This window comes from Parahoeflea alexandrii, assembly GCF_027214025.1.
In the GTDB taxonomy this organism is placed as follows: domain Bacteria; phylum Pseudomonadota; class Alphaproteobacteria; order Rhizobiales; family Rhizobiaceae; genus Hoeflea; species Hoeflea alexandrii_A.
In genome coordinates, this window is sequence record NZ_JAPWHB010000003.1 from 56,659 (window position 1) to 172,001 (window position 115,343).

106 protein-coding genes, 1 other RNA gene and 1 pseudogene (2 of these 108 only partly in view) are annotated in these 115,343 nt (G+C 63.1%); 33 read left to right on the plus strand and 75 right to left on the minus strand.

The annotated features are described in order from the left end of the window. Positions 1–1,027, minus strand: partial view of a styrene monooxygenase/indole monooxygenase family protein gene (locus tag O4H62_RS10705; protein WP_269387682.1) — the 5' portion only. Its footprint begins 206 nt before the window's first position; 1,027 of the gene's 1,233 nt are visible here — the first part of the coding sequence; its start codon is at positions 1,025–1,027; the stop codon falls past the left edge of the window. 20 nt (positions 1,028–1,047) lie between these two features. Next, on the minus strand, positions 1,048–1,824 hold the full coding sequence (locus O4H62_RS10710; RefSeq protein WP_269387683.1) for an SDR family oxidoreductase: 777 nt from the start codon (positions 1,822–1,824) through the stop codon (positions 1,048–1,050). A 164-nt stretch (positions 1,825–1,988) separates the two neighbouring features. Here O4H62_RS10710 and O4H62_RS10715 point away from each other — a divergent pair, with 164 nt between their 5' ends. Then, on the plus strand, positions 1,989–2,999 hold the full coding sequence (locus tag O4H62_RS10715) for an AraC family transcriptional regulator (RefSeq protein ID WP_269387684.1): 1,011 nt from the start codon (positions 1,989–1,991) through the stop codon (positions 2,997–2,999). A 64-nt stretch (positions 3,000–3,063) separates the two neighbouring features. Here O4H62_RS10715 and O4H62_RS10720 read toward each other — a convergent pair whose 3' ends face one another. The 7 genes from O4H62_RS10720 to ffs all read right to left on the minus strand — a co-directional run bounded on the left by O4H62_RS10720 (position 3,064) and on the right by ffs (position 9,553). Further along, positions 3,064–4,509, minus strand: a complete 1,446-nt coding sequence (locus O4H62_RS10720) for an aldehyde dehydrogenase family protein (protein ID WP_269387685.1) — start codon at positions 4,507–4,509, stop codon at positions 3,064–3,066. A gap of 170 nt (positions 4,510–4,679) precedes the next feature. Next, entirely contained in the window at positions 4,680–5,918 is a 1,239-nt protein-coding gene (locus O4H62_RS10725) for a lytic murein transglycosylase (RefSeq protein ID WP_430538429.1), read from the minus strand. Between the two features lie 69 nt (positions 5,919–5,987). Next, on the minus strand, positions 5,988–6,377 hold the full coding sequence (locus tag O4H62_RS10730) for a RidA family protein (RefSeq protein ID WP_269387689.1): 390 nt from the start codon (positions 6,375–6,377) through the stop codon (positions 5,988–5,990). An 11-nt stretch (positions 6,378–6,388) separates the two neighbouring features. Further along, on the minus strand, positions 6,389–6,994 hold the full coding sequence (gene recR, locus O4H62_RS10735; protein WP_269387690.1) for a recombination mediator RecR: 606 nt from the start codon (positions 6,992–6,994) through the stop codon (positions 6,389–6,391). A gap of 40 nt (positions 6,995–7,034) precedes the next feature. Further along, positions 7,035–7,358, minus strand: coding sequence for a YbaB/EbfC family nucleoid-associated protein (locus O4H62_RS10740; RefSeq protein ID WP_269387693.1), 324 nt, complete (start codon positions 7,356–7,358; stop codon positions 7,035–7,037). A 62-nt stretch (positions 7,359–7,420) separates the two neighbouring features. Continuing rightward, positions 7,421–9,265 (minus strand): DNA polymerase III subunit gamma/tau, encoded by a 1,845-nt coding sequence (locus O4H62_RS10745; protein ID WP_269387694.1) that lies wholly within the window; start codon positions 9,263–9,265, stop codon positions 7,421–7,423. Between the two features lie 191 nt (positions 9,266–9,456). Further along, an RNA gene (gene ffs / locus O4H62_RS10750) (signal recognition particle sRNA small type) lies at positions 9,457–9,553 on the minus strand. Positions 9,554–9,647: 94 nt separating this feature from the next. Here ffs and O4H62_RS10755 point away from each other — a divergent pair. Further along, positions 9,648–10,052 (plus strand): HIT domain-containing protein, encoded by a 405-nt coding sequence (locus O4H62_RS10755; protein WP_269387695.1) that lies wholly within the window; start codon positions 9,648–9,650, stop codon positions 10,050–10,052. A 3-nt stretch (positions 10,053–10,055) separates the two neighbouring features. After that, positions 10,056–11,018, plus strand: a complete 963-nt coding sequence (gene nudC, locus O4H62_RS10760) for an NAD(+) diphosphatase (RefSeq protein ID WP_269387696.1) — start codon at positions 10,056–10,058, stop codon at positions 11,016–11,018. Positions 11,019–11,027: 9 nt separating this feature from the next. Here nudC and O4H62_RS10765 read toward each other — a convergent pair whose 3' ends face one another. Then, a complete protein-coding gene (locus tag O4H62_RS10765) occupies positions 11,028–11,912 on the minus strand; it encodes a prephenate dehydratase (RefSeq protein WP_269387698.1) in 885 nt (294 codons plus the stop codon). Between the two features lie 29 nt (positions 11,913–11,941). Next, positions 11,942–12,688 (minus strand): 3-deoxy-manno-octulosonate cytidylyltransferase, encoded by a 747-nt coding sequence (locus O4H62_RS10770; protein WP_269387700.1) that lies wholly within the window; start codon positions 12,686–12,688, stop codon positions 11,942–11,944. A gap of 172 nt (positions 12,689–12,860) precedes the next feature. Here O4H62_RS10770 and O4H62_RS10775 point away from each other — a divergent pair. The 6 genes and pseudogenes from O4H62_RS10775 to O4H62_RS10800 all read left to right on the plus strand — a co-directional run. Then, positions 12,861–13,406: pseudogene (locus O4H62_RS10775) on the plus strand (c-type cytochrome); the annotation flags it as partial. A 154-nt stretch (positions 13,407–13,560) separates the two neighbouring features. Beyond that, the gene (locus O4H62_RS10780; protein WP_269387702.1) at positions 13,561–15,417 is read left to right on the plus strand and encodes an extracellular solute-binding protein; all 1,857 of its coding nucleotides are present in this window, start codon (positions 13,561–13,563) and stop codon (positions 15,415–15,417) included. Between the two features lie 159 nt (positions 15,418–15,576). Further along, positions 15,577–16,680, plus strand: a complete 1,104-nt coding sequence (locus tag O4H62_RS10785; RefSeq protein WP_269387704.1) for a microcin C ABC transporter permease YejB — start codon at positions 15,577–15,579, stop codon at positions 16,678–16,680. Then, positions 16,677–17,828, plus strand: coding sequence for an ABC transporter permease (locus O4H62_RS10790; protein WP_269387705.1), 1,152 nt, complete (start codon positions 16,677–16,679; stop codon positions 17,826–17,828). Before O4H62_RS10785 ends, O4H62_RS10790 begins: the two co-directional genes overlap by 4 nt. Further along, a complete protein-coding gene (locus O4H62_RS10795; RefSeq protein WP_430538414.1) occupies positions 17,825–19,507 on the plus strand; it encodes an ABC transporter ATP-binding protein in 1,683 nt (560 codons plus the stop codon). Before O4H62_RS10790 ends, O4H62_RS10795 begins: the two co-directional genes overlap by 4 nt. A 12-nt stretch (positions 19,508–19,519) precedes the next feature. Beyond that, positions 19,520–20,485, plus strand: coding sequence for a 2-hydroxyacid dehydrogenase (locus O4H62_RS10800; protein ID WP_269387706.1), 966 nt, complete (start codon positions 19,520–19,522; stop codon positions 20,483–20,485). A 6-nt stretch (positions 20,486–20,491) separates the two neighbouring features. Here O4H62_RS10800 and O4H62_RS10805 read toward each other — a convergent pair whose 3' ends face one another. The 3 genes from O4H62_RS10805 to O4H62_RS10815 all read right to left on the minus strand — a co-directional run bounded on the left by O4H62_RS10805 (position 20,492) and on the right by O4H62_RS10815 (position 23,205). Beyond that, complete coding sequence (locus O4H62_RS10805) at positions 20,492–21,352, minus strand: NlpC/P60 family protein (protein ID WP_269387707.1); 861 nt, start codon at positions 21,350–21,352, stop codon at positions 20,492–20,494. Continuing rightward, positions 21,349–21,717 carry a MarR family winged helix-turn-helix transcriptional regulator gene (locus O4H62_RS10810; protein ID WP_269387709.1) on the minus strand — a complete coding sequence of 123 codons (369 nt, stop codon included), beginning with the start codon at positions 21,715–21,717 and terminating at the stop codon, positions 21,349–21,351. Before O4H62_RS10810 ends, O4H62_RS10805 begins: the two co-directional genes overlap by 4 nt. Positions 21,718–21,810: 93 nt before the next feature. Further along, positions 21,811–23,205 (minus strand): leucyl aminopeptidase family protein, encoded by a 1,395-nt coding sequence (locus O4H62_RS10815; RefSeq protein WP_269387710.1) that lies wholly within the window; start codon positions 23,203–23,205, stop codon positions 21,811–21,813. Positions 23,206–23,350: 145 nt separating this feature from the next. On the opposite strand from O4H62_RS10815, the gene O4H62_RS10820 reads away from it, so the two are divergent. After that, positions 23,351–24,166 (plus strand): tetratricopeptide repeat protein, encoded by an 816-nt coding sequence (locus O4H62_RS10820; RefSeq protein ID WP_269387711.1) that lies wholly within the window; start codon positions 23,351–23,353, stop codon positions 24,164–24,166. 363 nt (positions 24,167–24,529) lie between these two features. Here O4H62_RS10820 and O4H62_RS10825 read toward each other — a convergent pair whose 3' ends face one another. The 9 genes from O4H62_RS10825 to O4H62_RS10865 all read right to left on the minus strand — a co-directional run bounded on the left by O4H62_RS10825 (position 24,530) and on the right by O4H62_RS10865 (position 33,621). After that, a complete protein-coding gene (locus O4H62_RS10825) occupies positions 24,530–25,543 on the minus strand; it encodes a type II secretion system F family protein (protein WP_269387713.1) in 1,014 nt (337 codons plus the stop codon). Between the two features lie 12 nt (positions 25,544–25,555). After that, a complete protein-coding gene (locus O4H62_RS10830; RefSeq protein WP_269387715.1) occupies positions 25,556–26,566 on the minus strand; it encodes a type II secretion system F family protein in 1,011 nt (336 codons plus the stop codon). A 12-nt stretch (positions 26,567–26,578) separates the two neighbouring features. After that, positions 26,579–28,078, minus strand: a complete 1,500-nt coding sequence (locus O4H62_RS10835; RefSeq protein WP_269387716.1) for a CpaF family protein — start codon at positions 28,076–28,078, stop codon at positions 26,579–26,581. 27 nt (positions 28,079–28,105) lie between these two features. Then, complete coding sequence (locus O4H62_RS10840; RefSeq protein ID WP_269387717.1) at positions 28,106–29,392, minus strand: AAA family ATPase; 1,287 nt, start codon at positions 29,390–29,392, stop codon at positions 28,106–28,108. Between the two features lie 40 nt (positions 29,393–29,432). Beyond that, positions 29,433–30,131 (minus strand): CpaD family pilus assembly protein, encoded by a 699-nt coding sequence (locus O4H62_RS10845; RefSeq protein ID WP_269387719.1) that lies wholly within the window; start codon positions 30,129–30,131, stop codon positions 29,433–29,435. 14 nt (positions 30,132–30,145) lie between these two features. After that, positions 30,146–31,699, minus strand: a complete 1,554-nt coding sequence (locus tag O4H62_RS10850) for a type II and III secretion system protein family protein (RefSeq protein ID WP_430538415.1) — start codon at positions 31,697–31,699, stop codon at positions 30,146–30,148. A gap of 8 nt (positions 31,700–31,707) precedes the next feature. Beyond that, the gene (gene cpaB, locus O4H62_RS10855) at positions 31,708–32,517 is read right to left on the minus strand and encodes a Flp pilus assembly protein CpaB (RefSeq protein WP_269387721.1); all 810 of its coding nucleotides are present in this window, start codon (positions 32,515–32,517) and stop codon (positions 31,708–31,710) included. A gap of 283 nt (positions 32,518–32,800) precedes the next feature. Beyond that, positions 32,801–33,316 carry an A24 family peptidase gene (locus O4H62_RS10860; RefSeq protein WP_269387722.1) on the minus strand — a complete coding sequence of 172 codons (516 nt, stop codon included), beginning with the start codon at positions 33,314–33,316 and terminating at the stop codon, positions 32,801–32,803. Between the two features lie 119 nt (positions 33,317–33,435). After that, the gene (locus O4H62_RS10865; RefSeq protein ID WP_269387724.1) at positions 33,436–33,621 is read right to left on the minus strand and encodes a Flp family type IVb pilin; all 186 of its coding nucleotides are present in this window, start codon (positions 33,619–33,621) and stop codon (positions 33,436–33,438) included. Between the two features lie 437 nt (positions 33,622–34,058). Between O4H62_RS10865 and O4H62_RS10870 the strand changes: the two genes are divergently transcribed. From O4H62_RS10870 to O4H62_RS10880, 3 genes are all read left to right on the plus strand, one after another. After that, positions 34,059–34,472 carry a pilus assembly protein N-terminal domain-containing protein gene (locus O4H62_RS10870; RefSeq protein ID WP_269387725.1) on the plus strand — a complete coding sequence of 138 codons (414 nt, stop codon included), beginning with the start codon at positions 34,059–34,061 and terminating at the stop codon, positions 34,470–34,472. A gap of 142 nt (positions 34,473–34,614) precedes the next feature. Beyond that, the gene (locus O4H62_RS10875) at positions 34,615–35,223 is read left to right on the plus strand and encodes a TadE/TadG family type IV pilus assembly protein (protein ID WP_269387728.1); all 609 of its coding nucleotides are present in this window, start codon (positions 34,615–34,617) and stop codon (positions 35,221–35,223) included. Between the two features lie 49 nt (positions 35,224–35,272). Then, entirely contained in the window at positions 35,273–35,845 is a 573-nt protein-coding gene (locus O4H62_RS10880) for a TadE/TadG family type IV pilus assembly protein (protein ID WP_269387730.1), read from the plus strand. Positions 35,846–36,035: 190 nt separating this feature from the next. Here the strand turns inward: O4H62_RS10880 and O4H62_RS10885 are convergent, their stop codons facing one another. Then, positions 36,036–36,977: a phosphate/phosphite/phosphonate ABC transporter substrate-binding protein gene (locus O4H62_RS10885; protein ID WP_269387732.1), complete on the minus strand. Its 942-nt coding sequence runs from the start codon at positions 36,975–36,977 to the stop codon at positions 36,036–36,038. A 234-nt stretch (positions 36,978–37,211) separates the two neighbouring features. Between O4H62_RS10885 and O4H62_RS10890 the strand changes: the two genes are divergently transcribed. From O4H62_RS10890 to O4H62_RS10905, 4 genes are all read left to right on the plus strand, one after another. Beyond that, entirely contained in the window at positions 37,212–38,432 is a 1,221-nt protein-coding gene (locus O4H62_RS10890) for a phosphopentomutase (RefSeq protein WP_269387733.1), read from the plus strand. After that, positions 38,429–39,400, plus strand: coding sequence for an adenosine deaminase (locus tag O4H62_RS10895; RefSeq protein WP_269387734.1), 972 nt, complete (start codon positions 38,429–38,431; stop codon positions 39,398–39,400). The genes O4H62_RS10890 and O4H62_RS10895 overlap by 4 nt, the downstream gene beginning before the upstream one ends. 186 nt (positions 39,401–39,586) lie before the next feature. After that, positions 39,587–40,216 carry a uracil phosphoribosyltransferase gene (upp, locus tag O4H62_RS10900; protein WP_269387736.1) on the plus strand — a complete coding sequence of 210 codons (630 nt, stop codon included), beginning with the start codon at positions 39,587–39,589 and terminating at the stop codon, positions 40,214–40,216. A 125-nt stretch (positions 40,217–40,341) separates the two neighbouring features. Beyond that, positions 40,342–40,896, plus strand: a complete 555-nt coding sequence (locus tag O4H62_RS10905; protein WP_269387737.1) for a retropepsin-like aspartic protease family protein — start codon at positions 40,342–40,344, stop codon at positions 40,894–40,896. A gap of 22 nt (positions 40,897–40,918) precedes the next feature. Here O4H62_RS10905 and deoA read toward each other — a convergent pair whose 3' ends face one another. From deoA to O4H62_RS10940, 7 genes are read right to left on the minus strand one after another with little or no spacing between them, the layout of a single operon-like run. Continuing rightward, complete coding sequence (deoA, locus tag O4H62_RS10910; protein WP_269387739.1) at positions 40,919–42,235, minus strand: thymidine phosphorylase; 1,317 nt, start codon at positions 42,233–42,235, stop codon at positions 40,919–40,921. Continuing rightward, complete coding sequence (gene deoC / locus O4H62_RS10915) at positions 42,232–43,008, minus strand: deoxyribose-phosphate aldolase (RefSeq protein WP_430538430.1); 777 nt, start codon at positions 43,006–43,008, stop codon at positions 42,232–42,234. Before deoC ends, deoA begins: the two co-directional genes overlap by 4 nt. A 4-nt stretch (positions 43,009–43,012) precedes the next feature. Then, entirely contained in the window at positions 43,013–43,822 is an 810-nt protein-coding gene (locus O4H62_RS10920; protein WP_269387743.1) for a purine-nucleoside phosphorylase, read from the minus strand. After that, positions 43,819–44,211 carry a cytidine deaminase gene (locus O4H62_RS10925; protein ID WP_269387744.1) on the minus strand — a complete coding sequence of 131 codons (393 nt, stop codon included), beginning with the start codon at positions 44,209–44,211 and terminating at the stop codon, positions 43,819–43,821. The genes O4H62_RS10920 and O4H62_RS10925 overlap by 4 nt, the downstream gene beginning before the upstream one ends. Before the next feature lies 1 nt (position 44,212). Continuing rightward, a complete protein-coding gene (locus O4H62_RS10930) occupies positions 44,213–45,184 on the minus strand; it encodes an ABC transporter permease (protein ID WP_269387745.1) in 972 nt (323 codons plus the stop codon). A gap of 5 nt (positions 45,185–45,189) precedes the next feature. Continuing rightward, on the minus strand, positions 45,190–46,323 hold the full coding sequence (locus O4H62_RS10935; protein ID WP_269387746.1) for an ABC transporter permease: 1,134 nt from the start codon (positions 46,321–46,323) through the stop codon (positions 45,190–45,192). After that, entirely contained in the window at positions 46,320–47,855 is a 1,536-nt protein-coding gene (locus tag O4H62_RS10940; RefSeq protein ID WP_269387747.1) for an ABC transporter ATP-binding protein, read from the minus strand. Before O4H62_RS10940 ends, O4H62_RS10935 begins: the two co-directional genes overlap by 4 nt. 302 nt (positions 47,856–48,157) lie before the next feature. Here O4H62_RS10940 and O4H62_RS10945 point away from each other — a divergent pair, with 302 nt between their 5' ends. Together O4H62_RS10945 and O4H62_RS10950 are read left to right on the plus strand one after the other, a co-directional pair. Continuing rightward, positions 48,158–48,592 (plus strand): acyl-CoA thioesterase, encoded by a 435-nt coding sequence (locus O4H62_RS10945; RefSeq protein ID WP_269387749.1) that lies wholly within the window; start codon positions 48,158–48,160, stop codon positions 48,590–48,592. Further along, positions 48,589–48,819, plus strand: a complete 231-nt coding sequence (locus O4H62_RS10950) for a SlyX family protein (RefSeq protein WP_269387750.1) — start codon at positions 48,589–48,591, stop codon at positions 48,817–48,819. The genes O4H62_RS10945 and O4H62_RS10950 overlap by 4 nt, the downstream gene beginning before the upstream one ends. Before the next feature lie 38 nt (positions 48,820–48,857). On the opposite strand, the gene O4H62_RS10955 is transcribed toward O4H62_RS10950, so the two are convergent. The 10 genes from O4H62_RS10955 to O4H62_RS11000 all read right to left on the minus strand — a co-directional run bounded on the left by O4H62_RS10955 (position 48,858) and on the right by O4H62_RS11000 (position 59,030). Continuing rightward, the gene (locus O4H62_RS10955; protein WP_269387752.1) at positions 48,858–49,688 is read right to left on the minus strand and encodes a TolB family protein; all 831 of its coding nucleotides are present in this window, start codon (positions 49,686–49,688) and stop codon (positions 48,858–48,860) included. Then, positions 49,688–51,304: a glycoside hydrolase family 43 protein gene (locus tag O4H62_RS10960; RefSeq protein WP_269387754.1), complete on the minus strand. Its 1,617-nt coding sequence runs from the start codon at positions 51,302–51,304 to the stop codon at positions 49,688–49,690. The genes O4H62_RS10955 and O4H62_RS10960 overlap by 1 nt, the downstream gene beginning before the upstream one ends. Further along, on the minus strand, positions 51,301–51,720 hold the full coding sequence (locus O4H62_RS10965) for a GFA family protein (RefSeq protein ID WP_269387757.1): 420 nt from the start codon (positions 51,718–51,720) through the stop codon (positions 51,301–51,303). The genes O4H62_RS10960 and O4H62_RS10965 overlap by 4 nt, the downstream gene beginning before the upstream one ends. After that, a complete protein-coding gene (mgrA, locus tag O4H62_RS10970; protein WP_269387759.1) occupies positions 51,717–52,760 on the minus strand; it encodes an L-glyceraldehyde 3-phosphate reductase in 1,044 nt (347 codons plus the stop codon). The genes O4H62_RS10965 and mgrA overlap by 4 nt, the downstream gene beginning before the upstream one ends. Positions 52,761–52,762: 2 nt before the next feature. Next, positions 52,763–53,908, minus strand: a complete 1,146-nt coding sequence (locus tag O4H62_RS10975) for a Gfo/Idh/MocA family protein (protein WP_269387761.1) — start codon at positions 53,906–53,908, stop codon at positions 52,763–52,765. Between the two features lie 5 nt (positions 53,909–53,913). Next, positions 53,914–54,666 (minus strand): sugar phosphate isomerase/epimerase family protein, encoded by a 753-nt coding sequence (locus tag O4H62_RS10980; protein WP_269387762.1) that lies wholly within the window; start codon positions 54,664–54,666, stop codon positions 53,914–53,916. Positions 54,667–54,802: 136 nt separating this feature from the next. Continuing rightward, the gene (locus O4H62_RS10985; RefSeq protein ID WP_269387763.1) at positions 54,803–55,885 is read right to left on the minus strand and encodes an ABC transporter ATP-binding protein; all 1,083 of its coding nucleotides are present in this window, start codon (positions 55,883–55,885) and stop codon (positions 54,803–54,805) included. Positions 55,886–55,890: 5 nt separating this feature from the next. Next, positions 55,891–56,775 carry a carbohydrate ABC transporter permease gene (locus tag O4H62_RS10990; RefSeq protein ID WP_269388553.1) on the minus strand — a complete coding sequence of 295 codons (885 nt, stop codon included), beginning with the start codon at positions 56,773–56,775 and terminating at the stop codon, positions 55,891–55,893. 40 nt (positions 56,776–56,815) lie between these two features. After that, a complete protein-coding gene (locus O4H62_RS10995) occupies positions 56,816–57,727 on the minus strand; it encodes a carbohydrate ABC transporter permease (RefSeq protein ID WP_269387765.1) in 912 nt (303 codons plus the stop codon). 70 nt (positions 57,728–57,797) lie between these two features. Continuing rightward, the gene (locus tag O4H62_RS11000; protein WP_269387766.1) at positions 57,798–59,030 is read right to left on the minus strand and encodes an ABC transporter substrate-binding protein; all 1,233 of its coding nucleotides are present in this window, start codon (positions 59,028–59,030) and stop codon (positions 57,798–57,800) included. A 223-nt stretch (positions 59,031–59,253) separates the two neighbouring features. On the opposite strand from O4H62_RS11000, the gene O4H62_RS11005 reads away from it, so the two are divergent. The 5 genes from O4H62_RS11005 to O4H62_RS11025 all read left to right on the plus strand — a co-directional run bounded on the left by O4H62_RS11005 (position 59,254) and on the right by O4H62_RS11025 (position 65,476). Beyond that, positions 59,254–60,279 carry a LacI family DNA-binding transcriptional regulator gene (locus O4H62_RS11005; RefSeq protein ID WP_269387768.1) on the plus strand — a complete coding sequence of 342 codons (1,026 nt, stop codon included), beginning with the start codon at positions 59,254–59,256 and terminating at the stop codon, positions 60,277–60,279. A gap of 61 nt (positions 60,280–60,340) precedes the next feature. Further along, positions 60,341–60,667 (plus strand): ArsR/SmtB family transcription factor, encoded by a 327-nt coding sequence (locus O4H62_RS11010; protein WP_269387770.1) that lies wholly within the window; start codon positions 60,341–60,343, stop codon positions 60,665–60,667. Between the two features lie 306 nt (positions 60,668–60,973). Further along, positions 60,974–63,814, plus strand: a complete 2,841-nt coding sequence (locus tag O4H62_RS11015; RefSeq protein ID WP_269387771.1) for a molybdopterin oxidoreductase family protein — start codon at positions 60,974–60,976, stop codon at positions 63,812–63,814. Continuing rightward, entirely contained in the window at positions 63,811–64,560 is a 750-nt protein-coding gene (locus O4H62_RS11020) for a 4Fe-4S dicluster domain-containing protein (RefSeq protein ID WP_269387773.1), read from the plus strand. The genes O4H62_RS11015 and O4H62_RS11020 overlap by 4 nt, the downstream gene beginning before the upstream one ends. Before the next feature lie 4 nt (positions 64,561–64,564). After that, positions 64,565–65,476 carry a dimethyl sulfoxide reductase anchor subunit family protein gene (locus O4H62_RS11025; protein ID WP_269387775.1) on the plus strand — a complete coding sequence of 304 codons (912 nt, stop codon included), beginning with the start codon at positions 64,565–64,567 and terminating at the stop codon, positions 65,474–65,476. Between the two features lie 21 nt (positions 65,477–65,497). On the opposite strand, the gene O4H62_RS11030 is transcribed toward O4H62_RS11025, so the two are convergent. From O4H62_RS11030 to O4H62_RS11045, 4 genes are all read right to left on the minus strand, one after another. Next, on the minus strand, positions 65,498–66,520 hold the full coding sequence (locus tag O4H62_RS11030; protein WP_269387777.1) for a TAXI family TRAP transporter solute-binding subunit: 1,023 nt from the start codon (positions 66,518–66,520) through the stop codon (positions 65,498–65,500). 139 nt (positions 66,521–66,659) lie between these two features. Next, on the minus strand, positions 66,660–67,718 hold the full coding sequence (locus O4H62_RS11035; protein WP_269387779.1) for a succinylglutamate desuccinylase/aspartoacylase domain-containing protein: 1,059 nt from the start codon (positions 67,716–67,718) through the stop codon (positions 66,660–66,662). 41 nt (positions 67,719–67,759) lie between these two features. Continuing rightward, the gene (locus O4H62_RS11040) at positions 67,760–69,367 is read right to left on the minus strand and encodes a phytoene desaturase family protein (RefSeq protein ID WP_430538416.1); all 1,608 of its coding nucleotides are present in this window, start codon (positions 69,365–69,367) and stop codon (positions 67,760–67,762) included. Positions 69,368–69,468: 101 nt separating this feature from the next. Then, positions 69,469–69,819, minus strand: a complete 351-nt coding sequence (locus O4H62_RS11045) for a PilZ domain-containing protein (protein ID WP_269387781.1) — start codon at positions 69,817–69,819, stop codon at positions 69,469–69,471. 222 nt (positions 69,820–70,041) lie between these two features. Between O4H62_RS11045 and xseA the strand changes: the two genes are divergently transcribed. Beyond that, a complete protein-coding gene (gene xseA / locus O4H62_RS11050) occupies positions 70,042–71,628 on the plus strand; it encodes an exodeoxyribonuclease VII large subunit (protein WP_269387782.1) in 1,587 nt (528 codons plus the stop codon). Positions 71,629–71,684: 56 nt separating this feature from the next. Here xseA and ybaK read toward each other — a convergent pair whose 3' ends face one another. The 18 genes from ybaK to O4H62_RS11140 all read right to left on the minus strand — a co-directional run bounded on the left by ybaK (position 71,685) and on the right by O4H62_RS11140 (position 89,275). Beyond that, complete coding sequence (gene ybaK / locus O4H62_RS11055; protein ID WP_269387783.1) at positions 71,685–72,158, minus strand: Cys-tRNA(Pro) deacylase; 474 nt, start codon at positions 72,156–72,158, stop codon at positions 71,685–71,687. An 11-nt stretch (positions 72,159–72,169) separates the two neighbouring features. Next, on the minus strand, positions 72,170–72,517 hold the full coding sequence (locus O4H62_RS11060) for an ArsC family reductase (RefSeq protein ID WP_269387785.1): 348 nt from the start codon (positions 72,515–72,517) through the stop codon (positions 72,170–72,172). Positions 72,518–72,562: 45 nt separating this feature from the next. After that, a complete protein-coding gene (guaA, locus tag O4H62_RS11065; protein ID WP_269388557.1) occupies positions 72,563–74,125 on the minus strand; it encodes a glutamine-hydrolyzing GMP synthase in 1,563 nt (520 codons plus the stop codon). 18 nt (positions 74,126–74,143) lie between these two features. Beyond that, the gene (locus O4H62_RS11070; RefSeq protein WP_269387788.1) at positions 74,144–74,776 is read right to left on the minus strand and encodes a 5'-methylthioadenosine/S-adenosylhomocysteine nucleosidase; all 633 of its coding nucleotides are present in this window, start codon (positions 74,774–74,776) and stop codon (positions 74,144–74,146) included. Then, positions 74,773–75,222 carry a PaaI family thioesterase gene (locus O4H62_RS11075; protein ID WP_269387790.1) on the minus strand — a complete coding sequence of 150 codons (450 nt, stop codon included), beginning with the start codon at positions 75,220–75,222 and terminating at the stop codon, positions 74,773–74,775. The genes O4H62_RS11070 and O4H62_RS11075 overlap by 4 nt, the downstream gene beginning before the upstream one ends. Before the next feature lie 80 nt (positions 75,223–75,302). Next, a complete protein-coding gene (locus tag O4H62_RS11080) occupies positions 75,303–75,761 on the minus strand; it encodes a TspO/MBR family protein (RefSeq protein WP_269387792.1) in 459 nt (152 codons plus the stop codon). A 48-nt stretch (positions 75,762–75,809) separates the two neighbouring features. Then, positions 75,810–77,105, minus strand: coding sequence for an RsmB/NOP family class I SAM-dependent RNA methyltransferase (locus tag O4H62_RS11085; RefSeq protein ID WP_269387794.1), 1,296 nt, complete (start codon positions 77,103–77,105; stop codon positions 75,810–75,812). A 179-nt stretch (positions 77,106–77,284) separates the two neighbouring features. Next, on the minus strand, positions 77,285–78,031 hold the full coding sequence (locus tag O4H62_RS11090) for a glucose 1-dehydrogenase (protein ID WP_269387795.1): 747 nt from the start codon (positions 78,029–78,031) through the stop codon (positions 77,285–77,287). Positions 78,032–78,053: 22 nt separating this feature from the next. Next, on the minus strand, positions 78,054–79,520 hold the full coding sequence (locus O4H62_RS11095; RefSeq protein WP_430538417.1) for an aldehyde dehydrogenase family protein: 1,467 nt from the start codon (positions 79,518–79,520) through the stop codon (positions 78,054–78,056). 20 nt (positions 79,521–79,540) lie between these two features. Then, on the minus strand, positions 79,541–81,151 hold the full coding sequence (locus O4H62_RS11100; protein WP_269387796.1) for an ABC transporter ATP-binding protein: 1,611 nt from the start codon (positions 81,149–81,151) through the stop codon (positions 79,541–79,543). Continuing rightward, positions 81,151–82,008, minus strand: coding sequence for an ABC transporter permease (locus O4H62_RS11105; RefSeq protein ID WP_269387797.1), 858 nt, complete (start codon positions 82,006–82,008; stop codon positions 81,151–81,153). The genes O4H62_RS11100 and O4H62_RS11105 overlap by 1 nt, the downstream gene beginning before the upstream one ends. Then, positions 82,005–82,955 (minus strand): ABC transporter permease, encoded by a 951-nt coding sequence (locus O4H62_RS11110; RefSeq protein ID WP_269387798.1) that lies wholly within the window; start codon positions 82,953–82,955, stop codon positions 82,005–82,007. Before O4H62_RS11110 ends, O4H62_RS11105 begins: the two co-directional genes overlap by 4 nt. 84 nt (positions 82,956–83,039) lie before the next feature. Then, a complete protein-coding gene (locus O4H62_RS11115; protein WP_269387800.1) occupies positions 83,040–84,530 on the minus strand; it encodes an ABC transporter substrate-binding protein in 1,491 nt (496 codons plus the stop codon). A gap of 37 nt (positions 84,531–84,567) precedes the next feature. Further along, complete coding sequence (locus tag O4H62_RS11120) at positions 84,568–85,872, minus strand: acetylornithine deacetylase/succinyl-diaminopimelate desuccinylase family protein (protein WP_269387801.1); 1,305 nt, start codon at positions 85,870–85,872, stop codon at positions 84,568–84,570. Between the two features lie 120 nt (positions 85,873–85,992). Continuing rightward, on the minus strand, positions 85,993–86,322 hold the full coding sequence (locus tag O4H62_RS11125) for a septal ring lytic transglycosylase RlpA family protein (RefSeq protein WP_269388561.1): 330 nt from the start codon (positions 86,320–86,322) through the stop codon (positions 85,993–85,995). Positions 86,323–86,480: 158 nt separating this feature from the next. Then, entirely contained in the window at positions 86,481–87,353 is an 873-nt protein-coding gene (locus O4H62_RS11130) for an SDR family oxidoreductase (protein ID WP_269387803.1), read from the minus strand. A 4-nt stretch (positions 87,354–87,357) separates the two neighbouring features. Beyond that, positions 87,358–88,578, minus strand: a complete 1,221-nt coding sequence (gene queG, locus O4H62_RS11135; protein ID WP_430538418.1) for a tRNA epoxyqueuosine(34) reductase QueG — start codon at positions 88,576–88,578, stop codon at positions 87,358–87,360. A 4-nt stretch (positions 88,579–88,582) separates the two neighbouring features. Further along, positions 88,583–89,275: a glutathione S-transferase family protein gene (locus O4H62_RS11140; protein WP_269387805.1), complete on the minus strand. Its 693-nt coding sequence runs from the start codon at positions 89,273–89,275 to the stop codon at positions 88,583–88,585. Between the two features lie 187 nt (positions 89,276–89,462). Between O4H62_RS11140 and O4H62_RS11145 the strand changes: the two genes are divergently transcribed. Then, positions 89,463–90,266: an undecaprenyl-diphosphate phosphatase gene (locus tag O4H62_RS11145; RefSeq protein WP_269387806.1), complete on the plus strand. Its 804-nt coding sequence runs from the start codon at positions 89,463–89,465 to the stop codon at positions 90,264–90,266. A 10-nt stretch (positions 90,267–90,276) separates the two neighbouring features. Here O4H62_RS11145 and O4H62_RS11150 read toward each other — a convergent pair whose 3' ends face one another. The 12 genes from O4H62_RS11150 to O4H62_RS11205 all read right to left on the minus strand — a co-directional run bounded on the left by O4H62_RS11150 (position 90,277) and on the right by O4H62_RS11205 (position 104,065). Continuing rightward, positions 90,277–90,429 (minus strand): hypothetical protein, encoded by a 153-nt coding sequence (locus O4H62_RS11150; protein ID WP_269387807.1) that lies wholly within the window; start codon positions 90,427–90,429, stop codon positions 90,277–90,279. A gap of 254 nt (positions 90,430–90,683) precedes the next feature. Further along, positions 90,684–91,448 carry a sulfite exporter TauE/SafE family protein gene (locus tag O4H62_RS11155; protein WP_269387808.1) on the minus strand — a complete coding sequence of 255 codons (765 nt, stop codon included), beginning with the start codon at positions 91,446–91,448 and terminating at the stop codon, positions 90,684–90,686. An 8-nt stretch (positions 91,449–91,456) separates the two neighbouring features. Further along, complete coding sequence (locus O4H62_RS11160; protein WP_269387810.1) at positions 91,457–92,437, minus strand: complex I NDUFA9 subunit family protein; 981 nt, start codon at positions 92,435–92,437, stop codon at positions 91,457–91,459. Positions 92,438–92,589: 152 nt separating this feature from the next. Then, positions 92,590–92,883, minus strand: coding sequence for a DUF1330 domain-containing protein (locus tag O4H62_RS11165; protein WP_269387812.1), 294 nt, complete (start codon positions 92,881–92,883; stop codon positions 92,590–92,592). A gap of 19 nt (positions 92,884–92,902) precedes the next feature. Next, positions 92,903–93,631: an orotidine-5'-phosphate decarboxylase gene (gene pyrF, locus O4H62_RS11170; RefSeq protein ID WP_269387814.1), complete on the minus strand. Its 729-nt coding sequence runs from the start codon at positions 93,629–93,631 to the stop codon at positions 92,903–92,905. Positions 93,632–93,721: 90 nt separating this feature from the next. Continuing rightward, positions 93,722–94,303 (minus strand): NADPH-dependent FMN reductase, encoded by a 582-nt coding sequence (locus O4H62_RS11175; RefSeq protein ID WP_269387816.1) that lies wholly within the window; start codon positions 94,301–94,303, stop codon positions 93,722–93,724. A gap of 98 nt (positions 94,304–94,401) precedes the next feature. Further along, on the minus strand, positions 94,402–95,001 hold the full coding sequence (gene pmtA / locus O4H62_RS11180) for a phospholipid N-methyltransferase PmtA (RefSeq protein ID WP_269388564.1): 600 nt from the start codon (positions 94,999–95,001) through the stop codon (positions 94,402–94,404). Between the two features lie 418 nt (positions 95,002–95,419). Continuing rightward, positions 95,420–96,553 (minus strand): molecular chaperone DnaJ, encoded by a 1,134-nt coding sequence (gene dnaJ, locus O4H62_RS11185; protein ID WP_269388565.1) that lies wholly within the window; start codon positions 96,551–96,553, stop codon positions 95,420–95,422. A gap of 193 nt (positions 96,554–96,746) precedes the next feature. Then, the gene (locus O4H62_RS11190; RefSeq protein WP_269387817.1) at positions 96,747–97,844 is read right to left on the minus strand and encodes an acyltransferase family protein; all 1,098 of its coding nucleotides are present in this window, start codon (positions 97,842–97,844) and stop codon (positions 96,747–96,749) included. A 239-nt stretch (positions 97,845–98,083) separates the two neighbouring features. Further along, positions 98,084–99,994: a molecular chaperone DnaK gene (gene dnaK / locus O4H62_RS11195; protein WP_269387818.1), complete on the minus strand. Its 1,911-nt coding sequence runs from the start codon at positions 99,992–99,994 to the stop codon at positions 98,084–98,086. A 253-nt stretch (positions 99,995–100,247) separates the two neighbouring features. After that, on the minus strand, positions 100,248–102,443 hold the full coding sequence (locus O4H62_RS11200; protein WP_269387819.1) for a transglycosylase domain-containing protein: 2,196 nt from the start codon (positions 102,441–102,443) through the stop codon (positions 100,248–100,250). Between the two features lie 230 nt (positions 102,444–102,673). Next, the gene (locus O4H62_RS11205; RefSeq protein ID WP_269387821.1) at positions 102,674–104,065 is read right to left on the minus strand and encodes a M20/M25/M40 family metallo-hydrolase; all 1,392 of its coding nucleotides are present in this window, start codon (positions 104,063–104,065) and stop codon (positions 102,674–102,676) included. 485 nt (positions 104,066–104,550) lie between these two features. Between O4H62_RS11205 and polA the strand changes: the two genes are divergently transcribed. The 7 genes from polA to O4H62_RS11240 all read left to right on the plus strand — a co-directional run. Continuing rightward, the gene (gene polA, locus O4H62_RS11210) at positions 104,551–107,499 is read left to right on the plus strand and encodes a DNA polymerase I (protein WP_269387822.1); all 2,949 of its coding nucleotides are present in this window, start codon (positions 104,551–104,553) and stop codon (positions 107,497–107,499) included. A gap of 138 nt (positions 107,500–107,637) precedes the next feature. Next, positions 107,638–108,870 (plus strand): ABC transporter substrate-binding protein, encoded by a 1,233-nt coding sequence (locus O4H62_RS11215; protein WP_430538419.1) that lies wholly within the window; start codon positions 107,638–107,640, stop codon positions 108,868–108,870. A 33-nt stretch (positions 108,871–108,903) separates the two neighbouring features. Beyond that, positions 108,904–110,598, plus strand: a complete 1,695-nt coding sequence (locus O4H62_RS11220; RefSeq protein WP_269387823.1) for an ABC transporter permease — start codon at positions 108,904–108,906, stop codon at positions 110,596–110,598. A gap of 2 nt (positions 110,599–110,600) precedes the next feature. Further along, positions 110,601–111,257, plus strand: coding sequence for an ATP-binding cassette domain-containing protein (locus tag O4H62_RS11225; protein WP_430538431.1), 657 nt, complete (start codon positions 110,601–110,603; stop codon positions 111,255–111,257). Further along, a complete protein-coding gene (gene hrpB, locus O4H62_RS11230; protein ID WP_269387825.1) occupies positions 111,254–113,713 on the plus strand; it encodes an ATP-dependent helicase HrpB in 2,460 nt (819 codons plus the stop codon). The genes O4H62_RS11225 and hrpB overlap by 4 nt, the downstream gene beginning before the upstream one ends. Positions 113,714–113,768: 55 nt before the next feature. Further along, positions 113,769–115,088, plus strand: coding sequence for an ActS/PrrB/RegB family redox-sensitive histidine kinase (locus O4H62_RS11235; protein WP_269387827.1), 1,320 nt, complete (start codon positions 113,769–113,771; stop codon positions 115,086–115,088). Between the two features lie 83 nt (positions 115,089–115,171). Continuing rightward, positions 115,172–115,343, plus strand: partial view of an ActR/PrrA/RegA family redox response regulator transcription factor gene (locus O4H62_RS11240; protein WP_269387829.1) — the start only. 398 nt of this gene lie beyond the right edge of the window; the window shows 172 of its 570 coding nt (coding positions 1–172); the start codon lies at positions 115,172–115,174; its stop codon lies off the right edge, out of view.

Sequence of the window (115,343 nt, forward strand, 5' to 3'; positions counted from 1 at the left end):
CCCAGAACTCGTCGAACGTGCCCTGCATGAAGGCCGCGTCGAACGGCTTGTCGCCATGCGCGATGATCCGCTTGAGATAGACAGCGGCAGCCTTGGCGGCGTTGTTGGAGCCCTGGCCGGTGATCGGATCATTGAGGCAGACCGCGTCGCCGAGGCCGAGCACCTGGCGTCCGGAGGGAAGCGTGCCGATCGGCTTGCGGATGGTGGGGGCAAAACGGCCGGCGAGAATGCCGTTGTCATCGGTCAGCTCGATATTCTGGCAGCGCGCCGCCTCCCAGGGCAGGAAGGTCTCGAGGATCTTCTTCGACGTCGCCAGGTGCTGCTCGGGTGTCTTCACATCCGCCCAGCAATCCATCGGACCGCCCGGAACGCCCTCGAACACCATGATCTCGCAGGGGCCGGAGGTGGTCAGCGCCGGAAAGACGAAGTATTCGCCAACACCGGGGATCAGGTTGAAGCAGACGGCCGAATGCTCGGGACGCGGCGTCATGCCGGTGACGTAAGTCAGCGCCAGGGCCCGCTGCGGCGTCTCGTAGGGCGATTTTTCCGCGTCGCGCTCGAACAGGCGGCCGATATCGCCCTTGCCCGAGGCGACGATGACCAGGTCGTCCTGGCGGGCATAGTGCTCCAGGTCGGCAATCGTCGCGTCCTTGATGGTCAGCGTGCCGCCGAGGCGCTCGAATTCGGCCATCCAGGCCGGGATCTTGACCCGCTGGTCGACCGAGTAGGCGCTGTGGTCGAGCTTGCCGGTCCAGTCGATGGCCTTCTGGCCAGACCCGTCCGGCGCTGGAACCTGGAAATTGATGCCGTCGACCGGCGGGCAGGTGTCGGCCCAGAAATCGATGCCCAGTTCGCGCTCATGCTCGACCGAATTGTGAAACATGCACTGGCTCGACATCACCTTGCCCTGGGCAATGTCGTCGGCGGTGCGGTTCTGGACGACGCGCACCGAATTTCCGGCCTTGAGGAGGCCGATGGCGAGTTGCAGGCCGGACTGGCCGCCGCCGATAATCGTGATCTTTCTCATGTTGTTCCCCTTTTTTGGTTTTATTCCATCAGAAGTGGTATGGCCGGCGCCGCGCGCTCCGGGCCCATGGCGGTGTATCCGCCGTCGACCTGGATGTCGGTTCCGGTGATGAAGCTGGCCTCGTCCGAGCAGAGGAAGAGGACGGACGCCGCGACCTCTTCCGGGTTGCCGGTGCGTCCGAGCAGGTGGAAGGGCGCCGCGACCCGGTCGGTCTTGGCGCGGTCGCCGCCGGTCAACTCGTCCATGATGTTGGACCAGGTCCAGCCGGGCGAGACCGCATTGACGCGAATGCCCTCGGGGGCCAGATCCATCGCCTGATTGCGGGTCAGCTGCAGGATCGCGGCCTTGGAGACCGGATAGAGCCAGCGGCCTGTCTGGGCGACGCGGGCAGAGATCGAGCCGAAATTGACAATCGCGCCCTTGTTCCTGGCCAGTTCGGATCGCGCCGCCTGCATCAGCATGACCGAGCCGACGATGTTGACGTCGAGGCTTTCGAGCCATTCTGAACGGGTCGATTCAGCGCCGTTGTCGAGATAGGAGCAGGCGACATTGACGAGGAAATCGATGCGGCCGAACTTGTCCTTCGTGGCCTTCACCAGTGCCGCAATCTGGGCGTCGTCACGCAGATCGGTCTTCTGAAAGGCGATGCCGTCGCCGGTCAGCGCCTCGCCGGCCTCGGCATTGATATCGGCGATCATCACCCGCACACCGGCATCCCTGAAAGCCCTGACGATGGCCGCGCCTATCTTGGTCGCACCACCCGGTACAATCGCCACTTTTCCGTTAAGTCCTCGCATCGGCAGTCTCCCCTTTTCGTTGGGAAGAAGTTTGGGCCATTCAAACCGGGCCGCCATCCGCTTTGAGCGCTGACTATCCGCAAAACGAAAATTTCTACCGCTGCATTGAAAAACGTGCTTTCATGCATATGCATCTTTTGACAACGACGATGTCGGGAGCGCTGATGTTGCCGGATCCCATGACCCCGCGCCCGCTGGCGCGGTTCAGCCTGTTCGAAAGCAGCGATCTCGACGAGGCGCGCGAAAGGGTTGCGCGGGTATTCTGCCCGCACCGGCTGGACATGATCGGCCGCGGCAGCTTCGATGCCTGCCACAACCATGTCAGCAGCGAGCGGCTGTCTCTCAACTACATCCAGTATGGCGCCAAGACGCTGATCGCGCCGGGCGAGCTCAAGGATTTCTATTTGCTGCAGATCCCGCTTTCGGGCGGGGCGGCGATCAGCAACGGCCCGGATCACTATTATTCCTGCCCTCAGAAGGCGGCGGTGCTCAATCCGCATCTGCCAACGACGATGATCTGGGACGAGGGCTGCCGGCAGATCCTGGTCAAGGTGGAACGCGAGGCCTTGCAGGATCATCTCTCGCAGCTGCTCGGCTCGGGCGCCGGCAAGCCGCTGACATTCTCGGGGCCGCTGGACCTGACCAGCGATGTCGGCTCAGCACTTTACGGCCTGATCATGCACCTGGTGACGCAGGCCGACACCGGACACGTGATGCTCTCTTCAGGCGGCCTGCTGGCCCGCCAGCTCGAATCGGTGATCCTGTCGGGGATCCTGGAAGCCGGGCAGCACAATTATTCGCGATATCTCAGGCCGACGCGCTCGGCCGTGGCGCCGCGGCACGTGCGCAAGGCCGAGGAATATGTGCGCAACAATCTCGACAATCCAATCTCGCTGGATGACATCGCCAATGCAGCGGGGGTCACGGCGCGCTCGCTGCAACTCGGGTTCCGCAATTTCCGCAACACCAGCCCGATGGCGCTGTTGCGCTCGGAACGGCTGCGCCGGGTCCATGAAGAACTGATGGCCGGCGCGCCCGGCGCTTCGGTGACCGAAGTGGCGACCCGATGGGGATTTTCCCATCTCGGCCGGTTTTCGCAGATCTACAAGGAAAAATACGGCCAGTCGCCGAGCACGACGCTGCAGAACGGCTCGCGCATCGGCTTTTCAGACTGAAACCGAAAACGGCCCGCCCCGATCAGGAGCGAGCCGTTGCGAGAGGGCTTGTTTAAAGCCCGGATCAGTTGACGTCGCTGTCCCAGCCGGAGATCGCCTTGGCTTCGAGGAATTCCTCGATGCCCCAGACGCCGCCTTCGCGGGCGCGGCCCGAGGCCTTGACGCCGCCAAAGGGTGCGCCGGCGCCACGTGACTTGCCGTTCATTTCGACCATGCCCGAGCGCAGGCGACGCGCCATGCGGTTGCGCCTGGCGCCATCCTGGCTCTGGACGTAGTTGGTCAGGCCGTAGATCGTGTCGTTGGCGATCTCGACCGCATGTTCCTCATTGTCGAACGGAATGATCGACAGGACCGGGCCGAAAATCTCCTCGCGCGCAATGGTCATGTCGTTGGTGACATCGGCGAAGATGGTCGGACGGACAAAGTAGCCGCGGTTGAAGCCTTCGGGGCGGCCCGTGCCGCCGGCGACAAGACGCGCGCCCTCGTCGATGCCCTTCTGGATCAGGCCCTGGATCTTGTCGAACTGGGCGGCGGAGACAACGGGACCGATGTGGTTGCCGTCCTCGTGCGACGAGCCGACCTTGACGGTGGCCGCGACCTCGATGGCCTTTTCGACTGCCTGGTCATAGACCGGACGTTCGACCAGCATGCGGGTCGGTGCGTTGCAGCTCTGGCCGGTATTGTTGAAGCAATGGCGCACGCCGCGTTCGACCGCCTTGGCATCCGCATCGGCGAAGATCACGTTGGCTCCCTTGCCGCCGAGCTCGAGGCAGACGCGCTTGAACGTGTCAGCGGCAGCCTTGGAAATGGCCGCACCTGCGCGGGCCGAGCCGGTGAAGCTGATCATCTCGACATCCTTGTGGGTCGAAAGATCGGTGCCGACGCCGACGCCGTCGCCATTGACGAGGTTGAACACACCGGCCGGCACGCCCGCGGCATGGACGATCTCGGCAAAGACGATCGAAGACAGGGGGGCGACTTCGGAGGGCTTGAGCACCATGGTGCAGCCTGCCAGCAGCGCCGGGATCACCTTCAGCGTCACCTGGTTCATCGGCCAGTTCCAGGGCGTGATCAGCCCGACAACGCCGATCGGCTCCATGGCGATGCGGTCGTTGGGGGCATGCGGGCCGAGCGGCCGGATGAATTCGATGTCCTTGAAGGCGGTGATGAAATTGTCGATGTGCCAGGTGCCGGACGTGACCTGGCTCGCGCGTGACATGGCGATCGGCGCGCCCATTTCCAGGCTGATCGCCTGGGCCATGTCCTCGGCGCGCTCGGCGTAGATCTCGCGGATCTTCTTGACATAGCCGAGGCGGACTTCCGGGTCGGTCGTCGACCAGCTGTCGAACGCTGCCTTGGCGGCCGCAACCGCCTTGTCGGTGTCCTGCGACGAGCCGAGCGAAATCACCGCGCAGGCTTCCTCGTTCGAAGGATCAATCACCTCGCAGTCACGCGCCACGCTCGGCGAAACCCAGGCACCATTGATGTAAAACTCGCGCTTCTCGATCATTTCTTTCTCCAAATATGTCCAGACGGCACAGATAGGCGCCGTTTCAACCCAATGCAAATCTGTAGGGGCGGACGACCGGGAAAGGCAACCGCGATTTCCCCTGGCAGGATGAATGTTATTGATGCCGAGATGAATTACGCTTCTACCAGCCTTTTTTCGAAGAAGGACGGCTAGCGCACGCTCTTGAGCAGGGCCGGTGTCGGGAAGCAGGTGGGCTTCTGCCCGTTCTTCGCCTGCCACTCGCCGATCGACCGGCGCGTCTTGTAGCCCGGCAGGCCATCGGCGCCGCCGACATCGTAGCCCTGTTTTTCCAGCGAGGACTGCAATCGGGCGATGTCAGACCGGAGCATCGCGCCGGTGTCCTGCCAGCGGGTGACAAAGGCGCCGCCGCCATGGGCCATGCGGTCGGCGAGATTGCCGATGAACAGGGCGTAGAGATCGGAATTGTTGTATTCCTTGATCACGTAGAAATTCGGCGTGACGACGAATTCCGGGCCGTAGATGCCAGCAGGGACCAGAACCATGCCCGGCGCGCGCCGCTCAGGCTCGGGAAACGGCCTGCCGGAAATGCGGATGATGCCCATGTCCGTAAGCGCTGCTATCGGCCGGGCCCGGTCGGGTCCTTCCAGCGCGCAGGTGACGCCTTCGGGTATGACGGCTTCAAAGCCCCAGTCGCGGCCGCGCACCCAGCCGGATTTCGCCAGGTAATTGGCGATCGAGGCGAGCGAATCCGCCGTCGACTTCCAGATGTCGGCCTTGCCGTCGCCATCGAAATCGACCGCGTGGTCGAGATAGCTCGACGGCAGGAACTGGGGCTGGCCCATTGCACCGGCCCAGGACCCTTTCAGAGCCGATGCCGGAACGTCGCCGCGCTGAAGGATTTTCAATGCCGCCAGGATTTCCTTCCTGAACAGGTCGGGCCGCGTCGACATGAAGGCCTTGGTGGCGATCACCCGGACCGCCGAATGCGGGATCTTGGCCCGTCCGAAGCCCGATTCACGGCCCCAGACCGCGACAATAATGGAAGCGGGGACGCCGTAACGCTCCTCGATCCGGCGCAACAGGCCGGCATGCTGTTTCATCAGCGAGCGGCCCGAGGCGGCAAGGCCCTGGAGCCTTTTTTCGCTGAAATAAGCGCCGGGGCTGCGGAACTCGGCCTGGCTCTGGGCGCGGGCCTTGGGCCTGGGGAAGCCGGGCGGCGCGAGGTCCGGCAGGTCCCAGTCGAGATTGACGCCCGAAAAGGCGCTGTCGAACACCGCTTTCGAAACCCCGTTCCGCCTGGCTTCCGGCCAAAGGTCGGCCTCGAGCCACTGGCGGAACTGCGCTTCCACCCCGGCCTTGGTCGCCGCATGGGACGTTGGCACCGCAAGAGCGGTCACGGTGAAAGCGAGGATGACGGTCAGAAGCAGGGTGCGAATCATGGCTTCAACCTAACCCGGCAGGCGTGTCGGGAAAATGGCGCAGGAAGAACCGGTCGCTCAGCGCTCTGAAAACGCCTCGACCTCGATTTCGGTCAGCAAGTCGGGATGGGCGAGGCCCGCGACGACGACATAGGTCGAAGCCGGTGCGTGACCCTGAAGGAACTGGTCCCGGAGTTCACGGTAGGTGCCCACATCGCCGGGGGCCACATCGTAGACCCGTATGGCGACGATATCGCTGATCTGCATGTTACAGGCCGCAAGTCCTGCAAGGGCGTTGCGCCAGGCCTGTTCGGCCTGGGCGCGATAGCCGGCGAGCATCTGCCCGTCCGGGGTGACGCCGATCTGGCCCGAAATGATCAGACGGCGGCCCGGCACCGACATTTCAACCGCCTGGACATAGTTGGACGCCGGTTTCGGCATGGTGTCGGGATTGAAGAAGCGCGGCATCGTTACCTCTCCTAGAAGGCGGTGCGGGCGCGGATGGCAGCGGCAAGCGTGCCTTCGTCGAGATAATCCAGCTCGCCGCCGACCGGCACGCCATGGGCCAGGCGGGTGACCTTGATGTCGAAGCCGGACAGTTGCTCGGTGATGTAATGCGCCGTCGTCTGGCCCTCGACGGTGGCGTTGACCGCAATCAGGATCTCGCGGACGCCGCCGGCGGCGACGCGATCAACCAGCCTGGCAATCGACAGGTCATCCGGGCCGACGCCGTCGAGCGGCGACAGGGTCCCGCCGAGCACATGATAGCCGGCATTCATCGCGGCCGCGCGCTCGAGCGCCCACAGGTCGGCCACGTCCTCGACGACGATGATCACGCTCTGGTCTCGCGTCGGGTCGGTGCACACGGTGCAGGGATCGGAGGTATCGGCGTTGCCGCAGGTCGAGCAGATGCGGACCTTGTCGAAGGCCTCGTTCATGGCCAGCGCCAGGGGCCCCATGAGCTGATCCTTCTTCTTGATCAGGTGCAGCGCGGCGCGGCGGGCCGAGCGCGGCCCGAGCCCCGGAACGCGCGCCAGCAGCTGGATCAGGCGCTCGATCTCCGGCCCGGTTACACGCTTCTGCATCTCAGTCTTTCCTCAAGAATAGCCGTTACTTGCGCAAGGCCTAGAACGGCAGCTTCATGCCCGGAGGAATCGGCAGTCCGGCGGTGAGTTCCTTTGTCCGCTCGGCCATCATCGTCTCGACCTTGGCCTTGGCGTCGTTGTGAGCGGCGACGATCAGGTCCTCGAGGATCTCGACATCGTCTTCCTTGAACATGGAAGGGTCGATCTTGACACCCTTCATCTGGCCTTTGCCCGACAGGCGCACGGCAACCATGCCGCCACCTGCCACGCCTTCGCATTCCAGCTCGGCGAGTTCTTCCTGCATGCGTTCCATCTTGGCCTGCATGTCCTTGATCTTGCCCATCATACCCATGATGTCTTTCATCCAGGTCTCCTTCTCAAGTGTTGTTTGCCGGCTAATTTCCGGCGCAATGGTAATGACGCGGTTTAGTCCGAGTTGTCGTCCGGATCGGTTTCATCGGGCAGGATGTCCCCGTCCTCGGATGGCGAGAGCGCATCGCCGGCCAAGCTCTCCTCGGTTGCCGCAATACGCACGTCGGTGACGCGGGCGCCGGGAAAGCGCGCCAGAATGGCGGCGACATCGGGATCCTGGCGGGCGTCGCTGACGAGCGCTTCGCGCTTGGCGGTCTCGCGCTCGGCGATGGTTGGCGCGCCCTCCTCGCGGCTGAGCGCCACCGACCACTTGGCGCCGGTCCAGTCGCCGAGCTTCTTGATCAGTTCGCCCGGCAGGCTGGGGCTCGCATCCGGCGCCAGGTTGATTTCGAGGCGGCCGGGCTCGATCCGGACCAGGCGAACGCCGGTGCGGATCTGCACCTTCATGGCGATGTCGCGATGTTTCTCGGCCAGCGCCACCATGTCTTCAAGCGAGCCTATTGCGACTTCCTGGACCGGTTCGGGGGCCGGAGTGGCTGCGACCGAAGGCTCGGCGGAATGGGCGAGCCGCATCGAAGGCTGGCCGCCGCCGGTTCCGCCCTGGGGCATGCGGCGCTCGCCCACCGCGCGGGCCGTGGCGCCGCCGCCGGACGGGCCGGTGCCAGATGACTGGGCGCCCGCGCCCCCGGAGGCGCCGCCTGTCGCCTGGAAGGCCTTCAGCGCATCTTCGGGCGACGGCAGGTTCGCAGCATGGGCGATGCGGATCAGCGCCATCTCGGCGGCAGCCGCGGGCCGGCTCGACGTGTCGGTTTCGGAAATGCCCTTGAGCAGCATCTGCCAGACCCGCGAGAGGATGACGGTCGAGAGCTTGGCGGCAAAGTCGGCGCCGCTCTCGCGTTCGGTTTCGGTCAACGACGGATCTTCGCCGGCTTCGGGCACGAATTTGAGGCGGGTGACCAGATGGGTGAAATCCGCCAGATCGGTGAGGATCACCGACGGGCCGGCGCCCGAATCATACTGGTCGCGGAAGCTTGCGAGCGCTGCAGCCACGTCGCCTTCCATCAGCGAGCCGAAGAGGCCGACAATGCGGGAGCGGTCGGCGAGCCCGAGCATGGATCGCACAGCCTCGGCGTCGACGGCGCCGCCGCCATGGGCGATCGCCTGGTCGAGCAGCGACAGGCCGTCACGCACCGAGCCTTCGGCGGCGCGGGCGATCATGGCCAGCGATTCGTCGTCGATCGCAATGCCTTCCTGAGCGGCAACGTTTTTGAAATGCGCCACCAGCAGGCCCGAATCGATGCGGCGCAGGTCGAAGCGCTGGCAGCGCGACAGCACAGTGATCGGAACCTTGCGGATTTCGGTGGTGGCGAAGATGAACTTCACATGCGCCGGCGGCTCTTCCAGCGTCTTGAGCAGGCCGTTGAAGGCCTGCGTCGAGAGCATGTGGACCTCGTCGATGATGTAGACCTTGTAGCGGGCCGACACCGGACGGTAGCGCACCTGCTCGATGATCTCGCGGATATCGTCGATGCCGGTGTGCGAGGCCGCGTCCATCTCGATGACGTCGACATGACGGCCTTCCATGATCGCCTGGCAATGCTCGCCCGGCACTGTGAGATCAATGGTCGGCCGGTCGATTTCGGCGGTCTGGTAGTTGAGCGCGCGCGCCAGGATGCGGGCCGTGGTGGTCTTACCGACACCGCGCACGCCGGTCAGCATCCAGGCCTGGGCAATGCGGCCGGAGGAAAAGGCATTGGTGAGCGTGCGGACCATCGGCTCCTGGCCGATCAGGTCGGTGAAATCCTTCGGCCGGTATTTGCGCGCCAGAACCCGGTACGGCGCCTTGCTCTCGGGGTCTGCACCCGCGGAAACTGTGGTCGTGCCGGTTGTTTCGTTCATGATCCTCGTGCCGCCCTCGCGCTGGCCCGGTGGCCATTCAAATGGAATGTTTGCACCCCGGTCGAATCCCGTCAATGACAATCAAGCCGGCTAGAGGCCAGCCAATGACGCGGCCTGCTGCCGGCAGCCAAAGCTTGCAGCGCCTCTTCGCGCCTGATCAGCGCGCAACGCAGGAGAGCGCGGGCGAAAGGGTGGGAGGCTGGCACGGTGACCCGTGCCGGGCTCGTTAGGGCTGCTTCCTTCCGGACCTGACCCGGTTGGCGAGTGGCTCGTCCACCACCAACCTCCCGGGGCCACATATCGTCAATCAGTGAGGCAAAAGCAAGCCAGAGCCGAAAAAAACTGCTAGAGTTGGGCTTCAATCATCTCCGGCGGTGTTTCCATGTCCGATTTTGTTCTCGATCCGCGTCTCGACCGTGACAGCACATTGCTGATGAAGCTGGGATTGTGCCAGCTCAGGCTGATGGAGGATGCGCGCTGGCCCTGGGTGCTGCTGGTGCCGCAGCGCAGCGGCATCTCCGAGATGTTCGACATGACGCCGCTCGACCAGACCATGCTGACCTTCGAGACCGCGATCGCCGCCAAGGCGGTCAAGGAAGCGTCGCAATGCCTCAAGATCAACATCGGCGCCCTTGGCAACAACGTGCGCCAGTTCCATCTTCACATCATTGCCCGCAACGAGGGCGATCCGGCGTGGCCCGGACCGGTCTGGGGCCATGGCCAGGCCACACCCTGGACTCCTGGCGCCCGCTCCACGTTCATTGAAAGACTTCTCGAGGCCCTTTGATACATGAATTTCTCCCTTTTTGACCATGACGCACCGCATGGCGAAGCCAGCCGGCTTGTGGCGTTTTCCTCCAACCGGCTTGACCGCCGCTCCGAATACCGGACCGAGAACGAGCTGGGCGACGCGCTCAACGATCCGGCGACCCGCTATTTCGCCATCGCAAAAGGCCGGCTGGCGATGCGGGTGGATGGCGATGCGCCCGATGGCCTGCTGACGGCTGCCGATCTCGTATCCATGCAGCCGCGCAACGCCGATGCGGTGCTGATCGGCTGGGACGAGGCGAACGTGGCGCGGATAGCGATGCCGCTCGACATCGAGCCCGACGACCTGCCCGAGCCGTTCAAGGCGATCGACACGCGCTCGGTCTACCGGCAGGCGCTGATGGACGAGGAAGCTCTCGGCGCCTATGCCCAGGGGACCAGCCTGGTCTCGTGGGCGCTGGCCAACCGCCATTGCGGCGTCTGCGGTTCCAAGATGACGCCGGAAGCCGGCGGGTACCGGCGCAAATGCACGTCGTGCGGGCACACCGTCTTTCCACGTACCGACCCGGTCGCCATCATGCTCACCGTCGACGAGGCAGGCGACCGCTGCCTGCTCGGCCGCAGCCCGCACTTCCCGCCCGGCATGTATTCCTGCCTGGCGGGCTTCATCGAGCCCGGCGAGACGATGGAGGACGCGGTGCGCCGCGAGACCCTCGAAGAATCGGGCATCAAGGTCGGTCGCGTGCGCTACCACGCGAGCCAGCCCTGGCCGATGCCGCATTCGCTGATGATCGGCGTCTATGCGGAGGCGCAAAGCCTGGAGATTACCCGCGACACGGCGGAACTCGAGGATTGCCGCTGGTTCACGCGTGCCGAGACCGAAGCGATGCTGGCAGCGACGCTTGGGGAAGCCGACGCCTCGGCGCCACCGCCCGGCGCCATCGCCCACCGGCTGATGCGCGACTGGCTGGACTGGCGCCGGTAAGAGGCCTTTTCAGCCCTCGGCCTCTTCGGCGTGCGAACCGTTCTGCGCCAGACGGAACGGATGGGCGGGATAGACGCCGAGGATTCTCAGCTCCTTGGAGAAGAAGGCAAGCTCTTCCATGGCGCGCGCCACCGGCGCTTCGTCGGGATGGCCCTGGATATCGGCGTAGAACTGGGTGGCAAAGAACTTGCCGCCGATCTGGTAGCTTTCCAGCTTGGTCATGTTGACGCCGTTGGTGGCGAAACCGCCCATCGCCTTGTAGAGAGCGGCGGGGATATTGCGCACCCGGAAGACGAAGGTGGTGACAACCACCTCGTCGGCCACCGGGCGCGGCGGGATTTTCGCCTCCCGCGACAGCACCACGAAGCGGGTGACATTGGTTTCGGTATCCTCGACATTCTCCTCAAGGATGTTGAGGCCGTAAAGTTCGGCCGCGAGCCGCGGCGCCAGCGCCGCCATGGTCCGGTCACCGCTTTGCGAGACCAGCCGGGCGGCGCCCGCGGTATCGCCGGCGACAACAGCCTTCCAACCATTGGCGCGCACCACCTTGCGGCACTGGCCGACCGCGTGAACGTGGCTATGCACGGTGCGGATTTCCGAGCGATCGACGCCAGGCAGCGCCATCAGCTGGAAATGGATCGGCATGAAGTACTCGCCGACGATGTGCAAATGCGATTCCGGCAGCAGATAATGAATATCGGCAACCCGGCCGGCGATGGTGTTTTCGATCGGGATCATGGCAAGATCCGCCTCGCCCTGAGTGAGCGCGTTGAAGGCGTCTTCGAACGTGGCGCAGGGCAAGGGCTGCATGTCGGGAAACATGTCGCGGCACGCCATATCGGAGTTTGCGCCAAACTCGCCCTGAAAGGCGATGCGGTTGGTGGAAGCGGTCATCAGGTCTGTCCGTTTTGAAAAATAGGCGCCTATTTCGGCGCCAGGATTTGGCGGGCGCGCTCAAGATCGGCCGGAGTATCGACACCGAGCGGCACGGAGTCAACGATCGCGACGTCGATGCGCATGCCATTTTCGAGCGCCCGCAGCTGCTCGAGCGATTCGCGCTTCTCCAGGGTCGACGGCTTGAGCGTGACGAAGCGCTGCAGTGCCGACCGGCGCCAGGCGTAAAGCCCGATGTGGTGGTAAAGCGGGCCTTCACCATAAGGCGCCGTGGCCCGGGTAAAATAGAGCGCGCGCAACAGTCCTTGGCCAATCGGCGTGCCGATCACCTTCACGATGTTTGGATTGGTTTTCTCCGCTTCCTCGGTGATGACCACGGCCAGCGTGGCAAGATCGGCCGGCGAGGCGGCAAGCGGTACGGCGGCTCGGCGGATGGACTCGGGCTCGATTGCCGGAATGTCACCCTGAACGTTGAGGATGATCTCAGCCCGGCCCTCCGGATCCATGATCGTGGCCGCCTCGTAGACCCGGTCGGAGCCGGACTGGTGATCGTCCCGGGTCATCACCGCCTCGAAGCCCGCAGCCTCGACCGCTTCGGCAATTTCGCGCGAATCAGTGGCAACTGCGACACGACCGATTTCGGCAAGTGCTGCCTGACGCGCCACACGCACCACCATCGGCTCGCCGCCGATGTCCGCAAGCGGCTTGTTGGGCAGCCGGGCTGACGCCATTCTGGCGGGAATAATGACGAGCGTATGCTCCGAACCTGCTGCCATGACGCGTCCATTCCCTCATTTTGCGGCGCAAGTGTCAAAAAGTCTCACTGCCGTCGTCACAAACGGTGTTGCAACGAACTTGCAAAAGACATAGGTTCCGCGCGATTTCAAGACTGGTTCGGATATTGCGGGAAACTGGGCGGGAAGCCGAACCGAAACGGAGCGACGGAACATGAACTCCTCATATTTCAACTCGGCGGCAGGCGCCTTTCTCGGTATCCTGTTCGTCCTGATGACGCTTTCGATTGTTTCGGAAGGTATCTATCATGCGCCGGAGCCGGCAACCGAAGGCTTTGCGATCGAAGTTGCCGAAGGTGGCGGCGATGCGGCAGCACCTGCCGAAGAGGCCGCACCCGAACTGATTGCGCCGCTTCTTGCCAATGCCGACCCGGCAAAGGGCGAGACGGTGTTCAAGAAATGCGCTGCCTGCCACAGCAATGATGCCGCCAGCGCCAACAAGGTCGGACCCGGCCTTTGGAACATCGTAAACCGACCGGTCGCCAGCCACGCGGACTTCAAATACTCCGCTGCCATGACGGAATTCGCACAGGGCGGATCCGTCGTCTGGGATTACCAGCATCTTAGCGAATTCCTGGCTGCGCCGAAGAAGTACATCAAGGGCACCGCGATGGGCTTCGCCGGGCTGAAGAAGGTCGAGGAGCGGGCCGACCTGATCGCCTATCTCCGCACCATTGCGGATACTGAGGCGCCTTTGCCAGCCGAGTAAAGCGTGCATTCGGAATGCTGAAAAGCCGGGCCTCGTGCCCGGCTTTTTTGTCTGCTGATGCAGTTTATCGGATTTCCCCCTGCAAGCGCCGCAGAAGTGACCTATTGTTCTACCAAACAAACAGGTTACCGGAGATCCAGCACCCATGACCGTCCGCATTGCCTCATCCATCCTGATCCCGTGCATCCTTGCCCCCGTGCTCGCGTTCCAGGGATTGATCGCGCCGCCGAGCCCCGCCGGAGCCGAGGAGCCGGATTGGCGGCATGCCACGGTGATGATCGGCGAGGCGAAGTACCCGGAAGGCTTTCCCCGTTTTGACTATGTGAACCCGGATGCGCCCAAGGGCGGCACGCTCAGGCTTTCCGAAGAGGGCACGTTCGACAGTTTCAATCCGATCCTGGCCAAAGGTGAACTGGCGACCGGGCTCGGCCTGGTGTTCGATACGCTGATGAAATCCTCCGAAGACGAGGTTTCCTCGTCCTATGGACTGCTGGCGGAGAGCATTTCCTTTCCCGACGACATATCGAAGGTGACGTTCCGGCTGCGCGCCGAAGCCAGATGGGCGGATGGCGAGCCGGTCACCGCGGAGGATGTGGTCTTCAGCTTCGACAAGGCGAAGGAACTCAACCCGCTCCAGGCAAACTACTACGCCCATGTGGTCTCCGCCGAGAAGACCGGAGATCGGGAGGTCACCTTCCTTTTCGACGAGAACAACAACCGCGAATTGCCGCAGATTCTCGGCCAGATCCTGGTTCTGCCAAAGCACTGGTGGGAAGGCAACGACAAGGATGGCAACGCCCGCGACATCAGCCGCACCACGCTGGAGCCGGTGATGGGATCTGGGCCTTACCGGATCGCTTCCTTCAAGGCCGGCTCGACGATCCGCTACGAGCTGCGCGAGGACTACTGGGCCAGGGATCTCAACGTCAATGTCGGGCAGCACAATTTCGGCGCGATCGAATATGTCTACTACACCGACGCCAATGTCGAATTCGAGGCCTTCCGCGCAGGCAGGATCGATTACCGCCAGGAGAATTCGTCGAGCAAGTGGGCGACTGCCTATGATTTCCCTGCCATCGAAAGCGGTGACATCAAGCGCGAGGAAATCGAGAACCCGCTTCGCGCCGTCGGTATCATGCAGGCCATGGTACCGAACATGCGCCGCGAGAAGTTCCGGGACCCGCGGGTGCGCAGGGCATTGAACTTCGCTCTCGATTTCGAGGACCTGAACCAGAACCTGGCCTACAACGGTCTGGCACGGGTCGACAGCTTCTTCTGGGGAACCGAGCTTGCCTCATCGGGCCTGCCCGAGGGCCGCGAGAAGGAAATCCTCGAGGACTTGAAGGGCAAGGTTCCGGAAGAGGTCTTTACCACCCCGTTTACAAATCCGGTGGGCGGCGATCCGCAGAAGGCGCGCGCAAACTTGCGCCAAGCATTGACCCTGTTCCAGGAGGCCGGTTACGAACTCAGATCCGGACAGCTCGTCAACGCCAGCACCGGCGAGCCTTTCGGCATAGAGATCCTGCTGTCGAGCCCCTCGCTGGAACGCTCGGTGCTGCCCTATGTCGCCAGCCTGAAGAAGATCGGCGTCGACGCCCGGATCCGCACCGTCGATGCATCGCAATACACCAACCGGGTGAGGAGTTTCGATTACGACATGATCTGGAACGTCTGGGCCCAGTCGCTCAATCCGGGCAACGAACAGATGGGTTACTGGGGATCGGCATCCAAGGATCGCGAGGGGTCGCGCAATTACGCCGGCATCGCAGATCCCACGGTCGACGAGCTGATCCGGATGGTGATCTTCGCGCAAACCCGCGAGGAGAAAACCGCGACCGTCAAGGCGCTCGACCGGGTGCTGCTTGCCAATCATTATGTGGTGCCGCTGTTTTACAGCAAGGCAGCCAAGATCGCCTACAGCAAGGCGCTCGCCCACCCCGACGAACTTCCCTATTACGGGCTCGGTTTCCCGGAAGTCTGGTGGATGAGAGGCTCGAACTGAGGCGGTTTCGGCCTTGCACCCGTTCCAACATTCGATTCTGTATGGGGAAGAGACGAATCAGCCTGACATCGAGCTGTCCGGCGACAAGGACGTGCGATTGACCAGACCTGCAGCAACCAGACGCATCGACTGCGCTGAGCCGAACGGGAAGACCGCCTGATGGGCGCCTATATTCTCAGGCGCCTGTTGCTGATGATTCCGACCATCGTCGGCATCATGGCGATCTCTTTCGCGGTGATCCAGTTCGCGCCGGGCGGGCCGGTGGAGCAGGTGATTGCGCAGCTGACCGGCGAGGGCGATTCCGCCATCGACCGGATTGCCGGCGGCGGCGACACGATCGGCAGCGCCCAGCAGGATTTCGGCGATTCCGTCTCGTCGCAATACCGCGGCGCACAGGGCCTCGATCCGGAATTCATCGCCAAGCTGGAAGCCCAGTTCGGGTTCGACAAGCCGCCGCTCGAGCGGTTCGGACTGATGATGTGGAACTATATCCGCTTCGATTTCGGCGAAAGCTATTTCCGCAGCATCGATGTGATCGACCTGATCATCGAGAAAATGCCGGTCTCGATCTCGCTTGGCGTCTGGATCCTGCTGCTGTCCTACATCATCTCGATCCCGCTGGGGATCAAGAAAGCGGTCTCCGACGGCTCGCGCTTCGATGTCTGGACCTCCGGCCTGATCATCATCGCCTACGCGGTGCCTGGCTTCCTGGTCGGCATCCTGCTGATCGTGATGTTTGCCGGCGGATCGTTTTTTGACTGGTTTCCGTTGCGCGGGCTGACATCGGACAATTTCGCCGAACTGAGCCTGTTCGGCAAGATCGTCGACTATTTCTGGCATCTTGCACTGCCGCTGATCGCGCTGTCGCTGGCGGCGTTCGCCACCACGACGCTGCTGACCAAGAACTCGTTCATCGACGAGATCCGCAAGCAATATGTCACCACCGCACGCGCCAAGGGACTGAGCGAAAGCCAGGTTCTCTACCGGCACGTCTTCCGCAATGCGATGCTGATCATCATTGCCGGCTTTCCCGGTGCGTTCATCTCGGCCTTCTTTTCGGGTTCGCTGCTGATCGAGACGATCTTCTCGCTTGATGGTCTGGGACGTCTCGGTTTCGAATCGGTGATCAAGCGGGATTACCCGGTGGTGTTCGCGACGCTGTTCATCTTCTCGCTGATGGGGCTTGTGGTGGGGCTGATTTCCGACCTGGTCTACACCTGGGTCGACCCGCGCATCGATTTCGAGAAAAGGGATGTCGGATGAACGCGCCGGCTTCCAGCAATCCCCAGGCCTATGACGCCCAGGGCCGGCCGAAGGGCTGGCTGTCGCCGACCAACAAGCGGCGCTGGGCCAATTTCAAGGCCAACCGCCGCGGCTACTGGTCGCTGTGGATCTTCCTGATCCTGTTCATCGCCAGTCTGCTGGCGGAGTTCATCGCCAATGACCGGCCGATCCTGGCTTCCTACAAGGGCGAGATCCTCTACCCGGTGCTGATCGACTATCCGGAGGAGAAGTTCGGCGGCTTCCTGGCGCGCACCGACTATCGCGATCCGTTCATCCAGGACGAGATCGAGGCGAATGGCTGGATGATCTGGCCGCCGATCCGCTATTCCTACACCACCGCCAATTCCTACATTCCGCATTCGGCGCCGACCGCGCCCTTCTGGCTACTGGAGGAAGGGGAAGCTTGCTCGGCCTACCCGCTCAAGGACGAGGACCCGGGCTGCACGCTTGGCAACATGAACTGGCTCGGCACCGACGACCAGGCGCGCGACGTCACCGCGCGGATGATCTACGGCTTCAGGATTTCGGTGCTGTTCGGCCTGACGCTGACCATCTTCTCCGCATTGATCGGCATCGCGGCAGGCGCGGTGCAGGGCTATTTCGGCGGCTGGACGGACCTGCTGATGCAGCGCTTCATCGAGATCTGGTCGTCGATGCCGGTGCTCTACATCCTCCTGATCATCGCCGCGGTGCTGCCGCCGGGGTTCTGGATCCTGCTCGGGATCATGCTGCTTTTTTCCTGGGTGTCGTTCGTCGGCATCGTCCGGGCCGAGTTCCTGCGGGCCCGCAATTTCGAATATGTCAACGCCGCCCGGGCGCTGGGCGTCGGCAACGGCACCATCATGTTCCGGCACCTGCTGCCCAACGCCATGGTGGCGACGCTGACATTCCTGCCGTTCATCCTGTCGGGCTCGATCACGACGCTGACCTCGCTTGACTTTCTCGGGTTCGGGCTGCCGCCGGGCTCGGCCTCGCTGGGAGAGCTGATCGCCCAGGGCAAGCGCAACCTGCAGGCGCCGTGGCTGGGGCTGACGGCGTTCTTCACCATCTCGATCATGCTGTCGCTGCTGATCTTCATCGGCGAGGCGACGCGTGACGCCTTCGATCCGCGAAAGACTTTTCGATGAGTAGTGCAAGGCCGATGAGCGGGCGCATAAACGATCCGAAGGCGGACAACGGGGCAGAGCCGCTACTGTCGGTGCAGGACCTCTCGGTGGCCTTCCACCAGGGCGGCAACAGCCAGACGGCGGTCGACCACATCTCGTTTGACATCAGGCGGGGCGAGACGGTGGCGCTGGTGGGCGAATCCGGCTCCGGCAAATCGGTTTCGGCGCTGTCAGTGCTCAGGCTGCTGCCCTACCCGGCAGCGAGCCACCCCTCGGGCAAGGTCCTGTTCAAGGGCCGGGATCTGCTCTCGGCACCCGAACCCGAGATCCGGGAGGTGCGCGGCAACGACATCACCATGATCTTCCAGGAGCCGATGACCTCGCTCAACCCGCTGCAGACGGTGGAAAAGCAGATCTCGGAGATCCTGCATCTGCACCAGCAGATCCGGCCGGACGAGGCGCAACGGCAGGTGCTGGAGCTGCTTGAGCAGGTGGGCATTCGCGAGCCCCGCAAGCGGCTGGCGTCCTATCCGCATCAGCTCTCGGGCGGGCAGCGGCAGCGGGTGATGATCGCCATGGCGCTGGCCAACCGTCCGGAACTGCTGATTGCCGACGAGCCGACGACGGCGCTCGACGTGACCGTGCAGGCGCAGATCCTCGAATTGCTCCGTGACCTGAAGACCGAGCACGGCATGGCAATGCTGTTCATCACCCATGACCTCGGCATCGTGCGCAAATTCGCCGACCGCGTCTGCGTGATGACCGAAGGCAAGATCGTCGAGACCGGTCCGACCGCGGAAATCTTCGCCAATCCGCGGCATGCCTACACCAAACACCTTCTCGCCGCCGAACCCAAGGGCGAGCCGCCCAGGCGCAACCATGCCGCTGCCGAAGTGATCCGCGCCCGGGACATAAAGGTCTGGTTTCCGGTCAAGCAGGGATTTCTCCGGCGGACGGTGGACCATATCAAGGCCGTCGACGGGCTGTCTCTGTCGCTCAAGTCTGGCCAGACGCTGGGCGTCGTGGGCGAATCGGGGTCGGGCAAAACGACGCTCGGGCTGGCGCTGATGCGGTTGATCCGCAGCGAGGGCGAGATCTATTTCAACAAGCTGCCGCTGCATGAGCGGTCGTTCAAGCAGATGCGGTCGCTCCGGAGCTCCATGCAGGTGGTGTTTCAGGATCCGTTCGGCTCTCTCAGTCCGCGCATGTCGATCGCCGATATCGTCGGCGAGGGCCTCGCCATCCACGCCCGGGATCTTTCCGCCCAGGAGCGCGACCGGCGTGTTGCGGCAGCGCTTGAGGAAGTGGGGCTCGATGCCTCGACCCGCTGGCGGTACCCGCATGAATTCTCCGGCGGCCAGCGCCAGCGCATCGCGATCGCCCGCGCCATGGTGCTCAAGCCACGTTTCGTCATGCTGGACGAGCCGACCTCGGCGCTCGACATGAGCGTCCAGGCCCAGGTGGTCGACCTGCTCAGGGATCTGCAGCGCCGGCATGATCTCGCCTACCTGTTCATCAGCCACGACCTCAAGGTGGTGCGGGCGCTCGCCAATGACGTGATCGTCATGCGCGCGGGCAAGGTGGTCGAACAGGGCACTGCCGACCAGATCTTCGATCACCCGACCACCGATTATACGAAGGCGCTGATGGCCGCGGCTTTCAATCTCGAAGCCGCTGCGGGCGGCGCGGTCAGCGAATAGACAGGCGGAACCATGACTGACACTATCGAAAACGGGCGGATCCTGCTCGCGCTCACCGGCTGGGCGCCGGAAGTGTGGATAGATGAGCTCGCCAAGGCCGCGCCCGGGCGGACGGTGACGCTTGAACCGGACGGTGAGGCCGATCCCAGCATTGACTATGCGATCGTCTGGAAGCAGCGCCCGGGGCTTTTGGCGAAACTGCCGAACCTCAAGGTGATCTTTTCGCTCGGTGCCGGCGTGGACCATGTCTTCAAGGATCCCGATCTGCCGGACGTGCCGATCGTGCGCGTGGTGTCGCCGAACCTGACCACGCGGATGAGCGAATACGTAGTCTGGCAGGTGCTCGATCATCACCGGCTCGGCCCGCGCTACCGGGCGCAGCAGGCAAGCCGGATCTGGTACGAGGACCGTGACCAGAAGGCCGCAAGCGACATCACCGTCGGCATCATGGGCCTGGGAGAGCTTGGCCGCGATGCGGCAGCCAAGCTTCAGGTCATGGGCTTTGCCGTTACCGGATGGTCAAGGACCATGAAACAGGTTGAAGGGATCACCTGCCATGCAGGCGAGGACGGGCTTGGCGCGTTCCTCGCTTCCGCCGACATCTTCGTGGTGCTGCTGCCGCTGACGCCTGATACCCAGGAGATCCTCAACCGCGGCCTGTTTGCGCGGATGACCAAACGCGGGCCGCTGGGCGCGCCGGTGCTGATCAATGCCGGGCGCGGCGGGTTGCAGAACGAGGCCGACATCCTCGCGGCCCTTGATGAGGGATTGCTTTCGGCGGTGACGCTCGATGTGTTCCAGCAGGAGCCGCTCGATCCCGAAAGCCTGTTCTGGAGCCACCCGAAGGTGACGATCACGCCGCATGCGGCGGCGGCATCGATGCCGTCCTCGCTGATCGCACCTATGGTCGCGCAGATGGATGCCTTCGAGCGCGGCGAAGCGCTGATCAATCTCGTCGACCGCAGGGCAGGGTACTAAGCCGGCTTACGGCCTTCGGTAACAGGTCGGCAAGCCGTACAGCCTGGCGATCCGGTCGATTGCATCGCGCAGCGGTTCGCGCGTGACATCCATGGTTCCGCCCGAGGCGTGGAGAAGCGTCTCAGAATCCTCGATGAAGCCGACATGACCTTTCCAGAACACCAGGTCGCCTCTCTGCAAGCCGTCGGTTTCGGGGTCGATGATCCGGCCCAGACCGGCCGCCTGCTGATCGGAATCGCGCGGAGCGGATTTTCCGGTCATGGCCAGCGCCATCTGCACCAGGCCCGAGCAGTCAATGCCGAAACCGGACCGGCCGCCCCAGAGATAGGGCGTGGCCAGGAACCGGGCGGCGACGGAGACGGCGTCTTCCGCCGCAATGTCTGCGGCCGGCCTCAGATGCGCGGCGATGATGGCGGATCCATCCTCCAGCAGCGCATAGGCCGTCCCCCTCGTTTCCGCCGCTCCGGTGATCCTGAGCCGGCTGCCCATTGACAGGGCTTTGAGATGGGGAAAACGGAGATCTGCACCGGGATAGACGAAACTGCGCGGCACCGAGACGACATGAGTGATCTCACCCGAGTCCTGGCCGATGTCTTGCTCGCGCACATAGCCGACATAACCATCCGCCGCCAGTTGCACCCAGGCCCAGCCGCCGGAGCTGTCGAACACGATCAGCGCCTCGCCGAAGAGCGCCTGGGTGTCGATGCTGCATGCGGCGTCCGGCCTGGGACGAATATCGGCAACGGGCACGATCACTTCAGCGGGCATGCCGTCGGTGTAACGCTCGGCAGACACCCTGTCCCTGAGACGGATGTCGGCAAGATCCGGCCTGTAGGCATATAACCGGCGGTCCAGTTGATCATTCATGCGCCAGATCCTTCCGACAGGGACAGCTTGCGGCCTTCAGCGATGATGATGTCGCCGAGTTTCTCGACAAACAGCGCGCCCTCCACCGTCCGCTTGATGATGACGTTGCGCCGGTCGCGTTCATCGCGCACCCGGCGCACCAGCCCCATATGCCCCATGGTGTCGAGCGCCCGGGTGATCACCGGTTTGGTGACGCCGAGCATCGCGGCAAGCCCCCGCACCGTGTGCGGCGGCGGCGCCAGGTAGATGTGCAGCAGGATCGCCAGCTGCCTGATGGTCAGATCCGGCCCGATGACACGGACATGTTCAAGCGTGGCGGCGTGCCACAGCCCGAGGGCATCGGATGGCCGGAGATCAAGTGGCATGGTGCGCGCCTGCATCATTTCGGAACCGAATTATACTGACCGAAACTTGAGAAACGCGCAAGCCAACCGCCCCTACATCAGGCGGGATCGGCGTCAGGCGGGATGCCGTTTGCTGATCACGTCGAACAGGGCCCGGATTCCTTGCGCCTCGCCGCCCATCGGTGCGTGCGGCTTGTCCTTTGGCGACCAGGCGAAGATATCGAAATGCGCCCACCTGGTTTCGGGCGTGACGAAGCGCTTGAGAAACAAGGCTGCGGTGATCGAGCCGGCAAAGCCGCCCGACGGCGCATTGGTCAGATCGGCAATCCTGGCTTTGACATCGGCCTCGTACGGCTTGTAGAGCGGCATCCGCCAGAGCGGATCGACGACATTTGCCGATGCGGTTGCGATGTCGGCGGCAAGCGTCTCGTCGTCGGTGTAGAAAGGCGGCAGGTCCGGGCCAAGCGCCACGCGAGCCGCGCCGGTCAGCGTGGCCATGTTGATGAGCAGGTCGGGCTTTTCCTCGCAGGCATAGGCCAGTGCATCGGCGAGCACCAGACGGCCCTCGGCATCGGTGTTGTCGATCTGCACCGTCAGGCCCTTGCGGCTGGCAAGCACATCGCCGGGCCGGAAGGCGGAAGCGGAGATCGCGTTCTCGACCGCCGGCACCAGCACGCGCAGATCGACCGGCAGTCCGGCATCCATGATCATCATCGCCAGCGCCATCACATTGGCGGCCCCACCCATGTCCTTCTTCATGTTGAGCATCGAGGACGCCGGCTTGATGTCGAGACCGCCGGTGTCAAAGCAGACGCCCTTGCCCACCAGCGTCAGCTTCAGCGCACCGGGCTTGCCCCAGCGCATCTCCAAGAGGCGCGGTGCCTGATCGGCGGCACGGCCGACCGCATGGATCATCGGAAACCCCTTGGCAAGCAGATCATCGCCGGCAACAACGCTGACTTCGGCCCTGTAGTGGGCGGCAAGGCCGCGGAAGGCCGCTTCCAGCGCATCGGGTCCCATGTCGTTGGCGGGCGTGTTGACCAGATCGCGCGCCAGGCCAACGGCGGCCACGGTCCGCTGGATGGCATCGGCGTCCGCATCTGCCGGGATGACCAGTCTGGGGCTTTCAGTGACAGGTTTGCGGTAGGTTTCGAACCGGTAGGCTCCCATGCCGAATGCCATTGCCATGACCGCGCCGGAGATCGGCGACGTCTCGATGTGCCAGTCGCCCCTGGGCAGGACACGGGCCAGCTTGCCGCCGATGAAGGGGTGGCACTCGCCATGCTCACCGAGGCCGAAAAGCGCACCGGCCAGCTTGCCGTGACGGTTCGGCGCGAGAAGCACCGCCCCTTCGGCTGCCTGGAAACCGGCGGCCCTGGCCCAGGCAAGCGCCGTCTTGTCGAAATGGCCGCGCTCGATATCGGCGCGGGAAATCGCCCAGACCGGCAATGTCTCTCCGGACATCGGCGCAAACGGGGACGGTCGGTCAATGTGGCTGTAGGGGGCCATGATTTCTCCTCTTGTTCTCCGCATCCGGCGGGCGGAGAATCAGTCGTTAACTCTTGATTAGGGTTAACAGATTATTGCTGGTGCGGAGACTGTGGCGCTCACCTTTCAGGACCGCCCCGACGATCAATTTTCCGGGATCAGACCAATGTCAGCGACCCATGCACGCTCCATCCTCCCCCGCCGGCTCCTCGGCGCAGTCTGCATCGCCGCGCTTAGCATCGCGCTCGCGGGATGTGCATCCGACCGCAAATTGACCACCGGTTCCATTCCATCGATGAACAAGCCGCTCGAGAGCATGAATGCAACGGAACTGCATTCCGCAGCCGAGAGCATCGGCCGGGCCTATGACAAGAATCCCAAGGATCCGGCTGTCGGCATGAGGTATGCCTCGGTGCTGACCATGGGCGGCCGCTCCGAACAGGCGCTTGCGGTGATGCAGCAGGTCGCCATCCACAATCCGACGGACCGCAACGTGCTGGCCGCCTACGGCAAGGCGCTTGCCGGTGCGGGCCAGTTCGACAAGGCGCTCGACGCCATCCAGCGCGCCCAGACGCCCGACCGGCCGGACTGGCAGCTCTTGTCGGCGGAAGGCGCCATCCACGACCAGTTGGGCGACCCTGCAACGGCACGGGCTCGGTATCGCAAGGCACTCGACATCCAGCCGAATGAGCCGTCGATCCTGTCGAACCTGGGCATGTCCTACGTTCTGCAGGGCGATCTGAGAACCGCGGAGAGTTACATGGCCTCCGCCGCCCGCCAGCCGGGCGCCGACAGCCGGGTTCGCCAGAATCTTGCACTGGTGGTCGGTCTCCAGGGCCGCTTCCAGGAGGCGGAAAAAATCGCCAGCGCCGAGCTCTCCGCCGAACAGGCGAGCGCCAACGTGAGCTACCTGCGCGCTATGCTGTCCCAGCAGAATGCCTGGAACAAGCTCAAGGATTCGGATAGCAAGAATACCAACTGATCCCGTCCGGGGAGCGGTCCGTCCCGCGTCAGCAGCAAGAACGATATCCCGGCCTCCGTCCGCGCTTCCAGCAGAACCATTCATCCGGCGAAATGCCAAAAGCCGAAGGCCATGGCTCAGGCTTCAGACCTGGGGACAAGGCAGGTTTCCCGGCGGCCTGAAGTCCAGGCATCGCGACGGGGGATGTATGCCCTTGGGCAGGCCCGACCCGCAGACCGCGTCGCGACCCCGGGAAAGCATCAACAACTACAATCAAGATCGACCCGGTCGCCGTCTGCCCCGCACAAGTGCGGGCGTTACCACGTGCCGCGGCCGTCTGGCTCCGTTGCGAGGCATCAGGGATGCGTTTTGCAAAGCCTCTTTTTACTGCGGCACGCCGCCGGAGAAGTTGTCCATGACCTGGATGGCGGCAGGCCCGAGAATCACGCCGATCAGCACCGGCAGGAAGAACAGGATCATCGGCACGGTCAGCTTCGGGGGCAATGCCGCGGCCTTCTTTTCGGCTTCGGTCATGCGCTGGTCGCGGCTTTCCTGGGCGAGAACGCGCAAGGCCTGGGCGATGGGGGTACCGTAGCGTTCGGACTGGATCAGGGCCTGGGTGACGGCTTTCACCTGGTCCAGCCCGGTGCGGTTGCCCAGGTTCTCGAACGCCATTCGCCGGTCCTGAAGATAGGACAGTTCCGCCGTCGTCAGTACGAACTCCTCGGCCAGGGCGGTCGACTGGACAGCAATTTCCTCGGCCACGCGCTTCATCGCGGCCTCGATGGAGACGCCCGATTCCACGCAGATCAGCATCAGGTCAAGCGCATCCGGCCAGGCAAGCTTGATGGAGGCCTGGCGCTTGCCCGCCTGGTTGGAGACAAACATGTTCGGCGTGTAAAAGCCGACATAGGCGCCGACGATGCAGGCCAGAACCCGGACCGTAAACGGCTTGTCGGCCAGGTTTTCGAGCACGAAGACATAGACGATCGAGGCGACGAGAAAGATGAAAGGCAGCACGAAACGCGCCAGCAGGAACATGTTGAGCGCATTCTGGGTGCGGTAACCGGCTGCGCGCAACTTGGCCAGGGTGGCACCGTCGGCGAGCGCGTCCTTGAGATTGAGCTGTTCGACGATACCGCGCACGGACGCATTGTCCCGGGAGCGAAGGCCGGTGCCCTTCGATCCGCCGCGCGACTGCTCGGCATTAAGGCGGGCGCGTTCCCTGGCCCGGATCTCATCGCGTTCAAGTGCCGCCGATTTCATCCGGGCATCGAGATCGCCGCGCTCGAAATAGGGGGCCAGGACAGTAAAAAGCGTCGCGAAAACCGCAATCGATATCAGGATCGGAAACAGATAGGCCGGGTCGGTGAGGGACGAAACGAGATCGGATAGCATGGTTTTCGGCCCCTAGATGTCGAAATTGATCATGTTGCGCATCACCAGAATGCCGATAGACATCCAGACTGCGGAGACTCCGAGAATGAAATGGCCGCGGCTGTCGGTGAACAGGATCATGATGTATTCGGGCGACGTGAGGTAGACGAGCAGGGTGACGATGAACGGCAGGGCGCCGATGATCGCAGCCGAGGCCTTTGCCTCCATCGACATCGCGTTGATCTTGCCCTTCATTTTCTTGCGGTCGCGCAACACGCGGGAAAGATTGCCCAGTGCCTCGGACAGGTTGCCACCGGCCTGGGCCTGGATGGCGATGACGATGGCGAAAAAGTTCGCCTCCGACAACGGGATCCGGGCATAAAGCCGGGCACAGGCCTCCGGAATGTTCATTCCCATCTGCTGGGCCTCGACGATGCGCTTGAACTCGGTGCGCACGGGCTCCTGGCCTTCCGCAGAAATCATCCTGATGGCGTCGTTGAGCGGCAGGCCGGACTTGATCGAGCGCACCATGACGTCAAGCGAATTCGGGAACTCGGCAAGAAACGCCTTCATCCGCCGGCTGCGCAGAAAGCCGATGGCCCAGCGCGGCACGCCGGCGCCGAAAATGACCATCGCGCCAAGACCGGCATAAAGGCTTCCCTGAAAAACGAAGACCAGAAAGCCCATGGCAAATCCGAAAATGGCCGACAGGACGTAGAATTTCTGCACAGAAATGGTCAGGCCGGCCTGAGCGATCCGGTCCTTCAGCGCCGGTGACTTGCGGCGGTCGTTTTCCTTGTTCTTCTCTTCCAGCGTCTTCAGCGAATCCTGAACGGACTTGCGCCGCTTGTTGGCTTCGTTCAGCCGGTCACGCGCAGCGGTTGCCTTGGAGCGATCGGTCTCGGCGGCCTTGACCCGCTTGACCCGTGTTTCCGCCTTGCGTTCCACCTCGATACGCGAATAAAGCACGCCATAGCCCAGCGCCCCCGCCGAAAGCGCGGCCAGGCCGATGATGGCGACTACCACTGTATCCAGACCAAACACGCGAGCGTCTCCTTACGAGGTCATTTTTTCCATGGCGTCAAGCGAAGCGGCGAGACGCTTGTCCTCGCCGTAATAGCGGGCGCGATCCCAGAAGTTCGGCCGGCCGATGCCGGTGGAGCGATGCTCGCCGATGATCTTGCCGTTGGCGTCCTCACCCAGCATCTCGTACTTCAGCAGGTCCTGGGTGATGATCACATCGCCCTCCATGCCGATGACTTCGGTGATGTGGGTAATGCGGCGCGAACCATCACGCAGGCGGGTGGCCTGGATCACCACATCAACCGATCCGGCGATGATCTCGCGCACGGTCTTGGCCGGGAGGGTGAACCCCCCCATGGCAATCATCGATTCCATACGGCTCAGGCACTCGCGCGGGCTGTTGGCGTGGATCGTTCCCATCGAACCATCGTGACCGGTGTTCATGGCCTGGAGGAGGTCGAACACCTCCGGGCCACGGACTTCGCCGACGATGATGCGTTCAGGGCGCATGCGCAGGCAGTTCTTGACCAGATCACGCATGGTGATCTCGCCCTCGCCCTCGATGTTGGGCGGGCGGGTTTCAAGCCGCACGACATGCGGCTGCTGCAGCTGAAGTTCGGCCGAGTCTTCGCAGGTGATGATCCGCTCGTCGGTATCAATGTAGGCCGTCAGGCAGTTGAGAAGGGTGGTCTTGCCGGAACCGGTACCGCCCGAAATCACCACGTTGCAGCGCACCCGGCCGATGATCTGCAGCACCGCCGCGCCCTCGGGGGTGATGGCGCCAAACTTGACCAGCTGATCGAGGGTCAGCTTGTCCTTCTTGAACTTACGAATGGTGAGCGCCGTGCCGTCGATCGCCAAGGGCGGAGCGATAACGTTGACACGCGAACCGTCAGGAAGGCGGGCATCGCAGATCGGGCTCGATTCATCGACGCGGCGGCCGACCTGGCTGACGATGCGCTGGCAAATCGACAAGAGCTGACTGTTGTCGCGGAAACGCACGTCGGTTTCAATCACCTTGCCGGCGACTTCGATGTAGGTCATGCCCGCGCCATTGACCATGATGTCGGCGATGTCGTCGCGCGCCAGCAGCGGCTCCAGCGGACCATAGCCGAGAACATCGTTGCAGATGTCGTCGAGAAGTTCTTCCTGCTCGGCGATGGACAGGGCGAAATTCTTGATGGTGATGATATCGTTGACGATATCGCGAATTTCCTCGCGCGCGCTTTCGGCATCGAGCTTGGCGAGCTGCGACAGGTCGATGGTATCGATCAGCGCAGAAAAGACCTGGCTCTTGGTGTCGTAATAGGCTTCATTGCGCGCGGATTTGCGCTTGGCCGGCGGTTCTTCGCGGCGCGGTGCGGGCTGTTGCACGGGTTGAGGCGCCGGGATTGGCGCCGCAGGCGCCTCCGGCACCGAATACTGCGCAGGGGCAGCTGCTTCAGGCGCGGGCGCTTCGGCATGGACCACCGGCCGCGGAGCCGGAGCTTGCGGCAGCTTGCCTGATCCATCATTGCTGCGTTTGCCGAACATGTTCGCGTTCCACTCCAGACTTACAAGTTACTTACGGCCCAGAAGGCCCATCAGGGACGACAAGCCGGCCTTCTTGCGCTTCTTGACTTCCGCCCTACCGGTCACGACATGGGCGATCTGCGACAGCGATTCCGCGATTGGCGACTTGGCCGAGGATTCAGCAATCATCAAACCGGAATTGGCCGCTTCGCCGAACAGGGGCGCGTCGAAAGGAATGATTGCCAACGGATCGATTTCCAACGGGTCGCAGAATGCTTCAGGCGCAATTTCCGGCCGCTTGGCCATTCCGACCTGATTGAGCACCAAGAGCGGAGCATGATCATTCGGCCGCAGCTTGCGCAGCGTGTCGAAGAGGTTTTTGGTGTTGCGCAGATTGGCGAGATCGGGCGTCGCGGTGATGACGATCTCGTCGGCGGCGCAGAGGACCTTTTTCGTCCAGTCATTCCAGACATGCGGGACATCGAGCACCGAGACCGGCGCGTTGCGCTGAATGATGTCGAGGATCGGCAGAAAGGCATCACCCGAAAAATCATAGGTCCGGTCGAGCATAGACGGCGCCGCAAGCATGGACAGATGCTCCGAGCATTTCGACAGCAACCGGTCGAGAAACACCTCGTCAAGGCGATCAGGCGAATACACGGCTTCGGCGATGCCCTGTGTCGGATCGGTATCGAAATTGAGGTTGGCGGTCCCGAATGCAAGATCGAGATCGGCCAGAATGACCTCGCTTGAGAACAGGCTCGAGATGCTCCAGGCGCAGTTGTGAGCAAGCGTGGACGAGCCAACGCCGCCCTTGGCGCCGACGAAAGCGATGGACCGGCCGAGCGGAGCGGCATCCGGGTCGACGAAAATCGTCGAGATGACGCCGATCACGTCTGCCATCGACACCGGGGCAACGATGTACTCGGAGACGCCGTTGCGCACCAGTTCGCGGTACAGCGACACATCATTGACATGACCCACGATCACCACCCGCGTGTCCGGGTCGCAAACCGCAGCCAGCTCGCCGAGATCTTCGAGCAAAGCGGGGCCGTCGGCGCGCGTTTCAAGGATCAGGAGATTAGGCGTCGGTGACCCGGCAAACATGTTGGCGGCGGCTGAGACGCCACCGGAATTGATGCGGAGATTGACCTTGGCCATGCGCCGATCCTGAGAGCACCGCTCCATGGTCTTGGCCAGACCTTCGGTTTCAACGAATGCATGCACCGAAATCCGCGGCAACGGGCGAATCCGCTCGAAATCGCCGCGCGCGGCGGCCGTGTCGAGCTCATCTACCGGGGGTTCCTGCTGCAGCTCGTAGTCAAGATTGGTCATCAACGTTGTCCTGCTTCAAAGAGCACGTTTCGGTTGCTCATCAGTTGCCTGCTATCGCGCCGTTCTTCCGATAGGCCTCGATCACCGTCGACCGCCGTTCGGCGTCGATCGGGGTCATGCCGCGCGGAGCGATGAGATCGCCCGGATTTGCGATCTGGGCGGCCAGATTGTTCTGGCTGGCGCAACCGAAATTGGCATAGTGCTTGTTTTCCGTCGTGTTGGCGAGCATGTCCTCGGGCCAGCGCCCGCATTCTCCGGTGGAAGCGGTGACCGCCATGAAGGCGATGCGGATCGGAGCGGCATCCTCGGGTGAGGAGACATGGTAGGGCGACGAGAGAATGCGGTCGCCCGGAACACCTTCCTTGCGCAGGACATCGGCCACCTGGGTCGACAGCACCGAGGCCGCGCCGGCATTGACGGAACCGACCGGAACCATGATGCGAATGGCGCCCGATGCACTCGAATTGTAACTCTGGGCGGCGCCGCGAACGGTTTCCCGCATGGAAATCGACAGGCGGCGATCTCCCGAGGCAACCGGAAGATCCACCGTGCGCTCCTTCTCGGCGACGATGATGGGATGATTGGTGCGGTAATCATCCGGCACCGCGCCCACGGTGACGCTGTGGCCGGGCCACCCGGCGCAGCCGGAGAGCAGCGATGCGGCAACCAGCAACGGGGCAGCGACGGCCCTGAGCGACCGAAGATCAGGATTGACGGGAACGGAGATCTTGCTCGACATGTTGAGGTTCCTGATCATTTGTAAATGAAGCCGACAACGCCATGGTAACGACCCGGCGGCAGTTCGGTTTCCATCCGGCCATAGACCCGGTTGACGCGGCCGAGGAAGAAGCCCGCGCCATCATTGACCGCATTGAAGTTGTCGTCCGGACGGGCGATCTCGTTGCGGGCGACAGGCTTGACGATGTAGGGCGTGGCGATGATGACCAGTTCCGTCTCGTTGCGGACAAAATCGCGGCTACGGAAAAGCGTGCCGAAAACCGGAAGCTTGGACAGGCCGGGATAGCCCGACATCGCCTGGCGAATGTCATCCTTGACCAGTCCGGCCAGCACGATCGATCCGCCTGAGGGCAGTTCGACCGCAGTCTCCGCCTCGCGGCGCTTGATAGAAAGCCTTGTCATTCCCGGGTTTCTCGTTGTGCCCTGGAGCGATGCGGAACCCTCGAATGTTGGCTCAGAGACTTCGGTCTGAACCTTCAGCGAAATACGGCCGGGCGACAGGACGACCGGTGTGAAGTTCAGCCGAATGCCGTATTCCACTTCACGATCGGTATAGGTGGCGGGGGTGGTTGCATCGCCAGGATCATACTGGTCGCGAATTTGGAACTCGCCGCCGACATAGAACTTGGCGCTTTCGCCGGAAATGGCGGTCAGGCTCGGCTCGGCCAGCGTGCGCATGACACCGGCCTGCTCCATGGCGTTGACATAGCTCGAAATCGAGCGGCCGTTCAGTGACCCGCTGGCGATCTGTGCAAAGTTCAAGCCGGTCGACAATGTGCCCAGATTGGCCGGGTTGGAATTGGCGAAGGTGCCGGAGCCGCCGGTGATCGAGGAATTGAACCCGAGCTGCTTGAGCACCTGCCGGCTGACCTCGGCAATCGTGACCTTGAGCGTCACCTGGTCTTCGCCATCGATCTTGAGCAGGTTGACGATCTTGGATTTCTGGCGGTTTTCAGCGTAAATGGCCACCGCACCTTCGCCGCTGCTACCGCTGCTTTCCGTGATATTGCGCGTGGTGGCCTCACCACCGGTCAGGAAAATATTCGCAAGATTGGCTGCCTGCGCCGCGTCCTGCGGCGTCCGCACCGAACCGGTCAGCACGATGTTGTCGGAGATGATTTCAACGCTGATGTCCGAATCGGGAAGAAACCGGGCAAGGTGAGCCTGAAGACCCGACACATCGCGTTCAATTTCCAGCTCGACCGCGACAAGTTCCTCGCCGTTCGGGCCGAAGATGAAGATATTGGTTTGACCGACGGTCTTGCCGAACAGGTAAAGCCTGCGGGAGGTACGTGTCACCGCATCGGCCAGGCTCGGGTCGGCGACCAGTATGTCGTGAGCGTCGGTGGGCAGATCGATCACAATGGCCTTGTTCAGGCCAAGCTTGACCCGCCGGCTGACGCCAGGGCCGGTCTTCTTGATCTTGATGACGCTTTCTGCAGCTTCGGCAGCAGACACGATCCGGCCGCTGGACGGATCCAGGCTGATTCCGACGATCATTGTCGTACCCACCAGAGCGATGCCGGCAATGGATGACAGGAGCGATTTTGCAATATGACGCACGTTCATTCTCCGCTTCAGTTGGTGGCGCCAACTTTGGTTATGGTGCCGGAGCGGATCAGCTGGATGGCCGCACTGCCGTCTTCGCCGCTCAGTAGATATTTCGCGCCGTCGGTGTCAGATTCCTGAACGTCGGCAACGCTGCGCAAAGCAAGGGTGAGCCGGTCGGCCATCTGCTGCGCGACGGTGATGATTTTTGCCTGCTCCGGCGACAATTCCAGAGTTGCGGTGGTTCCGACCGCGGTGCGAACGCCATCGGCGTCCTCTTCAATGCGCTGATCGATGGCCAGGATCCGGATGTTGGAAAGAATGACTTCGGTGAGGAAGCCTTCTTCCCCGGTCTTGCGACGCACCATGATCACATCAACCCGGTCATTGGGGAGGATGAAGCCGCCGGCGCTGGTGGCGACCGAAATTTCCGTCGCGATGGCGCGTTTGCCGGCCGGAAGCAGCGACGACATGATGCGGGACGAGGAATCAACGATTTTCTCGTTGCGCAGCGGCTCGCCGGCAAACAGCGGCAATCGAACAACCACGCCCGTAAGCTCGGTGATCGCGTCCGGACGGTTGTCGCGGCGGATCAATCCCTCGATCACGCCGTCCTCGGGCCAGCCCTTCCATTCGAGCGAATCTTCGCCCAGCCGCGCGCCCACGGGAAGGTTGGCCGTTGTCACCAGCACATCGATGGTCGGCATCTTCTGGATGACCGGATCAGAAGATACTTCGGTCACCTGAACTGTCGGTGACGTCAGGTTCATGGCCAGATACCCGGCCATTCCTGCGGCCAGGACAGCCACTGACATGATGACAACGCGGGCGGTTTTCATACTGTTTCCTCAAACGGATATTGGGTACGCTGGCCGCAGAATGCATTTGCAATCGTGTAATTATGGTTAATGACCCGGTACCAAACAGGGTTAACGCAAAATTGCCGAGGCTGCGGCACGGCCCCAGTCCCATCCAGCGCGGGACTTCGAGGGCTCTTCAGTCCCGCAGATCCAAAACCGAAAGACGCCGTGTGATGTGACCACACGGCGTCTTTCGGTTTTGGACAGGATTCATTCGGCAGATTTGCTCGTCGGCAGACGCGTCCGTGGCCGCAGCCACCGGTTAGCTGAGACGGTCGAGCGCCTGCACGAAGATCTGGGAATCGGGAAACGTCATGAAGGCCGCCGCGCCGATGGCGACACCATAGGGAATGCCGGCCCTCTGCTTGAAGATATGCATCGGGATCGGAATGGGAGTGACCAGCAAGATATCCTGGTTGGCGCGGATAAAGAGAATGACCAAGGCGAGGAACCCGCCGAAGACTCCGGTCAGCGTCAGGAACGCCACAAGGTCCATATTGAAACCATACCATAGAGCCGCGGCACTGAGGATCTTGGCGTCCCCGCCCCCCATCACGTTGAGGGCAAACAGAGCGAAGCACCCGGAAAACACCGCCAGGGCTGCGGCAACAGACCAGCCGAACGTGGCCAGGTCCATTCCACTTAACGGGGCAACCGCAAAGAACGACAGGGCCAAGACGACGGACACCCGGTTGGGGATCTTCATGGTCAGAATGTCCGTAAACGCCGCCATTGCCAGGCAGAGCGGCAGGATCACAAATATAGAGGCCTCGACCATCAATTCACTCCCGGGTTGGACAGGACAGTAACCGGCAGACCTTAAAAAACTGCAACACCAAACAAAAAGCCGCCCCGAAAGGCGGCTTTTTAGCTTTCACGTAGCGCAGAATCTTGCGCTTACTTGTGAATGCCGTTTGCAGTGTTCATCTTGGTCGACAGGCTCTGGAACTGCGAGTTGAGCGTGTTGCCGAGCGTGGTGGCGCCGGTGATAAGTGCGACCGAAATCAGGGCGGCGATGAGGCCATATTCGATTGCAGTGGCGCCGGATTCGTCTTTGACGAAACGATCGAAAAGATTCTTCATGGGTTTGTTCCTTCATCCACTAGTGTTTTCAGCACTCCGCCAGCTGCTTCGGTTGGTCGGATGTGACGATCATAGGAGAGGGGGTTTTCAAACCGCTTAACGAACAAGGTTAGCAAAAGCTTTCACGACCAAAGCGGCACGCATGGTAAACAACGTGCTAAGGCTGCGCCTGCCATCCCGGCCACCGGACTGTCACCGCGGTGCTGCGGCCACGGCACGGCAGCCAGCATAAGGGTCCGATGCCGACGGCGACCTGCACTTGCGAACCTGCGTATATAGTAAAGTCACCCGCGCAGACGGAGCCGGTCGGTCGAGGCTCACCCGAGCCCGCGGACCGCGACAGCAGCAAAGAATTTGCCCCGATCCGCCGGCTTTAAGCCTTCGTTCACCAATCCCGGCGATTTTAGGGGAGATATCCGCAATTCCGAGGAAACGGCATGACCCACTCCACCCCTGCGCATCGCCGGCTTGCAACCATCGTGTGCGGCGCGGCCCTGGCAGTGATGACCTCACTCCCGGCGAGCGCCTCGGAGGATTACATCCGCGTGTTCATGGATCATGCCCGCATTCTCAAGCTTGACCGCGCTGTCAGCAAGGTCATCATCGGAAATGCCAACGTCGCGGATGTGGCTGTCTCAGATCCGCAGACCATCGTCCTGACCGGCAAATCCTACGGCACCACAAATCTGGTCATCCTCGACCAGACCGGTGATGCGATCGTCGATGAACGCATTCTCGTATCGGTGGACGAAGCCAACACGCTGCGCGTGTTCAAGCAGACGTCCCGGTCGGTCTATTCCTGTACACCGGCGTGCGAAGAACACGTGCCAACGGTGGCAGCAAACCCCTGACGGTCCCCTGATCCCGGGCCGGACAAACCGGCGGTTAGGGATTCGTTTACCATCCAGGCAGCTTCCCAAAGCTCGCGTTACCAATATTCAACCAGTTTAATTTAGCGTCGGCCCCAGGAAACGAATGTCCGGGAGTCCGACGATGAATGTCGACGATCAAACAAGCACCACGCGAAGGCCGTCGCGGCGAGCGCGGCGCCTTTTGGCCCGTTTCCGCAAGTCAAACGACGGAACCGCCGCCATCGAATTCGCATTGCTGGCTTTTCCGTTTTTCCTCCTGATCTTCGCAACCATCGAAGCCTTTGTTGCCTTTGCCGGCGAGCAGCTGCTGGAAAACGCGGTCGACACGATGGCGCGGCAGGTCCGTACCGGCCAGATCAAGAACCTGAGCGAGGAAGAGTTCCGCACGAAATTCTGCGCCGAAATCAGCCTGATGATCCAGTGTGCGGCCAAGGAAAATCCGGACGATCAGAAGCTTTACCTTGATGTCCGGGAGTTTGCGAGCTTCGCGGCCATTCCGAACTACATCCCCAAGGTGAGCAGCGATCAGTTCTCCGATCTTGATCCCTCCAGCTTCGATTACAAACCTGGCGGACCGAAAAGCATCAACATTGTTCGCGCCTATTATCGTTGGGAAGTGATGACCGACCTCGTCAGGCCCTTCATCACCAATATCCGCAAGGATGGCGAGATGCCGCGCGACTACCTCATGGTGGCGACTGCCGCTTTTCGCAACGAGAATTTTCCATGAGTGACATCATGAGCATCTCGACGAGCGGAAACCACAAGGAAACAAGGCCATGAAGGGTATCCTGGTAAATCTGAACCGGACGGTCCGGAGACTTCGCGGCGACCGCTCGGGCGTCGGCGCCGTCGAATTCGCGTTGATCGCTCCGGTCCTGATCGTTCTCTACATGGGGTCTCTGGAAATATCGGTCGCCATGTCGGTCAACAAGAAACTGGCGCGCGCCGCAAGCACCATCGCCGACCTCGTGACCCAGGACGACGACGTCGACAAGGCCTTCCTGGCTTCCATGGTGAACGTGGCGCAAAGCGTGATGACGCCCTATCGCACGGACGGCATGAGGGTCAAGATCACGGGTATCGCTATCGATGCCACGGGCGTCGGCAAGGTAGAATGGTCGTGGCAGCAGGACAATACAAAGCCCTACACCGTCGGATCGACACAAACGCTTCCCAAGGATCTGGCCATTCCGAACACGTTCCTGGTTCGCTCCGAAGTCGAGTTCGATCACAAGCTGCTGCTGATCATGCCGGATATCCAGGATATCGACATCCGGACCCTCAACATGAAGAAAACCTATCACCTTCGCCAGCGCATCGGCGACAGCGTGACCTGCAAAACCTGCTGACTTTTTCCCAATGCATGTCGCGCTCATTGGATTCATTTGAGCGATAACGCACATGCATTCATTCAATAGTTTACAGCCGCCTTTGCGCATCTGATTGGATGCGCGGCGCTGTAGCGGCATTTTTTCAGGTGCAGCGCTGGGGCCCGCTGCCGGGCGCGCAGTCAGGCAGCAGAGGGCAGGCTGGCTCCTGTCACATCCGGTTTTCCGCGGACTGACTGTCGCTCAGAGCCTCGACCAACCCGCGGACATTGCGGTAGTCCTCCGGATCGGGGACGACGTAGCCGCCGCCATAGGCAGGCTCGAAGATATCAAGCAATCCCGGGGCTTTCAGAGACATCTCATCAAGGAAGACACCCAGGGCTTTCACAAGGTCATCGGGCATGGACCGGTGTGCGGCGTGCGGACCGAAAGGAATGCGCTGGGACGACCAGATAATCCGCACCGGTTCGGCCGCCTTTATCACCGGCTGGTTCCAGCCACCAAACAACCGTTCGACATCCGAGCCCGCTTCTCCCGGTATGTCCGGAACCCAGGCAAAGAAACCGTCGACCTTTCCGGTCTGATAGAGTTCGATGACGGAAGCGATGCTGCCGCCGCGGACCAGCTTCGGCTGCTCCAGGCTGCCGGTCTTGATCGCCTGCTGCGGGATCTGCCAGCCGGAGACCGACGCCTCGTCGGAAAAACCCACACTCAGCTGCGCAACGGGAAGGTTGACGCTGTCGCGCACCACCAGCACCGAGCGGAAGCCGGTGGAGCCGTCAGCGGCAACAGGGCTTCGAAAGGCGCGGACACAGCCGCAAGCGGCTTCGGTTGCGGCGAAGGAGCGGGCCGAATGGATGGCATAGCCGACACGACCGCTGGCATGGGCGTCGATCAGCGCCGCATAATTGCCCAGCTTGATGATCTCGACCGGTATCGCCAGGGCATTGGCGAACGCCAGCCGGATCGCCTCCAGCTTCACCGGATCGGCGGCCGCGACATGGTTTTCGACAAGACCTATGCGCAGGACAGAAACCGAATCGCGGTAGTCCGCCCGCGCCATGCCGGCCGACGCCATGACCAGCCAGATGACGGCCCAGCCGAGCGCCCGAAGACATCCTGCGAAACTGACACTGCGCTTGATCATGTTCATGGCCGATCTATACCATGGCCTTGCCGAAATGCACGGTTATGGTGAAAACAAGGTTACCGGGCGAGGGCAATCCCGACAGCGCCGCGCATCCAATCGGATGCGCAAGGGTCGCTGTAAACCCTTGAAGTAATGCATGTACGTTAGCGCTCAAATGAATCCATTTGAGCGCGACATGCACGTCTTCCGATAGCGCTTCAAACCGGTTAGATTGCCTGTCACTCGGAGACAATATTCATGGCACGTGCATTCCTGTTTGTTCTTGATTCCTTTGGCATCGGTGGGGCTCCCGACGCGGAAGCCTATGGTGACCTCGGGTCCAACACGCTTGGCCACATTGCAGAGCAATGTGCGGCCGGCCTCGCAGACCGGCCGGGATTGCGCAAGGGTCCGTTGTCATTGCCGCACATGCAGTCGCTCGGCCTGGCGGAAGCGGCCGTGAGCGCAACGGGGAACCTGCCGGCGGGCTGGACACTTGCCTCCAAGCCACGCGGAATCCATGGCGCCGCCAGTGAGGTCTCGCACGGCAAGGACACGCCGTCGGGACACTGGGAGATTGCCGGCCAACCGGTGATGTTCGACTGGGGGTATTTCCCCGATGACGGGCCTGCGTTCAGCGACGAACTGGTTGCGGCCATCGTCTCGGAGGCGGGACTGCCCGGCATCCTGGGCAACTGCCATGCTTCCGGGACCGAGATCATCGCCCGGCTGGGCGAGGAGCACATGAAAACCGGCAAGCCGATCTGCTACACATCGTCCGATTCCGTGTTCCAGATCGCCGCGCACGAAGAGAGCTTCGGCCTGCAAAGGCTGATCGATCTTTGCCAGATCGTGCGCAAGCTGATCGATCCGCTGAACATCGGCCGGGTGATCGCGCGGCCTTTCGTGGGCTCGGCCAAGACCGGCTTCGACCGCACCGGCAACCGACGTGATTTTTCCGTGCCGCCGCCGGGGCCGACATTGCTGGACCAGGTCAGCGAAAGCGGCCACAGGGTGTTCGCGGTAGGCAAGATCGGCGATATCTTCGCCCATCAAGGCGTGACCGACGTGCGCAAGGCGAGCGGCAACCCGGCGCTTTTCGAGGCCACGCTGAAGGCCACGCAGGATGCTGGCGACGGCGATATCGTGTTCACCAACTTCGTCGATTTCGACATGCTGTACGGGCATCGCCGCGACGTGGCGGGCTACGCCGCGGCGCTCGAGGCGCTGGATTCGATGCTGCCGCGTTTTGCCAAGCTTCTGAAGCGCGGCGACCTGGTGATCATGACCGCCGATCATGGTTGCGATCCGACCTGGCGCGGCACGGATCATACCCGCGAACGCGTGCCGGTGCTGGGATTTGGCCCCGGCATTGCCCCGCGCAACATCGGCGTGCGCACAAGCTATGCCGATATCGGCGCGACGCTGGCGCAGCACCTGGGCCTGCCGGGAACCGGCAATGGAAGGAGCTTCCTGTGACCGCCGGAATCAAGAAGGCCGAACTGCATTGCCATATCGAGGGCGCGGCGTCCCCGGCGCTGGTCAAGATACAGGCCAGGAAATACAATGCCGACGTGTCCGGCTTTATCTCCGGCGACCGGTACGTCTGGTCCGATTTCACCTCGTTTCTGGTAGCCTATGACGGCGCCGCATCTCTGTTCCGGACCGAGGAAGACTTCGCATTGCTGGCGCGAACCTATCTCGAGGGAATCGCCGCGGAAGGCGCCATCTATGCGGAAATCTTCGTTTCCCCCGATCACGCCCTGGCGTCGGGATTGTCCCCTGCAGCCTATTTCGACGGGCTGGCAGACGGCATCGCGGCTGCGAAAGCCTCGACGGGTATCGAGTGCCGGATGATCATCGTCGGCGTAAGACACCTCGGCGCGGACAAGGTGGAAGCGGCGGCGCGGCTGGCCAGCAGCAGGCCGCACCCGCTGATCACCGGCTTCGGCATGGCCGGAGAGGAGCGGTTCGGCAAGGTTGCCGATTTTGCCCGGGCCTTCGACATCGCCCGCGATGCAGGGCTCGGCATCACCATCCATGCCGGGGAACTGGCCGGGCCGGACAGCGTCCGCGACGCGCTCGACCATGTCCGTCCGTCACGGATCGGTCATGGCGTCAGGGCCTCGGAGGACGATGCCCTTGTCAGGCGGATCGCGGATGCCGGCGTGGTGCTGGAGGTCTGCCCCGGCTCCAACCTGGCGCTGAACGTGTATCCGGACATCTCCAGCCACCCGTTCGACCGGCTCAGGCGGGCCGGCGTGAAGGTGACGCTGAGTTCGGACGACCCGCCGCATTTCGGAAGTTCGATCGGCCGCGAATACCAGATGGCGGCGGATGCCTGGGGTTACGATGCCGCGCAACTGACCGGGTTTACCCGCACATCGATCGAGGCGGCGTTCGTCGACGAGCCGACAAGGGCATTTCTCTTGGGACAGCTTGACTGAAAACCGATACGGCAGTTGCCCGAGCCGGTTAATCGGTGTCTAAATCAACAAGGTCATCAGCACCGCGCTTCCGGACGATTTTCGCACCGGGACCGGTGTAGTGTTTTTACGAGGCCGGGCATATTATCCGCAAACGAGCTTTCGCCATCGATGCGGCGCCCGGTCACAGCTTCGAGGCAGGACGACATGGACGGTGTGACAGTCATCGATCATCCCCTGGTGCAGCACAAGCTCACCATCATGCGCAAGAAGGAGACCTCGACGGCGGGTTTCCGGCGGCTGCTGAGGGAGATCTCAACCCTGCTGTGCTACGAGGTAACCCGGGATCTCGAGCTGACCATGGAACGGATCGAAACGCCGCTCAAGGAAATCGACGCGCCCGTGCTGGAAGGCAAGAAGCTGGTGTTTGCCTCCATCCTGCGCGCCGGCAACGGCTTGCTGGAAGGCATGCTGGATCTGGTGCCTTCCGCCCGTGTGGCGCATATCGGTGTCTACCGCGACCACGAGACACTGGAAGCGATCGAATACTACTTCAAGGCGCCTGAGGACATCAGCAACCGGCTGGTCATCGTTGTCGACCCTATGCTGGCGACCGGAAATTCATCGATTGCCTCGATCGACAAGCTCAAGGAACGCGGTGCGCGCAATATCCGTTTTCTCTGCCTGCTCGCAGCCCCCGAAGGCATCCGCAACTTCCAGGCCGCGCATCCGGACGTGCCTATCTACACGGCCTCCATCGACAGCCACCTCAATGAGCAGGGTTATATCGTTCCCGGCCTCGGCGACGCGGGCGACCGCATGTACGGCACAAAATAGGATAGGGCCGCGACTGTTTGGATCCTCTTAACCAAGAGAGCTGAATCTGGACCAAACGGGCCGGCACTTCATCGACCATTAGGCTCGATACTGTTCAATAGACCGGTACTATCTGGAGTCCCGGCATGTTGAAGAACATTTTCCTCGTTTCCTGCGCCGTGCTCGTTATTTCGGGCCTGCCCTACTACGCCCAGGACATCTCGGCGCTGGTTGCACAGGACACCGCGACCGGCACCGAAGCGGCAGTTCCGGCTCCCAGCCGTGCGCAGACCGTTGCCGCCAAACCATCGGCGCATTATGCGACGGGTGTGCGTGCGGCGGTTGTTCCGATGAGCCGTGACGGACACTTCAGCGCCGACTTCCGTATCAACGGGCGCGTTATAAAAGGCCTTATCGATACCGGGGCGACTTATGTGGCGATAAACACGTCGACCGCCCGCACACTCGGCCTCGGATTGGCGAATTCAGACTTCAAGCACCAGGTGCGGACCGCAAACGGCGTCACCAGCGCTGCCCTGGTCAGTCTTGACAGGATGGAGATTGGGGCCATTACCGTCCACGACATCGAGGCCTTCGTGCTTAATGACGCGGCATTGTCATCGACCCTGATCGGCATGAGCTTCATGTCGAAGCTGCAATCCTACCGGGTCAAGAACAACCGGCTGGAACTGGTGAATTAGACCCAAGCCCGATGTCCGGGGATCACCCGTGGCGGCCCAGGATAACGGGTCCTGCCTGCGGAGCGGCATCGGCAATGCGGATTGCCTTGCGCAGTTCCTGCCCGGAAATGGTCACCTGGTCCGCATTGCGTGCGTGGATCAGCGCGAGCGGTGTGTCTTTCCCGACTTTCGTGCCGATCGGCAGCAACCCGGTCAGCCCGACGGCATGATCGACAGGGTCGCCCGGCCGGGTGCGGCCGCCGCCAAGCGCGACGACGCTCAGACCGATGGCCCGCGTATCGTAGCCGGCTACGTATCCCTCCTGTTGCGCAAGGCAGGGCGAGACCACAGGCGCCTTTGCGAGATGACGGTCGGGATCGCCAAGAAAATCGAGCGGGCCTCCGAGGTCGGCCAGCATCCGGTTGAAGCGTTCCGCGGCACTGCCATCTTCCAGCACCGCAAGGGCGCGGCTGGATGCTTCGTCCACATCGGGCGCCAGGCCTTCCGACACCAGCATTTCGGCCGCAAGCGCAAGGGTGACTTCCAGCAGCCGGACATCGCGGGCCTTGCCGGTCAGGAAATCGGCGGCGTTGCGAACCTCAACGGCATTGCCGGCGGCACTCGCCAGCGGCTGGTTCATGTCGGTGACCAGCGCGGTGGTGGGCATGCCTGCGCCCACGGCGACCTCGACCAGCGAACGCGCCAGCTCATTGGCACGCTCCGGACTGTCCATGAAGGCGCCGTTGCCGCATTTGACGTCGAGCACCAGAGCTCCCAACCCCGCAGCCAACTTCTTCGACAAGATCGAAGCGGTGATCAGGGGCACCGATTCGACCGTGGCGGTCACGTCCCGGATCCCGTAAAACCGCTTGTCGGCCGGCGCCAGATTGCCGGTCTGGCCGATGATGGCGCAGCCCGCCGAGCCGACAACCTTGCGAAACAGGGCGTTGTCCGGCATCGCGCTGTAGCCGGGGATCGATTCCATCTTGTCGAGTGTTCCGCCGGTGTGGCCAAGACCACGGCCGGAAATCATCGGAACCGCCAGTCCGCAGGCCGCCGCAATCGGCGCCAGCATCAGCGAGACATTGTCGCCAACACCGCCGGTCGAGTGCTTGTCGACCACCGGGCGGTCGAGTTCCGGCCAGGACAGCACCTCGCCGGAATCGCGCATGGACACGGTCAGCGCCACCGCCTCGCTGCGGCTCATGCCCTGAAAGAATACCGCCATAGCGAAGGCCGCAACCTGGCCCTCGCTGACGCTGCCGTCCGTCAGACCCTGGATGAAGGCCGCGATATCGGCTGGATCGAGTTCGCCGCCGTCACGCTTGGTGCGGATGATCTCCTGGGGCAGAAAACTCAATAGACCTCTCCCTGACCGGCGGAGGCCGAACGATCCTCGAGCGTGGCCAGAATGTCGCCCAGAAGTCCGGAGGCGCCGAAACGGAACGTCTCCGGCGCGACCCAGCCCGGGCCCATGATTTCGTCGCACAAGGCAAAATAGGCACGGGCATCGTCGACGGTGCGAATGCCGCCGGCGGGCTTGAAGCCGGCCTTGCGGCCCGAGCGCCTGATCGCCTCGAGCATGATCCGCGCCGCTTCCAGCGTCGCATTGACCGCAACCTTGCCGGTCGAGGTCTTGATGAAGTCCGCCTGCTCCTCAAGCGCGATGTCGGAGGCGCGCGCGATCAGCGCCGGATCCTTGAGTTCACCGGTCTCCAGAATGGTCTTGAGCGTAACGGGCGCCGGTGCGGCGGCCCGGACGGCTCGGATCATCGTACGGACAGCCTGTTCGTCGCCACCGGCAAAGGCCTTCCAGGGAATGACCAGGTCGATCTCGTCAGCGCCGTCGGCCACGGCGCGGGAGGTTTCAGCGACGACCGCGCCGACCGGCAAGTCACCGGAGGGAAAGTTGACCACCGTGGCGATGCGGACCGGCGATGAATTCCCAAGCCGCTTGCGTGCGGCGGCGACGAAGCGGGGCCAGATGCACACGGCCGCAGACGATCCATGCTCATTGGTCGCCTTGTCGACCAGCGCCAGGGTTGCCTCCTCGGTCGCCGCATCGCCAAGTTCGGTGAGGTCGAGGCAGGCAAAGGCTGCGGCCGCGACGGCCTTGGGCGATGTGAGGTCGATTGCATCAGCCATGGGATTGCTCCGGGGTCTCGAACATTGCTGTCAGGATGGCCGAAAGCCGCTTGCCGCCGATCGGCGCCATGTCCTTGGTTTCCTGGTGGCTGAGTTCGCCGCCGGTCATTCCGGCGGCAAGATTGGTGATCACCGAGGCTGCAATGACATTCATGCCGAGAAACCGGGCGAGGATGACTTCGGGGACCGTCGACATGCCGACAGCATCCGCGCCGAGCGTGCGCGCCATGCGGATTTCCGCGGGCGTCTCGAAACTCGGGCCCGAAAACCACATGTAGACGCCCTCGTGCAGCTCGATCCCGGTGGCTTGCGCCGCCACCTGCATGCGCTTGCCAAGTTCGGCGTCATAGGCGTTGGTCATGCCGACGAAGCGGCGATCGCTGGGCTCGCCGAACAGCGGGTTGGTGCCGGAAAAGTTGATGTGGTCGGTGATCCGCATCACCGATCCGGGCGGCATGTCCTGACGCAGCGAACCGGCCGAATTGGTCAGGATCAGGTTGGTGACACCAATGCCCTGCAGGGCCTCGAGCGGTGCGCGCATGGCGTCCGCCTTGCCATGCTCGTAATAGTGTACACGGCCCGACAGGATGACCACGGGGGTCTTGCCGATGTATCCGGCAACAACCTCGCCGGCGTGGCCGGAAACCCCGCTTTCGGGGAATCCCGGCAGGTCGCGATAGGGAATGCGTACAGGATCGGTGACGGTTTCGACCAGCGAGCCGAGGCCAGACCCAAGCACCAATGCATGGCGCGGCATCAGCCCATGCAGACGGTCGATGAGAATGTCGATCGCGTTGCTCATCCCAGCGCCTCGGTCTGGAAGGCATAGGGCAAGAGCTCGTCCATGCGCAATGTCTTCTTGATGCCCTCGGCATCACACAGATGGATCAGCGTATCGGCATCGGCGAACTCCGCCAGCCGCTGCCGGCAGCCGCCGCAGGGCGGGCACAGATCGAGCTTCTCTGCAATGACCGCGACTTCGCGAATGCGGGTACCACCGGCCATGACCATGTGGCTGATGGCCGTGGTTTCGGCGCACCAGCCCTCGGGAAACGAGATCACCTCGATATTGGCGCCGGTATGGATCCTGCCGTCGTCGGCGCGAATGGCCGCGCCGACCGGGAACTTCGAATAAGGCGCATGGCACCTGGCCATGGCGTCACGGGCAGCTTCGAACAGATCATGTGCCATGTCAGCGCTCCTTGACATAGGGCACGCCACCGGCGCGCGGGGGAATGGCCTTGCCGATGAAGCCGGCCAACAGGATCACCGTCAGGATATAGGGCAGCGCCTGCATGAACTGCACCGGCACCTCGCCGATGAGCGGCAGCGAATTGCCCTGCATGCGGATCGACATGGCGTCGAGAAAGCCGAACAGCAGGCAGGCGAACATGACGTTGACCGGCTTCCATTTGGCGAAGATCAACGCCGCGAGCGCGATGAAGCCCTTGCCGGCGGTCATTCCCTTGACGAAACCGGCAGTCATCGCCATCGACAGATAGGCACCCGCGATGCCGCACAGGATACCGCAGCAGATCACAGCCCGATACCTGAGCCAGATCACCGAGATCCCGGCGGTATCCACCGCGCCCGGATTTTCCCCCACCGCGCGCAGCCTCAGGCCGAATCTTGTCCGGTAGAGCACCCACCAGGTAAACGGCACCAGCGCGAAGGCAAAATAGGTGAGCAGGAAATGGCCCGAGAGCAGGTTCGAATAGATGGACCCCAGGACCGGAATATCGGCGAGTTCGGCTGCGAACGGCAACTCCACGGTGGTAAACCGCTCGCCCTCACCCAGCTGCGGCGTCCGTCCGCCCTGGCGGAACCAGGCCTGGCCGAGAATCACGGTGGCGCCGAGCGCGATGAAATTGATCGCCACGCCCGAGACGATCTGGTTGCCGCGCTGGGTGATGGAGGCAAAACCATGCACCAGCGCCAGGCACACCGAGACGAAGACCGCGGCGCCGAGCCCGACCAGCGCCGAGCCATAGACCGAGGCGGCGGCCCCGCCGGCAAAGGCCGCGGCGAGCATCTTGCCTTCAAGCCCGATGTCGAAGATCCCGGCGCGCTCGGAGTAAAGTCCCGCCAGCGCCGCCAGGATCAACGGCACGGAGACCCGGACGGTGGACTGGAGGATCACGATAAGGGTGTCGAAATATTCCATGATCATTACTCCGCCGCAGCTATGGATTTGTCGGCGCGGGCTCCGCCAAGCGTCGCGAAGAACGCTGTGATGGCCGGGCGGAACATGTTCTCGAGAGCGCCGGCGAACAGGATCACCAGTCCCTGGATGATGGTGATCATGTCACGCGAGATCTGTGGCATCTCGAACGAGATCTCGGCGCCGCCCTGGTAAAGCATGCCGAAAAGGATGGCGGCGGGAACGATGCCCACCGGATGCGAGCGGCCCATCAGGGCCACGGCGATCCCGACGAAGCCGGCGCCTCCGACAAAATCGAGCTGCATGCGGTGCTGGTCGCCCATGATCGGATTGAGCGCCATCATGCCTGCCAGCGCCCCCGACATCATCATGGTGATGATGATGATGCGGCTTTGGCGAATACCGGCATAGGCTGCCGCCCTGGGGCTGTGGCCCATGGTCCGGATTTCATAGCCGAGCCTGGTGCGCCAGATCACGGCCCAGACGACGCCGGCCATCACCAGCGCCAGCAGGAATGACAGGTTGAATGGCGCCCCGCCCATGTCGACACCGGCCCAGGAGAACATCCAGTCAAGCCGCGGCAGTTGACCGCTTTCGGCAAATGCCCGAGTCTGTGGCGCCATCGAGCCGGCGGGCTTGAGCACATCGACCAGCACGTAGACCATCAGGCTCGAGGCGATGAAATTGAACATGATCGTGGTGATAACCACATGGCTGCCGCGCTTGGCCTGCAGCCAGCCCGGGATCAGCGCCCAGGCGGCGCCGGCGAGAGCCGAGCCGACAATCGCCGCCAGAAACACCAGATACCAGGGCGCGAACTGGTCCAGCCACAGGCAGGGCAGCGCCACGCCGAGACCGGCGACATAGGCCTGGCCCTCGCCACCGATGTTGAACAGGCCGCAATGGAAGGCCACCGCGACCGCAAGTCCCGTGAAGATGAAATTGGTGGCGTAATAAAGGGTGAAGCCGATGCCTTCGCCATAGCCGAAGGCGCCCTGGATCATCAGGCCCGCTGCGCGCACCGGGCTCTCGCCAACGGCCAGCACCACCAGGCCCGCCACGGCAAAGGCGACAGCGAGATTGATGAGCGGGATCAGTCCGTAATCCACCCAGGCGGGCAGCTTTGCATAGGGCACACTCATTGTGCTGCCTCCTTGGTATCTTCCACACCGGCCATCAGCAGGCCAAGCTCGCCTTCGCTGGTGTCCGGCGCGCGCTCGCCGACAATGCGGCCGTCAAACATCACCAGCACCCGGTCCGCGAGCGAGCGGATCTCGTCGAGCTCGACCGAGACCAGCAGCACAGCCTTGCCGGCATCGCGCATCTCGATGATGCGCTTGTGGATGAATTCGATGGCGCCGACATCGACGCCGCGGGTCGGCTGACCGATGACGAGGACCGCGGGATCGCGTTCCATCTCCCGCGCCAGCACGATCTTCTGCTGGTTGCCGCCGGAGAAGTTCGCGGTCTTCAGCCGCGGGTTGGGTGGACGGATGTCATATTTCTCGATCTTGTTGGTCGCATCCTTGCGGATCGCGTCGATGTCGAGAAACATGCCCTTGAGATATTTCGGATCGTCGTGATAGCCGAGAATGGAGTTCTCGCTCTCGTCGAACTTGAGCACCAGTCCCATATGCTGGCGGTCCTCGGGAACATGGGCGAGACCGCGGTGGCGCAACTCCGACGGATCGGCCTTGCCGGTAACATGAATCGGCTCGCCCTGCAGAAGCACCTTGCCGGTCACCGCGCGGCGAATACCGGAAATGGCCTGCAGCAGTTCGGACTGGCCGTTGCCGGCAACACCGGCGATGCCGACGATCTCGCCGGCGCGGACATTGAACGAGACATTCCTGACCATGTCGACGCCGCGGCTGTCGCGCACCGTCAGATTTTCGACCGACAGCATCACCTCGCCGGGCGAGGCCGGGCCCTTTTCGACGTGCAGCAGCACGTGGCGACCGACCATGAGTTCCGCCAGCTCCTCCACCGAGGTCTCCGCCGTTGTCCGGGTCGCGACCATTTCGCCGCGCCGCATCACCGAGACCTCGTCGGTGACGGCCATGATCTCGCGCAGCTTGTGGGTGATCAGCAGGATGGTCTTGCCCTGCTCCTTGAGCTGCTCGAGGATGCGAAACAGATGATCGGCCTCGGCCGGCGTCAGCACGCCGGTGGGTTCGTCGAGAATAAGGATCTCGGCGCCGCGATAGAGCGCCTTGAGGATTTCGACGCGCTGCTGGAGGCCGACCGGAAGCTCCTCGATGATGGCATCGGGATCGACCTCGAGTTCATATTCCTGCTCGAGCCGCTTGAGTTCCTGGCGGGCCTTGGTGATGCCGGCATTGAGGATCTGGCTTTCCTCCGCGCCGAGCATGATGTTTTCCAGCACGGTGAAATTCTCGACCAGCATGAAATGCTGATGCACCATGCCGATGCCGGCGGCGATGGCGGCATTCGGGTCCCTGATGACAGTCTTCCGGCCGTCGACGAAGATGTCGCCGTTATCCGCCTGGTAGAAACCGTAAAGGATCGACATCAGTGTCGACTTGCCGGCGCCGTTCTCGCCGATGATGCCATGAATCGTGCCCTTGCGGACACTCAGGTTGATGTTCTTGTTGGCGTGAACGAGACCGAACTTCTTGTCGATCCCCTTCAGTTCAATGGCAATGTCGTTCATGTCCCCTCGACTTTATTATTATTCTCGCCATTCCCGGTTCGGCCCCGGTTCAGCCCAGCTTTCAGGCACCGCGGGCATACCGCCTACTTCCCTGGACCGGTCGACCCGGGCTGTCCGAAAACCATTCAAATTTTCGGGTCCTTGCTTTAGTCTCGACAGTTCTGAAAGCAAAGTCCAGAATCATTTGGGAATGCGCCTTTGCGGCAGATTGTTTTCAACACCGCCGCGGGACCGCCGACTAGGGGGACCGCATGGCAGCCCGCCTCTTGCACTTCGCCGCCCGGCATGATGAAAGCACGCAAATGACAAGAACACCGCCACCATCGCGCACCGAATTCAAGGTGTTCCGGAGCCTGCAGACCCGTTGGGCCGACAATGACATGTATGGCCACATGAACAACGTGGTCCACTACCAGCTGTTCGATACGGCCATCAATCACTGGCTGATCGAGGCCGGGCTGCTCGATCCGCTGAATGGCGCCATTGTCGGGCTGGTTGTCGAAACCGGTTGCCGCTATCACGCCGAGGCGATGTTTCCGGACCGGATCACCGCCGGTATCCGTGTCGAACGGCTCGGCGGTTCGTCAGTAACCTACGGCATCGGCCTGTTTCGCAATGACGAGGACACGGCCTTCGCCGATGGCCGGTTTGTCCATGTCTATGTCAACAAGGCGACGCGGCGACCGGTGCAACTGCCCGAGCCTTGGCGCGCAAAACTGGGGGAGATGGCTGCATGACCGGGAAAGATGACGCGAGTATGGATCTCGAACCCCGGCTGGTGCGGCTCGAAGAACTGGTGGCGCACCAGCAGGCGGCGATCGAGGATCTGTCGCGGCAGCTGACCGAAGGCTGGAAAGAAAACGAGAAACTGCGCCGCGAGCTGGCGCGGCTCAATGACCGGTTTCAGGACATCGAGGACCAGGCCGGCGGGCCGCCCGCCAACCAGCCGCCACCGCACTGGTAGTCGCAGGCCGCCGGCGTTCCTGCACCGTGGCTCTGCCGTCAGTCCTCAATCCGTGCATACCGCACAAAGGCAAAGCGGCTTGAGTCGGGTGACCAGCAGGGCACGTTGATGGTTCCCTGACCGCCGAACAGCGCCAGCAATGTCCGGACCGAGCCATCCGCCAGATCAAGCAGCCGCAATTCTACATCGCGGTCGCGTGGATGGCCCTCGGTTCCCGGCTCATAGCTGAGATAGAGCACGGAGCGACCATCGGGAGACGGGTGCGGGAACCAGTTGACCCGGTCGTCATCGGTCATCCGTTCGGGTGTGCCGCCTGAAACCGGGATCCGCCACAGGTCCATGGAGCCGCCACGATCGGAATTGAACCAGATCCAGGCGCCATCGGGCGAGTAGTCCGGGCCGTCATAATGACCACCGCCGCTGACAAGGTGCCGTTCATCGCCACCGTCAAGACCAATCGTGTAGATGCCGAACCGGCCGTCGCGGCGGCCGACATAGGCAAGCGTGCTTCCGTCTGGCGACCAGCCGTGCCACCAGGACGGCACCTCGGCGGTGACACGCCGCGGCGTTCCGCCGGCGACCGGCAGCACCCAGATGCAGGATTCCCCGGTATCGGTGGAATCGCTGATCACCAGCATATTTCCGTCGGGCGAGATGCCGTGATCATTGTTGCAATTGACCGCATGGCCGGTGTCGATCGGGACCAGCGCCAGCGCGTCGAGCGGCACCCGGAACATGCGGCCATCGCCGTTGACGAGCAGCGCCGTACCGTCAGGCATCCAGTTCGGCGCCTCAATCAGGCGGTCAGTGCAAAGCAGGTCCTGAACGGCGCCCGAGGCAAGCTCAAGGATGCACAGCGTGCTCCGCATCAGCGTTCACCGGGGATATAGTCGAACCGGTTGAAATCCGCGGGAATGGCGCTGCCGGAGGTGTCGAAGGCGGCCATTCCGGTGAAGGCGCCGGTAAACGAGGCGTGTTCGCCACGCCCACCTTCATCGGAGATCACGCTGGCATCAAGCACCGGGCCGACAGCCTGCCAGTCCTTGCCAGGTACGCGCCAATGGAACTGCAGATCCGCACCATCAACATCCATGGCCAGCTCGACCGGGCCGCTCCCCGGCAGGGCGACCGGTTTTTCGAGCGGAAACTCGAGCTTGCCATGCGGCCAGTCGCCGGGGCAGCTCAGAATGGTCAGCGCCCGCCCCAGCTCCTCGTGCCAGGTGACAGCCAGGTAGTGGAACTTGTGGCGGTTGTAATAGTGCACCAGTCCGGCTGTCTGCTGGAAATTGCGCGGCGTGAAGGCGACCGCGGTTTCAGCGCGGAAGCCCAGGTGCTCCTGACGCCTGGCGACCAGCGCCTGCTCGAACCAGCTGCCAATCGATTCACGCGCATGGAGCCGCAGCGCCGATCCGGTCATTGAGAAGATCCGCTCGGGGTAAGGCGTGCGGAGCCACTGGAATTCCTCCGGAAGCTTTTCGCCGGTGAACTTGCGGCAGACCGGTTCGACCGGCAGTTTGCGGCTGTTCGCGTCGGGCGCGTCCACTTCCAGCGCGGGCACCAGACCGCCTTGCGCCATGCGTAACCAGCCGTCGTCGCCCCAGACGCATTTCTGGATCGCCGTTTCGCGGCCAAGCGGCGAGCGGCGGATTCCCGGCAAGGGCCGCGAGCAGAGATGCGTGTGGTAGACCTGCCCGTCAGGCGTCTCCACGATCTGGCCGTGACCCGCGCGCTGCAAGGCAGCATCGGGCGCGTCCTTCGAGGTCATCAGGAAAGTATCGGGATGCAGTTCGTAGGGTCCGGTCAGATTGCGCGACCGCGCCATGGTGACGGCGTGATCGTAACCGGTGCCGCCTTCGGCAACGGTGATGTAGTACCAGCCATCGCGCCTGAACAGGTGCGAACCCTCGACCAGCCCATGAGAGCTGCCTGCAAAGATGTTGACCGGTTCGCCGATCAGCTTGCCGGCAGCGGCGTCATATTCCTGCGCCAGAATGCCGGCGAAGGCCGGGTGCTTCGGGTTTCCGCCCACCGAATCCGTGCGGTGGTTCCAAACCATGTTGAGGAACCACTTGCGCCCGTCGTCATCGTGAAACAGCGACGGATCGAAGCCGGAGGAATTGACGTAGACCGGGTCCGACCAGGGGCCGGTGATGTCGGGCGCGGTGACGATGTAGTTGTGGGCGTCCTTGAAATTGCCGTCGAGCCGTTTGACATCGGTGTAGACCAGCCAGAACAACCCGTCCGCATGAGACAGGCACGGCGCCCAGATGCCGCAGGAATCCGGATTGCCGCGCATGTCGAGCTGACTTGCGCGGTCAAGCGGGCGACCGACCAGCCGCCAGTTGACCAGATCCGTCGAATGATGGATCTGCACGCCGGGGTACCACTCGAAAGTCGACGTAGCGATATAGTAGTCGCCCCCCACCCGGCAGATCGACGGGTCGGGATTGAAGCCGGGCAGAATCGGATTGATGATCTGGCTCATGGCGCTGCCTCCTGATAGGCGGGCAACCCGGCAGGCACGGAATCCCAAGCCTGGCGCGCCCGCGTGAACTGGGCCTTTTGTGGCGTGAACAAATGCCTGTCATCGAGACTGCCGGCATAGATCGTGACAAGATCCGGCGCGGCCTCCGGCGTTCCGAAGAGCAGGCTGTGGCAGCTGGCGCAGAAGTTTCTTATCGCCCGCAAGCCGCTACCGCCGGTGATTGCAGACATGACCGCCGGGCCTTCCACCGTGAAGCCGGACCTGGCCACGCCCATGATCGGGACGTGGCCGGTGCCGGATGCCTTCTGGCAATCCACGCAATAGCACAACAGGCTGAACAGCACCGGGCCGTTCGCCTGGTAACGGGTCTGCCCGCAGAGGCAGCCACCCGTTATGCGCATTGCGGCGGTTGTCACTTTCTCTTCGGCCCCTCGCGCTCGGCGGATGCCGCCCACAGGTTGATATCTGCGTCGCGGGCATAGGTGTCGATTTCAGCGAGTTCGGCTTCGGTGAACTTCTGATTGTCCAGCGCTCCGACGCAATCGATGATCTGCTGCGGCCGGCTGGCGCCGATCAGAGCGGAGGTGACGCGTCCGCCGCGCAGCACCCATGCCAGCGCCATCTGCGCCAGCGTCTGGCCACGGCGCTTGGCGATTTCGTTGAGCGCCCGGATGTTGCCGAGATTGCGCTCGTTGAGGAATTCCGCATTCAGCGACTTGTGCTGTGCGGCGCGGCTGTCTTCGGGAATGCCGCCCAGATACTTGGCGGTCAGCATGCCCTGGGCCAGCGGCGAGAAGACGATCGATCCGATTCCCTCTTCGTCGAGCGTATCGAGCAGGCCGTCATCCTCCACCCAGCGATTGATCATCGAGTAACTGGGCTGGTGAATGAGGCAGGGGGTTCCGAGCTGCTTGAGGATGGCGGCGGCTTCCTTCGTGCGCTTCGAATTGTAGCTCGAGATCCCGACATAGAGGGCCCGGCCCGAACGGACGATGTGATCGAGCGCCATCATGGTTTCTTCCAGCGGCGTGTCGGGATCGAAGCGGTGCGAATAGAAGATATCGACATAGTCGAGACCCATCCGCTTGAGGCTCTGGTCGCAGCTTGCGACAAGATACTTGCGGCTGCCCCATTCGCCGTAAGGTCCCGGCCACATGCCGTAGCCCGCTTTCGACGAGATGATCATCTCGTCACGCAGGCCATGGAAATCGGTCTTGAGGATTTCACCGAAGGCGGTTTCGGCCGAGCCGGGGGGCGGGCCGTAATTGTTGGCCAGATCGAAATGGGTAATGCCCAAATCAAACGCGGTGCGGCACAGATCGCGCTTGAGCGTGTGCGGTGTATCCCCGCCGAAATTGTGCCACAAGCCGAGCGAAATCGCCGGGAGCTTCAATCCCGACCGGCCGGTTCGGCGGTAGCTCATCGAATCGTAGCGGTTGGCAGCAGGTTTCCACATGGTCAGGCGTCTTTCTCGTTGAGGAGCGCGGCCGCCTCCTCGATACCAAGAGGTGCCGGTTGCTCGCAGCTGGTGGTGGGGCGAACGAATTCGCCGGTTTCCCCAGAGTGGAGGATCGCGGTCATAACGTCTACCACGTGAAGTGCAAACTCCAGCGAGCAGCGGTGCGGCCGGTTTTCGAGGATGGCGATTGCCATGTCGGCAAGACCGGCGGTGCGGTAATTGGCCATCATGCCCTGGTTATGCTGCTGGTTGGGCACGCCGAGCGCATGATCCCATTCCGGCAATTCGCGGGCTTCCCCGCCCTGTCCGACGAGTTCGACCTTGCCGCCGAAGAAATTCGGATCGGGAACGATGAGGCTGGCTTCGGTTCCGTAGAGTTCCATCGGCCGATGGCCATGCGTCTTGACGTCCCAGCTGGCGCCAAGGGTCACGAGCGCTCCGTTGGCGAATTCGAGCACGGCATGCACAGTGGTTGGGGTCTCGACCTTGATCATCTCGCCATTGCGCGGCTCCGAGGTGATCTTGCGCTCGGGGCTGGGGATCGAGGACATGGCCGCGACGCGGACGACCGGGCCGATCAACTGTACCAGATTGGAAATGTAGTAGGGACCGAGATCGAGCACCGGGCCGCCGCCGGGCTTGAAGAAGAAGTCCGGATTGGGGTGCCAGTGCTCCATGCCGGGACTCAGAACATGACAGGTGCCGCCGGTGATGCGGCCTGTGGCGCCTGTATCAACCAGGTGACGCGCCAGTTGATGCGCGCCGCCAAGGAAAGTGTCGGGCGCGGATCCGACGCGCAGCCCCTTTCTTGCAGCCCTTTCGGCGAGATCGCGGCCCTCGGCAACAGAGAGCACGAAGGGCTTTTCCGAATAGACATGCTTGCCGGCGTCGAGCGCCTGGGCCGAGACCGCGTAATGCACCGCCGGCACCGTCAGGTTGACGATCATGTCGATGTCGTCGGCGGCGAGCAGATCCTCGACGCTGTCGGCGCGGATTCCGAACTCGGCCGCGCGGGCGCTGGCGGCCTCCGGGTTGATGTCCGCGCAGGCGCGGACCTCGATACCCTTGAACAGGGGGGAAAGCCGCAGATAGGCGGCCGAGATATTGCCGCAGCCGATGATGCCGACACCAAGAACTTTTGTCATTTCCATTACTCCGCCGCGCCGTTGCACCAATCGAGGGATCGCGACGCGAACCGGCCGGCATCAGAGGGATTGTCATGCTCCATGATGAAGAGCGAGGCAGGCGTGTCGGCCTTCAACTGCCTGAACAGGCCTGACCAGTCCACGGTGCCATGGCCGACATCGGCCCAGCCATCTTCGTCTGTGGCTTCGCCGGCGGCCGCGATGTCCTTGACGTGGACCGCGGTGATCCGCTTGCCATGCCGGGCAATCCAGTCCTTGGCATCCGCGCCGCCACGGATGATCCAGGCAATATCGGCCTCCCAGTCCAGATCCGGCGCCGTTTCCAGCAGGATTTGCATCGGCACCGAGCCATCGGCGAGTGTTGCGAACTCGAAATCATGATTGTGCCAGCCGAAACCGAATCCCGCCGCGCGGACCTTCTCGCCGGCCGCGCTCAGGCGCGCTGCAAAGGCCTGCCAGCCTGCCTTGTCGGTCGGGCGCTTGTCCGCGACGATGTGAGGGCAGTAGATGCGTTCGATGCCAAGGATCGAAGCGGTCCTGAACACCTCGTCGATATCACCTTCCAGCGCATCGATGGAAAAATGCCCGGACGGCATGGCAAGACCATTCTGATCGAGAAGCTTGCGGAATGCGGAGGGGTCTTCATAGACCCCGCCGAACCCCTCGACATTCCTGTAGCCGGTACGGGCGAGCATCGCCAGGACGTCCTGCCAGGGCTGGAAATTGCGGGCGCTGTAGAGCTGAAACGAGAACTTCATGGGAGTGGACTTTCCTGATTGTGTCTTGTCTGGGTGTCATTCGTGTGCCGGATCCAACCACCGCCCCAGTGAACGGGAGAGGAACCGGTATCGTGTGTCTTCCGCGCCATCGAACCTCGGCCGGGGCCGCGCCGGGTCAGAGCCGAAGTTCGGTCTGTGCGTCGAAGATCGAGGCCTTTGCCGGATCGAATCCGATCCTGGTGGTCTGGCCGGCGCGCAATTCGCTCTGGCCGTCGACGCGGAAACGGAATTCCCTGCCGTCCAGCACAGCCCACACAAGAGTGTCTGCTCCCATCGGCTCAACGACTTCGATTTCCACGTCGACGCTGAAGGGTTCATCCGAAGCTGCGGCTCCGCAGCTCACATGTTCCGGCCGGATCCCGAAGATGGCCTTGCCCGGCCGGTCGTCGCTCGCAAAGGGATAGCGGCCGAGGGGCACTTTCGTCGAACCGAAATTCAGCGCCGCCTCGCTGTGATGCGAGAGTTCACCTTCCACGAAATTCATGCCGGGCGACCCCATGAAGCCGGCGACATAAAGATTGACCGGGCGATTGTAGATTTCGTTGGGTGTATCGAGCTGCTGGATGATGCCGTTTCGCATGATGGCGATCCGGTCGGCGAGCGTCAGCGCCTCGATCTGATCGTGGGTCACATAAATCATGGTGTTCTTGAGCCGGTGATGCAGCCGCTTGATCTCGACGCGCAATTCGGCCCGCAGCTTGGCATCGAGATTGGACAAGGGCTCATCGAACAGGAACACGTCGACATCGCGCACCAGGGCGCGGCCGATGGCGACGCGCTGGCGCTGGCCACCGGAAAGTTGCGCCGGTTTGCGCTTGAGCAATGGCTCAATCTGCAGCACTTCGGCGGCACGGGCGATTCGCTTGGCTATCTCGTCCTTTGGCATCCGGGCATTCTTCAGGCCGAATGCCAGATTGCCCTCGACCGACATCTGCGGATAGAGCGCATAGGACTGGAACACCATGCCGATGCCGCGTTCGCTGGGCTGTGACCAGGTGACATTGTTGCCGCCGATAAAGATCTGGCCGTCGGAAATGTCCAGAAGACCTGCGATGCAGTTGAGCAAGGTTGACTTGCCGCAGCCCGACGGCCCGAGAAGGACCAGGAACTCGCCTTCATCGATATCGATGTTGAGGGACTTGAGGATTTCAAGAGACCCGAATTTTAGAGTCAGATCACGGATCGATACACTGGTCACGATAGTTACCCTTTCACCGCACCGGCTGCGATGCCGCGCACGAAAAGTTTCCCGGAAACAAAATAGATGAACAAGGGAACAAGCCCGGTAATGATGGTCGCGGCCATGTTGACGTTATACTCCTTCACCCCCTGAACCGAGTTGACGATGTTGTTGAGCTGAACCGTCATCGGATAGACATCGGGCTTGGTGTAGACCACGCCGAAGAGGAAGTCGTTCCAGATGCCGGTGATCTGGATGATGATGGCGACGACGAAGATCGGCAGGCTCATCGGCAGCATGATCTTGAAATAGATGCCCCAGAAACCGGCGCCATCGACACGCGCCGCCTTGAACAGCTCTTGGGGTACCGTGGTGAAATAATTTCGGAACAGCAATGTCAGGATCGGCATGCCGAAAATGGTGTGCACCAGAATGAGGCCCCAAAGGGTGCCGTAGATGCCCAGTTCGCGCAGCAGTATGACGATCGGGTAAAGCATCACCTGGTAGGGGATGAAGGCACCGAAGATCAGGATGGTGAAAAACACATCCGCTCCCTTGAAGCGCCAATTGGCCAGCGCATAGCCGTTCACCGATGCAATCGCGATCGAAAGAACGACCGATGGCACGGTGATTTGCACCGAATTCCAGAAGCCGCGCGACAGGCCTTCGCAGTTGAGACCCGTGCAGGCGGTGGCCCAGGCCTTGACCCAGGGCTCGAAGGTGATCTCAACCGGCGGGGCAAAGATGTTTCCGAGCCGGATTTCCGGCATGCCCTTGAGCGATGTGACAATCATCACATAGAGCGGCAGCAGGTAGTAGACCGAGAACAGCAGAAGGGTGCCGTAGATGAAAACATTGCGCGGCGAGATTGCGCGTTTGGGCTTGGCGCCGCGAGGACCATCCACCATACCAGGCGATGCGGCGAGCCGGGTGTCAAGAGTGGTCACTTCAGTCACGCTGGCGTCCTCCAAATTCCATGTAGGCCCAGGGGATGAGGACGATCAGAACCGCCAGCAGCATCATGGTCGAGCCGGCGAAACCCTGACCAAGATTCTGCGACAGGAACATCGCGTCATAAACATACTTGGCCGGGACTTCGGAGGCGATGCCGGGCCCGCCGGAGGTCTGGGCGACGACCAGATCGTACAGCTTGACTATGCCCGAGGCGATGATGACCAAAGTTGTGACGAAGACGGCTCGCATCATCGGAATGACGATAAAGATGTAGGTTTTCCATGCCGGGATGCCGTCGACGCGGGCGGCCTTCCAGATATCCTCGTCAATTCCGCGCAGGCCTGCCAGCATCAGGCACATGATCAAGCCGGTACCTTGCCAGAGACCGGCAATGAGAATGCCGTAGATGACGATTTCCTGGTTGTTCAACGGGTCAAAGGAAAAACTCTCCCATCCCATCGACCGAACCACTTTCTGAATGCCGAAATCGGGATTGAGAATCCACTGCCAGACCAGTCCTGTAACAATGAACGACAAGGCGAAGGGATACAGCATGATCGAGCGAAACGTATTCTCGAAGCGGATTTTCTGGTCGAGCAAGGCCGCCAGGACGAAGCCGATCACCAGCGAGAAGACCAGCGAACACAGCCCGTAGATGACCATATTCTCAATGGCGATCCCCCATTTGGAACTCGACCAGAGGCGCTCGTACTGATCAAGCCCGATGAATTGGGCCTTGGGAAGCAGCCTGGATTTCGTGAACGAAAAGACCACCGTCCAGATCGTCCCTCCCATGAAAACCACAAGGGCCGTCAGGATCATCGGAATGGCGGCGATCTTTGCCGCCTTGTTCCGAAATAAGCTAATGGGGCGCTGCGTTGCCGCAGTCGCGCGTATCGTGGTCATCGCCGGCCTCCCCGAATGACGAATAACCGCCGGCCCGCTTCAGCGGACCGGCGGTCGGATCAAGTCCAGATCAGTCGGCGCTTTCCACGATGGCGGCGTAACGGCTCTGGGCATCTTCCGGGGTGATGCTCTTGTCGTTCATGAACTCTACCATGAGATCATTGAACTGGGTCTGGGTATCGGCCGAGAAGACCTGGTCGCCGGAAGGCAGCAGGTTGCCGGTCTTGAGGATCTCCAGGCCCTTCTTCATGCAATCGTTGGCGGCTGCCAGGTCGATGTCGCCGCGGATCGGCAGCGAACCCTTCTTCAGGTTGAAGGCGACCTGCGCCTCCTTGGAGATCATCATCGACGCCAGTTCGAGCTGCGCGGCAGCCTTTTCAGGATCCTTCAGCTTGGGGAAATAGAAGGCATCGCCACCGGTCGAGAGATACTCGTGCACGCCGAGACCGGGAAGGCAGGAATAATCCTTGCCAGCCACCTGATTGGCAACCTGGAACTCGCCCTGCGCCCAGTCACCCATGATCTGGCCGCCGGCAGTGCCGGTGATTACCATGTTGGTGGCCTGGTTCCAGTCCTGGACGTTAGATCCGTCCGCCATTTCACGGGCATCCGCCATGGCCTGGAAGACCTTCGCCATCTCCGGACCCTTGGCTGCATCGACATTCTTTTCGAGGTTGATCTGCTTCCACAGATCAAGCCCGCCGACACCGATCTGCACAGCACCGAAGAGCAGGTTGGACTGCCAGGGCTGCTGTCCAAGAGCGAGCGGCTGGATGCCGGCTTCGCGCAGCTTCGGCGCTGCAGCGACATATTCATCCCAGTTGTTCGGGACCGGAACGCCAGCCTTTTCGAAGGCGGCGTGCGACAGCCAAAGCCACTGCGGCGAATGGATGTTGACCGGGACGCAGTAGATCTTGCCATCGAGCGTACAGCTGTCGAGCAGGCTCGGCGGATTGACGATGTCCTTCCAGCCTTCCTTCTCGGCAAGCTCGGTCAGATCGAGCATCAGGCCTGCCTCGACAAGCTCTTCCGCCTGACGGCCATGGTTGAATTGCGTGGCGGCCATCGGGTCGCCGCCGGTGATGCGCGAAATCATGACCGGGCGTGCGGTGCCGCCGCCGCCGGCGATGGCGCCATCCACCCACTTGTTGCCGGTGGCGTCAAACAACCTGGCAAATTCCGCCACGGCTGCGGCCTCGCCACCGGAGGTCCACCAGTGGGTGACTTCCAGATCGGTCGCGTTGACGGTTGTCGAAAGCGCCAACGCGGATGCGCCGGCAAGAAAAAGCTTGAATGTGTTCATCGTTTTCCCTCCCAGGAATGTTCTTCCTCCCGGCATCGTTGCTCTGACGCAACAGCCCGGACCCACCGGTGTCCTCACACCGTTTTCAATCGATTACATTGGCGGTGAAAATGCTGCACTGCAATCGATTACATAAAGGTTGACCGCGATGAGTTTTGGAGTCAAGTGATATTTGCGGAACGTGCCTCAAACGGATCTCGCAAAAGCAGGAATTCAGCTCGTCATGGAACCAAAAGCCCCCAAGATTACCGATGTCGCACGGCTTGCCGGGGTCTCCACCGCGACCGTGAGCCGGGCCTTGAGCAAACCGGAAACCGTTGCAGAATCAACGCGTAACACAGTTCTTGCGGCGGCGGAGAAAACCGGGTACCGGGTCAATCTCTCGGCGCGAAATCTGCGGCGCCAGCGCACCGGCGCGATCGTCGTGCTGGTCCCCAACATCGGCAATCCGTTCTTCTCCGAGATTCTCGCCGGGATCGAGACCGCCCTGTCGGAAAGCGATATCAACATGCTGGTTGTGGACACCAGGCAGGCTCACATGAAGCCACAGCTGGTGCTCGAGTACCTGCACGCGACGCGGGCCGACGGGATCATCGCGCTCGACGGCTCGCTGCCCGACGCAATCCTTTCGGTCGCGAGTACCGGAGCCGGGGCTCCGCCGATCATCTTTGCCTGCGAGTGGACGCCAAGGGGCGAGTTTTCATCCGTGCGCGCCAACAACGCACATGGCGGCGAGCTTGCGGTCGCCCATCTTGCCGGGCTCGGGCATCGCACAATCGGCATGATCACCGGGCCGGACGACAACGTGCTGACCCATGCCAGAACCAAGGGCGCCGCCCAGGGGCTGGCGGAGCGCGGGCTGACCCTTGATCCCGCACATGTCTTCGCAGGTGATTTCAGCCTCGACGCCGGGGCTCTGGCAGCACAAGTCTGGCTGGGCCTTCGCCAGCGGCCGAGCGCACTGTTCTGCCAGTCCGACCAGATGGCGTTCGGCTTCATTTCCGAGCTGGCGCGGAACGGCATTTCGGTTCCAGGCGATGTTTCCATCGTCGGGTTCGACGATATCGCCATCGCCCAGCGCTTCATTCCAGCCCTGACCACCGTGCGGCAACCGCGCAAGAAGCTCGGCCTGTCCGCGGCGCGACTGCTGATCGATCACATCGGCACCAATGCCAGCCCGGCGATCGAAACCACGATTCTCGAAGTGGAATTGATCGTCAGGGACAGCACAAGAGCGTTTGCAGGTTGAATTATTGACGGGATCTCCTTATATAAGAGTTCATTGATGTTTGTCGAACGGGATGCCGGAGATGCTTGACGCACAGGACATGCTGGAAATGGAGCCGCGGATGGGCGAAGCGGCGAAGCTTATGGAGATGCTGTCGCAACCTGTGCGGCTGCGGATTCTCTGCATCCTGCTCGATGGCGAGCAGAGCGTGCTGAAGCTTGCCGACATGGCGGGCCTGTCGCAGCCGGCGATGTCGCACCATCTGCGCAAGTTGCGCGACGCCGACCTGGTCAACACGCGGCGCGACGCGCAGACCATTTATTATTCGCTGAAAGGCGAGGAGGTCGGCGCGGTGCTCGAGGTGCTACACGGCCTCTATTGCGATCCGTCGGGCAAGCCCGCCTGCTGATCGCATCCCGCTCCCGGCAGGAGAAACAGGCCGTCCTTCCCTATGGAGGTCTGCCCGACCAACCCGCCCGTGCCGTTCCAGTAGCCTGTCAGCCACGCAGATAGCAGCATCCAAACTGACTGTTCCGCTCTCATCTGGACTTAGAAGTAGTCGCTCTGGCTTTATCCCCCCGGCTTGACTTTTGACCGGCCGCGCGGTCCGTTTGACCAGCGAGCGCGGAGGCGGACGCTGTCGGTTCGCCCTTCTGGGCGAAGACGAAAACGTGGTGCGACCAGACTATCAGGCGGCACGTCTTGGGGAGGGCGTATGAACCAGACCAGCAGGGCTCCAGGCACGGCTGACGGCAAGACCGAGATTCGCAAGACCACCTGTTACATGTGCGCCTGCCGGTGCGGCATCAATGTCCATATGGCGGAAGGCAAGGTCCACTATATCGAGGGCAACCGCGACCACCCGATCAACAAGGGCGTGCTGTGCGCCAAGGGGTCGGCGGGGATCATGCAGCATTACTCACCGGCACGGCTGAATAAGCCGTTGCTGAGGACCGGGGAGCGCGGTTCCGGCGAATTCAAGGAAATCGAATGGGACGAGGCGCTGGAGCTCGCCACCGGATGGCTGGGCGAAGTGCGGCGGACCGACCCGCGCAAGCTCGCCTTTTTCACAGGGCGCGACCAGAGCCAGTCGATGACAGGATGGTGGGCGCAGCAATATGGCACCCCGAATTATGCGGCCCATGGCGGATTCTGCTCGGTCAACATGGCGGCTGCCGGCATCTACACCATGGGCGGCGCGTTCTGGGAGTTCGGCGCGCCGGACTGGGAAAAGACCGAACTGTTCATGATCTTCGGCGTGGCCGAGGATCATGATTCCAATCCGATCAAGATGGGTCTGGGCAAACTCAAGGAGCGCGGCGTCAAGGTGATCGGGGTCAACCCGGTGCGCACCGGCTACAACGCGATTGCCGACGAATGGCTCGGCATCACGCCGGGGACAGACGGTCTGCTGATCCTGGCGCTGGCGCACGAACTGCTTCGGACCGGCAAGGTCGATCTCGATTACCTGATCCGCTACACCAACGCGCCCTGGCTGGTGATCGACGATCCCGAGGGTAGCGGGCACGGACTGTTCGCGCGCGATAAAGAGGGCGTCCCGCTGGTGGCCGACCGCACCAGCGGCAAGGCCATCTCCTCGGCAACCCCGGGCGTCAAGCCGGCGCTGAAAGGCCGGTTCGAATTGCCGGACGGGCGTTACGCCATCCCGGTGTTCGAACTGCTGGCGCAGAAATATCTCGATCCGCAATATGCCCCTGCTGCGGTAGCCGAACGGACCGGGATCGATGCCGACACCATCAGCCGCATTGCCGGCGAGATCGCCGAGGCGGCGTTCGAGCGCGAAGTGGTGATCGAGCGGCCCTGGACCGACATGAAGGGCGAACGGCACGAGCGGATGATCGGCCGGCCGGTGGCGTTTCACGCCATGCGCGGCATCTCGGCCCACTCCAACGGCTTCCAGACCGCGCGCGCATTGCACATGCTGCAGATCCTGATCGGATCGATCGATTGCCCCGGCGGATTCCGCTTCAAGCCGCCCTACCCGCGTCCTGTCGCCGGCCAGCCGAGGCCGCATGGCGGCGCCTGCGCCGACACGGCGCTTGCCGGGCCGCATCTGGGCTATCCGCGCGGACCGGAAGACCTGCTGCTGGAAGCCGATGGCGAAACCGCGCAGCGTATCGACAAGGCGTTTTCCTGGGATGCGCCGCTGTCGGCCCACGGGCTGATGCACATGGTGATTTCCAACGCCCATGCCCGTGATCCCTACGGCATCGACGTGCTGTTCATGTACATGGCCAACATGGCCTGGAACTCGTCGATGAACTCGTCGTCGGTGATGAAGATGCTGACCGACAAGGACGAGAATGGCGAGTACGTGATCCCGAAGATCATCTATTCGGACGCCTATTCCTCGGAAATGGTGGCGTTCGCCGACCTGATCCTGCCCGACACCACCTATCTCGAACGGCATGACTGCATCTCGCTGCTCGACCGGCCGATCAGCGAACCGGAAGCGCTGTGCGATTCGATCCGCTGGCCGGTGGTCGAGCCGGACCGCGACGTGCGCGGCTTCCAGAGCGTGCTGCTCGATCTCGGCGCCCGGCTGAAGCTTCCGGGCATGGTCGGCGAGGACGGCGCGCCGGTCTACACGGATTATGCCGACTACATCGTCAATCACCAGCGCAAGCCGGGCATCGGACCGCTTTCCGGTTGGCGCGGCGAAGACGGCGACAAGACCGGCAGGGGCAAACCCAACCCGGACCAGCTCAAGCGCTATATCGAAAATGGCGGCTTCTCGCAGGTGCATGTGCCCGAGGAAGCGCATTACTTCAAGCACGCCAACCGGGCCTGGAGCGACTGGGCGATCGAGCACGGTCTGCAGGACGGGCCGGTGGAGAACATCTTCCAGCTCTATCTCGAGCCCTTGCGCAAGTTCCAGCTGGCCGCCGAAGGCAAGGCCAAGCCGGTGCCGCCGGAGCATCACCGGGAACGGATCAGAACCTGTTTCGACCCGCTGCCAACCTGGTATCCGCCGTTTGCCGATGACGGGCTGGATGAGGACGCCTATCCGCTGCACGCCATTACCCAGCGGCCGGCAGCGATGTACCATTCCTGGGGATCGCAGAATGCCTGGCTCAGGCAGATCCACGGTGAAAACGCGCTTTATGTTCCGGGCGAGGTCTGCGACCGGCAGGGACTGGAGACTGGTGACTGGGCGCGGGTGACTTCGCAATCGGGCGAGATCCGGGTCAAGGTTGCGCGCATGGATGCCGTCAACGGCTCGACGCTGTGGACCTGGAACGCGATCGGCAAGCGCGCCGGGGCCTGGGCGCTCGACAAGGACGCGCCGGAAGCCACGCGCGGCTTCCTGCTCAACCACCTGATCGACGAATTGCTGCCACCCAAGGGCGACGGCCGACGCTGGGCCAATTCCGATCCGATCACCGGTCAGGCGGCCTGGTTCGACCTTCGGGTGGCGATCCGCAAGGATGCCGACCAGACGACCGGACAGAGCCTGCCCGACGCCGGCGCACAGAAGAGCCCGGTCGGACAGGGCCCTGCCAACGTGGCTTTCGGCCGGGGGAAAACCGCATGACCAGCCTTCCTCAATCGACCGAAAAACGCCTCGGCCTGGTCATCGATCTCGACACTTGCGTCGGGTGCCATGCCTGCGCGGTCAACTGCAAGGAATGGAACACCGGTGCGGGCGCCTCGCCGCTGGCCGATACCGACGCCTATGGCGCCGACGTGTCGGGCGCCTGGCTGAACCGGATCCACACCTTCGAGGTCACGCCTGCCGACGCGCCGGCGCAGATCGTGCATTTCCCGAAATCCTGCCTGCATTGCGACGATGCGCCCTGCGTGACCGTGTGCCCGACCGGCGCCAGCCACAAGCGTTCCGAGGACGGCATCGTGCTGGTGACCGAGGACATGTGCATCGGCTGCGGGCTCTGCGCCTGGGCCTGTCCCTATGGCGCGCGCGAGATGGACCCGGTCGAAAACGTGATGAAGAAATGCACGCTGTGCGTCGACCGGATCTACAGCGACAGCTTGCCCGAGGAAGACCGGATTCCGGCCTGTGTACGCACCTGCCCCTCAAGCGCGCGGCATTTCGGCGATTTCAACGATCCGGAGTCCGACGTCTCGCGACTGGTCGCCGAGCGCGGCGGCATCGACCTGATGCCGGAGATGGAGACCCGCCCGGTCAACAAGTACCTGCCGCCGCGCCCCAAAACCCGTTCAGAGCGCGCAACTCCTTCGCCCGCAGCCCCGGCGGCTTCGGCGCCGAAGGCCGACGGGTTTCTGGGCTGGCTCGACGCCGCGCTCGACAAACTCGGATAATCCCATGCATCCTGCCGTTTCCGTCATCTTCTTCACCGTCATGTCGGGCGCCGGGCTCGGCATGATCTTCCTCATAGGCCTCGGTTTTCCGGTCGATGCCTCGGCTGGATGGGTGTTTCTCGTTGGTGTTGTCGGCGGCGGCCTGGCGATTGCGGGCCTTCTCGCATCGACCTTCCACCTCGGTCACCCGGAACGGGCCTGGCGGGCGCTCAGCCAATGGCGCTCGAGCTGGCTGTCGCGCGAAGGCATCGCGGCGATTGCCACACTCATCCTGTTCGGCGTCTATGTGCTGATCTGGCTTGTCACCGGTTCCAGGCAGCCGGTACTGGGGCTGCTATCAGCCCTTGGCGCGGCGCTGACGGTGTTCACGACCTCAATGATCTACGCGCAGCTCAGAACCGTGCCACAGTGGCACAGCCGGCTCACCCCGGTGGTCTATTGCGGCTTTGCGCTCGGCTCCGGCTGGCTGCTGGCCTCGGCGCTCGGCACGCATGAGGCGCCGGAACTCTGGGGCATCGTTCTGATCGGCCTTGCCTGGGCGGCCAAGTGGATGTGGTGGGCGCGCGCCAGCCGGGCGCGGCTTGCCGATGCCGGTTCAACCCCCGAAACCGCGACAGGGCTCGGCTTCATCGGCAAGGTGCGGCTCCTGGAACGCCCACATACCGGCGACAATTACCTCACCCGCGAAATGGCGCACCGGATCGGCCGAAAACACGCAAGCCGGCTACGCATGCTGGCATTGGTGTTTGGCGCGGTCGTGCCGGTGCTCGTCCTCGCGGTCGTCGGCCTGAGCGATGCGCCGGCGCTTTTCAATCTGCTCGCCTCCGTGTCGATGATCATCGGGCTGCTGGCCGAGCGCTGGCTGTTCTTCGCGGAAGCCGAACACGCAGTCTCGCTCTATTACGGCCATCGATGAACCACAGTCCGGCAGGACCTCCTACTTGATCATGCCGGCTTCGCGATAATACCGCTCGGCGCCGGGATGAAGCGGAATCCCGATGCCATCCAGTGCGGTCGGAAGCGTCACCGACGCGCCCTTGGCATGGCCGACATCAAGCAGGTGGCGGGTATTGCTATTCCACAAGGCCTTGGTGATCCCGTAGATCAGGTCATCGCTTTGAGTGAGGCTCGTGAGCCATTGCGCGCCGACAGCAACCGTCGGGACACCTGCCACATCCGCATAGACGCCGTCGGGTATCTCGTCCCGGGTAAAGAACGAGTGCTCAAGAAGCATCGCGTTCACTTCCGGTCCTGCAATGGGGACAAGGATCACATCAGCACTTGTGGCAAGTTCCGCAATCGCCCCGGCAGGATAGCCACCGACAAAGAACAGGGCATCCAGGTTTCCCTTGCGCAAGGCATCAGTGGCCTCATCCGGCAGGAGATTTGCGATCTCGATGTCTGTCTTGGCCACGCCAAATGCTTCAAGAACGAGAATGGCGTCGGGGTAAGTGCCGGAATCGGTCTTGTCGAGCGAGACCCTCTTGCCCACCAGATCCTTCACCGAAGCAATGCCCGACGCCCGGGAAGCGACCAGATGCATGTGCTCGGGATAAAGCGCTGAAATGACCCGAAGATCGCGCATCGGCTCGCGGCCTTCAAACGTTCCGGTTCCGGAATAGGCCCAATAGGCAATGTCAGCCTGGGAAAATCCCGAATTGAGTTCTCCGGACGCGACAGCGCCAACATTGGCGGTCGATCCGTGGGAAGACTGGGCCACGGCCACCAGCCCGGGCACGCCACAAGACCCGCCCTCGTCGCATCCCCTTGAACCGGGCGGATTGGAGATGGAATTGGCGATGGTACCTGCGAGCGGGAAATAGGTTCCGCCGATGCCGGCGGTGCCGATGGTGAAGTAGCGAACCTCCTCGGCCTGTGCGAGGCCGGCGCCGATTGCAAGCCCCGCGGCAATTGCCATGGCCCTGGCGGCGGTCGGCAGTGCCGATAACCTTGTTCCCATCTGTCCCCATCCCTCAGTACTGCTTGCGGCCGGTCTTGTGCCGATCACGTTTGCCCTGGACACAGGTTTACGTTTTCGCCCGGTAAAGTCAAAGGATGGCGTGGGGCCGCATTACCGGACCTGCAAGGACAGCAGGGTTTCAGTCCTCCAGAGCCCCCTTGCGCGATGCCACTGCCGCCTCATCACCGATGATCTTGAGGAGATTGTCGCCCATGCGGATGAAGCGGCGGATGCGCCGGGTCAGCACAAAACCGGCCTGCGGCGCATGCACCGCTACGGTGCCGTTGTCACGACCGGGATTGACGATGATCTCGGCCACCAGCTGCCCGGCCGCGACGCGGTCGCCGGGGGCAGCATGAAACAGGATGGTGCCGCCCACTGGTGCCAATACCATGTCGACATGACGGATCGGCTTGCCGACGAAGTCCTTCCGGAGCTCCGGAGCGGGTCTTGCGTCCGGTGCAACGACGCCACGCCCCTGCAGGAAGCGGAAGATCCCCTCCGCGTCCTTGACGGCCAGCACCGGATCGACGTCGTTCTGGCCCCGCAGTTCAACCGTTGTGACGCAGTGGCCGCTCAGGTCTCCGTTCTTCGCGGTGGCCACCATCTGCTCATAAGCGGCCTCCTCGAAGGCGCGGTCGGAACCGGCGTTCCAGAGAAGAGCGGCTTCACAATCAAGGCAGGCGGCGAGGTCGGCCATTTCCGGCCAGAGCCGCTCGGGCGCATAGATGTACTGAACGCCCTCGTCGTCGCAATGCAGATCGAGCACGATCGGGCACTCGTCGGCGAGGTCCAGCAGCCGGCTTTTCAACCGGCGTTCGGCGAAGGTGGCGGACGAAGTCTGGTCAAGCGTTCTGACGCCGTTCTCGTCGGGCACGGGAAAGTCGCGGTTGAAATTGACGCGGGTCCCGGTCGCAAACCGGCCCATGTGCTCGCCGTACATGTGCTGGGCAGCACCGATCGGATTGGCATGGGGCACGATGGTCAGCGAACCGAGCAGGCGGCCCTCGGCTTCGGCCTTCTCGAGCATCGGAATCAGGTAATGCAGCGCGGCCACGCCGGGCCGTTCGTCGGCATGCAGGGCAGCCTGGATATAGACGCGGGGCGCGGATGTATCCGACCCCGAGAGCCGGTGAACGATCAGCTCATAGGCAATGCCGGGGGTTTCGCCTGCAATGGTCTCGATTTCGGTTTTCATCTGGATTCACCTGAAACTGGAACTGCGTTGTGCGCTGACGGTTACACCCGGCGGGAGCGGATGTCGCCGAGAATTTCACGCGCCGCATTGTGTCCCGGAACGCCGGTAACGCCGCCGCCGGGATGGGTGGAGGATCCACACATGTACAGCCCCTTGAGCGGCGCGCGGTAGGCGCCGTAGCCCAGCACCGGGCGGGCGGAAAACAGCTGGTTGAGGCTGAGCTTGCCATGGAAGATATCTCCGCCCACCAGCGCCAGCTTGCGCTCGAGATCGAGCGGCGAGAGCACCTGGCGGCCGATCATGCTTGCGGCAAATCCCGGTGCGTGACGGTCCACGGTTCCGATCATCAGGTCGGCAACCGCTTCCTTGTGGTCATCCCAGGACGACCCACCGGCGAAATCATCCGGCAGTTTCGGCGCGACATGCTGGCAGAACAGGCTGGCGACATGCTTGCCTTCCGGCGCCAGCGTCGGATCGAGCGTTGACGGAATCAGCATCTCGACAATCGGCTGGCGCGACCAGCCATGGGCACGGGAATCGATGTAGGCGCGGTCCATGTAGCCAAGCGATGGCGCGATGATGATCCCGGCGCTCAGATGGTCGCCCGGCTCGGGCCGGGCCGTAAATGCCGGGAGCGTATCAAGCGCGACATTCATCCGGAACGTGCCGGAGCCGCTCTGCCAATAGCCGATCCGGCGGCGGAAATCCTGAGGCAGCGGGGCGTCTGCGAGCAGGTCTCCGACCAGCAATTGCGGGTGAATGTTCGAGACGACCAGATCGGCTTCGATACGCTCGCCATTGCCGGTGATAACAGCTGTGACCTGGTCCTTGCCGGTTTCGACCCGTTCGACCGGCACTCCGGTTTTCACGGTGACACCCTTTTCCTCGCAGGCCCTGCACATGGCCTGCGTAATCGCGCCCATGCCGCCGATGGCATGACCCCAGACACCCTGCTTGCCGTTTACCTCGCCGAAATAATGGTGCAGCAGCACATAGCCGGTGCCGGGGGCAAAGGGAGTGGTCCAGTTGCCGACAATGCCGTCGAAGCCGAACAGGGCCTTGACCGGATCGCTCTCGAACCAGCGATCGAGGATTTCCGCCGCCGAGCAGGTAAAGAGATCGAGCACGTCCCGCCGCGCATCAAGCGGCAGTTCGGCGAATTGCCGTCCAAGAGAAGCGGCCTTGAGCAATTCGGGTACGGCGGACAGCCAGTTGCCTTCGGTCACGTTGGGCGGGGTGCGCAACAAGAGATCGCGCAGCACATTGGCGGCGTTTTCGAGCATCCGGTCGAAGCCGTCGAGCGCTTCGGCATCGCGGGCCGAGAATTTTGCCACCGACGCCTTGGTTCGGCCGGGTCCGGCCTCAAGCGCGCGGCCATCCGGCAGCGGCAGGAAATTGCCCATCTTGCGTTCGACGATCTTGAGACCGTGGCGGTGCAGATCGAGGTCCGCGATCACCTTGGGATTGAGCAGAGAGACGGTGTAGGAAGCGACGGAATTGCGAAACCCGGGATGGAACTCCTCGGTTATCGCGGCGCCGCCGACCGTCTCGTTCCTTTCGAGAATCGTGACCTTGTGACCGGCCGCAGCCAGATACCAGGCGCAGACCAAACCGTTGTGGCCGCCACCGACAATTACCGCATGCTTCATGTGAAATATCCTGCTTCGTGCGGGCGCATCCTGCAACAGGAGCAAAGACGAACGCAATGGCTCACGCAGTTTACCGCCAGCGACGATTTGCCGTCTCCGGACTATCTCCCGGGCCCACCCTTTTGGGCGATCCTGTCGACCAGTTCGGTTGGCAAGACGGTCATGAACTTCAGGTGCAGTCCCTCCTCCTCGCGCTCAACCACAGCACAGGGGAATTTGGCCGCCAGGCCCTTGAGCACGAAGTAGAGGAAATCCGGCACCGATTCGGGAAGAATGTGAGCTACTTCGCAGCCGCCTTCGGAGATATTGATCATCCGGCAGGTTTGCGACGAGTATCCGCGAACCCCGTGAAGCATGTAGTGGATCGTGCCCACCAGATTGGTTTGCCGCCGCGTATATTCGCGTCGATCCTGATCCGGAAGACGCGACAGATAGTTCTTCGGCGCACTCACACTTCATCCCTCCGGACGAGCTTCTATTCGCTGAACATATGTTTCAAGGGTTAAGACCGTATGTGCAAACAGGATCCAGATTTCGAATGACCGCAAGCGTGCAGATGCATTGCCTTTTACGATCAAGGCGGTCTTGCAGCCATGCCGGCGAATCCGGCTTCGTGATGCGCATTTGCCGCGCAGCAGGCTTGACGCAGGCCGCATCATGGTGCGGATTCGGGCATGCCTTCTCTCCTGGATGATTCGCCCACCAATGCCGCCGAATTCACGGTCAGTGAACTGTCCGGCTCGATCCGCCGGACCGTCGAGGACGCTTTCGGCAATGTGCGCGTGCGCGGCGAGATTTCCGGCTATCGCGGACCGCATTCGTCGGGCCACGCCTATTTCTCGCTCAAGGATGACAAGGCCCGCATCGAGGCCGTGATCTGGAAGGGCGTATTCTCGAAACTGAAATATCGGCCCGAAGAGGGGATGGAGGTGATCGCCACCGGCAAGGTCACCACCTATGCCGGGTCGTCGAAATACCAGATCGTCATCGAGGCGCTGGAGCCGGCCGGGGCCGGCGCGTTGATGGCCCTGATCGAGGAACGGCGGCGGCGGCTTGCCGCCGAGGGGCTGTTCGACGAGGCGCGCAAGCAGCTGCTGCCCTATATGCCGATGGTCATCGGCGTGGTGACCTCGCCCACGGGCGCTGTGATCCGCGATATCCTGCACCGGATCGAGGACCGGTTTCCGGTCCATGTGATCGTCTGGCCGGTGCGGGTCCAGGGTGACACATCGGGCGACGAGGTAGCCCGGGCGATTGCCGGCTTCAACGCGCTTGATGCGAACAGTCCGATCAAGCGGCCGGACCTGATCATCGTGGCGCGCGGCGGCGGCAGCCTGGAAGATCTGTGGGGCTTCAACGACGAGGCAGTGGTGCGGGCGGCGGCCGATTCCGATATCCCGCTGATCTCGGCGGTCGGGCACGAGACCGACTGGACGCTGATCGACCACGCCAGCGACCGGCGCGCGCCGACACCGACGGGGGCCGCCGAGATGGCCGTGCCGGTGAAGGCTGATCTCGAAGCCCATGTGGCGACCCTGGCAGCGCGGCTCAAATCCGCGCAATCGCGCACGCTGGACCGGCGCCGCGAGGCGCTACGGGGTCTGGCGCGAGCCTTGCCGACACTCGACAGCGTGCTGGCGCTGCCACGGCAACGGCTCGACCGCTCGGCGCAATCGCTTGGCCGGGCGCTCGAACTCAACACCGCCAACCGGCGCCGGCGGTTCGAACAGCAGGCAGCACGGGTGACGCCGGTGGCGCTGGTCTCGGCAATCCGCGAGAAGCACCAGCAGGTCCGCGACAAGATCGCGCGCATGGACCGGGTGCAGGAACGCCGGATCGACGCGCTGAGATCCCGGCTGGAGCGTCATGCCCAGGTCCTTGCCTCGGTTCCGCGCAGGCTGGCGGACACCCAGGGGCGGGGAAGGGAGCGGCTGTCCGATCTTGGCCGCCGAAGCGACAGTGCGCTGACCCTGATGCTCGACCAGCGCAAACGAGGGCTCGGCGCGCAGGCGCGGATGCTGCAGTCGCTGTCGTATCAAAGCGTGCTGGGGCGCGGCTTCGCGGTGATCCGCGATTCGGACCGCAAGGTTCTGGCACGCGCGGCCGAGGTCGACGCCGGCAGCATGATCGCCATCGAGTTTGCCGACGGCGAGGTTTCGGCGCTGGCCAACAGTTCCGATCAGCCGATCTCCCGGCCGAAAAAGCCAACACGCGCCAAGGCCGAAAAGCCCAAGGAACCGAGCCAGGGCAACCTGTTCTAGGAAACCTCTCAAGACTTGCTTAGCCGGCACAAGATATTGCGCCGGCGGATGCCTGTTCAGGCCACGACCGAAGCTGCAACGGCCTTCAGGGCGCGCGCGGCGTCGTTCGGGTCCAACCTGAGCTGGAGCCCGCGCTGGCCGGCATTGATGAACACATGCGGCTCGGAGAGGGCGGCCACCTCAATGGCTGTCGGCACCTGCTTCTTCTGGCCGAAAGGGCTGATGCCGCCGACATGGTAGCCGGTGAGGCGTTCGGCGTCCGCGGGCTTCATCATGGTGGCCGACTTGCCGCCCAGGGCGGCTGCGAGCTTTTTCATGCTGACTTCCCGATCGGAGGGCAGGACGACGCAGACGGGCTTACCGTCGAGTTCCGCCATCAGGGTCTTGAGCACACGCGACGGATGCTCCCCCAAGGCCTCGGCGGCCTGCAGGCCAATGCTGTCGGCGTGCGGGTCATAGTCGTAGCTATGAACGGTAAAGGCCACGCCGAGACGGGCAAGGGCCGTGGTGGCGCGGGTGGTCTTCGCCATCTTTCTTCCCCTCAGGCGAAGAATTGCTCGTAGAGATCCGGCTTGAAGCCGACCAGCAGCCGGTCATCGGCTTCCAGCACCGGGCGCTTGATCATCGAGGGCTGCGCCAGCATCAGGGCGATGGCCTTTTCGGCGTCGAGACCCTGCTTCTGCTCATCCTCGAGCTTGCGGAAGGTGGTGCCGGCCCGGTTGAGCACGGTTTCCCAACCGGCTTCCCTGCACCAGCGCTCCAGATGCGTCCGGTCGATGCCCGACGCCTTGTAGTCGTGGAACTCCGCCGCGATGGAGTGGTCGGCAAGCCAGGTCCGCGCCTTCTTCATCGTGTCGCAGTTCTTGATGCCGTAGATGGTGACACTCATGTCCGGTCTTTTCCTTCGTCGTTCCCGGAAATCAGAACTCCAGGCTCATTCCCACTCGATGGTGCCGGGCGGCTTTGACGTCACGTCGTAGACGACGCGGTTGATGCCCTTGACCTCGTTGATGATCCGGGTCGCGGTCTTGCCGAGGAAATCCATGTCATAGGGGTAGAAATCGGCGGTCATGCCGTCGACCGAGGTGACGGCGCGAAGGGCGCAGACGAATTCGTAGGTGCGGCCATCGCCCATGACGCCGACTGTCTGCACCGGCAGGAGCACGGCGAAGGCCTGCCAGATGGTGTCGTAGAGGCCGGCCTTGCGGATCTCGTCGAGATAGATGGCGTCGGCCTGGCGCAGGATGTCGAGTTTCTCGCGGGTGATGCCGCCGGGGCAGCGGATGGCGAGGCCCGGTCCGGGGAACGGGTGACGGCCGATGAAGCTGTCGGGCAGGCCAAGTTCACGGCCCAGCACCCGCACCTCGTCCTTGAACAGCTCGCGCAGGGGCTCGACCAGCTGCATGTTCATCCGTTCGGGCAGGCCGCCGACATTGTGGTGCGACTTGATCGTCACCGACGGACCGCCGGAGAAGGAGACGCTTTCGATGACGTCGGGATAGAGCGTGCCCTGAGCGAGGAAATCGGCGCCGCCGATCTTCTTGGCTTCTTCCTCGAAGACCTCGATGAACAGCCGGCCAATGGTCTTGCGCTTGGTTTCAGGGTCGGCCTCGCCCTCGAGCTGCGAGATGAAGCGATCGGATGCATCGACCAGCTTGAGCGAGAGATTGTAGTGCTCGCGGAACATGGCGACCACGTCGGCGGCCTCGTTCATGCGCATCAGGCCGTGGTCGACGAGGATGCAGGTGAGCTGATCGCCAATCGCCTCGTGGATCAGAAGCGCCGCGACCGAAGAATCGACGCCGCCTGAAAGCGCGCAGATGACCTTGCCGGAGCCGACCTGATCACGGATCTTCTGCACCATTTCGGCGCGGTAGGCGGCCATCGACCAGTCGGATTTCAGCCCGACGATCTTGTGCACGAAGTTCGACAGCAGCTTGGCGCCATCGGGCGTGTGCACCACTTCCGGGTGGAACATGGTGGTGTAGTAGCGCCGCTTCTCGTCGACCGAGATGGCAAAGGGGGCGTTCGGCGATGTGCCGATCACCTCGAAGCCTTCCGGAAGACGCGTGACCCGGTCCCCGTGGCTCATCCAGACGGGATATTTCTTGCCGACTTCCCAGAAACCCTCGAACAGCGGCGAGGCTTTGAGGATCTCGACGTCGGCGCGGCCGAATTCGCGGTGATGGCCGCCTTCGACGCTGCCGCCGATCTGGGTGCAGAGCGTCTGCTGGCCGTAGCAGATGGCGAGAATGGGAACGCCTGAATCGAACACCGCCTGCGGGGCGCGCGGCGAGCCTTCGCGGGTGACCGAATCCGGTCCGCCGGAGAAGATCACGCCCTTCGGCTGCATCCGCTCGAAGCCTTCATCGGCGAGCTGGAACGGGACGATTTCGCAATACACGCCGGCTTCGCGGACCCGGCGGGCAATGAGCTGCGTGACCTGACTGCCGAAATCGATGATCAGGATGGAATCGGGATGGGTGGTGTGAAGGATCTCGTTCATGGCGAGCGATTAAGCCAAAGCCGCGCCGGATGCAATCGCCTGCTCCACGCGATCCACCGCCTGGGCCAGTTTTTCGTCGATCACATGCAGATATTCGGTCCAGTCATCGATGTGGTTGAGCTCGGCCTTGCCATCCGAAATGCCGCGGAGCCCGATCACCGGCACATCGAAGCGGCTGGCGGCGCGCAAAACCGCGAAGGTTTCCATGTCGACCATGTCGGCATCGATGAGATCATAGGCAGCACCCGAAACAATATTGGCGCCGGTGGAGAGTCTTGCCGAAGGAACACCTTCGGCAATCACCGGCAGCGGCAGCACGGCCGGCAGATCCAGAAACGGAGTCCTGCCCTTCTCGAAGCCGAGCGGGCTTGCATCCATGTCGCGGTAGCTGACCGAGGAGACCTGGTAGATGCCGGTCTGCTCCAGGATGCGCGATCCGGCGGAGCCGAGACAGATGATGCAGTCAGGCCGGTCGCGGCCCGGAACTGACAGTCCGGCCGCAACCGCGCCCGCGGCCTCGACCGGGCCAACCCCGGTGATCAGCGGCTCGAAACGGGCCTTGAGATGCGGTCCGTATTCCGGCTCCGCCGCCATCACATAGAGAATCTTCCGGTCACCGACCCGTTTTATCGTGCCGCTCATCCGTCAATGCCCTCCCGACCGCGCACCACCATCATGGTGCCGGTCATCGATGCAATCAGCTTGGCAGGGCCATCGGAGATGGCGTAGGCGCGTCCGTCGCTGACAATGATTGTGTTGCCCGGCTTGGTGACCTCGCCGCGAAACAGGAACCGGTCGCCGCGCCCGGGCGACAGGAGATTGATCTTGAACTCAATGGTCAGCACCGCGGCATCTTCCGGCATGACCGACAGCGCCGCATAGCCGCAGGCCGAGTCAAGCGCGGTGGAAAGGATCCCGGCATGCAGAAATCCATGCTGCTGGGTCAGATCCGCGCGAAACGGCATCTCGATCTCGACAACGCCGTAGTCGACCTTGGTCAGTTCGGCGCCGATGGTGTGCATCACATCCTGACGGGCAAAGCTGCCGGTCACGCGCTCACGGAAGTTCTCGTCCGGCTTCTCATTCATGCGGTGTTTCCTTTCGCAGCTGCGAAGGTGCCAATCCGACAGTCAAACAGCAAGCGAAATTTCGATATCTGGCGCTGCAGCTAGTTCAGCCACCAGATGGCTCCGTTGAGGCAGCCCGCAAAGGCCACCCAGGCCGCATAGGGCAGGAACAGCAGGGCGGACGGGCGATCCCGGTTCCAGGCAAGTGCAATGAACGTGAGGATCACCACCAGCATGGCGACCAGGACGATGAGCGAGAGGTCCGGCCGCTGCATCAGAAAGAAGGACGGCGACCAGGCGAGGTTCAACGCAAGCTGCAGGAACCAGAGTTTCGGTAGGGCGCCACCGCGCTCGCGGATGAACACCCGCGCGCCGGCTATGCCGATGAGCACATAGAGCAGGGTCCAGACCGGGCCGAAAATCCAGTTGGGCGGATTGAACCACGGCTTTTCCAGCCCCGCGTACCAGGCCCCCGGAATTGACAGATACCCGACCAGATTGCCGGCGGCGACGGTCAGAATAACAAACAGGATCAGCGTCAGCGCGTGTTTCTTGGTCATGATTTCACCCTTGTCATCGCGTTGCCCGCTCCTATTCCGGTTGAACTCTCACCCCATCTTGCGGCGGAAGCCGGCGAAGTAGAAGCCGTCGGTGCCGGTGCGCCGCGGCGACAGCACCAGTCCCAGGTTCTGATCCGCATAGGGAACCGGCGCATCCGGGTCCGTCACAACTGAGGCCCAACGCTGCTTGAGACTGATGGTTTCAAATTCCGGATGACGCTGCAGGAATGCTTTCACCCGATCGGTGTTTTCCTCCGGCAGCAGCGAACAGGTGACATAGGCCAGTTCGCCGCCGGGGCGGACATAGTTGACCGCTTCGTCGAGCACCTTGTCCTGGTCTGCGACGCGGTCGGCGATGTTCTTTTCCGATATCCGCCACTTGGCATCCGGGCGGCGGCGCCAGGTGCCGGTTCCGGTACAGGGCGCATCAATCAATACCCGGTCCATGCGGCCTTCGAGACCGGCGAGGTTGGCGGCCCGTTCCTTGATGTAGATGATCTCGGCGCCGGCGCGGCGGATGCGCTCGACCATCGGCGCCAGCCTGCGCCGGTCAGCGTCATAGGCGTTGATGCTGCCTTCGTTGTTCATCATCGCCGCGAAGGCCAGCGACTTGCCGCCGCCACCGGCGCAGTAATCGAGCACCTTTTCGCCGGGCGCGGCGCCGGCCAGGTGAGCCGCCAGTTGCGAACCTTCGTCCTGGATCTCGAACCAGCCGCGGGCGAAGCTGACTTCGCTGGTGGCGGCGATCTGGCGCTGCGGTCCTTCGCCGGCTTCGATCCGGATGCCGTTCGGCGCCAGCCGTGTCGGACGGGCGCCCTGTTCGGCAAAAGCTTCAAGAACCTCATCACGGTTGGTTGCAAGCGTATTGACCCTGAGATCAAGCGGCGGACGGGCGATCATGGCTCGCGCTTCCGCTTCCCATTCGCTGCCAAAGGCCCGTTCGAACGATCCGACGAGCCACTCGGGGATGTCGGCGCGAACATGCGGCTCGGCCTGCGACAGGTCCCGCGCCAGACAATCGGCGAGCTTCTCCACGGACGGTATTTCGGGGGCGAAACGATCCCCTTCGAGCATGCTTGCCAGCTCTCCCGGGCTGATCCGCCATTGCCGCAGCAGCGTGGCGACGGCGAGGTCGGCAGGCGTGTCTCCCCCCATCATGAAACCGTGCGACAGTTTCATTCTGAGCGCGTCATGCACCAGGTTGGAGATCGCCGCTCTGTCGCCGGACCCGGCAAAGCGGTGCGACAGGCCCCAGTCCTTCAGCGCATCGGGCACCGGCCGGTGCCGGGCGTCGATCTCGGTCAGGACTTCGATGGCTGCTTGCAGGCGTCCGCCTAGGCGCATGGTCTGATCTCCCAATGCATGGCGCGTCCAGATGGACACATTTGAACGCCAACGCACATGCATGATTGCAAAGGTTCACAGCACGACAAGCGCACCCTCCGGGGCGCGCGGCGCTGTGTGTTGGTCCTCTGCTAGCCGGTCAGATACCGCTTAGCAAGCGATTCACCTTCCAGGCGGCCTCAGATGCAACGGCCGCCGTCAACTTCCATGGTGACGCCGGTGATCATTGCCGCTTCATCGGAACAGAGGAAACAGGCAGCGTTGCCCATGTCCTCGGGCGTGGAAAACCGGCCCAGCGGAATGGTCGAGAGGAACTTGGCGCGGATTTCCGGCGTGTCCTCGCCCATGAAGGACTTGAGCAGCGGCGTCTCGCCCGCCACCGGGTTGATGGCATTGACGCGCACGCCCGACGGCGCCAACTCCACCGCCATCGAGCGGGTTGCGGTGATCATCCAGCCCTTGGAGGAATTGTACCAGCTCAGCCGCGGCCGCGGGCTGACGCCGGCGGTGGAGGCGACATTGAGAATTGCGCCGGCGCGTTTTTGTTTCATGACCGGAACGAAGTGGCGAGCCGTCAGGTATACGGACTTGGTGTTGACGGCGAGGACCCGGTCGAAATCCTCCTCGCTGATGTCTTCCATCGCCGCCGGCAGATGGGTGATGCCGGCATTGTTGACGAGAATGTCGAGGCCACCGAAGCGCTCCAGGACCGTCTTGGCCATCGCCGCCACGCTGTCATTGCGGGAGACATCCACCGCCACGGCAAAGGCCTGGTCGCCAAGCCCGGCGGCGAAGTCGTTTGCCGCATCGGCATTGATGTCGGCGATGGCGACGCGCGCACCCTCGGCCAGAAATTTACGGACGATGCCGGCGCCAAATCCGGATGCGCCGCCGGTCACCAGCGCTGTCTTGCCTTCAAGTCTCATCGATCTTTCCTCACTTCAAATTTCAACGGCCATGCCAGACGGCAACGGTCTTCAAGGCCGAGAAGCCGTAGAGCGCCTCAAAACCCTTTTCCCGGCCATGGCCGGATTTGCCGACACCGCCAAAGGGCAGCTCGACGCCGCCGCCGGCGCCGTAATTGTTGACAAAGACCTGGCCGGAGCGGATTTCGCGCGCCAGCCGCATCTGACGGCCGCCGTCCCGGGTCCAGACCCCGGCCACCAGGCCGTAATCGGTGCCGTTGGCGATCGCGATGGCCTCTTCCTCGTCGCGGAACGGGATGATCACCTGCACCGGGCCGAAGATCTCGTCGCGGGCCAGCGCATGGCCGGGATCGACGTCGCCGTAGAGTGTCGGGCGCACGTAATGGCCACCCATGGGCGCCGATTTCGGCATCTGGCCCTCGGCCACCGGCGCCAGACCGTCCTCGTCGGCCTCGGCGAGGAAACCCTGCACGATGTTCTTCTGCCGCGCCGAGATCAGCGGACCTACCGATTGATCCTCGATCGCTGCGCCGACGGTCAGCGCCTTGTAGCGCTCGCTCATCAGCCGGACCAGATCCTTGTGCAGCGATGCCTCGACGAGAATGCGCGACGAGGCGGAACAGGTCTGGCCGGCATTCTGGATCCCGGCATTGACCAGGAACGGCAGGGCGCGCTCGAGGTCCGCATCGGCAAAGACGATCTGCGGCGACTTGCCGCCCAGTTCCAGCGTCACCGGGATGACGTTCTGCGCCGCAGCCTGCTGGATCTTGCGGCCGGTCTCGAGCGAACCGGTGAACGAGATGTGATTGACGCCCGGGTGCGAGCAGAGCGCCGCCCCGGCCTCCTCGCCCAGACCCGGCACCACGTTGAGCGCGCCTGCAGGCAGGCCGCATTCCATGGCGATGCGGGCGAAGGCCAGAGCCGTCAGCGAGGCTTCCTCAGCCGGCTTCAGAACCGCGGCGTTGCCCATGGTCAGCGCGGCGCCAACCGAGCGGCCAAGGATCTGCATCGGGTAGTTCCACGGGATGATGTGGCCGGTGACTCCATGCGGCTCGCGCAGGGTGTAGACCGTGTAATCGTTGAGATAGGGAATGGTCTCGCCATGGATCTTGTCGGCGGCGCCGCCATAGAACTCCAGGTAGCGCGCCAGCGCCCGGGCATCGGCGCGGGCCTGGGTCAGCGGCTTGCCGACGTCGTGGGCCTCGAGCTTGGCCAGCCACTCGACGTTTTCCTCCACCGCGCGGCCGATCTTCGCGAGCAGGCGGCCGCGCTCGGCGGCAGGCATGCGGCCCCACTCGCCGGACATCGCGGACTGGGCGGCATCGACGGCAGCCTCGATTTCAGCCTTTCCGCCCCGGGCAATGCTGCCGATCTCGTGGCCCGTCGACGGGTCCTCGACGGGCAATGTCCTGCCGCCTCCGCCCCCTATCCATCGGCCGCCGATCAGGCACTGGCTGGTATCAAATCCGGCGTCGAGAAGCTCGCTCACGGGTCGTCCTTTCTTCACTTTCAGTCTGCCGGTGCGGCAAGCGCCGCTTCCAGCGATGGCGTCGCCGCCACCAGTTTTTGCGTATAGGGGTGCTGCGGATTGCGGAAAACGGTTTCGGTTTCGCCCTGCTCGACGATCCTGCCGTCCTTCATCACCAGCACCCGGTCGGTGATGGCGCGAACCACGGACAGATCATGCGAGATGAACAGATAGGACAGGTCCAGCCGTTCCGACAAGCCGGCCAGCAGATCGAGGATCTGGGCGCGGATCGAGACATCGAGGGCCGAGACCGCCTCGTCGAGCACGATCAGCGCCGGCTCGATGATCAGGGCGCGGGCGATGGCTATGCGCTGGCGCTGGCCGCCGGAAAACTCGTGGATGTACTTGTCGGCGTCGCTCGAGCTGAGCCCGACTTCGGTCAGCGCCCGGTCGATCCGGCGCTCCAGCTCCGCGCCCCGCGGCGGATTCTTGACGAGATGGAACGGTTCCGTAACAAGCCTTCGCACCTGGTGGCGCGGATTGAAGGAGCCATAGGGATCCTGAAACACCACCTGCATCCGCGCCCGGAGTTCGGGATGGGGTCCATCACCGGCGCTGGAAAAGACATGACCGTTCAGCCGGATGTCGCCGCCCTGCAGTCCGTCGAGCGCCAGGATCGAGCGCGCAAGCGTCGACTTGCCGCAGCCGGATTCGCCGACCAGGCCGACATTCTCGCCGTGGCTGATCTCGAAACTGACGTGATCGACGGCACGGAATGGCGGCGGTTTGACAAACAGGTTGCGGCGCGGCTGCTGATAATCGCGAACGACGTTCTCGACCGCCAAGACCGGTATTTTGCCGGATTCGGGCTTGCGGCCGCGATCGGGCACATGGGCGGACGCGGTAAACAGCGCCCGCGTGTAGGGGTGGCGCATGGCCCGGAAGATCTCGCGGGTCGCCCCCGCCTCGACCACCGCGCCATCCTTCATGATGGCGATGGAATCGGCGAGCCCGGCGACGACGGCAAGGTCATGGGTGATCAGCATCAGCCCCATGTCCTCTTCGCGTACCAGCTGCTTGAGCAGATCGAGAATCTGGGCCTGGGTGGTGACATCGAGCGCCGTGGTCGGCTCGTCGGCGATCAGCAGCTTGGGCCGAAGCGCAATGGCCTGGGCGATGACCACGCGCTGGCGCTGGCCGCCGGACAGATCATGCGGGAAGCGGTCGAGCGGAAAACGATCCTCGGGCAGACCAACGCGGTTCAGCATCTCGCGGGCGATGGAGAAGGCCTCACGGCGGCTGGCGCCGGTGTGGATGCGGACGGTTTCGGCGACCTGGTCGCCGATGGTGCGCACCGGATTGAGCGCCGTCATCGGCTCCTGGAAGATCATGCCGACGTCGCGGCCGCGCATCCGGCAGAGCGCCGGTTCGCCCATGATGGAAAGATCGGCTCCGGCGACACGGATCGACCCGCTCCAGTTGCTGCCACTGGGCAGCAGTTGCATCACCGAGAGCGCCGTCATCGATTTGCCGGAACCGGATTCGCCGACAATGCCGAGGATGCGGCCGGGATCCAGGGTCAGGTCGATGTCGTGCAGCACGGTGTTGCCGTGGATATCGACTTTCAGATCGGAGATGGAGAGGACCGTCATCAGCGCCCCCGTCTCAGCTTGGGGTCGAACAGATCCCGCAGGCCGTCGCCCATCAGGTTCAGCCCAAGCACGGTGACGATGATTGCAAAGCCGGGAAACAATGCCATGTGCGGTGCAAGCGAGATCAGCGTCTGCGCATCGGCGAGCATGCGGCCCCAGCTTGGCAGCGGCGGCTGGGCGCCGAGCCCGACATAAGCGAGTGCTGCTTCGGCGAGGATGGCGAGCGAGAACTGGATGGTGCCCTGGACGATCAGCAGGTTGGCTATGTTGGGCAGGATGTGTTCCGCCGAGATCCGCGCCCGGCTCTTGCCCGCCACCCGCGCCGCAAGCACGAAATCCCGGGTCCACAGCGACAGGGCCGCACCGCGCGCCAGCCGCGCGAACACCGGCACGTTGAAAATACCGATGGCGATGATGGCGTTGACGGCGCCAGGTCCGAAGACGGCGGTGATCATGATCGCCAGCAAGAGCGACGGGAAGGCAAACACCAAATCGTTGCCGCGCATGATGATCTCGTCGATCAGGCTTCCCCTGCGGGCGGCGGCATAGAGCCCCAGCGGCACGCCGACGATCATACCGATGCCGACCGCGACAAAGGCCACGGCGATCGACACGCGGGCGCCGACCATGATCATGGAAAACATATCGCGCCCGAAATGATCCGTCCCGAACCAGTGCTCGAGCGATGGTCCCTTGAGCTTTCCGGCAATGTCCATCTTCGTCGGGTCGAACGGCGTCCAGAGGAACGAGACCAGCGCAAGCGCGATGAACAGCGCGGAGAGCAGGAAGCCCAGGACAAATGCCGGATGGCCAAGCGCCATCCGCAGGAAGGACCGATCGGCGGGAGGTGTGCTCATGACCGGCGCCTGCGCAATCGCGGGTCGGCGGCCGCATAGGCGAGATCGACCAGGAAGGTGACGACGATGACGGCGAAGACCAGCAGGATTACCACGGAGCGTACGACAATCAGATCGCGCTGGGTGATCGCCTGGAATGCCAGCCGGCCGAGGCCGGGGAGATAGAAGACATTCTCGATGATGATGCCGCCGGCGAGCAGGAAGGAAAACTGCAGGCCGATGATGGTCAGCACCGGAATCAGCGCATTGCGCAGCGCATGGCGCCAGAGCGCCTGGCCGCGGCTCAGTCCCTTGGCGCGGGCGGTGCGCATGAAATCCTCGTTGAGCGTGTCGATCAGCGACGAGCGCATGACCCGGGCCAGGATCGAGGCCTGCGGCAAGGCGAGCGCGATCGCAGGCAGCGTCAGCGCCTTGATCGCGGGCCAGAAGCCGGCTTCCCATCCCGGGAAACCACCGGCCGAGAACCAGCGCAGATTGACCGCGAAGATCAGCACCAGGATCATCGCGAACCAGAAATTGGGGATCGCCACGCCGAGCTGGGTGGCGCCCATGACCGTCAGGTCGGCGGCCGAGTTGCGCCGCGAGGCAGCCAGAATTCCGGCAGGAAATGCGATCAGGGTCGAAAGTGCCAGCGCATAAAGCGTCAGCGGCAGCGATATCACCACCCGCTCGGCGATCAGTTCGGAAACCGGAACCCGGTAGGTGTAGGAAATGCCGAAGTCGCCCTGCAGAAGGCCCGCCACCCAGCCGATATAGCGCAGGGGCAACGGCTCATCGAGGCCAAGCTGGCTGCGCAATGCCGCCACTGCCTGCGGATCAGCATTGAGGCCCATCATGAAGGACGCGGGATCGCCGGGCACCACTTCCATGACCAGGAAGATGACCAGACTGGCGGCAACAAGACTGAGCGACAGGGACAGGAGGCGCCGCAGGAGATAGGCGGTCATCGGGCATGATCCAGGGGGCATGATCCACGGGCATAATGGTGCGATGGCCGGGTTCACACCCGGCCATCGCGAAGGTCAGGGGTCTCACTCTTCCCAGTAGACACCGGTCATGTCGTTGGCCTGGGTCGGCGAGTTGAGCCAGATCCCTTTCAGCTTGGCGCTGATGACGCCGGCGCGGGCAAGCTGGAACAGGTAGGCATTGACGTAATCGTCAGCAATCTTCTTCTGCGCCGCCTGCATCAGCTCGGTACGCTTGGCCGGGTCGGTGGCGTTGGCGAGGTCCGCCATGATCGCCTTGAAGTCCGGATCGCCGTACTGGAAGTAGTAGTCGTCGCGGGCATAGATGCCGATATCCATCGGTTCGGTGTGCGAAACGATGGTCAGGTCGAAGTTCTTGGCCTTGAACACGTCATCCAGCCACTGCGCCCATTCGACATTGGTGATGTCGGTGTTGATACCGACCTCACGCAGCTGCGCCGCAATGATTTCGCCGCCGCGACGTGCATAGCTCGGCGGAGGGAGCTTCAGCGACAGGGTAAGATCGCTGACGCCGGCTTCCGCAAGCAGCGCCTTGGACTTTTCGGGGTCGTAGGCCGACTGGGCGGTCAGGTCGACATAGGCCGGGTTGTGCGGGGCGAAATGGGTGCCGATCGGCGTGCCGTAGCCGAACATGGCGCCATCGATGATCGCCTGACGGTCGATGGCATGGGCGATCGCCTCACGCACCTTGACGTTGTCGAGCGGCGGCTTCTTGTTGTTCATGGCGAGGATGGTTTCACCCTCGGACGAGCCGGTGATCACCTTGAAACGCGGATCGGCCTCGAACTGCACCAGGTTTTCCGGAGCCGGGAAGGCCGGGTAGGCATCGAGGTCGCCGGCCATCATCGCGGCAAAGGCCGCAGTCGGGTCGGAGATGAACTTGAAGGTCACCTTGTCGAGCTTGACCGGTGTCCCCCAATAGCCGTCATAACGGCCGAGTTCGACGCGGTCGCCCTTGACCCATTCGGTGAGCGTGAACGGTCCGGTGCCGACCGGCTTGGCGGCGTTGTCGGCTGCCGTCTCCGGCGCGACGATGACTGCATCGCCCCAGGCCATGTTGAACAGGAACGAGCCGTTGGGCTTGGACAGGGTCACCTTGACTGTGGCCGGATCGACCACGTCGACCGAGGCGATGTCGGCGAACAGGGCCTTCTGGGCGTTGGTCGAGCCTTCCGCGCGGGCGCGGTCGAGCGAGAACTTGACGTCATCGGCGTTGAAATCCGAACCGTCATGGAACTTCACACCGGTATGCAGCTTGAAGGTGTAGACAAGGCCATCGTCGGAAATTTCCCAGCTTTCGGCCAGCGCAGGCAGGATTGCACCGTCGGAGCCAAAGCGGGTGAGGCCTTCAAAAACGTTGGCATAGACCACCTCGTCGATCGCCGCGGCGGCGCCGCCGGTCGGGTCGAGGTTCGGCGGCTCAAGCTGCATGCCGATGGTCACATCCATCTTGGCAGCCATGGCCGGCGTGACGCCGAACGCCAGGCCCAGAGCCAGTAACGAAACGGCTGTTGCCGCAATCGGATTCTTTGTCATGTCTGCTTCCTTCGCTCCCGTTGGCACGGCTTACGTCTTACGCGCGTCCGTGCAGAAGATCGTCCAAGGCAAAGGCCATAACCCTTGCCGAATCGACCATGTCGTCGATCCCCACATACTCGTCCGGCTGATGCGCCAGATCGAGGATGCCGGGGCCATAGGCGATACAGTCTTTCAAGCGACCAATGCGGTCAATATGTTTCTGATCGTAGGTGCCGGGCGAGACCACATGCACCGGCTCGCAGGCGAGCGCGGAGCGGATGCCGCGCTCGACCGCCTTGACCACCGGCGCCTCGACCGAGGTCATGGTGGGGCTGACCTGCCAGAGTTCCTCGAAATCGTAGCGGAAGTCTTTCCGTTCGGCCTTGACCCGCTCGAGCAGCGAAATGATCTCGCCGCGCACCTCCTCGGCCTGTTCCTCGATCAGGTAGCGCCGGTCGATGACCATGCGCGCCTCGTCGGGCACGCAGGCCGACGGGAAACCGGTGAAATCCGGATCGGGCTCTGCCTGCCCGCCGTGCAGCGAGTTGATGTTCATGGTGGATTGGCGGGCACCATCGGGCACCACCGGCATGGCGGTGTGCCTGCTGGCCAGAGCCGGAAACAGCGATGTTTCCATCTCGGCGATGACCGCGCCCATGTGACGGACAGCGCAATCGCCCAGGAACGGCATCGAGCCATGGGCGATGCGGCCGTGGGTCTTGATCTGGGCCCACATGACGCCGCGGTGACCGAGGCAGATGCGGTCCTTGTTGAGCGGCTCGGGGATGATCACGTGCTGCACGCGCTCGGGCGAGAAATAGCCCTGCTCCGCCAGCCAGGCGACACCGCCATAGCCGCCGGTTTCCTCGTCAGCCGTGCCCGAGATCTCAATGGCGCCGGGATAATCGGGAAAGAGGGCGACGAAGGCTTCGGCGGCGATGATCGATGCGGCAAGCCCGCCCTTCATGTCGCAGGCGCCGCGGCCATAGATCTTGCCGTCGGAGACGGTTCCGGCGAAGGGATCGAAGGTCCAGCCGGCGCCGGTCGACACCACATCGATATGGGAATTGAAATGAACGCAGGGGCCGGAGCGGCCGCCCTCGCGGCGGCAGATGACGTTCCAGCGCGGATGGCGCTCGCTGTCGCCGGGCGTGCCTTCGGCGCGCAGCAACTTGATGTCGAACCCGGATTTTTCCAGACGCCGGGCGAGATACTCGCAGATGTCGCGATAGAAATCGCCGGGCGGATTGAGCGTCGGGATGCGAATCAGATCCTGGGTCAAGGCCACCAGATCATCGCGCCGCGAGGCAATCTCCCTGGTCAGAGCCTGCTGCCGCCCCAGAATTTCCGCGCTTTCCATCGTTGCCCGCCCTTGCCAGCGCGGGGCGTTCGAACGGACGCACACCAGCGCTGTAACCCCTTGAAAGAATACATGCCTGGCTACAATAGCGAGACAAACGGGGCTGGCAAGCGGATTGGATCAGGAAACCACGCGATAGCAGACTTTGGCGACGCCTGACTTGATCATGCCGAGGTGGCTGGCAGCCGCCTTGGACACGTCGATGATGCGGCCCTTGACGAAAGGTCCCCGGTCATTGATGCGGACGACAACCGATTTTCCGTTGCGTGGATTGACCACCTCGACCCTGGTTCCGAAACGAAGGCGCGGATGGGCGGCGGTCAGTTTCGACGGATCCATGCGCTCGCCAGACGCGGTGCGCGAGGTCAGGGCATACCATGAGGCGCGGCCACAGGACGGCTCGGCGGCGGAGGCCGGGCTGACGGCGGAAACAGTGGTTGCGGCAGTCATGAGGCCCGCAAGGAACAATGCGGCGGCCCGGGCGTTGAGAGTTGTTGACGTCAATTTGGAATCCCTTTTGGTGATGCCGCGGGTAATGGGCAGTCAAGCAGGCCAAAAGAAGATCGCCAAGTTCACTTATTGTTGCGGTTTGTTGCAACCCGCCGACGCTAGCCCTTCCAGGTTCCGTCACGATACAGGGCCGCCAGCCCGGTGAAATAGTCGGGATACAGGAAACTGTATCCGGCCGCCTTGATCCTGGCGTTGGAAACGCGCTTGTTTTCGCCGTAAAACGAACGCGCCATCGGCGACAGGTCTGCGGTTTCGAAATCGATCTCGGCGGGCGGCTCGCGCCCCATGATCCGCGCCGCTTCGCTGACAACGTCCTGCGGCGGGGCCGGCATGTCGTCGGTGACATTGTAGATGCCGCCAAGCCGCTGCCTGGCGAGCAGGGCGGTGGCGCCGCCGATGTCGGCGACATGGATGCGGTTGAACACCTGTCCGGGCTTGATCAGCCGCCGGGCCTTGCCTTCATGGGCCGTCTTGAGCGCATTGCGTCCGGGACCATAGATTCCGGAAAGCCTGATGACGGCAAGCGGCACGCCGGCTCCGGCAGCCAGCCGGGTCCATCCGTCTTCAGCCGCCAGGCGGGCAACGGAGCGTTTGGAGACCGGCTTGCACGGGGTTTGCTCATCGACCCAGTCGCCGTCATGGTCACCATAGACGCCGACAGTGGAGAGATAGCCGATCCATTCGAGCTTCGGCATCGGGCGGCGCAAACCGCCGGCAAATGCGTCGAGAAGCGGGTCGCCGTCGGTGTCGGGCGCAATCGACATGACCAGGTGGGTGACCTCGCTCAGTGCGGCGGCCAGATCATCCGATGGCATGCCGCCTTCATAGACGAACGGTGTCAGGCCGGCGCCTTGCAACGCAGCGAACCGTTCCGGGCTTCGCGTGGTGCCGCCGGAAAAATCACACTCACCGGCAAGCGTCCGGGCAATGGCAAGACCGGAAAATCCGGCGCCGAAGATCATCAGTCTCATGGGTTCACCCCTGTTCCAGTGCATTTCCTGCGCCAAGCGCCATCCGCCATTCTTCCCTGACTTCCACTTCGGGCTCCTGACCAGCCTCGGCAGCAAGCCGGCGCAGCCGGTCAGGTGCAACCAATTGCGACAGGGCCCAGACGGCGGCCCCCCGCACCAGCGGCGACGCGTCGTTCAGCAAGGATTCGCAGGGCGGCACGAGATCCGGCTCGCCACTGTTGCCTGCGGCCATCAGCACATTGCGCAGGAACCTGTCGCGGCCGATACGCTTGACCGGAGAGCCTGAGAAGAAAGTCCGGAACGCCGGGTCATCCATGGCGAGAAAGCCCAAAAGCGACGGCGCGCGCAGGTCTTCGCGCGCGACCAGTTTCGCCTCGCTTGCGGCCCGGGCGTACTTGTTCCAGGGGCAAGCCGCCAGGCAATCGTCGCAGCCATAGACGCGGTTGCCGATGGCTGTGCGGAATTCGCGCGGAATCGGGCCCTTGTTCTCGATGGTCAGATAGGAAATGCAACGCCGCGCATCGATCTGGTAGGGGGCCGGGAAAGCATCCGTCGGACAGGCATCGAGACAGGCGCGGCAGGAGCCGCAATGGTCGATTTCGGGGACATCGGCTGCCAGATCAACGGTGGTGAAGATCGAGCTGAGGAAGATCCAGGAGCCGTGGCTGCGGCTGACCAGATTGGTGTGCTTGCCGATCCAGCCCAGGCCCGCGGCCTGCGCCAGCGGTTTTTCCATCACCGGAGCGGTGTCGACAAAGACCTTGACGTCACCGCCGGCACGGGCGGCGAACTTGCCCGCCAGTTCCTTCAGCTTACCCTTGATGATGTCATGGTAATCGCGGTTGCGGGCATAGACCGAGATCGAGGCGTTTCCGGGTTGGTCCAGGTTTTCAAGCGGGTCGCAATCGGGGCCGTAGTTCATTGCCAGCACGATCACCGAGCGCGCTTCCGGCCACAGACCCTTCGGATCGGATCGGCGATCCAACGTTTCCGCAAGCCATTGCATGGAGCCATGGCGGCCAAGCGCCACGAATTTGGTCAGGCGATCGCGCAAGCTGGCTTGCGCATCCGCGGGGGTCACGGCAAGAGCGCAAAAGCCCAGACGCTCTGCCTCGGTGTTCAGGAACGCTTTAAGCCGTTCCGCCCTTGCTTCGGAGACATTCGCGCCGCCGGGGGCTACCGCGCCGTCCGGCGTATGGGGCCGGCTATGGCTTCCGCCCGCCATCTGCCTAGAAGTCAAGGTCGGCGTAGTGGGCGACCGGCGGCAGGTTGCGGATCCGGTCGGCCAGCAAGGGCCGGAAGGACGGACGCGACTTGACCCGCTGGTACCATTCCTTGGCCTGCGGGTACTCGTTCCAGTCGATCTCGCCGAGATAATCCATCACCGAGAGCGAAGCCGCGGCGGCAAGATCGGCATAGCTGAGCTTGTCGCCGGCCAGCCAGGCGCGGGATCCGGCAAGCCAGGAGAGGTATTTCATGTGCTGGCGGATATTGGCGCGGCCGGTGCGCAGCATCTTCGGATCGGGGGCGCCGCCGCCCTTGCTCGTGGGCAATTGCAGCTTGATGATCCGCTCGCGCACCAGCGGGCGCACCACGTCCTGCTCGAACTTGATCATGAACCATTCCGTCAGCCGGCGGATTTCGGCGCGGCGGAACGGGTCCTCAGCCAGAAGCCGGCGGTCGCGCTTGAACACGCCGAAGGATTCATCGAGCCATTCGGCAATGATGTGCGGCCCGCACAGGGCGTGGCCATTGTCGGTCACGCAGACAGGCAGGGTGCCGGCCGGATTGATCTTGAGAAAATCCGGACGCTTCTCCCAGGGCAGCTCCTCCACCAGCTCCGCGGCAAAATCGACCTCGTTGAAACAGACCCTGACGAAACGGGACGCTGCGGATATGGTGTGATGATAAAGAACTGGCATCGTGAAGCTGAGCGTGTTTGCGTTGGCGCCGGTGCGCGGGACTGGTCAGATTCCGGAAAATAGAGCTATAGGGACTGGCCCACGGCAAGACAAGCGAATCACTGATCAGGTGTCCGCGAATCCTCGTCGCCAAAAGGGGCGATCCAATGGCGCATGCCTTCAATCGTGCAGAAAGGGACACTCCGGCATGAATGAAACGACAATTGTGGGGGCATTTCTCGGCCTCATCGAAGGTCTTACGGAGTTTGTCCCGGTCTCGTCGACGGCGCATCTGCTGCTGGCGGGACATTTCCTCGGCTTCCAGTCCCCGGGAAACAGCTTCGAGGTGCTGGTGCAGCTGGGCGCGATCCTGGCAATCCTGTCGGTCTATTTCGCCCGGCTCTGGACCCTTGCCATCTCACTCCCGTCGAGCGCCCGGGCGCGGCATTTTGTCGGGGCCATTCTGGTGGCTTTCCTGCCGGCAGCGTTGATCGGGGCGCTGGCGCATGGCTTCATCAAGTCGGTGCTGTTCGAATCGACAGCGCTGATCTGCTGGGTGCTGATCGGCGGCGGCATCATTCTGCTGATCATCGACCGGATGAAGCTTACGCCGAAATACACCAATGTGATGGATTATCCGATGTCGCTGGCCTTCAAGATCGGGCTTTGCCAGTGCCTGGCGATGATTCCCGGCACCTCACGGTCGGGCGCAACCATCGCCGGCGCATTGCTGATGGGGACCGACAAGCGCTCGGCGGCAGAATTCTCGTTCTTTCTCGCCATGCCGACCATGGTCGGAGCCTTCACGCTCGATCTCTACAAGAACTACGACAAGCTCGCCTATGACGATGTGGTTACGATCATCGTCGGATTTGTCATGGCCTTCATCGCCGGCGTGATCGTGGTGCGCAGCCTGCTCGATTTCGTTTCACGACACGGCTTTGCCCCGTTCGCCTGGTGGCGAATCGCAGTCGGCAGTCTGGGTCTTGTCGGATTGTGGCTGCTCGGCTGAGCCGGAAGGGCTACTCGGCGACGGCCTGAACGGCGCAGGGATCGACGCCATAGGCCGGGGTGCAGCCCTTGGAAGAATGGGCAACGCTGCGCGGCGCAAAGGCGGATGCGGACAGAATCACCACAATTGCGAATGCGAACGCGGATACGACTGTTTTACCCATTAACTCATGTCCCGATGGTAACTGATGCAGTGCGCTGCGTCATGCAGCCCGGCATTGATCTTTATTAACGTGTTTGAACTGTTCCGATTCCCGGCACATTGCGCAGGGGGCATATTTGCCGAACCGGACGAGTGAGCCCCGTCGGACGGACATTGCCCGCCGCAGAAGCAGGGGCGATTTACGCTTCTCCGCAATTTGGTTCAAGCCCGAATCCCGGACCTCCCCCAATAAAGCGGCTCTTTCTTAAATCATCGCTAACCATGCGCCATTCCGGCAACACTTCGCCGGATCAGATCGAGCGCCAGCACGGTCAGACAGATTTTGAAGATGAGCTGAAAGCGGCTTTCAGGCGTCTTGCGCAGGATGTGGGTTCCGACCCAGGTTCCTGCCAGTCCGGTGAGAACCATCGCGGCGATCAGTGGCAGCCAGGGCCCGAAGGCAAAGCCGGCAAGCGCGAAAGCCGCCGTCTTGACCATATGCTGAAGGCTCATCACCGCCGCCGTGGTGGCCTGAAATCGCAGCCGGTCGGGAAAGGCCTTGGACAGAACCACGGCGTTGAACGGGCCGGTGGCGCCAAAGATCATCGTCAGGAACGTGGTGATGGCTCCCGTCACCGCGAAACCCGGCAGCCGGATGGCGGCGAGACGGGGCAGCCGCATCCAGGTGATCAGCAGGATGAACCCGCCAAGTGCGGCCTTGAGTACGGAATCAGACAGCGCGCCCACCACGGAGCTGCCGGCCCAGGCTCCCGGAACGGCGCCGATGAAGAAGGCCGCCAGGCAGGTCCAGGCAACATGGCTGCGCAGCAGCGCGACGCGGCCGACATTGGAGCCCAGTTGCACCACACCATGGACGGGAATGATGGCGACGACAGGCACCAGGTATCCCATCAGCGCAAGCAAGGCCACGCCGCCGCCAATGCCGACCGAGACGGTCAGTGCGGAGGTGAAGAAACTGGCGGTGATCAGGACAGCCGCCGCCCAGGCTTCAAGCCCCGGCGGCAGCAAGGCTGCTATCAATGACCCGTTCAGGCTTCGCTTCCGGTGCCGCTGTACTGGCCGTGCGGACGGTAGCGGGTCAGGTAGCTCGGCAGGATCGCTTCCACGGTGGTCTGCGGGATACCGAGACCGGCCAGGGTGCGGTTGTCCCTGTTTGCGGCATCCGAGACGACGTTGTCGCTCTTGAGCAGAACCACCTGGTCATCGGTCAACGGCGGATCGATGAAAGGAACAAATGTCGCGATCTTGCCGATGAGCGAAGCCAGCCCCCACGGCAGCGGCAGCAGGGCGCGCTTGCGCTGGGTGACCTCAAGGATCTCTTCGAGAACCTCCTTGAAGCTCATCACCCGCGGGCCGCCGAGTTCGTAGATCTTGCCGCCTTCCACAACGCCGTCGACGCTGCGGGCAACGGCCTCGGCAACGTCGCCGACATAGACCGGCTGGAACCTGGTTTCCCCACCGCCGATGAGCGGCAGGGCCGGCGAAAAGCGGGCCATTTCGGCAAACTTGTTAAAGAAACCGTCTTCCGGACCGAACACGATCGAGGGACGCAGGATCACCGCATCGGGCAGAACCTTGAGAACCGCAACTTCGGCCAGGCCCTTGGACCGGGCGTAGTCGGAGTCCGAATCAACATCGGCGCCGATCGCCGAGATATGGGTGAGACCGGCGCCTGCCGCCCGGGCTGCTTCCGCCACCGCGCGGGCGCCAAAGTCCTGCACCGCAGCAAAGGTGTTGCGGCCGGATTCAAACAGGATGCCGACGCAGTTGACGACGTGATCCGCGCCAATGACCGCACGGTCGACCGAGTCCCGGTTCCTGAGATTGGCCTGGACGGCAACGATCTGGCCAACACCGCCCAGGGGCTGAAGATGCCCGGCGAGATCGGGCCGGCGGACGGCCACGCGGATGCGGTACCCGCGGCGGGCGAGCGCACGCACGACGTGGCGGCCAACAAAGCCGGACCCGCCGAAGACCGTGACGAGCTTGGGTTGATTGAGCGATGTCATCTGTGCACTCCCTGACAGGATCATTCGGGCCATATGTTTTCGCATGCGCAAAAAGATTCGGCCGCAGTCCACCCAAGCTCATAATCAAAAACCCCGGCGAGGTGAAGGGCTCCTCCAGCCCGTGCGGGGATTAATCGCAGCATGCCGTGGTTTCAGGCGTCATTGCCCTTGATGATCAGGAGCTCGCCGTCGGAAAACTCCTGACGGATGGCCCTGGCCTTCTGATAGGTTTCGGAGTTGTAGCAGGCCAGCGCCGCCTCATAGCTCGGAAACTCGATGACCACATTGCGTGACCGCGCCTGGCCCTCGACCGGATCGAACTCGCCGCCGCGGACCAGGAATGTCGCGCCGAACTCCCTGTAAGCCGGCGTCGCGGTCTCGATATAGGCCTTGTATGCTTCAGGATCGTGCACATCGATGCGGCCGATCCAGTATCCCTTTGCCATGCTAGCCTTCCCTTCTTTTCTAGTTGCCTGCCATCTCGGCATTGATGGCGCGGGCTGCGGCCGCCGGATCGGACACCGCGGAAATCGGCCGCCCGACCACGAGATGGGTGGCGCCGGCGGCAAGCGCATCGGCCGGCGACATGACCCGCTTCTGGTCGCCGTGATCTGCCCCCGCGGGGCGAATACCCGGTGTCACGATGGCCATGTCCGGACCAACAATCGTGCGGACGATGCCGGCTTCCGCCGCCGAACAGACGATCCCGCCCATTCCGGCATCGCGGGCCTGCGCGGCGCGGCGCTCAACCAGTTCCCCGGCAGACAGGGCGTAACCGGCGTCGGCGACATCGGCATCGTCCATCGAGGTCAGCACCGTAACGCCGAGAAGGCAGAGATCGCTGCCGCGGGCCGCCTCGACGGCCGCGCGCATGGCCTTCGGATAGGCATGGATGGTCAGCATGTCGACGCCCATCCGGACGACATTCTCGACGCCCTTGGCAATCGTGTTGTCGATGTCGAGGAGTTTCATGTCGAGGAAGACCTTGCGCCCCGAGGACTTGAGGTCACGTGCCAGGGCCAATCCTCCGGCAAAGGCAAGCTGGTATCCGATCTTGTAGAACACCACTGCGTCGCCAGTCCGTTCGACCAGAGCCTCGGCCTCGACCAGCGTCGGCACATCAAGCGCCACGATCAGGCGCGGATCAACATTTCCATAAGCGGGCACACCCGGTTCAAGCGCTGCATGTGGCATTTCGCATTCCCTCCGTGTCAGCCGGTCCTCGCATGAAGACAGGGAGATCGCAAGACCATCGCGAACAGCATCGATCAAATGGGTCGGCCGTTACCCGTTCGACATCATGGAGCAATGCCTGATCAAAGACTTGCAGGTATTAACCAGCATCGTGTTGGCGCGCTCGTCTTTGAGCCGTCCGTCGGCCTCGAAAGCATCGGCAGCGCCGCTGACCGCGCATTGTTCGCTGATCACCTGGGTTCCGACGTTCACCATCACCGAGCGGACATGATAGAGGCCGCGAATCCCGCCCAGCTTGCCGTTCGATGCCGATCCGAGGGCGACGTAGCGCCCGGCCCAGGGCTTGAAAACCTTGTCACCATCCCTGGTGATCAGACTGACCCAGTCGATCATGTTCTTGAGCAGCGGCGGGATCGAGGAATTGTATTCCGGACAGCACAGAAAGACGCCATCATGCGCCGCGATCAGATGGCCGAGTTTCAGGGCATTTTCGGGAATGCCGGTCTCGTTTTTCAGGTTCTCGTCGAGGATCGGCAGCGGATAGTCGACCAGCGAGATCCGGGTGACATCGGCCCCCTGCTGCGCCAGTTCGACGGCTGCGGCGGCGGCCAGCGCGGCATTGAACGAACCGGTGCGGTTCGAACCGGGAAGAACGAGAATTCTGGGGGTCATGAAGTGCTCCGCTGTCTGCCGGTCCCTTTCCGGGACCGTGCTGTCCGGGGTTTCATATAATACACACAGACCACGAGGGAAGCCGATGACGGCGGATTTCAGGCAGTCGGGATGCCGCGGCGGTAGATCCACAGTCGCGCGGGCGGGACATTGCGCAACACGAAATCATGGTGGACCACCTGAAAACTGGTGCCCCGCGCCAGCACCGGCGACATGGCGCCGTAGGAGAACTGCACCACCGGCCTTCCCGGCGGGATGCGATCGAGCAGGTCCTCGATCAGCGCAACCCGGCTGGCCATCGGAAAATTGAGAAGCGGAATACCCGAAACCACGCTGTCGAAGAGGCTCGTTCCAAGATCACCAAGCGTTGCATCAAGATCAAAGGCGTCGCCGCGGATAAAGCGGACTTCGGGAAAATCCAGTTGCAAGCGGGCATGAAAATCGGGAGAATACTCGATCGAGACCAGGTTCGACGGGGGCACGCCACGCGCCAGAATGGCGCGGGTGATGACGCCGGTTCCGGGTCCGAGTTCAAGCACCGGCAGCCCCGAAGCGGGATTGACCACCGCGGCCATCGAGCGGGCGGTAACCGAAGAAGTCGGCATGATCGCGCCAACCGCTTTCGGTCCGTCCATCCATCCCTTGAAAAAACGGATCTCGTCATCGAACCGGCGGACAAACCGCCCGGGAAAACTCATACTCACGGCCTGCACCCTCCAGCGGCGCCCCTGTCCTCAGGGCAGCTTATACCCCACCAGTTGAACAGCAAACATGGTTTCTCTTGGGCGACGCCGGCCAGGGCCGATCATCTTTAGATGGAATCGTTTGAACGCAGGGATTTCGGGATCTGGCAAGGAGCGGGAGGGGACGCGGCGCGAGCGCCGTTAACCTCACGCGACGCAGTCCAGGGCGTGAAAGACCAAGTTCAGGCGATTATGATGCATTGATTCTGGACTAGCTTCCCGATTCACCAGGCTTGGACGTCTTTTCCGCGCCAGCGTCGTCAAAATCCTCGCACGATGCGCTGCATCGCGCTTGCGGTTTTCCTCGCTGACACGAAAAATCCTGTCCATCAAATCGCTTCCAGCCATAGATGATCGGCTCTAGCCCGGGGGCTTAATCCGACATCGTGTCAAAGAAGCCCTTCATTTTTGAAAAGAAGCCGGTGGATTCGGGGCTTGTCTCCTTGGAAGACAGTTCCTGGAACTCCATCAACAATTCACGCTGCCGCTTGGACAGCTTCTGCGGCGTTTCGATGGTGATCCGGACATAGAGATCGCCGAACTGCGCGGACCGCAGCACCGGCATGCCCTTGCCGCGCAGACGCAGTTCCTTGCCGGGCTGGGTGCCTTCGGGCACCGTCACCCGCGAGCGGGCTCCGTCCATCGTGGTGATGTCGAACTTGCCGCCAAGCGCGGCAGTGGTCATTGAAATCGGAACCGAGCAATAGAGATCGGCGCCTTCTCGCTGAAACACGGCATGCGGACGCACCGACAGGAAAATGTAGAGATCACCCGAGGGACCTCCGCGCATGCCGGCCTCGCCTTCGCCCGACAGCCTGATGCGGGTGCCGTCCTCGATGCCGGCGGGGATGTTGACCGAGAGCGAGCGCTCCTCGGTCACCCGGCCCTGGCCGGCGCACTTGGTGCACGGATCGGTGATGGTCTGGCCACGGCCGTGGCAGGTCGGACAGGTGCGCTCAACGGAGAAGAAGCCTTGTGCCGCGCGCACCCTGCCGGCACCGCCGCAGGTGGAACAGGTGGTCGGCTGGGTGCCGGGCTTGGCTCCCGAGCCGGAACAGGCGTCACACGTTATCGAGGTGGGAACCCTGATCTGCGCGGTCTTGCCGGTATAGGCTTCCTCGAGCGAGATTTCCATGTTGTAGCGAAGATCGGCGCCGCGCTCGCGGCCACCGGACGACCGGCGACCGCCGCGGCCACCCATCATCTCGCCGAAGATATCCTCGAAGATGTCGGAGAAACCGCCGCCGCCAAAGCCGCCGCCCATTCCGCCGGGACCACCCTGCTCGAAGGCAGCATGGCCGAACCGGTCATAGGCCGCGCGCTTCTGCGGATCCTTCAGGGTCTCGTAAGCCTCGCTGACTTCCTTGAACTTGTGCTCGGCATCAGCGTTGCCGGGATTCTTGTCCGGATGGTATTTCATGGCGAGCTTGCGGTAAGCGCTTTTCAGCTCTTTCTCGTCCGCGCCACGCGCCACACCAAGCGTTTCGTAATAGTCTGGCTTGGCCATAGTATTCGTCAATCTCTCTTCCGGGAGCGTCCATTACGATGCCGCAGCTCGATGGACACACAAGAACTCACACATGCTCCGCCTGAATTGCGCAAGCGGAACCCGCGCCTGAGCGCGCTCTCCTGTCATGTAGTCACTCGTCGAGAAAAATTCTAGCCCCCAAAACCCCGGATAGTCTGCGGACAAGCCGGTTTCAGGCCTGTTGCCGGGATGGAAAGCGACCTCCGGTGAGCCGCGTCAGCGATGTTTCGATCCACTTGCCCACCGGCCGCTCGAACCGGCGCGCAGACACCAAAGCCACAGCGATGGTGATCACCATGGGAAGTGGCATGTAGATCCAGAACAACACGGGATCATCAATGCCAAACAGGCGTTTCCAGAACAGGGAGTAGGCGAAGAGCTCGATCACCGGATGCCAGAGATAGACGCCGAACGAGACCGCTGCCACCGGCATGAGCGGCTCGAGCCATGCGGTTTCATCCTTTCCGGTCCGGTCCGCGAGCGCAGCAAGAACGATGGCTACGCCGAACATGGCAAGGGTGAGATAGATATTTGCATCAGAGAACATGGCGGCAAACACGCAGCCGAGCATGCCCCAGGCTAGCCATTGGCAGCGCGGCGGCACCTTCAATTGCCGCGTGATCACGCACAGGAATGCCCCGAAGGTGAAATCCGCGGCTACCCTGTAGGCCGCCCACAATTTGGTGTCGAACCAGAAATCATATTGTTCGGTTGCGCCGGCATCCGCGACTTCCAGAGCAATGATGATGGTCGCCACCAACAGCGCCAACCCCATTGCCCGGCCCCGGGCATGGGCAAAAAGCACGACCGGAAAGATCAGGTAGGCGAACCATTCCCCCGACAGCGACCAGGACACATAGTTGAAGGTCAATTCGGAATCGACGCCCCAAGCCTGGATCAGCAACAGGTTCGCAGGCAGGGCCGAAAAGGCATAGCGTGTGTCAGCACCCTGGGAATGCAGCAGTCCTAGATGCACGAGCACGCCGAACGCCACGAAAAACATGAGCGTGATCAGGTGAAGCGGATAGAGCCGCGAGAGCCGCTTGATCAGGAACAGGACGTAATTTTCGCCCGTGTTTTCCATCCGGCCGTAGTGCTCGAAAATCAGAAAGCCGGACATTATGAAGAACATGTCAAGCAACGGCAGCATGTGCTCGAACCATTTGACAATGGGTTCCGGATTGGGTGCGAAATGCGAGAAGTGGTAGGCCATCACCAACATCGCGGCCAGAAGTCTCCATACTCCGAACAGTCTGTAGTTCTGCCGCACAAAACACTCCAATCATCGAGACAGGTTTGCCCCAAACGCTGGAACAACCTTCCGCCCGTGTCTCCGTCATCCAAGTTTGTTAACCGGATACACCTTCAGATTTGGTGAAAACACCATTGTCCATAATCAACTAAAGTGTGAAACACGCACCAACAACTGGAAATTCAGATCATCGTAAACGCGAAAAGGGCCCCACCAAGGGGACCCTCCTTCATTCTCGCGTGATGTCAGATCGACAATCAGGCCGACTTTTTCTCATCATCGTCGCTGTCGACTTCCTCGAAGTCTGCATCGACGATTTTCTCATCACTGTCGGCCTCGCCAGCGCCTTCTTCAGCCTGGCTCTGCTCGTACATGGCCTGGCCAAGCTTCATGGACACTTCCATGAGGGTCTGGCTCTTGGCCTGGATGTCGTCCGCATCAGGCTCCTCGGCTTCCACCGCGGCCTTCAGCGCTGCAATCGCGTCGGCGATGGCGGTACGATCCTCTTCCGAAACCTTGTCGCCATAGTCCTTGAGCGACTGTTCCGAAGAGTGGATCAGGCTTTCGCCCTGGTTCTTGGCCTCGACGACGGCACGGCGCTTCTTGTCGGCCTCGGCATTTGCCTCGGCTTCCTTGATCATGGCGTCGATGTCGGCGTCGGAAAGACCACCGGATGCCTGGATGCGGATCTGGTGTTCCTTGCCCGTGCCCTTGTCCTTGGCCGAGACGTTGACGATGCCGTTGGCGTCGATATCGAACGTCACTTCGATCTGCGGCACGCCGCGCGGTGCGGGCGGAATGCCGACGAGGTCGAACTGGCCGAGGATCTTGTTGTCGGCAGCCATTTCGCGCTCGCCCTGGAAGACCCGGATCGTCACCGCGTTCTGATTGTCTTCGGCGGTGGAGAAGACCTGGCTCTTCTTGGTCGGGATCGTGGTGTTGCGGTCGATCAGACGGGTGAACACGCCACCCAGCGTTTCGATACCGAGCGACAGCGGGGTCACGTCGAGCAGCAGAACGTCCTTGACGTCGCCCTGCAGCACGCCGGCCTGAATGGCGGCGCCCATGGCAACCACTTCATCCGGGTTGACGCCCTTGTGAGGCTCCTTGCCGAAGAACTTCTTCACCACTTCCTGGATCTTGGGCATGCGGGTCATGCCGCCAACCAGAACCACTTCGTCGATGTCTCCGGCCTGAAGACCGGCATCCTTGAGCGCTGCCTTGCAGGGCGCAATGGTGCGCTGGACAAAATCATCGACCAGGCTCTCGAACTTGGAGCGGCTGAGCTTCAGGGTCAGGTGCTTCGGGCCCGAGGCATCGGCAGTGATAAATGGCAGGTTGATTTCGGTCTGCGATGCAGAGGAAAGCTCGATCTTGGCTTTCTCGGCGGCTTCCTTGAGGCGCTGCAGAGCGAGTTTGTCCTTCTTCAGGTCAATACCCTGGTCTTTCTTGAACTCGTCGGCCAGATAGCTGACGAGGCGCATGTCGAAATCTTCGCCACCCAGGAAGGTGTCGCCATTGGTCGACTTCACTTCGAAGACGCCATCACCGATCTCGAGGATCGAGACGTCGAAGGTGCCGCCGCCAAGGTCGTAGACCGCTATGGTCTTGCCTTCGGTCTTGTCGAGGCCGTAGGCGAGCGCCGCAGCGGTGGGCTCGTTGATGATGCGCAGCACCTCGAGGCCTGCAATCTTGCCGGCATCCTTGGTGGCCTGACGCTGGGCGTCGTTGAAGTAGGCGGGAACCGTGATGACGGCCTTCTCGACCTTTTCGCCGAGGTAGGATTCAGCGGTTTCCTTCATCTTCTGCAGGATCATCGCCGAGATCTGGGCCGGCGAGTAGCTTTCGCCATTTGCCTCCACCCACGCATCGCCATTGTCGCCGCGGACGATCTTGAAGGGAACCAGTTCCTGGTCCTTGGCAACAGCCTTGTCTTCAAACCGGCGGCCGATCAGGCGCTTGACCGCAAAAAGCGTGTTTTCCGGGTTAGTCACCGCCTGCCGCTTGGCCGGCTGGCCGACCAGACGTTCGCCGTCGTCACTGAATGCCACCATCGACGGGGTGGTGCGGGCGCCTTCCGCGTTTTCAATCACGCGGGCATCCTTGCCGTCCATGACTGCGACGCAGGAATTGGTGGTTCCGAGGTCGATACCGATTACTTTAGCCATATTGAATTCTCCTTGAAGCGAGCTGCCGGGACCCGGTCAGGCGTTCCATTCGACAGCCCCTAACGGGACACTATTTGAAAACAGGACAATCTGCTCATCCGTTTCCGCCGCCAAAGCCAAGACCGCGGGTGCGGCGCTCGCCGGAAGCGTTGAGCCGTATATAAGAATGTCACTTCCAGACTGCAAGCGTCATGGGAAACGCAGTTTGCACGCTATTGCCTGTTTTTTCGGGCATATGTGGCCTGATTGGTTGTCAATTGCCCATCAGGATATCAAGCAGGGTGGTTCGCTTGCTGCCCGCCGGCTGCAACGGCGCGGAACCTATGTCGGCAGGCGGCGTCAGGAAATTGCCGTCGGTGGCGCCGGTGGCGTCACGCGAAACCGGAACCGGGGCCAGATCGCGCACCAGACCTGCCACGGGATCGGCGCCTTCCGACCCGGGCGCACCGATTGCAACGGGCGGCATCGCCCCGCCAACAGGCAATGCAGCGGGCGGCACCCCGGAATGGGCTGCCTGCATGAACTCCTTCCAGGTTTCGGCCGGAAGACCGCCACCGGTGACATTCTTCATCGGCTTGCCGTCGTCGTTGCCGAACCAGACGCCGGTCACCAGGTTGGCGGTGTAGCCGACAAACAGCGCATCGCGGTAGGACTGGGTGGTTCCGGTCTTGCCGGCGGCCGGCCAGCCGTCAAACTTCGCCTTGCGGCCGGTTCCCTCCTCCACCACGCGCACAAGCATCTGGTTCATCATCGCGGCAACGGCGGGATCGATGACGCGTGGCGGATTGTCATAGGTGTTTTCGTAAAGCACCTTGCCATCATGGGTGGAGACGCGGCGGATGACATGCGGCGTGGCCTTGTAGCCGCCGTTCATGAACGGGGCATAGGCGCCGGTCAGTTCCAGAAGCGTGACTTCGGACGTGCCGAGCGCAATCGAGGCATTGGCCTTCATCGGGGCCTCGATGCCCAGCCGCCGGGCCGTCTGCACCACCGTCTTCGGGCCGACTTCCATCACCATTTGGGCCGCAACCGTGTTGAGCGAGTGTGTCAGGGCGTCGGAAAGCGTGACCTGGCCGCGGTACTTGCCGTCGTAGTTTTCGGGCGTCCACTTGCCTATCCTCACCGGCGCATCATTGCGCACCGACAAGGGCGTGCGGCCCTGCTCGAGGGCTGCGGCATAGACAAACGGCTTGAAGGCGGATCCGGGCTGGCGAAGCGCGTCGGTCGCGCGGTCGAACTGGCTGGTGGCGTATTCCCGGCCGCCGATCAGCGCCCGGACCGCGCCGGTGCCATCGATGGATACAAGCGCGCCCTGGCCGACCCTGAGCTTGGCGCCGTTTTCCTCCAGCGTTGCCCGCAACACCTTCTCAGCCTCGTGCTGAAGCTGGAAATCGATCGTGGTGTCGACCACGAGATCCTCGGTGATCTTGCCGACCAGGTCCGGCAGGCGTTCCATCACCAGATCAGCAACATAGTTCTCCGAACCGGTCCAGTAGCTCTTGGCGCGCACCTGCGGGCTGGTCAGCGCCGTGGCGATCTCGGTGTCGGAGACCACTCCCTGCTCGCGCATGGCGGCCAGCACCACCTGCGCGCGGGCTTCGGCGGCCTTGGGATCGCGGGCCGGCGAGAGCCGCGACGGCGCCTTGAGCAGGCCGGCCAGCAGTGCCGCCTCGGCCAATGACACATCGCGGGCGGGCTTGCGGAAATAGCGACGCGACGCCGCCTCAACGCCGTAGGCGCCGGATCCGAAGAACACCCGATTGAGATACATCTCGAGGATCTGGTCCTTGGTGAAGCGATGCTCGAGCCACAGCGACAGCAGCACCTCCTGCACCTTGCGTTCGAGCGTGCGCTCCGGCGACAGGAACAGGTTCTTGGCCAGCTGCTGGGTCAGCGTGGAGCCGCCCTGGACCATGCGGCCAGCCATGACATTGGACACCATGGCCCGCGCCAGTCCGATCGGATCGACGCCAAAATGCGAATAGAAGCGGCGGTCCTCAATGGCGATCACGGCTTCGGGGATGTAGGGCGACATGTCGCCCAGCAACAAGGCTTCGCCGCCGGTGGCGCCGCGATTGGCCATGGTCTCGCCGTTGACGGAGACGATCTTGACGTTCGGGGGACGGTCGGGGATCGACCATGTTGCCGCGCTCGGCATGCGGGCGCCGTAGAATGCGACCACCCCGGCAATGGCGATGCCGCCCCAGATGCCAAGCACGCAGCACCAGTAGGCCATTGAGCGCAACGCACCGGTGATGCGGCCGCGCGACGTGCGACCCTTCGGCTTGCGGGCCCTGGACTGCGGCTTCTTGCGGCTTTTGGCGGAGGCAGACTTGGCCGTGGTTTTGCCGGCAACACGCTCATCGGCCATGGTGCGCGAACTGCCCTGCGAACGCGAACCCTCGAACGAGGGCTCGATGCGGCTTCGGGTGGTCTTCTTGCGCGCCATGAAGGGTCCGGATGCTGTCTTGTCCCGGCAGGCCGCGCAAACAGGGGAGATGCGGCAAGGATCCGGGGTTTGGTTTCACAGCAATTTCGCAACCGGGACCTGAATTGCCCCATTCCGAAACTGCCCGGCGATGTGAAAACACCCTAAATGCGACGATTTAAGGGGTGGTTAAGGAAACCACCCCTTCGAGAAGTTCAGCGGCCAGCGTTTTCACCGGCACCAGACGCGCATCAGCGCACGGACAGGGCATCGAGAATGCGGACCCACGAGCGGATTCCCTTGGCAAAGGAAGTCAGGTCATATTTCTCGTTGGGCGAATGGATCCGGTCATCGGTGAGGCCGTAACCGCACAGCATCGATTGCAGGCCAAGGATATTCTGGAAATCGCCGACGATGGGGATGGAACCGCCCATGCCGATCATCACCGCGGGTTTCGGCCATTCATCGGTCAGGGCGGAGCGGGCCTTGGTCACCACCGGCGAATCAAACGGTAGCTGGATGGCGGGCGAGCTGCCATGCGGAGCGTAGCTTGCGGTGCAATCGGCCGGCAGGCGGGCCTCGACATGGGCGCGGAACGCGGCCCGCACCTGGTCAGGGTCCTGCTTGCCGACGAGCCGGAAAGAGACCTTGGCGGACGCCTTGGCGGCGATCACGGTCTTGAAACCCTCGCCGGTGTATCCACCCCACATGCCGTTGACCTCGGCGGTGGGCCGCGCCCAGGTGAGTTCGAGCACCGAGCGGCCCTGTTCGCCGGAAGGAACCGACAGGCCGATTTCACCGAGGAAACTTTCCGATGTCCGGCCAAGGCTGTCCCAGCTTGCCAGCACCTGCGCCGGCGTCTCCTCGACACCGTCATAAAAGCCCTCAAGCGTTACCCGGCCGGTCTCGTCGTGCAGGTCGGCGAGGATCTTCGACAGGATGTGCAGCGGGTTGGCGGCCGCGCCGCCGAAAAGACCGGAATGGAGATCACGGTCGGCGGCGTGGATCGTCACCTCCTCGCCCACCAGACCGCGCAGCGCCACGGCGATCGCCGGGGTTTCGGGGTCCCACATGCCGGTGTCGCAGACGAGCGCGCACTCGGCCCTGAGCTCGTCGGCATTGGCCTCGAGGAACGGCTTGAGCGAGGGGGAGCCGGATTCCTCCTCGCCCTCGAACAGAATGGTGATGCGGCACGGCAGCGTGCCGGATGCCGCCTTCCAGGCCCGGCAGGCCTCGACGAAGGTCATCAGCTGGCCCTTGTCGTCGGAGGAACCGCGGCCGGTGATGGCCTTGCGGCCCGGTGCGATCTCCTTGATGGCCGGCTCGAACGGCGGATCGGTCCACAGATCGAGCGGGTCGACCGGCTGCACGTCGTAATGACCGTAGAAGAGATAATGCGGCGCGTCCGGTGTGGCACCGGGATGATGGGCGACCACCATCGGATGGCCGGTGGTGTCGCGCAGGCTCGCATCGAAGCCGAGCGAATTCAGTTCGTCGACCAGCCACTGCCCGGCGCGGCGGCATTCCGGCGCATAGGCGGGATCGGTGGAGATCGACTGGATGCGCAGCAGCCCGAACAGGCGCTCGAGGCCGTCATCGAAATTGGCGTCGGCAGCGGAAAGGGCGGCGGTCAGGTCTGTCATGGAATGCTCCGGAAGGGAATCAGAAGCAGAGAGACTAACGCCGGGACAAGGCAAAAGAAAAGCCGCCATGGCCGGAGGGGAAGGCCATGGCGGCGTATTGTCAGGACAAGGGCCTATAAGGGGGGCGGGGCGGCCCTTGTCCATTGTCTGGAGGCGGCGGGGGACGAGCCGTGATTTCCAGACATCGGCTTATTCGTTCGCCGGTGATTGACATTTGGTCCGGTGAATGTGGCTTTTCAAGGACACGAACATTACAGTTTTGTAACGAACGTGTGATCGTGACTGCTCCGGCCATAGGGGCAACGGTTTCGGAAAACGCAAGATTACACCGCCAGTATCAAAGGTTGGGGTCACCGGCTGGTTCTCAGATTATCCCGATCCTTCAAGGCGATTTCCCGGGGCGGGCCGGCCGTTGATCGAAATTAAGCGGCACAGCGTGGCAAACTGCATGGACGTCGGGACAGGCCCGCGCTAATCCTTTCGCCATGAAAAAAGGTGATCATCTCTTCCTCGTCGACGGCTCCGGATACATTTTCCGGGCATATCACGCTCTGCCCCCGCTGACGCGCAAGTCCGACGGCCTGCCGGTCGGCGCGGTGTCGGGTTTCTGCAACATGCTGTGGAAGCTGGTGTCGGAGGCGCGCGACACGTCCGTCGGGGTGACGCCGACGCATTTCGCGGTGATTTTCGACTATTCCTCGAAAACCTTCCGCAACGAGCTCTATCCCGAATACAAGGCCAACCGCTCGGCGCCGCCGGAAGACCTGGTGCCGCAGTTCGCCGTCATCCGCGAGGCGACGCGGGCCTTCGACCTGCCCTGCATCGAGATGGAGGGGTTCGAAGCCGACGACCTGATCGCCACCTATGCGCGGCTGGCGCGGGAAGCCGGCGCCGACGTCACGGTGATCTCGTCGGACAAGGACCTGATGCAGCTCGTCGGGCCGCAGGTGTCGATGTATGATTCGATGAAGGACCGGCAGATCGGCGTGCCGGAGGTGATCGAAAAATGGGGCGTTCCGCCCGAGAAGATGATCGACCTGCAGGCGCTGACCGGCGATTCGGTGGACAATGTGCCGGGCATTCCCGGGATCGGGCCCAAGACCGCGGCCCAGCTGATCGAGGAATTCGGCGATCTCGACACGCTGCTGGAGCGGGCCTCCGAGATCAAGCAGAACAAGCGGCGCGAAAACATCATCGAGTTTGCCGACAAGGCGCGGATTTCGCGCCAGCTGGTTCGCCTGAAGGATGACGTCGAGGTCAAGGAAAAGCTCGATGAGCTGGTGCTCAATCCGCTCGACGGACCGAAGCTCGTCGCTTTCCTCAAGGGGATGGAATTTACCTCGCTCACCCGGCGCGTGGCCGATGCCACGGAAACCGATGCCAGCGCGGTGGATGCGGCGGAAGTGGCCGTTGACGCCGCCGCCGACATGCGTGGCCCCGATCTCGATCCCGGTCAGGCGGAAAACGCGTCGTCCTCGACCGCGGGAGCAGCAAAGGGCGATGACACACCGCAAGGCCTGGCCAAGAGGCGCGCGGAAGCCGCCGGTTCGGCAAAGATCGACACCACGGCCTATGAAACCTTGCAAACCATCGATCAGCTCAAGACCTGGTGCGCTATGGCGCGCGAGCGCGGCCTTGTCGCTTTCGATACAGAAACCACCTCGCTCGATGCGATGCAGGCCGAACTGGTCGGCTTCTCGCTGGCGCTGCCGGAAACCGCGCCCGACACCGGTGACCTCAAGGTCCGGGCCTGCTACGTGCCGCTCATGCATTCCAACGGCGCCGGCGACTTGCTCGGCGGCGGCGGCGCGCAGGACGGCCAGATGCCGATGCGCGAGGCGCTGGATGAACTCAAGGCGCTGCTCGAGGACCCGGCCGTCCTCAAGATCGGGCAGAACCTGAAATACGACATGCTGGTGATGGCGCGGCACGGCATCTCGATCGAAAGCTTCGACGACACGATGCTGCTTTCCTACGTGCTCGAGGCCGGCGTCGGCGGACACGGCATGGATTCGCTGTCGGATCGCTGGCTCGGTCACACGACGATCGCCTACAAGGACGTGACCGGTTCGGGCAAGAACGCGATTCCGTTCGCCGAAGTGCAGATCGACAAGGCGACGGCCTACGCGGCCGAGGACGCCGAGGTGACGCTCAGGCTCTGGCACGTGCTCAAGCCGCGGCTCGTCTCGGACGGGTTGGCATCGGTCTACGAAAGGCTCGAGCGGCCGCTGGCGCCGGTGCTGATGCGGATGGAGCAACACGGAATCCGCGTCGACCGGCAGATCCTGTCGCGGCTGTCGGGCGAACTGGCGCAGGGCGCGGCGGCGCTGGAAGCGGAAATCCAGGAACTGGCCGGCGAAAACTTCAATGTCGGATCGCCCAAGCAGCTCGGCGAGATCCTGTTTGACAAGATGAGCCTGCCGGGCGGCACGAAAACCAAGACCGGGCAATGGTCGACCACGGCGCAGGCGCTCGAGGACCTCGCCGCCGCGGGACACGAACTGCCGCGCAAGATCGTCGATTGGCGGCAGCTGACCAAACTCAAGTCGACCTACACCGACGCATTGCCCGGGTTCATCAACCCCGAGACAAAACGGGTGCATACCTCGTTCGCGATGGCGGCGACCACCACTGGGCGGTTGTCCTCGTCGGACCCGAACATCCAGAACATTCCGGTGCGCACCGCTGAAGGCCGCAAGATCCGCACCGCCTTCATAGCAGAGCCGGGCAACGTGCTGATCTCGGCGGATTACAGCCAGATCGAGCTCAGAGTGCTGGCGCATGTTGCCCATATTCCGCAACTGACGCAGGCCTTTGCCGACGGCGTCGACATTCACGCCATGACCGCATCGGAAATGTTCGGGGTGCCGGTGGAAGGCATGCCGTCGGAGGTGCGCCGCCGCGCCAAGGCGATCAATTTCGGCATCATCTACGGCATCTCCGCCTTCGGCCTCGCCAACCAGCTCGGCATCGAACGCTCGGAAGCGGGCGAGTACATCAAGAAGTATTTCGAGCGTTTCCCGGGGATCAAGGACTACATGGAGGCCACCAAGGCCGAAGCCAAGGACCGCGGCTACGTGACGACGATCTTCGGCCGCCGGGCGCATTATCCCGAGATCAAGTCGTCCAATCCGCAGGTCCGCGCCTTCAACGAACGCGCGGCCATCAACGCGCCGATCCAGGGATCCGCCGCCGACGTCATCCGCCGCGCCATGGTGAGGATGGAGTCGGCACTGGAAAAGGCTGGCAAGAACGCGCGCATGCTGCTGCAGGTGCATGACGAACTGATATTCGAGGCGGCCGAGGCCGATGCCGCATCGATCATCCCGGTGATCGTCGACGTCATGGAGAACGCCGCGATGCCGGCGGTCGACATGGCGGTGCCACTGAAGGTCGACGCGCGGGCGGCTCTGAACTGGGACGAGGCGCACTGACGGCGCCAGGAACGGTTTCGGAGCCAGCCACTACACGTGCGAATCACCAAATTGTGACGCCAGCGCGCGCGGGCGTTTGTTGACGCCATCATGGCCCTGTGGTGTGTGGAATGACATTTGCCGCCGAGGAGGACTGACATGTTGAAATCCCTGACCGTGCTTGCAGGCGCGCTGAGCGCAACACTTGCGCTCTCGCAAGCCGCCAAGGCCGCCGATCCGGATCCGCGCAACTGGGACGCGGTGCTGGGCGAAGCCAAGGGTCAGACGGTGTATTTCAACGCCTGGGGCGGATCCGAGAACATCAACAGCTACATCGACTGGGCCGGCGAGACGCTGAAGGAGCGCTTCGGCGTCGAAGTGGTTCACGTGAAACTCGATGACACCGCCAACGCGGTGGCCAAGGTTCTGGCCGAAAAGGCCGCGGGCAAGAACGAGGGCGGATCGGTCGATCTCATCTGGATCAATGGCGAGAACTTCGCCTCAATGAAGCGCCAGGACCTGCTGATGGCGCCCGACTGGACCACGGGCCTGCCGAACTGGGCCTATGTCGACCATGAAAACAAACCGACCATCCTGACCGATTTCACCATTCCCACCGACGGGCTCGAAAGCCCGTGGGGCGGCGCCAAGATGGTGTTCTTTCATGACAGCACCCGCACTCCGGCGGACAGCGTTCCGCACTCCTCTGCCGAATTGCTGGAATGGACCCAGCGGAATCCCGGGCGCTTCTCCTACCCGCAGCCGCCGGATTTCATCGGCTCATCGTTCCTCAAGCAGGTGCTGATCGAAACCATCGCCGACAAGTCGAAGCTCGCTCTGCCGGTGGATGATGCAAGCTTCAGCGATGACGTGGCGCCCTTGTTTGCCTTTCTCGACAAGCTGCACCCGAACCTGTGGCGCGGCGGCAAGGCCTATCCGCAGAACTACCCCGACATGAAGCAGAAGCTCGCCGACGGCGAACTCGACATCATCTTCGCCTTCAATCCGTCGGAAGCCTCGGCCGGGATCGCGGCGGGCGAACTGCCCGACACCGTGCGGTCCTTCACCTATACCGACGGCACGCTGGGCAACACCCATTTCGTCGCCATTCCCTACAATGCTTCGGCCAAGGCGGGCGCGCTGGTGCTGGCCAACTTCCTGATTTCACCGGAAGCCCAGGCCCGCAAGCAGGATCCGGCCGTCTGGGGCGACCCGACGGTGCTGTCGATGGACAAGCTGTCGGCCGACGACCGCGCGGCGTTCGATGCGCTCGATCTCGGCATCGCCACGCTGAAGCCCGACGAGCTCGGGCCGGCGCTGGACGAGCCGCATCCGGACTGGATGGAGCGCATCGAAGGCGAATGGCTGAAGCGCTACGGTGCCGCCAACTGACCGGCGTGACGGCTGACGGCGGGACCCTGTAAGATGGCCAGTGGCGTGCGCCTGGCGCGAGTGGCGCCGCCGCTGACACTGGCAATCCTTCTCGGGCCACTGGCCTTCGGGCTGGCGGGGACCACGCTCCCCGCTCTGGGCTATCTTCCCGAACTTGGCGGCGAGAGTTTCACGACAGCGCACTTCTCGGCGCTTTTCGAGGTGCCGGGCATCCTTCGCTCGGCGCTGCTTTCCATCCTTGTCGGGCTTGCGACCACGCTGATGGCGCTCGGCGCGGTGGCGGCCTTTGTCGCCAGCGACCTCGGCACCGCCGGATTTGCCCGGATGCGGCGGATGATCTCGCCGCTGCTTTCGGTGCCGCACGCGGCTGCGGCCTTCGGCCTCGCCTTCCTGATCGCGCCTTCGGGCATGCTGATGCGGCTGGTCTCTCCATGGTTGACCGGGCTCGACCGTCCCCCCGACCTGCTGATCGTCAACGACCCGATGGCGCTGTCGATGATGGCGGGCCTGATCGTCAAGGAAATCCCGTTCCTGTTCCTGGTGACGCTGGCCGCCCTGCCGCAAACCCGCCATGTCGAGACCATGCGGCTTGGACGCTCGCTCGGCTATGGCCGCATCGCCAGCTTCACCATCCTGTTGTGGCCGCCGCTCTACCGGCAGATCCGGCTGGCGGTGTTTGCCGTGGTCGCCTATGCCAGTTCGGTGGTCGACGTGGCGCTGATCCTCGGCCCGCACCTGCCGCCGACCCTTCCCGTACGGCTGATCGACTGGATGAACGATCCGGATCTGGAAACACGGTTCCTGGCATCCGCCGGCGCGGTTCTGCAGCTTGGCGTGACGCTGACCGCGCTGCTTGCCTGGGTCGGGTTTGAACGCATGGGCGCGCTGCTGGTCCGCAGCAGCCGCCAGGCGGGGCGGCGCTGGCGGCGGGACATGGTTTTGCGCGTGGGCGCCCGGAGCCTCATGATGGCCTCGGCACTCATCGTGTTCGGCGGGATTGCGGTGCTGGCCCTGTGGTCGGTTTCCGGTCTCTGGCAATTTCCCGATGCGCTGCCGGCCGATTTCAGCCTTCGATCATGGATACAGGCCCTGCCGCGGATGAGCGGACCGCTGGCCACGACCCTGGCGGTGGCCGGGCTTTCGACGCTGATCGCGCTTGTGCTGACGATCCTCTGCCTCGAACGTGAATACGAGACCGGCCGGGGCCGCGGCGGCGGGGCGCTTCTCTTGATCTACCTGCCGCTGATCGTGCCGCAGATCTCGTTCATGTTCGGCCTGCAGGTGCTGTCGATCTGGCTTGGTGTCGATGCCAGCTTTTCGGCGCTGGTGCTGGCGCATCTGGTGTTCGTGCTACCTTATGTATTCCTGTCCCTGAGCGATCCCTGGCGCGCGCATGACCGCCGTCACGACCTGATCGCCGCAGGCCTTGGCATGAGCCGGACGCGGACCCTGATCCGGATCCGGCTGCCGATGCTGACGCGGGCCATCCTGACGGCTGCGGCAGTGGGGTTCTCGGTCTCGGTCGGACAGTATCTGCCGACCGTGCTGATCGGCGCCGGGCGGCTGACCACGGTGACGACCGAGGCCGTGGCGCTGGCAGCGGGGGGCAACCGCCGGGTGATCGGCGTCTATGCCTTCATGCAGACGCTGTTGCCGTTTCTGGCTTTCAGCATTGCAACGGGTTTGCCCGGCCTGCTATTCCGCAACCGGCGAGGCTTGCGGGTGTGACAGTGGACAGCGTGACCGACAATCAGGGACTTCGTCTGGAACGGGTGCATATCTGCCTCGGCGACCGGGTGCTGGTGATGCTCGACGCCACGGTGCGGCGCGGCGAGACGCTGACCGTGATGGGGCCTTCCGGCTCCGGCAAGTCCACCCTGCTCGCCTATCTCGGCGGGTTTCTGGATCCGGCGTTCACGGCCAGCGGCCGGGTGATCGTGGACGGCGTGGACCTGACGGCGCTGGAGGCCGAAAAGCGCCATGCCGGCATCCTGTTCCAGGACCCGCTCTTGTTTCCGCATTTGAGCGTGGCCGACAATATCGCCATTGCCATTCCCGAGGACGTCAAGGGCCGCAAGCAGCGCCAGCAGGTGGCCGAAGCGGCGCTGGAAGACGCAGGCCTCGCGGAATTCGGCGACCGCGATCCCGATACGCTGTCGGGCGGGCAGAAGGCGCGGGTTGCGCTGCAGCGCGTGCTGGTCTCGCGGCCGCGATTGCTGCTGCTTGACGAGCCGTTCTCCAAGCTCGACGCCAATCTGCGCGAGCAGACAAGGCAGCTTGTGTTCGACCGGGCGCGGCGGGCCGGCCTGCCGGTGGTGCTGGTTACCCATGACGAGGACGATGCCCGCGCAGCTGGCGGGCAGGTTCATAAGGTCGACACGGCGTGAGCGATCTTGCCGCCCGTTACAAGGACCTGCCGGTTTCCGATGTGCTCGCGCCCTTGCGCGCAGCCCTTGCCGTCACACCGAACGCGGTTCTCGCCGCACCGCCCGGCGCGGGCAAGACCACGCTGGTGCCGCTGGTGCTTGCTGAAGAGCCCTGGCTCAAGGGCAAGATCATCCTGATTGAGCCCCGCCGGCTGGCTGCCCGCGCGGCGGCGCGCCGGATGGCGGCGATGCTCGGCGAAGAGGTCGGCGAAACCGTCGGCTACCGGATGCGGCTCGACACGAAGGTTTCGTCCAGGACCCGCATCGAGGTGGTCACCGAGGGGGTGTTCACCCGCATGGCGCTGTCGTCTCCCGATCTCGAGGGCATCGATTGCGTGATCTTCGACGAATTCCACGAACGCGCGCTGGAGGCCGATTTCGGCCTGGCGCTGGCGCTCGACATCCAGTCCGGCCTGCGCGAGGAGCTGCGCATCCTGGTGATGTCGGCGACGCTGGACACGGCCCGGGTGGCCGGCCTGCTCGAAGATTGCCCGGTGATCGAGAGCCTGGGCCGCAGCCATCCCGTCGAGATCCGCCACCTCGACCGGCCCGCCGGTGAGCGCATCGAGGTTTCCATGACAAGCGCGATCGAGACGATCCATCGCAGCGAGAGCGGGTCGATCCTGGCGTTTCTGCCGGGCCAGGGCGAGATCCGGCAGGTGGCGTCACGGCTTGAAGGCCGGCTGGGTCCGCTCACCGACATACAGCCGCTTTATGGCGGGCTCAGTTCGCAGGAGCAGGACGCGGCGATCAAGCCGGCGCCGGAGGGCCGGCGCAAGGTGGTGCTCGCCACCCCGGTGGCGGAAAGCTCGATCACCATCGACGGCGTGCGCATCGTCATCGACAGCGGCCTGGTGCGGCAGCCGGTGTATGAACCCTCGACCGGCATCACCCGGCTCGAAACCATCCGGGCGGCGCAAGCCTCTGCCCATCAACGCGCCGGGCGCGCCGGGCGGACGGCTCCAGGGATCGCGGTGCGGCTCTGGCGGGCGGAGCAGACCAAGGCGCTGCCCGCGTTCTCGACGCCGCAGGTGCTGGCGAGCGACCTCTCGGCCATGGTGCTCGATTGCCTGGCCTGGGGGGTGAAGGATCCGCGCGAGCTGCGGTTTATCGACACTCCACCCGAGGCCGCCATCAGCGAAGCGCGCGTGTTGCTGCAAAATCTCGGCGCAGTCGATGCCGATGGCAACCTGACGGAGCGCGGCAAGCGGATGCGCGCGCTGGCACTGCCGCCGCGGCTCGCCGCGATGGTGATTTCGGGACAGGAAGAGGGGCACGGATACGCGGCGGCGGAACTGGCGGTGCTGCTGACCGAACAGGGGCTCGGCGGGCAGGATGCGGATCTGGAAGTCCGTCTGTCGCGGTTTCGCTCCGACCGCTCGCCCAGGGGGGCCGCCGCCCGCGCCCTTGCAGCCCGGCTTTCCGGCGGCAAGGCTTCCACAGCCGATCCCTGCCCGGCGGCGGCGTTGTTGGTCAATGCCTTTCCCGACCGGATCGCCCGGCAGCGCGGCGCCAGGGGCAAGTTCGTTCTCGCCAATGGCCGAGGCGCGATGATCGACGAGACGGACCGGCTGGCCGGATCGGACTTCCTGGTGATCGCCGACATGAGCGGCAAGGCGCAGGCCGCACGCATCCTCGCCGCGGCGGACTTGTTCGGAGAAGCGCTGGACGAGGTTCTGGAAAGCCGGACGGTACAGAGCGAGGAATGCCTGTTCGATCCGCAGTCGGGCGCCGTGCGGGCGCGGCGGATCAGCCGGCTGGGCGCCATCACGCTCGCCGAAACGCCTCTGCCGAAGCCCGACGATGCAGCCGCGATGGCGGTCATGTGTGGAGCCATCCGGAGACTCGGCTTCAAGTCGCTGCCGTTTTCCACCGCGGGCCTGCAATTGCGCGACCGGATCGGCTTTCTGCACCGGAGCCTCGGCGTGCCGTGGCCGGATGTTTCGGACGAGGCGCTGCTTGCGGATCTGGAGACCTGGTTCGCGCCCTATCAGCCGGGCGTGATGGCGCTCAAGGCGATCGACCGGGACGGCCTGAACGAGGGCCTCCTGTCGTTGTGCGGGCCAGGCGCCCGGAAGGAACTCGACCGGCTGGCGCCGACCCATTACGAGGCGCCGACCGGATCGCGGCTGCCGATCCGCTACGACGAGGACAGTCCGGTGGTTGCCATCCGCGTGCAGGAGCTGTTCGGTGAGACCCGCCATCCGGCGATTGCCGGTGGGCGGCTGCCGCTGACGCTCGAGCTGCTGTCGCCGGCGCACCGGCCAATCCAGACCACCCGCGACCTGCCGGGTTTCTGGCGGGGCTCGTGGGCCGATGTGCGGGCCGACATGCGCGGCCGCTACCCGCGCCATCCATGGCCCGAGAACCCGGCCGAAGCAGCGCCCACCCATCGCGCCAAGCCACGCGGCACCTGAGCGGATCGGGCAAAACCGATTGTGATTCCTGCAGACGATGCGCTAGATCAGCACCATGACGGTTCTACCATCCATTCTTGAGGATCACTCGATCCGGCACCGGCTGCGGCTGCAGACCCTGACGCGGCTGAGGTGGCTGGCGGTGAGCGGTCAGAGCCTTACCGTGCTGATCATCGCCCACGGCTATGGATTTCCGGTTCCCGAACTCTTCTGTTTCGCGCTGATTGCCTGCTCGGCCTGGCTCAACGTGTTCCTGTCCGTGCGGTTTCCCGCCGCCCACCGGTTGCCCCCGCTGGGAGCGACGGCGATCCTGTCGTTTGACGTGCTGCAGCTGTCGGGCCTGCTGTTCATGACCGGAGGGCTCGCCAATCCGTTCTCGGTGCTCTTATGCGTTCCGGTGATCATATCCTCGGCGTCACAACCGGTGCGCCATACGTTGAGCCTTGGCGCCCTGTCGGTGGCCGCCGTGACGGTTCTGGCGTTTTACTCCCTGCCGCTTCCCTGGTTTCCCGGCAGCGATTTCGAGGTCCCCTATCTTCTCATCGCCGGCGCCTGGATCGCCATCGTGTCGACCACCGCCTTTGCCGCGTTCTACTCCTTCCAGGTGTCCGCCGAGGCAAACCAGCTGGCCGATGCGCTGGCGGCGACCGAACTCGTGCTGCAGCGCGAGCAGCATATCTCGGCACTGGACGGCCTGGCGGCAGCGGCGGCACACGAGCTCGGAACCCCGCTGGCGACCATTCAGCTGGTGGCGCGGGAAATGGAGAAGGCGCTCATCGACGACCCGCGGTTTACCGATGACCTGATGCTGTTGCGCAGCCAGACCGAACGATGCCGCGATATCCTGAGGCGCCTGACGACGCTTTCGGCGGAAGACGAAGCCCACATGGTGCGGCTGCCTCTGGGTTCACTGATCGAGGAAGTGACCGCACCACACCGCGAATTCGGCATTGCCATCGACGTGATCCACAGCCCGTCCGACATGCGCGAGACCATTGGCCGGCGCAATCCCGCGATCCTGTTCGGACTGGGCAACCTGATCGAGAACGCGGTCGATTTTGCCGACAGCCGAGTGACGGTGACGGTCGCCCATGATCGCGACCGCGTGGAGATCTCGATCGATGATGACGGACCCGGCTTCGCGCCCGACGTGCTGGCCCAGATCGGGGTTCCCTTCATGAACCGGAAGAACCGGCAGGACCGGCAGAAGGGCGGAGGCCTGGGGCTGGGGTTGTTCATCGCCAAGACGCTGCTGGAGAGGTCCGGAGCGTCTCTTGAATTTTCCAACAGGCCGGCGCCGGCAACCGGCGCGCACGTGAAAGTCAGCTGGCCAAGGGACAAAATGGACCTGTATGGAGCGGATAAGGTGCTTTGAGGTGGGTTCAGAACTGGATAATTTGTGAAAACGCATTAAATCGGGTGTGCAAACCTGCATTGCCAGCACCGGCGAGGTGAATCATGACCGGCGATATCGCCCAATCTACAGAAGAAGAGTCCATCGGACCGGACGCCACGCTTCTGCTTGTCGACGATGACGGACCCTTCCTGCGCCGGCTCGCCCGCGCCATGGAAACGCGCGGGTTTGAGGTGGAGATTGCCGAGAGCGTGGCTGAAGGTCTTGCGAAAGCGC

Bases quoted from the DNA above. Each gene is read 5' to 3' on its own strand.
- O4H62_RS10710 (WP_269387683.1), bottom strand. From the start codon at position 1,824: ATGCGAGGACTTAACGGAAAAGTGGCGATTGTACCGGGTGGTGCGACC.
- O4H62_RS10715 (WP_269387684.1), top strand. From the start codon at position 1,989: ATGTTGCCGGATCCCATGACCCCGCGCCCGCTGGCGCGGTTCAGCCTG.
- O4H62_RS10720 (WP_269387685.1), bottom strand. From the start codon at position 4,509: ATGATCGAGAAGCGCGAGTTTTACATCAATGGTGCCTGGGTTTCGCCG.
- O4H62_RS10730 (WP_269387689.1), bottom strand. From the start codon at position 6,377: ATGCCGCGCTTCTTCAATCCCGACACCATGCCGAAACCGGCGTCCAAC.
- recR (WP_269387690.1), bottom strand. From the start codon at position 6,994: ATGCAGAAGCGTGTAACCGGGCCGGAGATCGAGCGCCTGATCCAGCTG.
- O4H62_RS10740 (WP_269387693.1), bottom strand. From the start codon at position 7,358: ATGAAAGACATCATGGGTATGATGGGCAAGATCAAGGACATGCAGGCC.
- O4H62_RS10745 (WP_269387694.1), bottom strand. From the start codon at position 9,265: ATGAACGAAACAACCGGCACGACCACAGTTTCCGCGGGTGCAGACCCC.
- O4H62_RS10755 (WP_269387695.1), top strand. From the start codon at position 9,648: ATGTCCGATTTTGTTCTCGATCCGCGTCTCGACCGTGACAGCACATTG.
- nudC (WP_269387696.1), top strand. From the start codon at position 10,056: ATGAATTTCTCCCTTTTTGACCATGACGCACCGCATGGCGAAGCCAGC.
- O4H62_RS10765 (WP_269387698.1), bottom strand. From the start codon at position 11,912: ATGACCGCTTCCACCAACCGCATCGCCTTTCAGGGCGAGTTTGGCGCA.
- O4H62_RS10770 (WP_269387700.1), bottom strand. From the start codon at position 12,688: ATGGCAGCAGGTTCGGAGCATACGCTCGTCATTATTCCCGCCAGAATG.
- O4H62_RS10780 (WP_269387702.1), top strand. From the start codon at position 13,561: ATGACCGTCCGCATTGCCTCATCCATCCTGATCCCGTGCATCCTTGCC.
- O4H62_RS10785 (WP_269387704.1), top strand. From the start codon at position 15,577: ATGGGCGCCTATATTCTCAGGCGCCTGTTGCTGATGATTCCGACCATC.
- O4H62_RS10790 (WP_269387705.1), top strand. From the start codon at position 16,677: ATGAACGCGCCGGCTTCCAGCAATCCCCAGGCCTATGACGCCCAGGGC.
- O4H62_RS10795 (WP_430538414.1), top strand. From the start codon at position 17,825: ATGAGTAGTGCAAGGCCGATGAGCGGGCGCATAAACGATCCGAAGGCG.
- O4H62_RS10800 (WP_269387706.1), top strand. From the start codon at position 19,520: ATGACTGACACTATCGAAAACGGGCGGATCCTGCTCGCGCTCACCGGC.
- O4H62_RS10805 (WP_269387707.1), bottom strand. From the start codon at position 21,352: ATGAATGATCAACTGGACCGCCGGTTATATGCCTACAGGCCGGATCTT.
- O4H62_RS10810 (WP_269387709.1), bottom strand. From the start codon at position 21,717: ATGCCACTTGATCTCCGGCCATCCGATGCCCTCGGGCTGTGGCACGCC.
- O4H62_RS10815 (WP_269387710.1), bottom strand. From the start codon at position 23,205: ATGGCCCCCTACAGCCACATTGACCGACCGTCCCCGTTTGCGCCGATG.
- O4H62_RS10820 (WP_269387711.1), top strand. From the start codon at position 23,351: ATGTCAGCGACCCATGCACGCTCCATCCTCCCCCGCCGGCTCCTCGGC.
- O4H62_RS10825 (WP_269387713.1), bottom strand. From the start codon at position 25,543: ATGCTATCCGATCTCGTTTCGTCCCTCACCGACCCGGCCTATCTGTTT.
- O4H62_RS10835 (WP_269387716.1), bottom strand. From the start codon at position 28,078: ATGTTCGGCAAACGCAGCAATGATGGATCAGGCAAGCTGCCGCAAGCT.
- O4H62_RS10840 (WP_269387717.1), bottom strand. From the start codon at position 29,392: ATGACCAATCTTGACTACGAGCTGCAGCAGGAACCCCCGGTAGATGAG.
- O4H62_RS10845 (WP_269387719.1), bottom strand. From the start codon at position 30,131: ATGTCGAGCAAGATCTCCGTTCCCGTCAATCCTGATCTTCGGTCGCTC.
- O4H62_RS10850 (WP_430538415.1), bottom strand. From the start codon at position 31,699: ATGAACGTGCGTCATATTGCAAAATCGCTCCTGTCATCCATTGCCGGC.
- cpaB (WP_269387721.1), bottom strand. From the start codon at position 32,517: ATGAAAACCGCCCGCGTTGTCATCATGTCAGTGGCTGTCCTGGCCGCA.
- O4H62_RS10860 (WP_269387722.1), bottom strand. From the start codon at position 33,316: ATGGTCGAGGCCTCTATATTTGTGATCCTGCCGCTCTGCCTGGCAATG.
- O4H62_RS10865 (WP_269387724.1), bottom strand. From the start codon at position 33,621: ATGAAGAATCTTTTCGATCGTTTCGTCAAAGACGAATCCGGCGCCACT.
- O4H62_RS10870 (WP_269387725.1), top strand. From the start codon at position 34,059: ATGACCCACTCCACCCCTGCGCATCGCCGGCTTGCAACCATCGTGTGC.
- O4H62_RS10875 (WP_269387728.1), top strand. From the start codon at position 34,615: ATGAATGTCGACGATCAAACAAGCACCACGCGAAGGCCGTCGCGGCGA.
- O4H62_RS10880 (WP_269387730.1), top strand. From the start codon at position 35,273: ATGAAGGGTATCCTGGTAAATCTGAACCGGACGGTCCGGAGACTTCGC.
- O4H62_RS10885 (WP_269387732.1), bottom strand. From the start codon at position 36,977: ATGAACATGATCAAGCGCAGTGTCAGTTTCGCAGGATGTCTTCGGGCG.
- O4H62_RS10890 (WP_269387733.1), top strand. From the start codon at position 37,212: ATGGCACGTGCATTCCTGTTTGTTCTTGATTCCTTTGGCATCGGTGGG.
- upp (WP_269387736.1), top strand. From the start codon at position 39,587: ATGGACGGTGTGACAGTCATCGATCATCCCCTGGTGCAGCACAAGCTC.
- O4H62_RS10905 (WP_269387737.1), top strand. From the start codon at position 40,342: ATGTTGAAGAACATTTTCCTCGTTTCCTGCGCCGTGCTCGTTATTTCG.
- O4H62_RS10920 (WP_269387743.1), bottom strand. From the start codon at position 43,822: ATGAGCAACGCGATCGACATTCTCATCGACCGTCTGCATGGGCTGATG.
- O4H62_RS10925 (WP_269387744.1), bottom strand. From the start codon at position 44,211: ATGGCACATGATCTGTTCGAAGCTGCCCGTGACGCCATGGCCAGGTGC.
- O4H62_RS10930 (WP_269387745.1), bottom strand. From the start codon at position 45,184: ATGGAATATTTCGACACCCTTATCGTGATCCTCCAGTCCACCGTCCGG.
- O4H62_RS10935 (WP_269387746.1), bottom strand. From the start codon at position 46,323: ATGAGTGTGCCCTATGCAAAGCTGCCCGCCTGGGTGGATTACGGACTG.
- O4H62_RS10940 (WP_269387747.1), bottom strand. From the start codon at position 47,855: ATGAACGACATTGCCATTGAACTGAAGGGGATCGACAAGAAGTTCGGT.
- O4H62_RS10945 (WP_269387749.1), top strand. From the start codon at position 48,158: ATGACAAGAACACCGCCACCATCGCGCACCGAATTCAAGGTGTTCCGG.
- O4H62_RS10950 (WP_269387750.1), top strand. From the start codon at position 48,589: ATGACCGGGAAAGATGACGCGAGTATGGATCTCGAACCCCGGCTGGTG.
- O4H62_RS10955 (WP_269387752.1), bottom strand. From the start codon at position 49,688: ATGCGGAGCACGCTGTGCATCCTTGAGCTTGCCTCGGGCGCCGTTCAG.
- O4H62_RS10960 (WP_269387754.1), bottom strand. From the start codon at position 51,304: ATGAGCCAGATCATCAATCCGATTCTGCCCGGCTTCAATCCCGACCCG.
- mgrA (WP_269387759.1), bottom strand. From the start codon at position 52,760: ATGTGGAAACCTGCTGCCAACCGCTACGATTCGATGAGCTACCGCCGA.
- O4H62_RS10975 (WP_269387761.1), bottom strand. From the start codon at position 53,908: ATGACAAAAGTTCTTGGTGTCGGCATCATCGGCTGCGGCAATATCTCG.
- O4H62_RS10980 (WP_269387762.1), bottom strand. From the start codon at position 54,666: ATGAAGTTCTCGTTTCAGCTCTACAGCGCCCGCAATTTCCAGCCCTGG.
- O4H62_RS10990 (WP_269388553.1), bottom strand. From the start codon at position 56,775: ATGGTGGATGGTCCTCGCGGCGCCAAGCCCAAACGCGCAATCTCGCCG.
- O4H62_RS10995 (WP_269387765.1), bottom strand. From the start codon at position 57,727: ATGACCACGATACGCGCGACTGCGGCAACGCAGCGCCCCATTAGCTTA.
- O4H62_RS11000 (WP_269387766.1), bottom strand. From the start codon at position 59,030: ATGAACACATTCAAGCTTTTTCTTGCCGGCGCATCCGCGTTGGCGCTT.
- O4H62_RS11005 (WP_269387768.1), top strand. From the start codon at position 59,254: ATGGAACCAAAAGCCCCCAAGATTACCGATGTCGCACGGCTTGCCGGG.
- O4H62_RS11010 (WP_269387770.1), top strand. From the start codon at position 60,341: ATGCTTGACGCACAGGACATGCTGGAAATGGAGCCGCGGATGGGCGAA.
- O4H62_RS11015 (WP_269387771.1), top strand. From the start codon at position 60,974: ATGAACCAGACCAGCAGGGCTCCAGGCACGGCTGACGGCAAGACCGAG.
- O4H62_RS11020 (WP_269387773.1), top strand. From the start codon at position 63,811: ATGACCAGCCTTCCTCAATCGACCGAAAAACGCCTCGGCCTGGTCATC.
- O4H62_RS11025 (WP_269387775.1), top strand. From the start codon at position 64,565: ATGCATCCTGCCGTTTCCGTCATCTTCTTCACCGTCATGTCGGGCGCC.
- O4H62_RS11030 (WP_269387777.1), bottom strand. From the start codon at position 66,520: ATGGGAACAAGGTTATCGGCACTGCCGACCGCCGCCAGGGCCATGGCA.
- O4H62_RS11035 (WP_269387779.1), bottom strand. From the start codon at position 67,718: ATGAAAACCGAAATCGAGACCATTGCAGGCGAAACCCCCGGCATTGCC.
- O4H62_RS11040 (WP_430538416.1), bottom strand. From the start codon at position 69,367: ATGAAGCATGCGGTAATTGTCGGTGGCGGCCACAACGGTTTGGTCTGC.
- xseA (WP_269387782.1), top strand. From the start codon at position 70,042: ATGCCTTCTCTCCTGGATGATTCGCCCACCAATGCCGCCGAATTCACG.
- ybaK (WP_269387783.1), bottom strand. From the start codon at position 72,158: ATGGCGAAGACCACCCGCGCCACCACGGCCCTTGCCCGTCTCGGCGTG.
- O4H62_RS11060 (WP_269387785.1), bottom strand. From the start codon at position 72,517: ATGAGTGTCACCATCTACGGCATCAAGAACTGCGACACGATGAAGAAG.
- O4H62_RS11070 (WP_269387788.1), bottom strand. From the start codon at position 74,776: ATGAGCGGCACGATAAAACGGGTCGGTGACCGGAAGATTCTCTATGTG.
- O4H62_RS11075 (WP_269387790.1), bottom strand. From the start codon at position 75,222: ATGAATGAGAAGCCGGACGAGAACTTCCGTGAGCGCGTGACCGGCAGC.
- O4H62_RS11080 (WP_269387792.1), bottom strand. From the start codon at position 75,761: ATGACCAAGAAACACGCGCTGACGCTGATCCTGTTTGTTATTCTGACC.
- O4H62_RS11085 (WP_269387794.1), bottom strand. From the start codon at position 77,105: ATGCGCCTAGGCGGACGCCTGCAAGCAGCCATCGAAGTCCTGACCGAG.
- O4H62_RS11090 (WP_269387795.1), bottom strand. From the start codon at position 78,031: ATGAGACTTGAAGGCAAGACAGCGCTGGTGACCGGCGGCGCATCCGGA.
- O4H62_RS11100 (WP_269387796.1), bottom strand. From the start codon at position 81,151: ATGACGGTCCTCTCCATCTCCGATCTGAAAGTCGATATCCACGGCAAC.
- O4H62_RS11105 (WP_269387797.1), bottom strand. From the start codon at position 82,008: ATGAGCACACCTCCCGCCGATCGGTCCTTCCTGCGGATGGCGCTTGGC.
- O4H62_RS11110 (WP_269387798.1), bottom strand. From the start codon at position 82,955: ATGACCGCCTATCTCCTGCGGCGCCTCCTGTCCCTGTCGCTCAGTCTT.
- O4H62_RS11115 (WP_269387800.1), bottom strand. From the start codon at position 84,530: ATGACAAAGAATCCGATTGCGGCAACAGCCGTTTCGTTACTGGCTCTG.
- O4H62_RS11120 (WP_269387801.1), bottom strand. From the start codon at position 85,872: ATGGAAAGCGCGGAAATTCTGGGGCGGCAGCAGGCTCTGACCAGGGAG.
- O4H62_RS11125 (WP_269388561.1), bottom strand. From the start codon at position 86,322: ATGACTGCCGCAACCACTGTTTCCGCCGTCAGCCCGGCCTCCGCCGCC.
- O4H62_RS11130 (WP_269387803.1), bottom strand. From the start codon at position 87,353: ATGAGACTGATGATCTTCGGCGCCGGATTTTCCGGTCTTGCCATTGCC.
- queG (WP_430538418.1), bottom strand. From the start codon at position 88,578: ATGGCGGGCGGAAGCCATAGCCGGCCCCATACGCCGGACGGCGCGGTA.
- O4H62_RS11140 (WP_269387805.1), bottom strand. From the start codon at position 89,275: ATGCCAGTTCTTTATCATCACACCATATCCGCAGCGTCCCGTTTCGTC.
- O4H62_RS11145 (WP_269387806.1), top strand. From the start codon at position 89,463: ATGAATGAAACGACAATTGTGGGGGCATTTCTCGGCCTCATCGAAGGT.
- O4H62_RS11150 (WP_269387807.1), bottom strand. From the start codon at position 90,429: ATGGGTAAAACAGTCGTATCCGCGTTCGCATTCGCAATTGTGGTGATT.
- O4H62_RS11160 (WP_269387810.1), bottom strand. From the start codon at position 92,437: ATGACATCGCTCAATCAACCCAAGCTCGTCACGGTCTTCGGCGGGTCC.
- O4H62_RS11165 (WP_269387812.1), bottom strand. From the start codon at position 92,883: ATGGCAAAGGGATACTGGATCGGCCGCATCGATGTGCACGATCCTGAA.
- pyrF (WP_269387814.1), bottom strand. From the start codon at position 93,631: ATGCCACATGCAGCGCTTGAACCGGGTGTGCCCGCTTATGGAAATGTT.
- O4H62_RS11175 (WP_269387816.1), bottom strand. From the start codon at position 94,303: ATGACCCCCAGAATTCTCGTTCTTCCCGGTTCGAACCGCACCGGTTCG.
- pmtA (WP_269388564.1), bottom strand. From the start codon at position 95,001: ATGAGTTTTCCCGGGCGGTTTGTCCGCCGGTTCGATGACGAGATCCGT.
- dnaJ (WP_269388565.1), bottom strand. From the start codon at position 96,553: ATGGCCAAGCCAGACTATTACGAAACGCTTGGTGTGGCGCGTGGCGCG.
- dnaK (WP_269387818.1), bottom strand. From the start codon at position 99,994: ATGGCTAAAGTAATCGGTATCGACCTCGGAACCACCAATTCCTGCGTC.
- O4H62_RS11200 (WP_269387819.1), bottom strand. From the start codon at position 102,443: ATGGCGCGCAAGAAGACCACCCGAAGCCGCATCGAGCCCTCGTTCGAG.
- O4H62_RS11205 (WP_269387821.1), bottom strand. From the start codon at position 104,065: ATGACAGACCTGACCGCCGCCCTTTCCGCTGCCGACGCCAATTTCGAT.
- polA (WP_269387822.1), top strand. From the start codon at position 104,551: ATGAAAAAAGGTGATCATCTCTTCCTCGTCGACGGCTCCGGATACATT.
- O4H62_RS11215 (WP_430538419.1), top strand. From the start codon at position 107,638: ATGTTGAAATCCCTGACCGTGCTTGCAGGCGCGCTGAGCGCAACACTT.
- O4H62_RS11220 (WP_269387823.1), top strand. From the start codon at position 108,904: ATGGCCAGTGGCGTGCGCCTGGCGCGAGTGGCGCCGCCGCTGACACTG.
- O4H62_RS11235 (WP_269387827.1), top strand. From the start codon at position 113,769: ATGACGGTTCTACCATCCATTCTTGAGGATCACTCGATCCGGCACCGG.